This is a genomic window from Paenibacillus xylanilyticus, from assembly GCF_009664365.1.
In the GTDB taxonomy this organism is placed as follows: Bacteria; Bacillota; Bacilli; order Paenibacillales; family Paenibacillaceae; genus Paenibacillus; species Paenibacillus xylanilyticus_A.
In genome coordinates this window covers 3,061,858-3,177,200 of the sequence record NZ_CP044310.1, presented here as the reverse complement: position 1 = coordinate 3,177,200, position 115,343 = coordinate 3,061,858, and the positions used below count along the sequence as shown (strand labels likewise).

General features: G+C 45.4%; 105 protein-coding genes, 2 pseudogenes and 2 riboswitches. Of the genes and pseudogenes, 34 read left to right on the top strand and 73 right to left on the bottom strand.

Annotation, left to right across the window (positions count from 1 at the left end):
- Positions 1-62 precede the first annotated feature (62 nt).
- Positions 63-680: a CPBP family intramembrane glutamic endopeptidase gene (locus F4V51_RS14260; RefSeq protein WP_153978485.1), complete on the bottom strand. Its 618-nt coding sequence runs from the start codon at positions 678-680 to the stop codon at positions 63-65.
- Between the two features lie 247 nt (positions 681-927).
- Between F4V51_RS14260 and F4V51_RS14255 the strand changes: the two are divergent.
- Positions 928-2,243, top strand: a pseudogene (locus F4V51_RS14255) (erythromycin esterase family protein).
- Positions 2,244-2,364: 121 nt separating this feature from the next.
- On the opposite strand, the gene F4V51_RS14250 reads toward F4V51_RS14255, so the two are convergent.
- The 4 genes from F4V51_RS14250 to F4V51_RS14235 all read right to left on the bottom strand — a co-directional run bounded on the left by F4V51_RS14250 (position 2,365) and on the right by F4V51_RS14235 (position 5,057).
- Entirely contained in the window at positions 2,365-3,408 is a 1,044-nt protein-coding gene (locus F4V51_RS14250; RefSeq protein WP_236146765.1) for an NAD(P)-dependent alcohol dehydrogenase, read from the bottom strand.
- A gap of 271 nt (positions 3,409-3,679) precedes the next feature.
- Positions 3,680-3,868 carry a hypothetical protein gene (locus F4V51_RS14245; protein ID WP_110822176.1) on the bottom strand — a complete coding sequence of 63 codons (189 nt, stop codon included), beginning with the start codon at positions 3,866-3,868 and terminating at the stop codon, positions 3,680-3,682.
- A 37-nt stretch (positions 3,869-3,905) separates the two neighbouring features.
- Complete coding sequence (gene tlp, locus F4V51_RS14240) at positions 3,906-4,133, bottom strand: small acid-soluble spore protein Tlp (RefSeq protein ID WP_095358074.1); 228 nt, start codon at positions 4,131-4,133, stop codon at positions 3,906-3,908.
- Between the two features lie 87 nt (positions 4,134-4,220).
- On the bottom strand, positions 4,221-5,057 hold the full coding sequence (locus F4V51_RS14235; protein ID WP_153978484.1) for an AraC family transcriptional regulator: 837 nt from the start codon (positions 5,055-5,057) through the stop codon (positions 4,221-4,223).
- 139 nt (positions 5,058-5,196) lie between these two features.
- Between F4V51_RS14235 and F4V51_RS14230 the strand changes: the two genes are divergently transcribed.
- The gene (locus F4V51_RS14230; protein ID WP_153978483.1) at positions 5,197-6,294 is read left to right on the top strand and encodes a glycoside hydrolase family 88/105 protein; all 1,098 of its coding nucleotides are present in this window, start codon (positions 5,197-5,199) and stop codon (positions 6,292-6,294) included.
- Between the two features lie 292 nt (positions 6,295-6,586).
- Here the strand turns inward: F4V51_RS14230 and F4V51_RS14225 are convergent, their stop codons facing one another.
- From F4V51_RS14225 to F4V51_RS14200, 6 genes are all read right to left on the bottom strand, one after another.
- Positions 6,587-7,459: a YitT family protein gene (locus F4V51_RS14225; RefSeq protein WP_201281199.1), complete on the bottom strand. Its 873-nt coding sequence runs from the start codon at positions 7,457-7,459 to the stop codon at positions 6,587-6,589.
- 235 nt (positions 7,460-7,694) lie between these two features.
- Positions 7,695-8,291: a YdeI/OmpD-associated family protein gene (locus F4V51_RS14220; protein WP_153978481.1), complete on the bottom strand. Its 597-nt coding sequence runs from the start codon at positions 8,289-8,291 to the stop codon at positions 7,695-7,697.
- A gap of 17 nt (positions 8,292-8,308) precedes the next feature.
- The gene (locus tag F4V51_RS14215) at positions 8,309-8,725 is read right to left on the bottom strand and encodes an SRPBCC family protein (RefSeq protein ID WP_153978480.1); all 417 of its coding nucleotides are present in this window, start codon (positions 8,723-8,725) and stop codon (positions 8,309-8,311) included.
- A complete protein-coding gene (locus F4V51_RS14210) occupies positions 8,722-9,051 on the bottom strand; it encodes an ArsR/SmtB family transcription factor (RefSeq protein ID WP_153978479.1) in 330 nt (109 codons plus the stop codon). The genes F4V51_RS14215 and F4V51_RS14210 overlap by 4 nt, the downstream gene beginning before the upstream one ends.
- Before the next feature lie 308 nt (positions 9,052-9,359).
- On the bottom strand, positions 9,360-9,704 hold the full coding sequence (locus tag F4V51_RS14205) for a darcynin family protein (protein ID WP_153978478.1): 345 nt from the start codon (positions 9,702-9,704) through the stop codon (positions 9,360-9,362).
- A 78-nt stretch (positions 9,705-9,782) separates the two neighbouring features.
- The gene (locus tag F4V51_RS14200) at positions 9,783-10,361 is read right to left on the bottom strand and encodes a Crp/Fnr family transcriptional regulator (RefSeq protein ID WP_153978477.1); all 579 of its coding nucleotides are present in this window, start codon (positions 10,359-10,361) and stop codon (positions 9,783-9,785) included.
- Positions 10,362-10,532: 171 nt separating this feature from the next.
- Here F4V51_RS14200 and F4V51_RS14195 point away from each other — a divergent pair, with 171 nt between their 5' ends.
- Positions 10,533-10,943 (top strand): collagen-like protein, encoded by a 411-nt coding sequence (locus tag F4V51_RS14195; protein ID WP_153978476.1) that lies wholly within the window; start codon positions 10,533-10,535, stop codon positions 10,941-10,943.
- Positions 10,944-11,074: 131 nt separating this feature from the next.
- Here F4V51_RS14195 and F4V51_RS14190 read toward each other — a convergent pair whose 3' ends face one another.
- The 8 genes from F4V51_RS14190 to F4V51_RS14155 form a co-directional block, all read right to left on the bottom strand.
- Entirely contained in the window at positions 11,075-12,169 is a 1,095-nt protein-coding gene (locus F4V51_RS14190; protein WP_153978475.1) for a GerAB/ArcD/ProY family transporter, read from the bottom strand.
- A 13-nt stretch (positions 12,170-12,182) separates the two neighbouring features.
- A complete protein-coding gene (locus F4V51_RS14185; RefSeq protein WP_153978474.1) occupies positions 12,183-12,410 on the bottom strand; it encodes a hypothetical protein in 228 nt (75 codons plus the stop codon).
- 12 nt (positions 12,411-12,422) lie between these two features.
- A complete protein-coding gene (locus F4V51_RS14180) occupies positions 12,423-13,625 on the bottom strand; it encodes a Ger(x)C family spore germination protein (protein ID WP_153978473.1) in 1,203 nt (400 codons plus the stop codon).
- 4 nt (positions 13,626-13,629) lie between these two features.
- A complete protein-coding gene (locus tag F4V51_RS14175; protein ID WP_153978472.1) occupies positions 13,630-15,066 on the bottom strand; it encodes a spore germination protein in 1,437 nt (478 codons plus the stop codon).
- Between the two features lie 350 nt (positions 15,067-15,416).
- Positions 15,417-17,165, bottom strand: coding sequence for an allophanate hydrolase (locus F4V51_RS14170; RefSeq protein WP_153978471.1), 1,749 nt, complete (start codon positions 17,163-17,165; stop codon positions 15,417-15,419).
- On the bottom strand, positions 17,162-20,785 hold the full coding sequence (gene uca, locus F4V51_RS14165) for an urea carboxylase (protein WP_153978470.1): 3,624 nt from the start codon (positions 20,783-20,785) through the stop codon (positions 17,162-17,164). The genes F4V51_RS14170 and uca overlap by 4 nt, the downstream gene beginning before the upstream one ends.
- Complete coding sequence (locus F4V51_RS14160; protein ID WP_153978469.1) at positions 20,778-21,446, bottom strand: urea amidolyase associated protein UAAP2; 669 nt, start codon at positions 21,444-21,446, stop codon at positions 20,778-20,780. Before F4V51_RS14160 ends, uca begins: the two co-directional genes overlap by 8 nt.
- A gap of 1 nt (position 21,447) precedes the next feature.
- A complete protein-coding gene (locus F4V51_RS14155; RefSeq protein WP_153978468.1) occupies positions 21,448-22,170 on the bottom strand; it encodes an urea amidolyase associated protein UAAP1 in 723 nt (240 codons plus the stop codon).
- A gap of 70 nt (positions 22,171-22,240) precedes the next feature.
- A riboswitch (guanidine-I (ykkC/yxkD leader) is annotated at positions 22,241-22,348 on the bottom strand.
- 261 nt (positions 22,349-22,609) lie between these two features.
- Between F4V51_RS14155 and F4V51_RS14150 the strand changes: the two genes are divergently transcribed.
- Positions 22,610-23,941 (top strand): APC family permease, encoded by a 1,332-nt coding sequence (locus F4V51_RS14150; RefSeq protein WP_153978467.1) that lies wholly within the window; start codon positions 22,610-22,612, stop codon positions 23,939-23,941.
- A 142-nt stretch (positions 23,942-24,083) separates the two neighbouring features.
- Here the strand turns inward: F4V51_RS14150 and F4V51_RS14145 are convergent, their stop codons facing one another.
- On the bottom strand, positions 24,084-24,602 hold the full coding sequence (locus F4V51_RS14145) for a spermidine/spermine N(1)-acetyltransferase (RefSeq protein ID WP_153978466.1): 519 nt from the start codon (positions 24,600-24,602) through the stop codon (positions 24,084-24,086).
- A gap of 148 nt (positions 24,603-24,750) precedes the next feature.
- Here F4V51_RS14145 and F4V51_RS14140 point away from each other — a divergent pair, with 148 nt between their 5' ends.
- From F4V51_RS14140 to F4V51_RS14130, 3 genes are all read left to right on the top strand, one after another.
- Positions 24,751-25,371 carry a YczE/YyaS/YitT family protein gene (locus F4V51_RS14140; protein WP_153978465.1) on the top strand — a complete coding sequence of 207 codons (621 nt, stop codon included), beginning with the start codon at positions 24,751-24,753 and terminating at the stop codon, positions 25,369-25,371.
- A 110-nt stretch (positions 25,372-25,481) separates the two neighbouring features.
- The gene (locus F4V51_RS14135) at positions 25,482-26,363 is read left to right on the top strand and encodes a helix-turn-helix domain-containing protein (protein ID WP_153978464.1); all 882 of its coding nucleotides are present in this window, start codon (positions 25,482-25,484) and stop codon (positions 26,361-26,363) included.
- 108 nt (positions 26,364-26,471) lie between these two features.
- Entirely contained in the window at positions 26,472-27,752 is a 1,281-nt protein-coding gene (locus F4V51_RS14130) for a glycoside hydrolase family 27 protein (RefSeq protein ID WP_153978463.1), read from the top strand.
- A 276-nt stretch (positions 27,753-28,028) separates the two neighbouring features.
- On the opposite strand, the gene F4V51_RS14125 is transcribed toward F4V51_RS14130, so the two are convergent.
- From F4V51_RS14125 to F4V51_RS14115, 3 genes are all read right to left on the bottom strand, one after another.
- On the bottom strand, positions 28,029-28,499 hold the full coding sequence (locus F4V51_RS14125) for a GNAT family N-acetyltransferase (protein WP_153978462.1): 471 nt from the start codon (positions 28,497-28,499) through the stop codon (positions 28,029-28,031).
- Positions 28,500-28,638: 139 nt separating this feature from the next.
- On the bottom strand, positions 28,639-28,971 hold the full coding sequence (gene csaA / locus F4V51_RS14120; RefSeq protein ID WP_127535755.1) for a chaperone CsaA: 333 nt from the start codon (positions 28,969-28,971) through the stop codon (positions 28,639-28,641).
- Between the two features lie 43 nt (positions 28,972-29,014).
- A complete protein-coding gene (locus F4V51_RS14115; RefSeq protein WP_236146764.1) occupies positions 29,015-29,302 on the bottom strand; it encodes an EamA family transporter in 288 nt (95 codons plus the stop codon).
- 284 nt (positions 29,303-29,586) lie between these two features.
- Between F4V51_RS14115 and F4V51_RS14110 the strand changes: the two are divergent.
- A pseudogene (locus F4V51_RS14110) lies at positions 29,587-30,471 on the top strand (AraC family transcriptional regulator).
- Entirely contained in the window at positions 30,468-31,346 is an 879-nt protein-coding gene (locus tag F4V51_RS14105; protein ID WP_153978460.1) for an aminoglycoside phosphotransferase family protein, read from the top strand. The pseudogene F4V51_RS14110 and the gene F4V51_RS14105 overlap by 4 nt, the downstream one beginning before the upstream one ends.
- A 93-nt stretch (positions 31,347-31,439) precedes the next feature.
- Here F4V51_RS14105 and nspC read toward each other — a convergent pair whose 3' ends face one another.
- The 6 genes from nspC to F4V51_RS14075 form a co-directional block, all read right to left on the bottom strand.
- Complete coding sequence (nspC, locus tag F4V51_RS14100; protein WP_095287195.1) at positions 31,440-32,567, bottom strand: carboxynorspermidine decarboxylase; 1,128 nt, start codon at positions 32,565-32,567, stop codon at positions 31,440-31,442.
- Position 32,568: 1 nt separating this feature from the next.
- Positions 32,569-33,807, bottom strand: coding sequence for a saccharopine dehydrogenase family protein (locus tag F4V51_RS14095; RefSeq protein WP_127535759.1), 1,239 nt, complete (start codon positions 33,805-33,807; stop codon positions 32,569-32,571).
- 944 nt (positions 33,808-34,751) lie between these two features.
- Positions 34,752-35,102 carry a DUF3221 domain-containing protein gene (locus F4V51_RS14090; protein WP_153978459.1) on the bottom strand — a complete coding sequence of 117 codons (351 nt, stop codon included), beginning with the start codon at positions 35,100-35,102 and terminating at the stop codon, positions 34,752-34,754.
- Positions 35,103-35,220: 118 nt separating this feature from the next.
- Positions 35,221-35,934, bottom strand: a complete 714-nt coding sequence (locus F4V51_RS14085) for an SDR family NAD(P)-dependent oxidoreductase (protein WP_153978458.1) — start codon at positions 35,932-35,934, stop codon at positions 35,221-35,223.
- Between the two features lie 28 nt (positions 35,935-35,962).
- A complete protein-coding gene (locus F4V51_RS14080) occupies positions 35,963-36,523 on the bottom strand; it encodes an NAD(P)H-dependent oxidoreductase (RefSeq protein WP_153978457.1) in 561 nt (186 codons plus the stop codon).
- Positions 36,524-36,693: 170 nt separating this feature from the next.
- Positions 36,694-37,272 (bottom strand): TetR/AcrR family transcriptional regulator, encoded by a 579-nt coding sequence (locus tag F4V51_RS14075; protein WP_153978456.1) that lies wholly within the window; start codon positions 37,270-37,272, stop codon positions 36,694-36,696.
- A 320-nt stretch (positions 37,273-37,592) separates the two neighbouring features.
- On the opposite strand from F4V51_RS14075, the gene F4V51_RS29385 reads away from it, so the two are divergent.
- The 3 genes from F4V51_RS29385 to F4V51_RS14065 all read left to right on the top strand — a co-directional run bounded on the left by F4V51_RS29385 (position 37,593) and on the right by F4V51_RS14065 (position 39,253).
- A complete protein-coding gene (locus tag F4V51_RS29385) occupies positions 37,593-38,018 on the top strand; it encodes an alpha/beta fold hydrolase (RefSeq protein ID WP_323131813.1) in 426 nt (141 codons plus the stop codon).
- Entirely contained in the window at positions 38,000-38,452 is a 453-nt protein-coding gene (locus F4V51_RS29380; RefSeq protein ID WP_323131812.1) for an alpha/beta fold hydrolase, read from the top strand. Before F4V51_RS29385 ends, F4V51_RS29380 begins: the two co-directional genes overlap by 19 nt.
- Positions 38,453-38,863: 411 nt before the next feature.
- On the top strand, positions 38,864-39,253 hold the full coding sequence (locus tag F4V51_RS14065; RefSeq protein WP_153978455.1) for a hypothetical protein: 390 nt from the start codon (positions 38,864-38,866) through the stop codon (positions 39,251-39,253).
- A gap of 177 nt (positions 39,254-39,430) precedes the next feature.
- Here F4V51_RS14065 and F4V51_RS14060 read toward each other — a convergent pair whose 3' ends face one another.
- Entirely contained in the window at positions 39,431-40,180 is a 750-nt protein-coding gene (locus tag F4V51_RS14060; RefSeq protein ID WP_153978454.1) for a gamma-glutamyl-gamma-aminobutyrate hydrolase family protein, read from the bottom strand.
- A 247-nt stretch (positions 40,181-40,427) separates the two neighbouring features.
- Here F4V51_RS14060 and F4V51_RS14055 point away from each other — a divergent pair, with 247 nt between their 5' ends.
- Positions 40,428-41,117 carry a DUF421 domain-containing protein gene (locus F4V51_RS14055; RefSeq protein ID WP_236146763.1) on the top strand — a complete coding sequence of 230 codons (690 nt, stop codon included), beginning with the start codon at positions 40,428-40,430 and terminating at the stop codon, positions 41,115-41,117.
- Between the two features lie 86 nt (positions 41,118-41,203).
- On the opposite strand, the gene F4V51_RS14050 is transcribed toward F4V51_RS14055, so the two are convergent.
- Positions 41,204-42,403 carry an MFS transporter gene (locus tag F4V51_RS14050; RefSeq protein ID WP_162009935.1) on the bottom strand — a complete coding sequence of 400 codons (1,200 nt, stop codon included), beginning with the start codon at positions 42,401-42,403 and terminating at the stop codon, positions 41,204-41,206.
- Between the two features lie 234 nt (positions 42,404-42,637).
- Here F4V51_RS14050 and F4V51_RS14045 point away from each other — a divergent pair, with 234 nt between their 5' ends.
- A complete protein-coding gene (locus F4V51_RS14045; RefSeq protein WP_153978452.1) occupies positions 42,638-43,510 on the top strand; it encodes an AraC family transcriptional regulator in 873 nt (290 codons plus the stop codon).
- A gap of 121 nt (positions 43,511-43,631) precedes the next feature.
- Here F4V51_RS14045 and F4V51_RS14040 read toward each other — a convergent pair whose 3' ends face one another.
- Positions 43,632-45,617 carry a methyl-accepting chemotaxis protein gene (locus F4V51_RS14040; protein WP_153980700.1) on the bottom strand — a complete coding sequence of 662 codons (1,986 nt, stop codon included), beginning with the start codon at positions 45,615-45,617 and terminating at the stop codon, positions 43,632-43,634.
- A 371-nt stretch (positions 45,618-45,988) separates the two neighbouring features.
- On the bottom strand, positions 45,989-46,912 hold the full coding sequence (locus tag F4V51_RS14035; RefSeq protein ID WP_153978451.1) for an ArsR/SmtB family transcription factor: 924 nt from the start codon (positions 46,910-46,912) through the stop codon (positions 45,989-45,991).
- Between the two features lie 176 nt (positions 46,913-47,088).
- Between F4V51_RS14035 and F4V51_RS14030 the strand changes: the two genes are divergently transcribed.
- Positions 47,089-48,579, top strand: a complete 1,491-nt coding sequence (locus F4V51_RS14030; RefSeq protein WP_153978450.1) for a glycoside hydrolase family 43 protein — start codon at positions 47,089-47,091, stop codon at positions 48,577-48,579.
- Between the two features lie 145 nt (positions 48,580-48,724).
- Here F4V51_RS14030 and F4V51_RS14025 read toward each other — a convergent pair whose 3' ends face one another.
- A complete protein-coding gene (locus tag F4V51_RS14025; RefSeq protein ID WP_153978449.1) occupies positions 48,725-49,765 on the bottom strand; it encodes an NAD(P)-dependent alcohol dehydrogenase in 1,041 nt (346 codons plus the stop codon).
- A 297-nt stretch (positions 49,766-50,062) separates the two neighbouring features.
- Between F4V51_RS14025 and F4V51_RS14020 the strand changes: the two genes are divergently transcribed.
- Positions 50,063-50,476: a MerR family transcriptional regulator gene (locus F4V51_RS14020; protein ID WP_153978448.1), complete on the top strand. Its 414-nt coding sequence runs from the start codon at positions 50,063-50,065 to the stop codon at positions 50,474-50,476.
- Between the two features lie 52 nt (positions 50,477-50,528).
- On the opposite strand, the gene F4V51_RS14015 is transcribed toward F4V51_RS14020, so the two are convergent.
- The 3 genes from F4V51_RS14015 to F4V51_RS14005 form a co-directional block, all read right to left on the bottom strand.
- Positions 50,529-50,834 (bottom strand): hypothetical protein, encoded by a 306-nt coding sequence (locus tag F4V51_RS14015; protein ID WP_153978447.1) that lies wholly within the window; start codon positions 50,832-50,834, stop codon positions 50,529-50,531.
- A gap of 96 nt (positions 50,835-50,930) precedes the next feature.
- Positions 50,931-52,442, bottom strand: a complete 1,512-nt coding sequence (locus tag F4V51_RS14010; RefSeq protein ID WP_153978446.1) for a response regulator — start codon at positions 52,440-52,442, stop codon at positions 50,931-50,933.
- 18 nt (positions 52,443-52,460) lie between these two features.
- Positions 52,461-54,224 carry a cache domain-containing sensor histidine kinase gene (locus F4V51_RS14005; RefSeq protein WP_153978445.1) on the bottom strand — a complete coding sequence of 588 codons (1,764 nt, stop codon included), beginning with the start codon at positions 54,222-54,224 and terminating at the stop codon, positions 52,461-52,463.
- Positions 54,225-54,432: 208 nt separating this feature from the next.
- Between F4V51_RS14005 and F4V51_RS14000 the strand changes: the two genes are divergently transcribed.
- The 3 genes from F4V51_RS14000 to F4V51_RS13990 all read left to right on the top strand — a co-directional run bounded on the left by F4V51_RS14000 (position 54,433) and on the right by F4V51_RS13990 (position 57,521).
- Positions 54,433-55,746, top strand: coding sequence for an ABC transporter substrate-binding protein (locus tag F4V51_RS14000; protein ID WP_153978444.1), 1,314 nt, complete (start codon positions 54,433-54,435; stop codon positions 55,744-55,746).
- A 70-nt stretch (positions 55,747-55,816) separates the two neighbouring features.
- Entirely contained in the window at positions 55,817-56,689 is an 873-nt protein-coding gene (locus F4V51_RS13995) for a carbohydrate ABC transporter permease (protein ID WP_153978443.1), read from the top strand.
- Between the two features lies 1 nt (position 56,690).
- Positions 56,691-57,521 (top strand): carbohydrate ABC transporter permease, encoded by an 831-nt coding sequence (locus tag F4V51_RS13990; protein WP_095287216.1) that lies wholly within the window; start codon positions 56,691-56,693, stop codon positions 57,519-57,521.
- Between the two features lie 118 nt (positions 57,522-57,639).
- Here F4V51_RS13990 and F4V51_RS13985 read toward each other — a convergent pair whose 3' ends face one another.
- The 4 genes from F4V51_RS13985 to F4V51_RS13970 form a co-directional block, all read right to left on the bottom strand.
- Positions 57,640-57,993, bottom strand: coding sequence for an MmcQ/YjbR family DNA-binding protein (locus tag F4V51_RS13985; protein WP_153978442.1), 354 nt, complete (start codon positions 57,991-57,993; stop codon positions 57,640-57,642).
- Positions 57,994-58,205: 212 nt separating this feature from the next.
- Complete coding sequence (locus F4V51_RS13980) at positions 58,206-59,459, bottom strand: MFS transporter (RefSeq protein WP_153978441.1); 1,254 nt, start codon at positions 59,457-59,459, stop codon at positions 58,206-58,208.
- 158 nt (positions 59,460-59,617) lie between these two features.
- Complete coding sequence (locus F4V51_RS13975) at positions 59,618-60,703, bottom strand: threonine aldolase family protein (protein ID WP_153980699.1); 1,086 nt, start codon at positions 60,701-60,703, stop codon at positions 59,618-59,620.
- Between the two features lie 177 nt (positions 60,704-60,880).
- Complete coding sequence (locus tag F4V51_RS13970; RefSeq protein WP_416226538.1) at positions 60,881-61,222, bottom strand: iron chaperone; 342 nt, start codon at positions 61,220-61,222, stop codon at positions 60,881-60,883.
- Between the two features lie 249 nt (positions 61,223-61,471).
- On the opposite strand from F4V51_RS13970, the gene F4V51_RS13965 reads away from it, so the two are divergent.
- Positions 61,472-61,918 (top strand): hypothetical protein, encoded by a 447-nt coding sequence (locus F4V51_RS13965; RefSeq protein WP_153978439.1) that lies wholly within the window; start codon positions 61,472-61,474, stop codon positions 61,916-61,918.
- Positions 61,919-61,965: 47 nt separating this feature from the next.
- Positions 61,966-62,418: a hypothetical protein gene (locus F4V51_RS13960; RefSeq protein WP_153978438.1), complete on the top strand. Its 453-nt coding sequence runs from the start codon at positions 61,966-61,968 to the stop codon at positions 62,416-62,418.
- A 107-nt stretch (positions 62,419-62,525) separates the two neighbouring features.
- On the opposite strand, the gene F4V51_RS13955 is transcribed toward F4V51_RS13960, so the two are convergent.
- The 4 genes from F4V51_RS13955 to F4V51_RS13940 all read right to left on the bottom strand — a co-directional run bounded on the left by F4V51_RS13955 (position 62,526) and on the right by F4V51_RS13940 (position 65,099).
- Positions 62,526-63,539: an ABC transporter substrate-binding protein gene (locus F4V51_RS13955; RefSeq protein ID WP_153978437.1), complete on the bottom strand. Its 1,014-nt coding sequence runs from the start codon at positions 63,537-63,539 to the stop codon at positions 62,526-62,528.
- Positions 63,540-63,765: 226 nt separating this feature from the next.
- Positions 63,766-64,131 carry a hypothetical protein gene (locus F4V51_RS13950; protein WP_153978436.1) on the bottom strand — a complete coding sequence of 122 codons (366 nt, stop codon included), beginning with the start codon at positions 64,129-64,131 and terminating at the stop codon, positions 63,766-63,768.
- 238 nt (positions 64,132-64,369) lie between these two features.
- Positions 64,370-64,645 carry a barstar family protein gene (locus F4V51_RS13945; protein WP_153978435.1) on the bottom strand — a complete coding sequence of 92 codons (276 nt, stop codon included), beginning with the start codon at positions 64,643-64,645 and terminating at the stop codon, positions 64,370-64,372.
- Between the two features lie 16 nt (positions 64,646-64,661).
- Positions 64,662-65,099 (bottom strand): ribonuclease, encoded by a 438-nt coding sequence (locus F4V51_RS13940; RefSeq protein WP_153978434.1) that lies wholly within the window; start codon positions 65,097-65,099, stop codon positions 64,662-64,664.
- Between the two features lie 125 nt (positions 65,100-65,224).
- A riboswitch (ZMP/ZTP riboswitch) is annotated at positions 65,225-65,306 on the top strand.
- Positions 65,307-65,417: 111 nt separating this feature from the next.
- Between F4V51_RS13940 and F4V51_RS13935 the strand changes: the two genes are divergently transcribed.
- A complete protein-coding gene (locus tag F4V51_RS13935; RefSeq protein WP_227779432.1) occupies positions 65,418-66,212 on the top strand; it encodes a bifunctional 5,10-methylenetetrahydrofolate dehydrogenase/5,10-methenyltetrahydrofolate cyclohydrolase in 795 nt (264 codons plus the stop codon).
- A gap of 145 nt (positions 66,213-66,357) precedes the next feature.
- Here F4V51_RS13935 and F4V51_RS13930 read toward each other — a convergent pair whose 3' ends face one another.
- Both F4V51_RS13930 and F4V51_RS13925 read right to left on the bottom strand, forming a co-directional pair.
- The gene (locus F4V51_RS13930; RefSeq protein WP_153978433.1) at positions 66,358-66,981 is read right to left on the bottom strand and encodes a hypothetical protein; all 624 of its coding nucleotides are present in this window, start codon (positions 66,979-66,981) and stop codon (positions 66,358-66,360) included.
- 99 nt (positions 66,982-67,080) lie between these two features.
- Positions 67,081-67,938 carry a helix-turn-helix domain-containing protein gene (locus F4V51_RS13925; RefSeq protein ID WP_153978432.1) on the bottom strand — a complete coding sequence of 286 codons (858 nt, stop codon included), beginning with the start codon at positions 67,936-67,938 and terminating at the stop codon, positions 67,081-67,083.
- A gap of 120 nt (positions 67,939-68,058) precedes the next feature.
- Between F4V51_RS13925 and F4V51_RS13920 the strand changes: the two genes are divergently transcribed.
- The 3 genes from F4V51_RS13920 (at position 68,059) to F4V51_RS13910 (ending at position 72,997) form a co-directional block, all read left to right on the top strand.
- Positions 68,059-70,422, top strand: coding sequence for a beta-galactosidase (locus F4V51_RS13920; protein WP_153978431.1), 2,364 nt, complete (start codon positions 68,059-68,061; stop codon positions 70,420-70,422).
- A gap of 250 nt (positions 70,423-70,672) precedes the next feature.
- Positions 70,673-71,722 (top strand): Gfo/Idh/MocA family protein, encoded by a 1,050-nt coding sequence (locus F4V51_RS13915; protein WP_162009934.1) that lies wholly within the window; start codon positions 70,673-70,675, stop codon positions 71,720-71,722.
- Positions 71,723-72,196: 474 nt separating this feature from the next.
- Positions 72,197-72,997: a hypothetical protein gene (locus F4V51_RS13910; protein ID WP_153978429.1), complete on the top strand. Its 801-nt coding sequence runs from the start codon at positions 72,197-72,199 to the stop codon at positions 72,995-72,997.
- Positions 72,998-73,169: 172 nt separating this feature from the next.
- Here the strand turns inward: F4V51_RS13910 and F4V51_RS13905 are convergent, their stop codons facing one another.
- Both F4V51_RS13905 and F4V51_RS13900 read right to left on the bottom strand, forming a co-directional pair.
- Positions 73,170-73,403, bottom strand: coding sequence for a helix-turn-helix domain-containing protein (locus tag F4V51_RS13905; RefSeq protein WP_095358150.1), 234 nt, complete (start codon positions 73,401-73,403; stop codon positions 73,170-73,172).
- 9 nt (positions 73,404-73,412) lie between these two features.
- Positions 73,413-73,889, bottom strand: a complete 477-nt coding sequence (locus F4V51_RS13900) for a DUF2975 domain-containing protein (protein WP_153978428.1) — start codon at positions 73,887-73,889, stop codon at positions 73,413-73,415.
- 167 nt (positions 73,890-74,056) lie between these two features.
- On the opposite strand from F4V51_RS13900, the gene F4V51_RS13895 reads away from it, so the two are divergent.
- The 5 genes from F4V51_RS13895 to F4V51_RS13875 all read left to right on the top strand — a co-directional run bounded on the left by F4V51_RS13895 (position 74,057) and on the right by F4V51_RS13875 (position 77,776).
- A complete protein-coding gene (locus tag F4V51_RS13895) occupies positions 74,057-74,974 on the top strand; it encodes a helix-turn-helix transcriptional regulator (RefSeq protein WP_153978427.1) in 918 nt (305 codons plus the stop codon).
- Between the two features lie 83 nt (positions 74,975-75,057).
- On the top strand, positions 75,058-75,573 hold the full coding sequence (locus tag F4V51_RS13890; RefSeq protein WP_153978426.1) for a DinB family protein: 516 nt from the start codon (positions 75,058-75,060) through the stop codon (positions 75,571-75,573).
- 43 nt (positions 75,574-75,616) lie between these two features.
- Complete coding sequence (locus F4V51_RS13885) at positions 75,617-76,186, top strand: YdeI/OmpD-associated family protein (RefSeq protein WP_153978425.1); 570 nt, start codon at positions 75,617-75,619, stop codon at positions 76,184-76,186.
- A gap of 92 nt (positions 76,187-76,278) precedes the next feature.
- On the top strand, positions 76,279-77,028 hold the full coding sequence (locus tag F4V51_RS13880) for a YqcI/YcgG family protein (RefSeq protein WP_153978424.1): 750 nt from the start codon (positions 76,279-76,281) through the stop codon (positions 77,026-77,028).
- A gap of 112 nt (positions 77,029-77,140) precedes the next feature.
- Positions 77,141-77,776: a LysE family translocator gene (locus tag F4V51_RS13875; RefSeq protein WP_153980698.1), complete on the top strand. Its 636-nt coding sequence runs from the start codon at positions 77,141-77,143 to the stop codon at positions 77,774-77,776.
- Positions 77,777-77,949: 173 nt separating this feature from the next.
- Here F4V51_RS13875 and F4V51_RS13870 read toward each other — a convergent pair whose 3' ends face one another.
- The 7 genes from F4V51_RS13870 to F4V51_RS13840 form a co-directional block, all read right to left on the bottom strand.
- The gene (locus F4V51_RS13870; protein WP_153978423.1) at positions 77,950-79,947 is read right to left on the bottom strand and encodes a glutaminase family protein; all 1,998 of its coding nucleotides are present in this window, start codon (positions 79,945-79,947) and stop codon (positions 77,950-77,952) included.
- Positions 79,948-80,129: 182 nt separating this feature from the next.
- Positions 80,130-81,782, bottom strand: coding sequence for an extracellular solute-binding protein (locus tag F4V51_RS13865; protein ID WP_153978422.1), 1,653 nt, complete (start codon positions 81,780-81,782; stop codon positions 80,130-80,132).
- 75 nt (positions 81,783-81,857) lie between these two features.
- Positions 81,858-82,754 carry a carbohydrate ABC transporter permease gene (locus F4V51_RS13860; protein ID WP_153978421.1) on the bottom strand — a complete coding sequence of 299 codons (897 nt, stop codon included), beginning with the start codon at positions 82,752-82,754 and terminating at the stop codon, positions 81,858-81,860.
- Positions 82,755-82,766: 12 nt separating this feature from the next.
- Positions 82,767-83,693: an ABC transporter permease gene (locus F4V51_RS13855; protein ID WP_153978420.1), complete on the bottom strand. Its 927-nt coding sequence runs from the start codon at positions 83,691-83,693 to the stop codon at positions 82,767-82,769.
- Between the two features lie 37 nt (positions 83,694-83,730).
- Complete coding sequence (locus F4V51_RS13850) at positions 83,731-86,826, bottom strand: alpha-mannosidase (protein ID WP_153978419.1); 3,096 nt, start codon at positions 86,824-86,826, stop codon at positions 83,731-83,733.
- A gap of 40 nt (positions 86,827-86,866) precedes the next feature.
- Positions 86,867-89,071 (bottom strand): hypothetical protein, encoded by a 2,205-nt coding sequence (locus F4V51_RS13845; protein ID WP_153978418.1) that lies wholly within the window; start codon positions 89,069-89,071, stop codon positions 86,867-86,869.
- Between the two features lie 155 nt (positions 89,072-89,226).
- Positions 89,227-90,375 (bottom strand): GntR family transcriptional regulator, encoded by a 1,149-nt coding sequence (locus F4V51_RS13840; protein ID WP_153978417.1) that lies wholly within the window; start codon positions 90,373-90,375, stop codon positions 89,227-89,229.
- A gap of 312 nt (positions 90,376-90,687) precedes the next feature.
- Here F4V51_RS13840 and F4V51_RS13835 point away from each other — a divergent pair, with 312 nt between their 5' ends.
- Positions 90,688-92,745 (top strand): GxGYxYP domain-containing protein, encoded by a 2,058-nt coding sequence (locus tag F4V51_RS13835; protein WP_153978416.1) that lies wholly within the window; start codon positions 90,688-90,690, stop codon positions 92,743-92,745.
- Between the two features lie 143 nt (positions 92,746-92,888).
- On the opposite strand, the gene F4V51_RS13830 is transcribed toward F4V51_RS13835, so the two are convergent.
- From F4V51_RS13830 to F4V51_RS13795, 8 genes are all read right to left on the bottom strand, one after another.
- On the bottom strand, positions 92,889-94,025 hold the full coding sequence (locus F4V51_RS13830) for a glycoside hydrolase family 76 protein (RefSeq protein WP_153978415.1): 1,137 nt from the start codon (positions 94,023-94,025) through the stop codon (positions 92,889-92,891).
- Between the two features lie 33 nt (positions 94,026-94,058).
- Positions 94,059-94,946, bottom strand: a complete 888-nt coding sequence (locus F4V51_RS13825) for a carbohydrate ABC transporter permease (protein WP_153978414.1) — start codon at positions 94,944-94,946, stop codon at positions 94,059-94,061.
- A gap of 10 nt (positions 94,947-94,956) precedes the next feature.
- On the bottom strand, positions 94,957-95,904 hold the full coding sequence (locus F4V51_RS13820) for an ABC transporter permease (protein WP_153978413.1): 948 nt from the start codon (positions 95,902-95,904) through the stop codon (positions 94,957-94,959).
- A 115-nt stretch (positions 95,905-96,019) separates the two neighbouring features.
- Positions 96,020-97,657, bottom strand: coding sequence for an extracellular solute-binding protein (locus tag F4V51_RS13815; RefSeq protein WP_153978412.1), 1,638 nt, complete (start codon positions 97,655-97,657; stop codon positions 96,020-96,022).
- 212 nt (positions 97,658-97,869) lie between these two features.
- Positions 97,870-99,525 carry a sensor histidine kinase gene (locus F4V51_RS13810; protein WP_153978411.1) on the bottom strand — a complete coding sequence of 552 codons (1,656 nt, stop codon included), beginning with the start codon at positions 99,523-99,525 and terminating at the stop codon, positions 97,870-97,872.
- A complete protein-coding gene (locus F4V51_RS13805; protein ID WP_153978410.1) occupies positions 99,494-100,246 on the bottom strand; it encodes a response regulator transcription factor in 753 nt (250 codons plus the stop codon). Before F4V51_RS13805 ends, F4V51_RS13810 begins: the two co-directional genes overlap by 32 nt.
- Before the next feature lie 248 nt (positions 100,247-100,494).
- Positions 100,495-101,001: a GNAT family N-acetyltransferase gene (locus F4V51_RS13800; protein ID WP_153978409.1), complete on the bottom strand. Its 507-nt coding sequence runs from the start codon at positions 100,999-101,001 to the stop codon at positions 100,495-100,497.
- A gap of 108 nt (positions 101,002-101,109) precedes the next feature.
- Positions 101,110-102,024 (bottom strand): arginase family protein, encoded by a 915-nt coding sequence (locus F4V51_RS13795; protein WP_153978408.1) that lies wholly within the window; start codon positions 102,022-102,024, stop codon positions 101,110-101,112.
- Between the two features lie 105 nt (positions 102,025-102,129).
- Between F4V51_RS13795 and F4V51_RS13790 the strand changes: the two genes are divergently transcribed.
- A complete protein-coding gene (locus tag F4V51_RS13790; RefSeq protein ID WP_153978407.1) occupies positions 102,130-102,468 on the top strand; it encodes a winged helix-turn-helix transcriptional regulator in 339 nt (112 codons plus the stop codon).
- 38 nt (positions 102,469-102,506) lie between these two features.
- On the opposite strand, the gene F4V51_RS13785 is transcribed toward F4V51_RS13790, so the two are convergent.
- The 8 genes from F4V51_RS13785 to F4V51_RS13750 form a co-directional block, all read right to left on the bottom strand.
- Positions 102,507-103,538, bottom strand: a complete 1,032-nt coding sequence (locus F4V51_RS13785; RefSeq protein WP_153978406.1) for a phosphotransferase enzyme family protein — start codon at positions 103,536-103,538, stop codon at positions 102,507-102,509.
- A gap of 197 nt (positions 103,539-103,735) precedes the next feature.
- The gene (locus F4V51_RS13780) at positions 103,736-104,212 is read right to left on the bottom strand and encodes a GNAT family N-acetyltransferase (RefSeq protein ID WP_153978405.1); all 477 of its coding nucleotides are present in this window, start codon (positions 104,210-104,212) and stop codon (positions 103,736-103,738) included.
- Between the two features lie 803 nt (positions 104,213-105,015).
- Complete coding sequence (locus F4V51_RS13775) at positions 105,016-105,717, bottom strand: ankyrin repeat domain-containing protein (protein ID WP_153978404.1); 702 nt, start codon at positions 105,715-105,717, stop codon at positions 105,016-105,018.
- 9 nt (positions 105,718-105,726) lie between these two features.
- Positions 105,727-107,235: an S-layer homology domain-containing protein gene (locus tag F4V51_RS13770; protein ID WP_153978403.1), complete on the bottom strand. Its 1,509-nt coding sequence runs from the start codon at positions 107,233-107,235 to the stop codon at positions 105,727-105,729.
- Between the two features lie 119 nt (positions 107,236-107,354).
- Entirely contained in the window at positions 107,355-108,047 is a 693-nt protein-coding gene (locus F4V51_RS13765) for a response regulator transcription factor (RefSeq protein WP_153978402.1), read from the bottom strand.
- 5 nt (positions 108,048-108,052) lie between these two features.
- Positions 108,053-109,522, bottom strand: coding sequence for a sensor histidine kinase (locus F4V51_RS13760; RefSeq protein ID WP_153978401.1), 1,470 nt, complete (start codon positions 109,520-109,522; stop codon positions 108,053-108,055).
- Positions 109,523-109,744: 222 nt separating this feature from the next.
- A complete protein-coding gene (locus F4V51_RS13755; RefSeq protein WP_153978400.1) occupies positions 109,745-110,317 on the bottom strand; it encodes a sugar O-acetyltransferase in 573 nt (190 codons plus the stop codon).
- A 37-nt stretch (positions 110,318-110,354) separates the two neighbouring features.
- A complete protein-coding gene (locus F4V51_RS13750; RefSeq protein ID WP_236146761.1) occupies positions 110,355-111,353 on the bottom strand; it encodes an ROK family protein in 999 nt (332 codons plus the stop codon).
- A gap of 262 nt (positions 111,354-111,615) precedes the next feature.
- Between F4V51_RS13750 and F4V51_RS13745 the strand changes: the two genes are divergently transcribed.
- Complete coding sequence (locus F4V51_RS13745; RefSeq protein ID WP_236146760.1) at positions 111,616-112,230, top strand: TetR/AcrR family transcriptional regulator; 615 nt, start codon at positions 111,616-111,618, stop codon at positions 112,228-112,230.
- A gap of 42 nt (positions 112,231-112,272) precedes the next feature.
- A complete protein-coding gene (locus F4V51_RS13740; RefSeq protein ID WP_153978399.1) occupies positions 112,273-114,597 on the top strand; it encodes an MMPL family transporter in 2,325 nt (774 codons plus the stop codon).
- A 259-nt stretch (positions 114,598-114,856) separates the two neighbouring features.
- Here F4V51_RS13740 and F4V51_RS13735 read toward each other — a convergent pair whose 3' ends face one another.
- Positions 114,857-115,330: a GNAT family N-acetyltransferase gene (locus F4V51_RS13735; RefSeq protein ID WP_162009933.1), complete on the bottom strand. Its 474-nt coding sequence runs from the start codon at positions 115,328-115,330 to the stop codon at positions 114,857-114,859.
- Between the last annotated feature and the right edge of the window lie 13 nt (positions 115,331-115,343).

The window sequence follows — 115,343 nt, the reverse complement described above, 5'->3', positions numbered from 1 at the left end:
GGTATTTCGTTCAATTTATCCAGGTTTAATGGGTTATAACGATTAGATCCCTTGCCCTTGTCTTACTTATCTTTTTTTAGAACGATGACTTTATACTTGAACAACAGTGTCACGCCCAAATTCATCGCTACGTGAACAATTACAGGAACCATTATATTATTGGTTGCCCCATACAATGAGCCAAATAAAAGGCTTGGTATCACTATATTGAGCAGCATGATGGGCGTTTTAAAATAGGAAAAGTGAAAAGCTAGAAACAAGGCTGATGAAGCAATAATTGCGACCCACTTCTCATCAAATACGACATATAACAAATTCTGGATAATTCCCCTAAACAGCAGCTCTTCAAAGAGACCTGCCAAACTCATAAAAATAAAAATGTAACTAAGGGACTGATTGGCATACTCCTTATTGGACTCATGAATATACTCCTCAGGTACCAGATACGTCATCAAAACACCAAATAAAATCAGGCCAAGCGAGCATCCTAGAACAAGAAAGACCATAAGCAAAGGTGTCTCAAAAGCTAACAGACGCTGCATGAAGACCATATCCATCTGAACAAATACGAATAGTGCAGCAGAGCATATGAACAACAAGGACACATAACCTATAGCTACATCTTTCAGTCGAGGTACTGCTGGTTTATTATGTACTTGTAATTGTTCCGTCTTCTTCATTTCCTTCCTCATGTGCCCCTCTCAGACCTTTTTCAGTAATAGCTAGTGACATCTTACGCTGCCCCGTTGCTCAACCGTGTTGAAAGTTCTCAAGTCATTTCATTCCGATCACCTATCATTTTAAATGATGACAAGGACGATTTTCAATCATTTCACTTCATTCCGCTTCCCATCTGAGCGGCTTGATTCAGTTATTCAGTGAACAATTCGGAAATAATTCTCTCATACCGCCTATAGGAAGGAAGAAATGATGAATTCCAACTCTCAATCCGGGAATGACGCTTATTTAAAAGAACTGGGTGCCTTATTTATCCCTTTGGACGAAATGGAGAACCTGGACCGAATGGTTGATGCGATCGGAGATGCAGATATTGTGCTCCTGGGGGAATCAAGTCATGGAACAGCTGACTTCTATCGATACAGGGCTGAACTTTCGAAAAAGCTGATTTCAAGCAAGGGATTTAACATCATCGGTGTTGAAGGGGATTGGCCCGCTGCTTATCGATTGAATCAGTATATAAAAGGAGCACCGGGTGCCAATTCTTCGGCAGCAGACGAACTGGGTGATTTTACTCGCTGGCCGACTTGGATGTGGGCGAATACAGAAATTCGTGATTTTGCCGAGTGGTTAAAAGAATATACTGCAGCTGAAATCAGTGGCAGCAGTGACCGTTCTAAGGTCGGATTTTATGGGATCGATATGTACTCCTTATGGGAATCGATGGAGGCCATTATTGGGTATTTGGAGAAAACCAAGTCTCCTCAATTGGAACAGGCCCGCCGCACCTATGCCTGCTTCGATCCATACAACAAGGATCATCAGAGTTATGGTATTACAGCAGGACTACTCTCCGAGAGCTGTGAGGATGAAGTTGTCGAGCTACTGAAGCAGATGCAGAAACAGCGTATGACTCACCCAGGTAGTGAAGAAGAATTGAACGCAGAGGTTAACATGCTGGTAACTTCCAGCTCCGAAGCCTATTATCGAACGATGGTCCGCGGTGGGGCGGATTCCTGGAATGTCCGTGACAGGCACATGGTGGAATCACTGAAGCGTATCATGTCCTATTACGGGTCCTCTGCCAAAGCCATTGTCTGGGAGCATAATACACACATTGGAGATGCGCGAGCAACAGACATGCTGGAAGATGGCATGGTGAATGTTGGTCAGCTGGTGCGTGAAGATGCACAACATCAGTGTTTGCCGTTGGCTTCGGAACCTATAAAGGAGAAGTCCTTGCGGGAAGAGCCTGGGGAGATCCTGTTGAGAAAATAGTCGTGCCACCTGGGCAGCCGGGAAGCTGGGAGGATTACATGCATCAGGCAGGAGGAGGCCGTAATGGCATGGTCATGCTCTCCGAAGCGTCCTCGTTACTGCATAAAGTCATTGGTCACCGCGCCATCGGTGTGGTATATGATCCGAAGCTTGAACGCTTCGGCAATTATGTACCTTCCAGCATGGCAGACCGTTATGATGCATTTGTCCATATTGATCAGACAACGGCTCTTCAGCCCCTCCCCATCCATAAACCAGTTGCAACGGAAGCATTGTTCTCGTCGTGATCGTATTTACGTAAATACACCACATGTACATTGCTATTGAAAACCAAATTAAAGCAGCAGCCTTTTTTAAGTTCATCGGGCTGCTGCTTTTGTTATTTTGATCGCTATTTACTTTACCTGATTAATCATCATTATTAGTTTTCTTCAAGCTGACAACAGCTTTTCCGTTTACCCGACCTTCTCCCAAGTCACGAATGGCCTGAGATGTTTCACTCAAGGCATACTCCCGTTCAATACGTGGAATAACCTTGCCTGATTCAACGAGTTCCTTCCAGATGGCCTGGTCCGCATGGTTCGGCTTATGGATAAGAAGAGTTAACTTTTTCTTTTCCAGCCAAGAAACGAACGGGCTCCATACCAAGTTAAGCAAGATATGCGGCATAGTGCCCCCAATCATGACATAGGTGCCTCCCTTCACTAACGCTCGCTTCAACGCGAAGGCAGATCGGTTGCCGACAACATCAAGAATCAAATCATATCTTGCTCCATTCGCTGTGAAGTACTCTTTGGTATAATCCACGACGTGATCAGCACCTAATTCAAGCAGCATATCCAGCTTATCACCACGATCTACCGCGGTTACTTCTGCGCCATGCAATTTGGCATATTGAATGGCAAACGTCCCAACTCCGCCCCCCGCACCATTGATTAGGACATGCTCTCCCTCTTGTAGATTCCCCTGATTCCTAAGTCCTTGCAGAGCCAGAACGGCCGCTTGCGGAATGGATGCTGCCTGTACATAAGTGATTCCCGCCGGCTTGGGAGTTAACGCCTCCTCATTCGCACACACATATTCCGCGAATCCTCCCCAGCCACAGCCGGATAGGTCTCCGAACACCTCATCACCCGGTTTGAATCGTTGGACAGCGGGTCCCGCCTGGATCACCTTCCCTGCAATGTCTGCACCAAGTATCGGATACCGCGGGTGACGAAACGCCCCTATACGGTTAATAAATGGTTTTCCGCGAAGGAGATCCCAATCCCAGGAATTAACCGAAGTCGCATGAACCTCGATTAATACTTCATTGTCTTTTGGAATCGGAATATCAACCTCTTCTACTCGCAGGACCTCCGGCATTCCATAGGTATCGTAGACTACCGCGTTCATTACTGCTGCTTTCATTTTTGGGGATATTCCCGTGTCAGTCACCCTTATTTCGCTCATCGGCATTCTCCATTCAATAGACAATGTGTTTCGCCTTCAAACAACTGATACGCTTGGAAAAAAGTGTCGTTTCATTTTGTGGAAGCAGATGCCGATTTTATGTATAGAATGGAATTGAACCGTTTAGAACAGCGATTCCAGCCAGCTTGCCTCTGGTATTGTACCAGGCTAGCACAGAAGAAATTGCTGGAGTCACAACGGGATACAATTAAGGTGCAGAAACAAATAAGCCGATCCAGTAATGGATCAGCTTATTTGCGGGTTTTATCCGTTAAGCACGCTTGTTCTCAACAGATTTCATGCGGTTTTGATCGTCATCCTGCCGATCATGACTGAATTCTTGTCCGGCTTCTACTTCACCCTGCCCTGATACGCTTCGGGCAAAATTGGTGAACTGCCTTTTATGCTCGTCCAGCTCGTGTTTTTGTTTAAGAAGTTCTTGCGGATCCTGATTTGTCATCTGCTAACCCTCCTACAACACCGGAATAGTACCCACATTATGAGTTTTGCTGATGCTTGGATTCATCTTGAATTTCTTCACGGAATCCGGAAATGCTATGTTTACGGCGCTCATTTTTTTCCTCAATCTGACCTTTTTCCCGAGCTGGAATTTCATCTCCGAATTCTTCGAGATAATCCTCTGCTTCCCGGTAATTTTCGATGGTGTTTTGAACCGCATTTTGCAAATGCTGCACGTTGTCTTCACGGTTATCCGGTTTGCTCATACATCTCACCTCCCCAAAAATGGAATCAGTGCTGGTTATTCGCACTACAGAAGTGTTCCATAAGAGAGCGAAGCTTATGCATGAAATTCAGTCTCCTTTCCTTCGATAATACAATGGCGAATGGCCTGTGACGGCTTTAAATACCCGACCGAAATGGGTTACACTACCGAATCCAACCTTCCTCGCAATCAAATCGACCTTGAGGCTTGAGCTCTCAAGCAGCTTTTTTGCCTCCTTGATTCGCACACTATTGACGTATTCTACAAAAGCGAATCCTGTCGCTTCTTTGAACGATCGACTCAAATAATAAGGACTGATATAGAACTGATCTGCCAGAAAATGAAGCGACAGTTCCTCCATGTAATGGTCATTAATATAACGGACAATTTCTGAAATACGCTCATGCATGGGACTTGGCGCTGCAAGTGGTTCCGCATCATGCGGCTTGAAATGTCTACAGCACATGATAAGCAGCTGCACGGCAAGGGTCTGAGCATACAATTCGAAGCCACTTCCTCGCTCCTTCATCTCCTGCATAATGGCTCTTGTGTGCATATCGATCATCGCTCTACTGCGCAGGGAACCTTTCAAAATCAAATAATCCCGCTGAAGTAGAGGTTGAAGCACTTCTTCATGGGAACCGTCTACCGAAAAATACTGGGCATGCATATTAATAATAAGCCGCTCATGCTTGGGCCGTTCCGCATTGGTCGTGCGATGCAGAACGTTCGGAGAAATAATAACCACGTCGCCTTCCGCGATGGTAATCGTTCGGTCCTGAATGAAAAATTCCCGCTGCCCTGCCATCAACACATAGATTTCATATGTGCTGTGAAAATGGCTTACCGGCATATGATGGCTTAATGCTCTTCGGTGGGATACCAGAAATGTACTCTCCGCATTTTCAAAATAAAGATTCCCCATCAAAGTCATCCTCCCTTCCGTACCGTCCTTGATGTTTATATTATATCGCAAGAAATAAGAAGAAATAGGCATTTTCCGCAAATCATGTACATTATCTGTTGGTAAAATGGGATTACAACCAACCAAGGAGGAAGGATACATGCAAACCACTTCATCTACCTTGACGCCAATTCAATGGGCGTTAAAAGCCTGTGAGGCAATTATGGATACATTCGAGCCGGAGCATCTTCCGCCAGACCGATTCCATTATCATCAGGGTGTCTTTTTATCCGGGATGGAGAAATGTTGGCGACAAACCGGAGAACAAAAGCTCTATGAATACATGAAAGGCTGGGTCGATAGTCAGATTCTGGAGGATGGCAGCATCAAAAAGTATAAGTCTGACGAACTCGACGACATCCAGCCCGGTGTTCTTCTCTTCACCCTCTACGAGCAGACGGGAGATGAACGGTACAAAAAGGCGCTTCACACCTTAGTTCCCCTGCTAAAATCCTGGCCCACAAATACATCAGGCGGATTCTGGCATAAGGGGCATTATCCGAACCAAATGTGGTTGGACGGTTTATATATGGCTGGGCCGATTGCAGTGCAATTCGCCAAAACCTTCGGTGAGAGCGATTACATCGATATGATGACCTATCAGGCCCTGCTTATGGAAAAGCATACAAAAGACCCTGTCACAGGCCTGCTCTACCACGGATGGGACGAGACAAAAGAAGCCAAATGGGCTGACCCCGTTACGGGTCTTGCTCCGGAATTCTGGGGCCGGGCCATTGGCTGGTACCCGGTAGCACTACTTGAAATGTTCGAATACATGCCAGAGGATCATCCGGACAAAGATAAACTCGTAACGATCGTACAGGATCTGCTGATTGCTCTGACCAATTACCAGGATCCTGCCACCGGATTATGGTATCAAGTCATCGACAAAGGGGATCATCCGGATAACTGGCATGAGAATTCCTGTACCGCCCTCTTTACACATGCCATTGCCAAAGCAGTTCGTTTCGGCTATCTGGACCCAACATATTTGCAGTATGCATGGAAAGGTTACCAAGGCGTAATTGACACACTGCAGTTTGACGAGAACGGTAAGGTTATCATCGGTAATATCTGTATTGGCACAGGCATTGGCGACTATGATCACTATATTGCCCGGCCAACCAGTGAAAACGATCTGCACGGGGCAGGTGCCTTCATACTCATGTGTGTCGAGATGAATTTGGCAGCAAAATAGGTTAAAACGCTAAGAAGACAGGGACAACAGTCTCTGTCTTCATTTTCCTTTTTGTCTTAAGAAGGTAAACCATGACGATGTTAAGCGGTCCTTCCTGTACGTTTCCACTGGACGATGCTCTCCAAATGCCTTTATTGAGGCTGCACAAACCTTGTTTCCATTTGAAGCGAATCGGAAACCTTTATTGATGTTTGAAAATACAGAATAGAATATAAAGAGCATTAAAAAAGGCCGCTATATTTAGCGACCTTTTGTTGTATCTATGTTTATGATTTTCCATCATGCTTAAGTATTAGTGAATATCTTTCTTTTTGAAGCTGCCGCCCTTCACTTCTGCTACATCATACACAACTACAAAAGCATTCGGGTCAATTTCATGAATGATCTCTTTAATTTTGCTCTCTTCCATACGGTTGATTACACAAGTGATTTCTTTAAATTGTTCATTAGAATACCCGCCATAAGCATCCGTATAGGTTGCTCCACGACCTAATCGGTCACGAATGGTTTCGACCATGATCTCGGGTTGATTGGTGATGATTTTAAACGTTTTGGAACCGCTCAAGCCCTCTTCAACGATATGAATAACTTTGGAAGCAATGAAATAAGCCAGCCCCGACAAGATGGCCCCTTGCAGACCAAATACAGATGAAACGACGATAAATACAAACATGTTCAGGAACAAGATTAGATCACTGGTACCAAAAGGAACTTTGCGTGAAAGCAGTACTGCCAGCATATCTATTCCGTCCAATGCCCCGCCATTCCGAAGTGCGAGACCCATACCGAAACCGATGATAATCCCCCCGACAACGGTAACTAGCAAGGTGTCCCCTTCAATAATTGTAGGTACATGGTGCATCAGACTGGTACTTACTGCGAGTGAAGCAATACCGATAATGGAATAGAGAGCGAAGCTTTTACCTATTTGCTTATATCCCAGCCACACAAAAGGAATATTGATGATACCGATCAGCATCCCCAGCGGCAATCCAAACAATTGTGAACCAACGATACTCAGACCCGTCACACCACCGTCCGAGACATTGTTGGGGATCAAAATGGCTTCAAGGCCGTATGCCGTTATAAAAGCCCCGATGATGATCAATACAACTTTTGAAAAAATTCTTGCCTTGTTCGATTTTGGTTTCTTTCTTTGATGCATTGAATTTCCTCCTTGGATAAGAACTCATAAAATATAGTTTATATGAATAATCACCAACTTGACAAATTTTTCGCATTCATTATGACTGTTAGTATTGCTTTTTTTCGTTCACGTTACCCGTTGTATCCCCTGACAAGCCTTAAAAGTACAGTCATGAAATGATTAAGAAAAGCACAAAAAAGCCGCTATATCAGCGACTTATGGTGTGACGCATTTTATACCCACAGACACTTCATTACTTGTCATTAAGTCCTTTCCCATCAAGGATATGCGGGATGTACTTTTCGATTCTCGACTCTCGGGTCTTGGATTGTTTGGGTGAAGAAAAATGCATGATATATGCTCTCTGGCGTCCTGGTGTCAGTCCTTCGAAAGCTGTTTTCAGATCAGGTATTTCAACAAATTTGTTGGCTAATTCCTCAGGCAGGGTATACTCGTCATGCTTTTTAAGTTCAACTTGCAGACCCGCTTTCTCAATCTGAACGGCTTCCTCGATATAATCCTGGATAATCAGCTGCATTTCCTGAATCGTCTGTGCATTGGTAAAGCGAAGCTGACGTGCTGCCTGCACATTCTCCGTTTGCTGGATCAGAATTCCATGAGGGTCTTTTAGCAGCGCCCCTTTGTGGAACAACAGGGCGCAATACTCCTTAAATCCATGGATCAGAACGATATTTTTACCGTCTAATGTGTAGCAGGGATGCATCCACTTAAAATCTTCAGTCAGCCCGCAATCCAGAACGATCTCCCGCAGCAGCTCGAATTCTTCTTTCCAATTCTTCAGCTTGTTGAAATAGGGATCAATTTTTGTATTTCTTTCACCTTTTAACATCGATGTCCCTCCTATGATTATGCCAAAAGCTTCTCAAGCTCATCGCACCATTTACTCCAGCCATACTTGGCACCAGCCAGTGCTTGAGGATTGGAAATTCCGGTTTGTTCCAGGTGAAGGTTTACTTGACCGTTACCCAAATCCTGTAATGTCCACGTAACCGTATGTTTCTCTCCGCTTTCCCAGGTATAGGACAGGCGATGCGGTTCTTCTACGATCAGGACTTCTCCCTTAATAATTCCGTCCCAGTACTCCGTTGCCTGCGTTCGAAAATGAAAATGGTGACCAACGACTGGTTTAAAATCATTCTCCATCCCTTGACCGGTATGAATGTTGGCTACCCACTTGGCAAGCTTGCTTGAATCCGTTAAGGCTGCCCAGAGCTTCTCGACCGAAGTCGTGTACTGATAGTCCAATTCCAATGTTAAACTCATTCTTCTTCCTCCTTTAATAGTTGGTCCAAGCGCATCATATTCATACTCCAGAACTTGCTGTAGAAAGCTACCCAATCTTGAACCTCTTGTAATGGCGAAGCATTGAGCCTATACCTCGTTTCCCTGCCGACTTTTCGGTCAACGACCAGATTCGCCTCTTTAAGAATGGTCAGATGCTTGGATACTGCTGTCCGCCCCATTTCAAACTGTGAGGTTAATTCATGAAGCGGTACCTCTTCTGCTTCGGTTAACATCTGCATGAGCCGACGTCTGGTTGGATCTGCAATGGCATCAAATACATCACGTGATTTTTGGTTCTCACTCACACCACTTCCCTCCAATCTGCTGTATCGGAACATGGATGATACGGAGGATTTGTTTATCATGTTACTTTATATTTATGTGATTGTTTTGATCAGACACCATTTGGTGTCTAATTGATTATATGACACCAAACGGTGTCATGTCAACACATTTGAAAAATTAGCTGTGGAAAGACTTCCTTCTCTATTAACAGCAAATCATAAATAAAAAAACACCTCGTAGGAGGTGTTTTTTACGTTTTCTCAGTTAGTCAGTAGTTTTTTATGAACCGGAAGATCCCAACCCGATATGAACAGCTCCTAAAATAGTCTTATTCAGCGGGCATGCGTAATGCCTCTGTCTCATAGGCTTGAAAGGCATTTTCCAAACCCATAATGACATCCTTGATTTTCATATATCCCTTGGTATACGGCTCTGAGTCACGGATTTCCTCCCACATAAAGTGATACTGCTTGATATCATCGGTCTCGCATACTACAAAATCAGTATAATCTTTACCAGGTAGAGCCTCCGCATCAAAAAAGCGAACACTAACTTCTGAACTATAGTTATTGAATATTTCCTGTAATGAAGACGCATAGTTTCTTCGTTCTTCACGTGGTAGTGCTAACCAAGAAGGGTAAAATTCCAATAGTACAATCATCATTTGCCGCATAATCCTGTCACCTCGTATGTGTAATGGTTGTTGTGATTCCATTTTAACGCGCCTGAACCAGGTTGGCATTAACATAGGTTAATCACACGAATGCAATATTCGACTTAGTGACACAGGTGAAATACCTAGGTAGGACGCAATGTGATATTGGGGAATTCTTTTCTCCAGCCCTGGATATTTGACTAAAAACGCATGATAGCGCTCCAGCGCAGTCAGATATAATAATTCTCTCTCACGTTCTTCTTTACGGATATACAATCGTTCTACAGCTGTTCTAACAAACCGTTCCCAGTTATGGCTTCGATCCATAAGCACCTGGAGTGCTGTGTAGGGAATCTCGATCACTGTGGAATCTTCCATTGCTTGAATGGTATACATGGATGTTGATCCGCTTATCATGGCTCCGTACGAAGTTGCAAAGTCATTTTCCAGCGTAAAGGCAACATTATATTCTCTTCCATCAGGCAATGTGTAATACAGACGAAACAACCCATTCGTACAGAAATAGGCATGATATACTTCATGATCGGATTGGACAATCGTGACTCCACTTGAGATATGCTTAACTGTAGTTGTTTTCACAAACCAGTCCCACTCCGTTGCTGATATGGAAGCTTGGGAAGCCAATAACCGAAGTGTTTGATAATATTGGTGCATGATGAATTCCTCTCTCTTACGGTGTTCTCTCCCATGTATTATACTCTTACATTCTTTTGTATCCATAGACCGAACAGCCTACAAAATTTCTGCATCCATGGGCTTCAACCCATTCCCCTGTTTAAATGCCTACATACAATACCCTAGACTAATGAACAGGAGTGATGATGTATGACATTTTTACCTCCCTTTGGACCTGGTGGCGGGTTTGGTGGACCAGGCGGACCAGGCGGTCCTGGTGGAATTTTCGGACCAGGTGGTCCTGGAGGTCCTGGAGGACCATCAGGTCCACCTTCGTTCCCCGGAGGTGGAGGCGGCGCACCGCAAGGCGTGCAGCCCCCTCCCGGACCGCCGCCTTCATTCGTTCCACAGCAGTCGCCTTCATTGTATGCTGTAGATCCAAGAGCAATCTCCGGTTGTCTGTTCCGCTACACATATATTTGGCCGAATCAAGGTCCCGGCTTCTGGATGTATCCCGTGTTCGTCGGCAGAAATTCGGTAGCCGGCTTCCGCTGGACTGGATTCTTCTGGGTGTACAGCGGCATTGACCTGCAGCGGATTAGCTCCTTCAGCTGTTTCTAATACTTAAACACCCTGATTGTGGTTATCTGCACAATCAGGGTGTTTTACATTGAATCCAGACCATTGCGTTTGAAAATGTCACTTCAATAAAAACCATCCTACTCATTACATTTTCTTGATGCCAGAGCTTTCTACTTGAGATCGGAATCTAATGAACCCTTCAATTTACTCATCGACCAGAGCACAATCGGAAACCCAATGCCGAAGATCATGGCGTAGTAAGGCCAGACCTGATTTATCTCAATGATATATGAAATGTTGGGCCAGATAAAATCAGCCATAGCCAACATAGTCAGTATCAAAGGAACGAATAGCGAATTCATGCTTCGAAGACGAAAAGCTTCTGCTAGTCCTTGGGCCGAAACATATAGAAGCAATGCAAGACGAAAGAAAATCGTGACGAACCAGACAATGGCAAGGATGATCTCAAACCGCTGAAGAAACTCACCAATACTGATGGTCCGATCAATAAAAAAGGTAGGAAACGTCAAGTCCGCCACGACACCAGCGCTGATTACAGTAATAATTTGCATAACCATGAAAAAGTACATGGCTCCGCTGATCAGAGCACTTGCGACCACCGTTTTTCTCCACTTTTTCGGATCCGGGAAGTGGTGTGCAAAGAACAGAAACAAAACTGCCTCCAGATACGGAAAAGCCAAGAGATTGATGGATGCAAGAATAACAGGGTTCAAGCCGTTCTCCAGCATTGGCAGCAGGTTTTTGATATCTGCTTCTGAAAAAAGAGTAATCCTGACCAACAAGTATAGGGCGAGAAGAAAAAAGATAAGAATCTCCGCACAACGCCCGATAACAACAGGACCTGAGCGAACAGCAAAATAGACTGCCAGGAGCATAATAAAATATATGGCATCATAGGGAGTTTCGGGCATAATTGAGGTCGTGACAAAGTCTCCCAGATTTCGAAGTGTCATGATGCACTCCAGAAAGGGAAAGGCAAATATAAAAAGGATGCTAATCGTCCCGCCCAAGGGACCAAACACACTTCGGAGATATGCAACAAAGGATCTGCCTTTCATCTGCCTGACGATAGAATAATATAACGGTATCAAAAGCAAATGAAAAGCAATGGAAATGGGAATGGAAAGCCAGGCATCCTGTTTGGCAACAGAACTTATGGCAGCTGGAAGCACCAAGTACGCACTTCCAATCTGATACAATACAAACCAAGTGATGGCTTGTCGAACAGTTAATTTACTCCCCACTTCCGTCCCCCCTTTAGGATAAAATACGTGCAATGTACTGGCTTACCGGTTGGAAAACCCACCGGATACCTGTTAATGGACTCGGAAGCTCAACGTGTGCTAGCTGCAGAATGATCAATGTCGTCCCTACGGTGAACAAGGTTAAACTAACCACCATTTCACGCACACGATGCTTCTCCTTCAATTGACGAAACTCATAGTACATGGTCAGAATCGAGATGATTAGTATCGCATACAGCATATACATTCACTCCTAATGTTGCGGTTCAGAGTCAATAGGATTGGTAATTTTCCCAACCCGGTTTAAATGGAAACGGATATCCAGGTTGACCTCAAGCTTTTGAAATTTCTGCTTCCAGTCCCCTCTCCATTCGTGCCACTCGCGAGGGAACCTTTGATGAAAGGCTTCTCCGAATCCGAATATGTCGGAACCGATCTGCTGCGCCTTTTCAATACCCTCTTTCAGGATCTGTTCTTGTTCTTCTCTGGCTGCTTCCTGAAATTCATTAAATGTCTTGTCATCCTTCAGGTCAGCATCACATCCAGCCTCGCCGATGTTTGCTTCAGTTTCCACGACAAGAGAGACAATCGGTTCATTATTTTTTATGTCCGGTTTCATTTTGACATTGTTACGTATGACTTCAAAAGCAAATTCCCCTTCTGAATTCGGACATGTGACGGAAGCTACAGAACTGGAAACACGGTTTGATATGTAGGTAAACGCCTTGCTTTTGGACTCTTCTATCCAGCCGATCAGATGATCTCCCTGAAAGACACCAATGCCGGTAAATAAATAGTTCGCGTGTTGTGGCGATTTCGTCACATTATCCACCTTCAAGCCTTTGTCTAGATTGTTCAGCCGAATGCCAGTCAAGACCGGCTCAATGCCATCCTTCTTTAAACGCTGCAGAAGGTCTTTGACATTGACCGCGGAAGTGGGTGCCCATGTCTTTTCAGACACATTCAAAGCTTTGTACATATCCATTGCAGGCAAAACCTCGGTTGGAGCCACAAACGTAACCGCATCCTTAGCTGAACTGCCTCTGACAACAGCCAAATGAAAATCAGGCCGAACTTCATGATCACGAAACAGGAAATCCAGCGGCTTCTTGATTCCTTTTTTTGCTGTATCTTCGTCAAAGATTACAAACTTCAAGTGAGACAGATACATCTTCCTTGATGATTCCGTGGTGAGTTTTCGGAGAGCTTCAAACAGCGTGTTTGCTCGGCTGGAAAAAACGATTGTAGGTGACCGTTCCATCGCTCGATTACGAGACATCTGAGACGGATCAACCACTTGCAGACTAATCTCATACTGGTCATCTACGGAATCAATACCCATAGCCATCACGACGGATATTTCGTTTAACTCCTTACTACTCCAACAACCCGTAACAATGACCATTAGCAAGATGTAGACCAACAATGTAGACATGGTGGATCGGTACGAGTTCATCGGCTTACTCCCTTGGTTTGTTGTGATGATTTGCTTTGTTCTTAAATGGAAACCGCAGTACAGCATCACTTTGTTTCGTCGATTGAAAATTGGCTACTGGACTCATATATGGCACACCGAATGAATGAAGACTATTCAAATGTACAAGGAGAATAAGCATGCCTACCGTCAATCCGTATACGCCAAACATGGCAGCCATTCCTATAAAAGCAAACCGTAATATCCGGATGGGAATAGCCATGGTGTAGGACGGGATGACAAAGCTTGAAATCGCTGTAATCGCAACAACAATGACCATAACTGGTGAAACGATGTTAGCTTCTACAGCGGCCTGGCCAATGACAATGGATCCAACAATCGAAACGGCCTGACCAACCGTTCGCGGCATTCGTAGACCAGCTTCTCTCAGGATCTCAAATATGATCTCCATAATCATTGCCTCAACGAATGCAGGAAAGGGTACACCCTCACGTTGCGCAGATAAACTTAGTAATAGAACCGTTGGGATCATGTCCTGATGAAATGTAGTTAGTGCCACATATATGGCTGGAGCCAGCATACATATTGCCAGGGAGATGTACCTTAAGACTCGAATGATGCTGCTGTAAATAAAAGATTGATAATAATCCTCCGCGGATTGAATGAAATCAACAAATACTGCTGGCGCAAGGATGACAAAGGGAGTTCCGTCGATAAATATCGCTATTTTCCCTTCCATCACACCTGCTGCAATAGAGTCTGGGCGATCCGAATTATAAAATATCGGGAAAATGGTCAATTGCTTGTTCTCCACTAAACATTCTTCGAGGTACTCCCCTTCAAGCACGCGATCCACTTTCATATTTTTCAGTCTAGATATCACGTTTCGTACCAATTCATCATCAGCAACTCCATGCATATACATGACCGATATGTCGGTCTTTGTTTTTTCGCCAACCTTGACGTTTGTTAGCCGAACTCTTGTGTCCTTCACTCGGCGACGGACCATTGTTGTATTGGTACGAAGATTCTCCGTAAACGATTCTTGTGGACCTCGGATCACAGGCTGCGTCTTCGATTCCGTTATACTGCGTTCTTCCCAACCAGGTATGGAAACGACTAACCCTTCCCCCATCCCGTCGATTAGCAGGAGAAGTCCACCTGATAGAATCTGTTCCAACGCATCTTCAATGTTGTCAGAGAAACTTACTTCACCGACGTCAAGAACGCTATCTTTTAAGAAAGATAAACTTAACTCTTCTGCAGAAGTCTCCTGCAGCGGACGAATGACGTTATCCTGTATCTTCTGCATGTCTGTCATACCGTCCAAATAAAAAAGGGCCGCGTGGCAACTGCCAACGGTGATCTCGCGAACATTAAAATCCGAACTTTTTCCCATGAAGTCACATATGAGATCTATATTTTGGTAAATATGCTTGGAAAACTCGTGTTGTAACTTCATTTTCACCATCCCCTTGGATATGTAGTATTGGTACTAATTCGAATAATAAACTTCTCCCCGTCAGAATCACGGTATTGCATTAAGCCAAAAGACCTTCTCTGTTGATCGACGTTTCAAACGCAAGTCATCGATCTGAGCATTCAAGTTAACATAATATATAATATGTATAACTTAGATTTGAAGATATGTTTCCAATGATTAACACTCATCTTTCTATATTCATGTTAAGTTCAAACAAAAATGAAAATCACACAAAAAAAGCCGCTAAAAATAGCGACTTTAATGTAAATTATGATAGATGGAGCGGTAATCTGCAATGTAGCTTCCATGTCTACGTTAAACACGGACAACTACTTCGTGCCTACTGTTTCACCCGAAACGATATTTCTCCAGCCTCCCAGATGAGACAGATCTACAGCATCCTGGGCAGCCGAAGCTTCACTGATGAATCCGCATACCAGCCTGCCGTCCTGAAGCTTAATTTTCCCTATACCTAATGGAGCAGGAATGGCTGCTGTGAATGAACCAAAGGAGGATAGCGGCATGCTCCACAATTCCAGATCAATGGATGTCCCCTCTTCAAGGGTGTGCACCAAGCCCGGTTTTGCAGGACTTGTGATCAGTTTGTACAGACGATATTCTGGAGCGGTTCGGGTTTCCTCCACAAAAAAGGCTCCTAACCCAGTCATCTGGGGTTCCAGTGACATGCCTCTCATATGCAGTCCGCAGACAGCTACCAAAAAACGGTTGTGATGCGGCTCGAATATTCTTGCGGCTTCAACCATGGAAGCTTCCTGCTCAGGCAATGTGAACAGGGTTATTCCAAAAGGCATATCCTCTGCAGCCTTACCTGCCGGAACAGCAATGGCGCTCAAGTCGAGCAAATTGCAATGATTCGTGTACAATCCCATGTGGCTGTTGGTTTGAATCGGATCCTGCTGCACTTGTTCTCTCGTCCATGTTCCTCCGCAGGTTGGCAATACAAGAACGGCGTTATGCAGCCATTCAGCCGTGCTTCGCCGAATTTCGGCTAATCGGTGCTGTGCCCTGAAAAGTGCAGCAGCTGTAAATGTATCCTTGCCGCCTGTTCGGAGCACTTTCTCCGTTACAGGAAACAACGCTCCTGGATGCTGCTGGGCGAACATCTCCAGATCTGCCCATCGTTCAGCTACAAGCGGTCCTTCATACAGAAGTGCTGCGGCCTCTTGCAGCATGGAGATATCCACCTCCTCGACATCTACTCCTGATTGCAGCAAGGTTTGTTTGGCGCCTTGCCAAGCCGTCTCATACGCTTCAGCAAAGGGACCAAAGAAAGTTAATTCTCCCTTAGGTAACAACCATTTGGCTGGTGCACGGGTTGGTCCTAAAGGACGGGTTTTAGAGAAAGCATCTTCGGCATGCGGGCCTCGTACGATCCGGTCAACGGAAACAGCGTCTTCGAGCTCATGGGTAAACACGGTAATGCAATCAATACTGCGGCATGCAGGCACCAAACCAGTGGAAGGCCATGCGCCTACTGCAGGTTTGTAACCAACCAGACCATGCAGTGCAGCCGGAATTCGGCCTGACCCGGCGGTATCTGTCCCAAGTGAGAACGCTGCTTGCCCCAGTGCCACGGCTACGGCCGAGCCTGAACTGGATCCTCCGCTGATCAGTTCGGGCCGCAGTGCGTTACACGTCTCCCCATATGGACTTCTCGTACCAACCAATCCTGTGGCGAATTGGTCCAGATTGGTTTTCCCGACAGGTATGGCACCTGCAGCAATAAGTCGTTCCACAACAATAGCATGTTGTTCCGAAACCGATGAGAACTCTGGACAGCCAGCCGTTACAGGCCACCCTTGAACCTCAATGTTATCTTTGATCGCAAATGGAATGCCCCACAGTGGATATTCGGTAATGGACAAGTGCTGAAGTTTCTCCAGGTATGGCGTAATGCGTTCCCTAGACGGCCGTGTGATCCAGACATGGTAATCCTCCGTATCCTTTGCCCGCTCGATGATGCTCTCCACCACTTCCGCCGGTGTGAAGCTTCCTCGTAGATATCCTGTACGCAGAGCACTGATCGACATCAATTCAGGGATGGCATTTACCGTCATCGTGCAACCTCCTCCTTAATCGTTGGAATAATGGCAGCAATCCAGTCTCCCGACTTGATCTGATCACCCGGCGAGACGTAAATGGAAGCTATGATTCCATCTGTTGGAGCGAGCTGCGGAAACTCCATTTTCATACTTTCTTCTATTATAATAGTGTCTCCCTTTCGCACTTCCTGGCCGGGCTCAACCAGTACCTTCCATACACTGCCCGACATAGAACTGCTCATGCCCTGACTCCCTTCCGGCATCTCCACCTCTTCCAGCGCTGCCGCGGCTTCAGGTTCGGATACATACTCCGCAATACCAAGTTCCTTCCAGTAATTTCGTTCAGCCTGGAATGCACTCTGCTGCTGCTGACGAAAAGTTCCGGACTCGTTCTCAATCGTTTGCAACCAGTTCAGATAGGACCCCAGATGAAATGTGGTTTCCTCAACTTGAAGTTCGAATCCTCCTCGCGGGAATTCTTCACGCATTTTCAGCAGTTCGGCTTCCGAAACAGGATAGAATTGAAGCTGATCAAAGAACTGCAGCAGCCAAGGTTTTCCTGCTTCGAAATTGCTTGTTTCCCTGAACGAGTTCCACATTTGCACGGTACGACCAACAAATTGATATCCACCGGGGCCTTCCATGCCATACACGCAGAGGTACGCGCCGCCTATGCCTACAGCATTTTCCGGAGTCCATGTCCGTGCAGGATTATATTTGGTGGTTACGAGCCGGTGGCGCGGATCCAGTGGTACGGCAACAGGTGCTCCCAGGTACACGTCACCAAGTCCCATGACGAGATATGAGGCGTTGAATACAATTTCCGCTACTTCTTCCAGCGAGCCGAGTCCATTCATGCGACGGATGAACTCCAGGTTGCTGGGACACCATGGTGCATCAGGTCTAACGTTTTGCTGATATCGCTCAATGGCGAGCTTCGTCGCCGGGTCATCCCACGACAATGGTAATTTGACAATTCGCGAAGGTACTTCAATCGTTTCCAGCTCGGGAAGCTGCAAATCCAGATCCATAATTCGTGCTGCCGCTTCTTTTACCGTCATACGGGTAGCATCCAGGTGGATCTGCAGAGAGCGAATGCCTGGTGTCAGTTCGATATATGGAATGTTTCCATTCTCCTTGATTGCTTCCATAAGTACGTATGCCTGGAATCGATATAACAGGTTCAACTCGCGTTCTCCGTATTCGACCAGAATATTTTCATCACCAGAGCAGCGTACAGTAATGGAGAAACGTCTGCCTTCCACTGCTTGGGCCAAAATCGGCATATACTCACCAGTTGATGTTTCGACTAAAACCGGCAACTCATGCGGAACGTCCAGTTCCCGCAGGTACAACTCCTGTTCTGCTCTTAATTGCTCGGCTTCCTCAACGGTAATGAGTCTGAAACGGACTTTATCACCAGGGCTGAGTTGACCCAGCTTCCATAATTCAGCGGTCGCCGTTGTCACCGGACAGACAAAACCACCAAGACTGGGACCATCCGGACCGAGCAGGATCGGCATATCGCCTGTCAGATCCAGTGCACCGACGGCATAGGCGTTGTCATGAATGTTGGAAGGGTGAAGTCCTGCATCTCCACCGTCGGTTCTTGCCCACAGCGGGGCCGGACCAATCAATCGGACACCTGTTCTGGAACTGTTGAAATGCACTTCCCATGTCGTCTCCGTAAGCTGATTCAGATAAGCCGGAAGGACATATTCATCCGTACAATGAGGTCCCGGTATCACACCAATCGTCCATTCATTGTTGTATTGTGGTCTGCGTTCTGTACGGAGCGGACCAAGCAGAACCGGAGCATTTCCTTCTCTTTCATGCACGCAGAGCACTGCACCCGTTCGTAGCGCACTCCCCCTGTGCCCACCGAATCCCCCCAATGTAAAGGTTGCTGAGCTGCCAAGTGTGATCGGCATGTCAAGCCCCCCGGATACGAGCAGGTACGTTCGCATTCCCTGTTTCGCTTCGCCCAGAGTCAGCACCGCATCAGGAGATGCAATTGTCGGTGTGTAGGGTTCCACGTGAACGCCATCCAGTTCGGCTTTCATATCTGCTCCTGTCAGGCAAAAGGTCATTTCATCCCGGAAACGATACGTTCCCCCACGCAGCGTCATTTCCAGTCCAGCCGCTTCTGCGTCATTGCCCAGCAGTCTGTTGCCAATACGGAAGGCAAGCTGATCCATTGGGCCGGACGGCGGTACGCCGATATCCCAGTAGCCGATTCTGCCGGGACTATCCTGTACAGTCGTCTGAACGCCACCGTCCAGAACTTCGATCGCGTGCTCCGTCGGTTTAAAGACCGAAAGCATTCGGGTATATACTTCTCCATTAGCGAAGGCATCGTTATCCAGAAATGCTTCAATATAAGCCTGATTGGTGGTGACCCCGTATACCCGTAGTTCACGAAGAGCATTCTTCATTTTGTTTATAGCTTCCAAGCGCGTACTCGCATGCACAATTAATTTGGCCAGCATCGGATCATACAAGGTAGTTACGTTCAATCCAGGCTGAATCCAGCTTTCAATTCGCACGTCATCAGGCCATTGAATAGCATCAATGCGTCCATCGCTTGGACGAAAATCATTCATGCAATCCTCAGCATACAGACGTACCTGCAGACTGTGTCCTGTTGGTGAGGGAAACGTAACGTTCAACGATTCGCTCCCCTGAGCTGCCTCCTTGACCATCCATTCCACCAGATCAATGCCAAGTACCTCTTCTGTCACCCCATGCTCCACTTGAAGTCTGGTGTTCACCTCAAGAAAATAAAACCGATGCTCATCAGGGTCGTACAGGAACTCAACCGTTCCCGCGTTACGGTAACCTGCCGAAATCGCCAGTCTGCGGGCACACTCATGCATCTCTTGCCGGATTACATCCGGCAGGCATGGCGCCGGGGTTTCTTCAATAATTTTCTGATTACGCCGCTGCACTGAACAATCACGCTCTCCCAATGCGACTGCTTCATCGTTACCTGTGCCAAAAATCTGAACCTCGACATGACGTGCACGTGCAATATACTTTTCAATGAACACGCCCCCATCATTAAAATTGGCGGATGCCAAACGGGTTACGGATTCAAATGCCTCCCTAAGCACATCCTCGTGTTCACAGACCCGCATGCCGATTCCACCACCACCGGCAGTGGATTTCAACATTACAGGATAACCAATGTTTCCAGCTTGTTGAACCGCATCATCCAGAGATTGTATCAGGCTTGTGCCCGGCAGTAAGGGCACTCCAGCTTCTGCAGCCATTGCTCGTGCCGTATGCTTCAAGCCGAAGAGCTCAATATGTTCAGGAGAGGGACCGATAAACGTAATACCTCGCTCAGCACACGCTCTGGCAAAAGCCGCGTTCTCACTCAGAAATCCATACCCGGGATGAATCGCATCTGCCCCTGTCTCTGCAGCTGTCTGGAGTACCAACTCAGCGTTGACGTAACTCTCTCTTGCGGGGCCTTCTCCGATCAGTACTGCTTCGTCGGCAAGCTCAACATGTAGGCTGTCTCGATCTGCTGTTGTGTAAATAGCTACACTGGAGATACCCATCCGACGCAAAGTTCGAATAATGCGTACCGCAATGGCACCCCGATTCGCAATCAGTACCTTTTTAAACATTGGCGCTCACTCCTTCTGCATCCCATATAAGGACTTTGGCTGGTGTTGGGTTGTAGGCATTACATGGATTGTTTAACTGCGGGCAGTTACTGATCAGCACGGTTACCGGTGCCAAAGCAAGGAGTTCGACATAGCGCCCCGGTGCAGATAGACCATCAGCGAAGGTCAACTCTCCTTCCGGTGTCACTGGCACGTTCATGAAAAAGTTGACGTTCGGGGCGAGATCCCGCTTGGTATATTCATCTCGCTGAGACAGCATTAACATAAAGGTGTCACGACAGTTGTGCATGGGCAATGTATCATGAGCATAGCGGACGGTATTACTCTGAGCTGAGCAGGCACCGCCAATGGTGTCATGCCTGCCGCAGGTATCGGCGGTAATCCGCAACAACTCTCGGCCTGATTCAGCGAGCAGCGTTGAACCTGTTGTCAAATACAGATTGCCCTGGCGGGTAATCGTTCTCACTGCACTATAATGATCCGATGGATCCTCCGTCGAATAAAACAGCGTATCAACAGCTTGATTGCCTTCCATATCAACAATGCGAAGAACCTGGCCTGGGAGCAAATCATGTATCCAGCCATCACCCGCAGTGATGACTTTCTCATACAAGGCTTTTTCGGTCAGTAATGGACTCTGGACAGGTTGAAATGTACTCATATTAGTTCGCTCCTTTCAACAAAGCATAAGCGTTCCACGTATTTTCAAAGGCTCTCCGATTCTCATCACAGTGCAGTACACACGGGTCCATGTCAGAAACAGGTTCAGCATCTGCAACGGAAACAACGATCGATGCGTCCGGGTATTGTCCCGAAGGATCAAGCGGGTGAGGTGTGTTCGATAACACCAGCAGCATATCCATTTCTGTCCGGAGGGTCACTGAGCGTTCTGCCGTTTCCTGCAGCGAGTAATTCATCGTTCCGTCCAGCTCACAAACGACTTTGGAGAAAAAGTTGACCGGCACCCCGATATCACGTGGTGACAGATTGTTCCGGAACAGTTCAACCTTGAAGTTCTCTTCACCGCTTCTCAGCCAGTCATTGCGCTGATCCTGATATGTGGTCTTTCCATACTTGTCATCCGTACCCTCTCGGGTTGTATATCCCGATAAAGGATCATGCCACCCTACGGAATCCTCCGTTATGGAAGCAAGTGCCTTTCCTTGATCCGTCATCAATATATTGCCTCGTGTCAAAAAAGCGGTATGTTGGGCTTTGAGCGTATCCGGCATGTTGTACCGTTCCGCTGGATCTTGTGCATGGAAGAACAATGCCGACACATTGGCACGATCCCCTGTTGCCTTTAATGTAATGGATTTTCCTCTTCCTACATGAGCAGACCATTTGCTTCCAGGCTGCATCGTCATTGTAAATAGGGCTGTCATTGTTCATTCCTCCTGTAGAAAAGTATAGAAAAAAGCCCGGGAGAAACATCAAAGATTGCTCTTTGATCGATTCTCCCGGGCTTTTATCCCGCCGTGTACATCAGGTTTAATCTCCCAATGCGTTTTCTCTCGGACCAGTCAGCCAGTCGGGTGGCTCGGAACCCTAGAAAACATTTTATTTAATTGATGTTATGAATACTAACATGTAAAATTACATTTCACAATACTTTTTTTAAAATAATACGATAAAAACACCAATTAAACTTGCACTTTTTTCTTAATCTTCGCCAAATAACGAATTACCTACTATTATAAATGCTCTAATGTTCGTATATCTCAAAAAAAATAACTTGATTTTTGGTAAAACCCCTGTAAAAATGTGAAGTGTCATGACATAGCATAACGATGTATCATTCTCGATTCTAAAGGAGGTTCTAAAATGTCACAAAATATAACACTAAAAAGAAATCTCTCCTTGAGCCATGTGGTGACCATGGGACTGGCCTGGATGTCTCCCATGATTTTTTTCACAAGTTTCGGCGTGCTGCATGAGGGTTCACAAGGTATGCTCCTAGCCGCCTATGTCCTCGCTTTTGTAGCCATTTTATTTACAGCTGGCAGCTACGGGCAGATGGCCAAGGCTTTTCCAGTGTCAGGTTCGGCGTATACGTATGTAAGCCAGGCTATGAATCCGTTTATCGGTTTCCTGGTGGGCTGGGTGATTTTGCTTGATTATCTGTTTTCCTGCATTGTAGCTGTACTCATGTTTGGCATTAATCTACATGCTCAGTTTCCCTCCATCCCTTCTCCTGTCTGGATTGTGCTTCTAACCCTAATTGTGATGACCATCAACATCATCGGCATCAAAACGTCAGCAAACGTCAATAAAATCTTTGTTATGATGCAGATCATTTTTATAGCTAGTTTCTGTGCCTTTCTTGTATACAAAGCAGTGACCCAAGGCGTGTCCGCAGGATTTAATCCTCTTCATTCCGTAGAAGGAGTTCCTTTCTCCGCCGTAATGGCAGGTGCATCTCTTGTCTGTTTCTCTTTCCTTGGTTTTGACTCCATCACAACGATGGCGGAAGAAACGCGAAAACCCGAAAAAACGATACCGCGGGCCATCCTGATTATCGTTAGCGTTGCCGGAATCATGTATTTTGCAACGGCATATTTAATTCAACAAATGTATCCTTCGTTCACTTTTACACATATGGACGCTGCCGGATTCGAATTAATGCAGGTTATAGGCGGAGGAACGCTTGCATCCATCTTCACCTTTGTCGTTATTTTCTCCGTGCTCGCACAGGGCATGTCCTCCATGACAACCGTTTCAAGGCTGCTGTTCGTCATGGGTAGATCCTCCTTGCTTCCTCGGAAATTCAGTTCTGTACACCCCAAATTTCGTACACCTGTGTTCAACATTGTGCTGGTCAGCGTCATTTCCCTGGCTGCCTTATTCATTAGTCTGGAGACCGCCATCATGTTTGTCAGTTTCGGTGCGCTAACGGCTTTCCTGTTCGTTAATCTTTCCGTTATCTGTCACTACATCATTCGCGAGAAAAAACGCAGTGTGCAGGACTGGATTGTGAGAATGATCTTTCCCTTGTTAGGCGCATTGTTCATTCTATATCTCATCACTCAACTTGAAGCTTCCTCTTTGCTCCTTGGTACGGGCTGGATCGGTCTTGGCCTCGTTCTGTATGTGAATCAACGTATGAGATCCTCTTCGGTATCCAAGACATTGCCAGAGGTTGAAGAGGCCATGTGAGTGAAATTAATCATTCATTTATCAGTAGGCTTTCTCCCCCTGCGTGTACCATAAAAAAAGAACCTGAATGCAGTATTCAGGTTCTTTTTTTATGGTATCCTCTTTTGATTTCACAATGCAGGAACGATGAAGTTTTGCTATGCTATACGAGAGTTTTACTCATAATAAAATCGGTTTGCTCTTCATCCCCCATATAAAAGGAATGGGCTCCTGTCTGGATAAATCCCATCTTGGTATAAAACGCAATTGCCTTCCTGTTTTTCTCCCATACCCCTAGCCATACTTTGCTTTTGTTCTTGTCCATCGCTATTTCGATTGCTTTATTCAATAAATGCTTACCCAGCCCATGGTTTTGGAACTGGCTTCTAATATAGATCCTCTCAATCTCAAGGAACTCTTCGCCCATTTTCTCGGATTGTGCATCATTGACATTGACCTTCAAATAGCCAGCAAGTTCATCGTTGAAATATACGAAATAAATGTCTGAAGATGGATGAGCTAACTCCCTTTCCAGCTGTTCCGAGTGAAATGCTTTTGCCAAATATGCCTCCATATTCTCAGGCGTATTCTGATCTTTGAATGTATCACGAAACGTGTCTATACTGATTTTTTGGAGTGTCCGCAGATCTTCACGACTGCACTTTGTTATTTTTATTGTCATGTTAAGATATCGCCCCTTTATGGACTGACTGATTTCCGCTTTGAATCCTCACTTTTTTGTTGCATATGCAATAAAAAGTGGTTATATTAAATTTACTTCAAACATGTTGTATTTGCAACAAAAAAACATAAAAAAGAGGTAGATGCAGTTGAAATATGTCTTTTTTTGCGTTGGAATCTTGATATTGACTCTTGGTATCTCATTAACAATCCATTCCGATCTCGGGACATCTCCTTTTGACGCTCTTTTGGTAGGTTTATCCGTTCAGGTGGGGCTCTCTGTAGGCAGCTGGGAGATGATCATAGCGTTGCTTCTGTTATGCTGTAATTCGCTCATACTGAGAAGGAGACCGGAAGTTTTAGGATTGTTGACCGCATTAATTACGGGAATTGGCATCGATATTTGGCTTTTTCTATTGCATAGCTGGTCTGTACCTGAGTTATGGCTAACTAAATGGGCATACATGGTCATCGGCCTGATCCTCATCGGGTTAGGAACTGCCACATACTTATTGACCCATTTTGCACCGATTCCGTTGGACCGATTAACATTAATTGTGCAGGAACTTATGCGAACGAATCTCTTTGCAGCCAGAACGTGCATTTATCTTATTTTTCTTGGATTAGCATTGACCCTAAAAGGACCCATCGGGATGGGAACAATCCTAACCGTTTGTTTAGGCGGATTCCTATTGAATATCTTCATGCCTTTGACCAAAAGAATTTTGGAACGTTTCATCCAACAGCCCAGCTCATGGTCAGATTCATGAAATCCTCCCGAGAGAACAGTAAACATAACAAACGTTCACAATTTCCATTATAATCATACTTATTCCATTAGTTAAATCGCATATATTCTTAGACCCATAAGGAGATATTCATGGACATACCCAAAGGTACGTATGGCTTTCGATTCGCTGAAGATCCGGAACTGCAGCTATGTAAATTATATGCGGCAGGCTCTGATAGCATCAGCAATCCTTCCTATCATTGGGACGGATTGACACGAAGCGATGGGCCTCTCCTTCTTTTCCAGTACACGCTTTCTGGTCAGGGAATATACGAATCAAGAGGACAGCTGCACCATGTCTCTGCCGGACAAGCTTTTCTTGCCGAGATCCCTGGACCTCATCGCTATTACTATCACCCTGAATCCAGAGAGCCGTGGGAATTTCTGTTTTTACTATTCCGGCCACATCTAATTCTGCCTCACTGGCGTAAATTTTTGCGTGAAGCAGGGGAGGTCCCTTATCTCCCAGCAGACTGTGCACCAGTTAAATTATTGCGAATGATTGTGAACGACGCAGCAGCCGGCCGAATCTCCGATCCCTTGATCGCCTCCTCTTCGGTATATCAATTCATGACAGAACTGGCCAGATTACAGGTTACGACTCTGCGGAACAAGCATGCTTGGCCGGATAACATCAAGCGTGCAGCAGAATTTATAGAGCAGCACTATTCACAAATGATTAGTATTGATCAGTTAGCCGAACATGTCTCTTTATCGAAATATCATCTGATTCGGCGCTTCTCGGCCAGCACAGGACTTACTCCTGTTGCTTATTTAACTCGCATTCGCATGGACAAAGCCATGGAACTGCTTCGGGGAACCGAATATAGTATCGATATGATTGCCGAGCTTATCGGGTATTCCAGCGGAAGTTATTTTATTAAAGCATTTCGTACCATGACCGGACTTACACCGGGGGAGTTCCGCAGCGGAGGCGAGAGCCTTGCTTATCGAAAACTGTTCTTTGATTAACAGCAATATAGTACTATTCAGCTTCCAAGATTACTATAGATATTGCTAATCTCCTTGATTAATATGAACTTAACCAGAGCAATAATTAATCAGTAAAGGAGATTTTCCATGAATCACAAGCATGCAGCACCCACACCACCGCTTGGTTGGAACAGCTGGGATTGTTACGGTGCGGCCGTAACGGAGGATGAAATTCGCGGGAACGCGGAATATATGGCCGAATATCTCAAACCCTTCGGCTGGAACTACATTACCGTCGACATCCAATGGTATGAACCTTATGCGAATTCCTCTCAGTACCGCGCTTTTGTTCCTTTGGTAATGGACGAATATTCCCGGCTTATGCCCGCTGAGAACCGCTTTCCGTCTGCTGAAGGCGGTCAAGGATTCAAGCCCTTAGCCGATTACGTACATAGTCTTGGATTAAAATTCGGCATTCACATTATGCGCGGGATTCCAAGGCAGGCTGCACATGCAGCTACCCCTATTCTGAATACCACCGTTACAGCACGTGATATTGCACATACCAATTCGATCTGTCCATGGAATACGGACATGTATGGCGTTGACGCATCGAAGGAAAGTGCACAGGCCTATTACGACTCTCTTTTTGAACTCTACGCCGAGTGGGGTGTGGACTTGGTCAAGGTAGACGACATCGCTGCATCCAGACTGTATGATACCCATCAGCCTGAGATCGAGCTAATCTCCCAAGCGATCGAACGCTGCGGCCGGCCTATGGTACTGAGTCTCTCTCCTGGTCCGGCTCCTGTGGAGTACTCCACGTTCTTCGCTGATCATGCCAATATGTGGCGGGTCACGGATGACTTCTGGGATCAATGGCCGCTGCTGCTGGATATGTTTGATCGCTGCCGAACCTGGCAGGGTATCCCTGAGGCGGGATGCTGGCCGGACTGCGACATGCTCCCGCTCGGACATATCGGCATCCGGTCCGTTGACGGAGGTGGCGCGGATCGCTGGACTCGCTTCACACGGGATGAGCAGCTGACTATGATGTCGCTCTGGAGCATCTTCCGCTCTCCGCTCATTTTCGGCGGTGAGCTTCGCGACTGTGATGAATGGACCCTATCCCTGTTAACCAACAAGGAAGTGCTGCGCTTGAATCAGGATAGCCATGGAGCCAAGGAAACGCTGCGTCAAGGCAATCTCATTGTCTGGACAGCAGAAGCGGCTGATCAATCCCGTTATGCTGCATTGTTCAATGTAGGTGATTCAGAGCTCCCGGTAAGTCTGTCTGTGGATGACATCGGTCTTCCGGGCTTCACCTCGGGCACCGAGCTGTGGAATGAAACGCCAGCCGAACTTGCAGGCGACGTTTTACAGACGAATATTCCTTCGCACGGCGTACGACTCTATCGATTCTATTGAACCTGGGTTACCTGGTTTAGAGCAACTCCAATAACGAAATGAGCCAGTCGCCTGAAATATTATGGCGACTGGCTCATTTCGTTTTTTCATTAGTTTTTATTGCCCTATAATAGTTAGTTAATAAATTCTTTTAAAAAATCCTGATTATACATAAAAAGGTAAATACATGCAGTTAGCTACTGTTGGCCTCTGCAGTTTTCATAAAAAAAGAAAAACCGATAAACCCCATTAATCAAGGTCTATCGGTAACGCACATTTTCGAGATAATCAGGTCACCTATAATGTTTTCAAATACCAAGTATCACATGCATAATGTTCAGATCCATTCAAAGGCTTATCTAATGCAATAAATCCATTTTTGGCATAGAACTTGTTGGCTGCCGTCATATTGCTCAGGGTTTCCAGGTAACATTGTTCATAATGTTCTTTCGCATAATCAAGGACAACCTGCAATAATTCGCTTGAGATACCTGTACCTCTGGTTTCCTTGAATGCATACATCTTCTGCAGCTCACAAATCTGAGGATAACCGTCAACTGGACCAATACCACAGCCTGCTACGACCACAGTATCTTGCTCAACTACCCAATATTTAGACCCCTCATTCTGATACAGATGATAGAAATCTCCCAAATGTGGATCTGTCCAGGCTGTCCCTGGTTTATTCGCGCCAAATTCGATCAAACACGTTCTGATCAGATGTTCCACCTGTTGATTATCTCTTTCTTCAATCTCTCTGATCAACATAAAAGTAAACCTCCTTAAGTATGTTTCTGTTCCAATGAGGTAAGCAGTCAATAGACCTGACATATGAAGACAAGTTGTCGGCTCGCCTATAACGTAGACACTGCCTTTTTTTGTGCAGTTTGCTTGCGTGAAAATCTGTTTACGCTATAGGTGTTCCTGGTGGTAGATCAATATCCGGTTTTAACAACACGACATCCCCTTTTTCGGGTACACCTCCTAGAACCAATACCTCCGACTTGAATCCGGCGATCCGGCGCGGAGGGAAATTAACAACAGCAATAACTTGTTTCCCTATGACCACTTCCGCTTCATATCTTTTCGTAATTTGTGCACTCGATTTCTTGATACCAATCTCTTCTCCAAAATCAATCTCCAGCTTGATCGCCGGCACTTTTGCCTCGGCAAAAAACTCAGCATGAAGTATTGTTCCAATGCGGATATCCAGCTTCATAAAATCATCAATGGTTGCCATGTATATAATCTCCTCATCTTTTGTTTTATTTCAATATCATACACTAAATCCATACTTGTTTAGCTACGATGTGACTGGAGGAACGGAGCCAAAAGTACATGCCCATACCGAACAAGGTAATTAATCCCCCTGTGAATTGAAATGCGGTTATCGTTTCTCCCAAAAATAGATAAGCCAGAAGAATGGCCAGAACAGGCTCTCCTATAATCCCTACAGAAACCGTCGTAGCACCGATCGTTTTTAATAACAGGTTAAAAATATTCTGACCAAAAATAGTTGGAATTACGGCGAGCAACAAGAAATAGGTCCATTCCGAAGAGCGGTATCCCACCAATTCCAGCCACAGCGGTTGCCGTATCTGATGATTTGATCATAATTGATGAGATCGAAACAGACAGAATGCTGATTAAAAGCAATATATACGGATGAAACGGTAACGACGATGGTTTGATTTTCACAAGTAAGGCCTCCAGGATGTTTTATCCAATCGTCTGTGCACAGGATTGTATTGATAACCTTAAGATCTGATATAATAATATCACCGCTATTCGGTTATTAGTGCAATAATATCTTTCATTTATATCGATATATCGTCAATTGAAAGGAATTAACCCCATGGAGAAACCCCTGCATGAGACCATCCGATATCCAGATACTTCCTTCCCTTATATCATATACACGCATACGGTCCACGACAGCATCCCTGAAGGAAGAGGGTTTAATGACCTGCATTGGCATTAAGATTTACAGATCACATTGGTAACCAAAGGAGCACTGGTGATCCAGGTTAACGGGATGGATCATGAATTACATACAGGTCAGGCCATTCTGATCAACAAAAGCATTCTTCATGTGACGACCCAGTTGACGCATAACGGACAGTATGTCAGTTTTAATTTTCCGGAGAAACTGCTGGCATTCTACTCGGATAGTGCCATGGAGAGAAACTATGTCCTCCCCTATACCAACTCGTCCTTCGTATCCCTTGTAATCAAAGGTGTAGTTAACTGGGAAATCCAAGTATTAGAAATGCTGTGGGATATGAAGAGGAAATTTGAGATGACCAAACAATGGGGCTGGGAGTACGAGGTTTCCATTCAGACGGTACAGCTGTGGCTGACCATAATCTCCAATTTCTCACTCTCGACAGAGGAAGCATCAACGGACGTGAAGCGGCAGCAGGAGAGACTTCAATTCATGCTCAGTTTCATCCACCGTCATTATGCAGATCCGATTACACTACAGGAGATCGCGGATGCAGCTCATCTGAGTGTTTCGGAATGCACCCGAAGTTTTAAGCGTACAATTCATATGACCCCTTACGCCTACTTGATCAAGTATCGAATTAAAAAAAGCTGCGAGTTATTAAGCTCGACCGACTATACCATAACGGAGATAGCGCATAGAGTAGGCTTTAATCATGTGAACCACTTTATTCAGTCTTTCAAAAAACAGCATCAACGAACACCTAACGACTTCCGCAGGGGGCGAGTGAAATGATTGAAATTACGACCGAACTGGTACGTCAGCTGATCCAGAGTCAATTTCCCGAGTGGAAACACCTCACCATAGCACCCGTAGACAAAAGTGGACACGATAATCGGACCTATCGATTAGGAAATGAGATGACTGTTCGTTTACCGAGTCATGAGCGATATGCCTCTGCTGTTCAGAAGGAATTGACGTGGCTGCCCGTTTTCAAGCCTTATCTCTCCTTGCCGATTCCTGCTCCGATTGCAAAAGGTGAGCCTACGGCAGAATATCCTCTTCCCTGGTCTGTTAACCAATGGATTGAAGGCAGCACAGTCACAGTTGAAAATGTAACGGACCTGAACACATTTGCTGAGGATCTCGCTGGTTTTTTAATTGAACTGGAAGCAATTGATTCAAGCCAAGGCATTCCTGCCGGCATCCAAAATTTCCATCGTGGCGGAAACCTGGCTGTTTATGACCAGGACACCAGATCCGTCATAGACGTTTTACCCAATCAATACGATCCTACGCTGTTATTGGAAATCTGGGAGCTTGCCCTTGCCAAAAAATATGAAGCTGCACCGCTCTGGCTGCACGGTGACGTCGCTGTAGGAAATCTGCTCGTACAAAGCGGCCGATTGTGCGGCGTCATTGATTTCGGAACGATGGGAGTAGGTGATCCTTCCAGCGACCTGGTGATGGCATGGAACTTTTTTGATGATAAGAGTCGTGATATTTTCCTCCGCCGAATGAATGCTGACCAAGATATGATTAACCGTGCACGTGGATGGGCATTATGGAAAGCACTTATCACTTATTCCTGGAATGATCTAGGTTCAGAGTCATCGAACTGGGGAAAACGGGTTATAGATGTAATCATCCGAGATTATAAATTACTGTAGTTCCTACGTTCATCGTAGTGCATCTACAAAAATAAAAACCGGATTCCTTATCGGGAATCCGGTTTTGTTATTGATAATATATATAATAGCTAATTAAGCAAGTCTCATTTTGAAATCCTGATATCCGAATTCACGGACAACTTCACAATCGCCGTCTTTGCGTTTTACAGCGATGGCTGGCAATGGCATTCCGTTGAATGTATTCGTTTTGACCATGGAATAGATCGCCATATCTTCAAAGACCAGACGATCGCCTTCTTTCAAAGGCTCATCAAACGAATAATCTCCAATAACATCACCTGACAGGCAAGTTTGACCGCCAAGACGGTACAGGTGAGGCTTCTCTCCTGCTTCTCCGGAGCCAACAAGCGGCGGACGATATGGCATTTCCAGTACGTCTGGCATGTGACAAGTGGCTGACGTATCCAGAATGGCAATGTCCATTCCGTTTTTGTGGAAATCCAGCACCGAAGTCACCAGATAACCCGCGTTAAGCGCAACAGCTTCCCCTGGCTCCAGATAAACTTCCAGGCCATATTTGTCCTGCATGCGTTTGATGCATGCTTCCAGTCTTGGAATGTCATAATCTTCACGTGTAATGTGGTGTCCACCACCGAAGTTAATCCACTCCATTTGAGGAAGCCATTGTCCGAACTTCTCTTCGACTGCGTTCAGCGTTGTTTCCAGATCGTCGGAATTTTGCTGACATAGTGTATGGAAATGCAAACCGGAGACGCCTTCCAGCAGCTCTGCACGGAAATCCTCCTGTTTGGCACCAAAACGGGAACCCGGAGAGCACGGATCATAAATCTCGTGCCCTTCCTGGGTTGAACATTCAGGATTGATACGCAAGCCTATCTTGCGGCCAGCCTGAAGTGCTTTATCCTTAAATTTCGCAAGCTGCGAAAAAGAGTTGAAAATAATGTGATCGCAGATTGAAATAATCTCATCGATCTCGTCTTCGCGGTAGGCTGGAGCAAATACATGATTCTCTTTGCCCATTTCCTCGTGGCCCAGACGGGCTTCATACAACCCGCTTGCCGTTGCCCCGCTCAAATATTGTCCGATTAGTGGATACATCGCTGTCATGGAAAATGCCTTTTGAGCCAGTACGATTTTGGCACCTGTACGCTGCATGACACCGTTAAGGATTTTTACATTTTTCTCAATAAGCGCCTCATCAACAACAAAGCATGGTGTCGGTAATTGCTCAAACCGCATCTTAACGAACGAGCTCCGATTCTTTCACTTCTTCTGGCAGTTCGTCAACAAGAACCGGGTTGAAGTCTTCTACCCATGGAAGTCCCCATTTGTTCAGCTCTTCCATGAACGGATCCGGGTTGAACTCTTCCACGTTGTATACGCCTGGTTTGTTCCATTTGCCTGTCATGACCATAGCTGCGCCGATCATTGCTGGAACGCCTGTAGTATACGAGATAGCTTGGGAACCAACCTCTTTGTAGCACTCTTGGTGATCACAGATGTTGTAAACGTAGTAGGTTTTGTCCTTGCCGTCTTTTTTGCCTTTGAAAATGCAGCCAATGTTCGTTTTGCCCACAGTACGTGGTCCAAGGGATGCCGGGTCAGGCAGTACCGCCTTCAGGAACTGCAGCGGGATGATTTGTTTGCCTTCGAATTCGATAGGTTCGATGGAAGTCATGCCCACATTTTCAAGTGCTTTCAGGTGAGTCAGGTAGCTTTGGCCAAATGTCATGAAGAAACGAATCCGTTTCAAGCCAGGAATGTTTTTCGCCAAAGATTCCAGCTCTTCATGGTACAACAGGTACATGTCTTTTTCGCCAACTTCCTTGAAGTCGTAGACACGTTTGATTTCCATCGGTTTGGTTTCGATCCATTCACCATTCTCCCAGTATCTTCCGTTTGCCGAAACTTCGCGGATGTTGATTTCCGGGTTAAAGTTGGTTGCGAACGGATAGCCGTGATCGCCGCCGTTGCAGTCCAGGATGTCGATGTACTCGATTTCGTCAAAGTAGTGCTTCAGGGCATAGGCAGAGAATACGCCAGTTACGCCTGGGTCAAAACCGCTGCCTAGCAGTGCAGTGATTCCTGCTTTTTCAAAACGCTCTTTGTAATCCCATTGCCAGCTATATTCGAATTTTGCAGTATCTTCTGGCTCATAGTTTGCCGTATCCATGTAGTGAGTTTTAGTTGCAAGGCACGCATCCATGATCGTCAGATCTTGATAAGGCAAAGCCAGGTTCATAACGATATCCGGTTTAACTTCGTTGATCAAAGCAATCAATTCATCTACATTATCCGCGTCCACTTGTGCTGTAGTGATTTTTGTTTTGCCACCGTCCAGCTTCGCTTTGAGATCATCACATTTGGATTTGGTACGACTCGCAATACAGATTTCCTCAAAAACTTCGCTATTTTGAACGCATTTGTGTACTGCCACAGAAGCCACGCCGCCGGCGCCGATGATTAGTGCTTTTCCCATTTTTACATTCTCCTATCCCATATGTAGATTTTTTTGGTTTTTGATTCAATTGTCCGTTTCAAGGTCTTCTCATCATTGTTCAACTTCCGTCAATTCCTGACAACAAAAAAAGCAAGGTGAATAAATGCCGCAATCCGCGCATCATCCCACTTGCTTGTCGATATACATCGTGAAAAAACGTAAAGTCTCCATAACCAAAAAAGTTCAAAGAACTCCTCTGGTGGAAAGCTCCCTCATGTATATCAATATCAGATCAGAGTCTATATAGCAAATAATTCGCCTTTACCACTCTTATTGACCGTTTCACAAGTTGATGTGCTATTGCACTGGTTGTAAAGTAACCAACTTATAAAATTTGAGCTTTTAACTCAATCAATAAGGCAACATAAGTTGCCAATCGGCGTTTGACCCGGCTGTCCGTATGGCCTTGACTCCCTCAAGGAAGTGGTCAAAAATTATCTGCTGGAAAGTGCTCGTTCCAATTGATATAACTGCTTTCCAAAATCACAGGTTAAACAATAACAAACACTTTTAAAAAAATCAAGGGATAACTCAAAAAAACTTTTTTCCTCATTCTGGTCCAGACGTTCCTTTAATCAGATATGGGTTTTCGTTTTAGTTTTCCGAGCGGGTTAATGACATTTCATTATGGTGTTTTCTTCTGCTCTGATGCTTACATGTAGTTTGCACAATGTAACAGGAACATATGAGTGATCATCTTCTTCACTGTAGAAAGAACAATTTTATAAGGTCACGAACCATATTCGCAAGAAATGCAAGTCCTTAATGCATTCCCGGAAACAATAAGTTATTTATGGAATCAAGTTTATCAACAGACATTAGTATAGTTACTAAAGTTATTGAAACTTTACACCTTTACCCATTTATATTGTTCTCCCTTTTCTTTGTACTTATTTACTATAGAAACTATTGAAGTTTATGGATTATTCCTCTCGCTCAATCCTGCCTGCGATAATCTGAGGTGGATCAGATTGTTTAACATGATAGAACCCTTCCTCATTCACTTTGGGAGTAATTTTAACTTTGTCCCCTACTTCAAGCTGCTCAAGGAGCTCCGAATCTTCAACAATATAATGGATTATGGTTACCTTTTTTTCTCTAAGATCGCCAAAAGGTTGATCCGCATCTTCTCTAGATATATTCTCCGCTACAAGAATTCGATCTTCTTCCTTCTGAAGGATGTAATCCCCAACTTCACTTGTCGAGAATACTTGGCATCCACTAAGTGTACATAGAAGAACGAGCAGCGTCACACCTATGACCGATTTTCTCAATTATATTCCTCCTCACAACACAGCTACCTCCTATATTAGACGTTTGGATTCAAACGTTTGTTGCTTCTTCATCTATCATCCATCAACAAAAAAAGCCGCGATATGCGGCTTTGATGATTTACCAAGGAAGCTGACTATCCATATAGTAGAAGCTACCTGTTGGACCGTCTTCAGACAAGGTAGCCAGACGCACAGCCGTTTTGGCACCGTCTTCTGGGGATAGCTCTGCCTTTTCACCACCCATTTGTGTTTTAACCAAACCGGGATGTACGGAATTCACTTTAAGATTCGTTCCTTGCGCTTTCTGGGCCCAATATGCTGTCAGCATGTTCAATGCTGCCTTGGATGCAGAATATGCAGGTGTGGCAATTCGCTGTGCAAGCTCATTGGTCAGCAGAAATTGTATGGAACCGAGAGCACTGCTCTGATTAACGATTCGACCACCCTCACTTTTCAGAAGCAGAGGCAGTAATGATTCTGTGAGATAATAAGGACCAAATGTATTGACCTCAAACGTATCACGCAGTGCATCGCCTTCGTAATCCTCTTTTTCAGTCCATACCCCTGCATTATTGACCAGGATATCCAATCGACCATACGTGTCACTTATCCATCTGGTTACCTTCGCAATATGCTCCGGGTTTGTCACATTCAGCTCCACACCCACGGCTTCGATGCCTTTCTTGCTTAGTTGCTTTGCTGTTTCATCAGCTGTTGCTTGATTGCGTGCGGCTACCAAAACCGTAATGTTTAATTCCCCGAGCTGCCTTGCAACCTCATACCCAATTCCTTTATTTGCTCCAGTTATCAATGCAATTTTATTGTTTGTCATTTTTTGTTCCTCCTCAGAAATTTTATGATTATTTGTTAATAGTGACCAAACCCGATGTTTGCACATGTCTTACACTTCTTAGATGATCCACGTAAGCCTCTTGGCTAATAGCGATCTGCTCATCCGTGATATGATTGGCATTATGGATAGCAAATGGCGGCAAATAATGGGCTCCGACATAGTTGGCGAGAGCCTCCATTGGTTTTGCAATATCCCGAATTGTAAATAGATTGTATCCACCGGGCTGATATGAAGCCGCAGTACCTGCTGTAGAAATTGCGATGCCGATCTCTTTTCCTTGAAGATGCTCCCCACCCGGGCCGAATGCCCAGCCGTATGCGAGCACCTCGTCGAACCACTGCTTCAAGAGTGGAGGCGTACTGTACCAATATAAAGGGTATTGGAAAATAATCCGGTCATGACGTTCCAACAGCCCTTGCTCATGGGCCACATCGATTGATTTACCTTGATAAAACTCATCCAGCACATGTACTGTCGTATCCGGCTGCTCCCTCATCGTATCAGCCAATGCCCGGTTAATCCGTGAATTTTGCAAATCCGGGTGAGCTACAATAATCAATGTCTTCATGTGTAAACACTCCTTAGTTTTTATATGAGAATGATCGTTCTAAAAATGGCGCAAAAAATAATGCTCTAGATTTGGTTTAAGGCAGGAGCTGGGCCTGCACTTAACCATCCGTGTTTTGCTTTTATTGAGTATAATCATTCTAATATCCCGTCAGGACGAAATACTTCATCTTATTTTTCTAACAAAAGCATGCTCATTGTGGAAATACGCTCTAGCTTTTCCTTAGGCACGGATGTCCGGGCCATTACCCTTATCCCGATTAGAGCATTATGCAAGTACTCCGCTAATTCTTGTGCGCCATACTGGCTAGAGAACTCCCCATTTTCTTGCCCCCAGGTGACGAGCTCCACAAGAAGCTGCTCCACTTTATCAAAGGCCCCAACCGCTTTGGCATCTACATCTTCATCCCGGCAGGCCATTTCCACTGCAGAATTGACAAACATGCATCCAGGTGGCTCCCCCTCTTCGGTACTGCTCATATAATCAAAGATAAAATGAAGAGCTTCCTTGGCTGTTTTGGCTTGCTTGACGCCTGCGGCCAATTTGGCATCGGTACGATTACCGAACCGTTCCATTGCTTTGAAGAACAAGGTACGTTTATCGGTGAACGTATCATAAATGCTTCTGCGATGAATACCCATATGTTCAACGAGATCACTCATCGACGTTTTCTCATACCCCTGCTCCCAGAACAGCATCATGGCTTTATCTAAAACTTCGTTTTCCTCAAATTCCTTGCTTCTCGCCATCTCAGGTTCCCTCCCTTCACCAATAGTAATTTGTTTAAATCGTTTTAAAGATTCTACAGATGATCATTGGTTTGTTTTTCCTGTGAATTCTTCCTAACATAATGAGAACGATCAGTAAAGAGTTATTTTTACCGATCGTTCTCATATTTAGTTTTCGCTTATTCTCCCTGTCCTTTCAAGCCATTTATAGATTACATTGTTGTTTGCCCAAGCAGACATGCGTTTAATAGTGATCAACATGACACCGTACTATTCAGGTTGTTACAGTGCCAACTGTATTAGGAAAAAGACTTTCTATAAATGGTTAGGAGGAATTTTACATGGGACAATATGTACAAGTGGAGGACAAGGTTAAAATTTACATTGAAGATATCGGTCAAGGTGTTCCGGTTATCTTCCTGCACGGCTGGCCAGCCAACCATCTTATGTTTGAGTATCAGTATACTTTGCTGGCCTCTCATGGTTACCGTTGCATCGGAATGGATATTCGTGGCTTCGGTAAATCTGATGCGCCTTGGGAGAGTTATTCATATGATCGTATGGCAGATGACCTTCGTGCAGTTATTGATGAACTTCAGCTGGAGAACGCAGCATTAGTTGGATTCTCTATGGGTGGAGCCATAGCATCTCGCTATATGTCACGTCATACCGCCACGGTATTAAGAGACTTCTCTTGGCAGGAGCAGCTACTCCCGCTTTTACCCGTCGGCCTGGTATGGAGTATGGGATGGAGCCTGACGAAGTAACAGCACAGTTAATACATGCTACCTATGAGAACAGACCTGCCATGCTTAACAAATTCGGTTTGAAATTTACCAAATCAAAATCAAATCCGGGTATGCTGGTGTGGCTGGAATCGCTCTGTTATCAGGCATCACACCATGGTACGATCAAAGCTGCTGCTTCATTACGAGATGAGGATCTTCGTGAAGACCTCGCTGCAATACAAATCCCAACGGTTGTGTTCCATGGACAAAAAGACAAAATTGTTGAGCCTGAGTTGGGAGAACTAACCTCACAGAGCATTGCGGGTTCTCGCATCGTCAGATTTGAAGATAGTGGTCATGCCATGCTGTTCGATGAACCCGAGAAATTCAACGAAGAATTGTTAACCTTCCTCGATGGAATGAAAATGGAGTATGATTCGCTAAATTCAGTAGAAACGCAGCGCAGCTTGTAATCGATCGATGTCATCGAACGAGACTCATTAAGAACCCTTTAGTTGAGTACAACCAAGGGGTTCTTTCTTTTTTTATTTCAGAGGAATCAATCTGCGAATCATTCAACTTCTTCGAAAAAGTGCTTGTGTTTTTCTTAAGGATCGTGAACTTTTTTAAACAACGAGGGTGAGTAGATATGATTGATTCGGTAGGTAGAAGCAAAGTACGTAGAAAGTTCTTTCTATTGTGAATTTTTCATATGTTTAAACATTATAAATAGTTATAAATTTCCCCTTTTACTTTGTGGTTTCAAACCTTTTGCCATTCATTTTGTTCATTAATTGAAGCAGTTGATGGTACAAAATCATTAGAAATTGGAGGATATCTTTAATGAATAAACGGAATCGCAGAGACTAATTGATCCCGAAGGATTGGAGTTCAAGGAAATTGGTGCGGAGGATTTTAAAAAAGGTGTGTTCATTGATTTTGAACGGTACAAAAAAGACTTTTTTAATGATGACATCATTTCAAAGTTCAAAGGCAATCTTGATGGTATTGTTGAAAATGATAAGAAGAAATTCAAAATCCATCTCTATGAAGGTTCACAGAAAGAATCCCTCTTTTTCGATGAAGAAAACGCTCAGTTTATGTTTAATGATCTGGACCTTCTAGAAAAGATAACCATTGATGGCCGTGAACAAATTCGGATTGGCGTTCGATATGCCAAAAAACATGAGGATGCAAGTGTGGAGAATACAGCCATAACGTATTTCTTTACAAAGAACAAAGAAGGTCATTGGCTTATCGAAAACATTGATTAGATTAGTGTTTGGATTAAGTAGAGAAAAATCAGTTTCACTCCCTCTTATACTAACTGGAATATATCAGACTTGGTTTGAAGAAGGTAAGAATTCCCCTTTTTCCATAATACGCAAACCTAAGTGCGCCTTTAAAATAGTAAAAGCAGCCGATCGCACCGATCGACTGCTTTACCATTTTTATGCTGTTATCTCGTCCATATCGATATCATAACCAACGAATGTACAAGAACGAACAAAGGCTGAAAATAGCTTTTGGCTGTATGTATCTACGGTATAGCTGTACTCCGGATGCCACTGCACAGCCAGTACAAATTTTTGGTTGGGCATCACCACGGATTCAACAATTCCATCCTCAGCGACTGCAGCTGCTTGTAGCTTATGCGAAAGCATTTTGATTCCTTGATGATGGTAACTGTTCACTTTAATCGTATCTGTTTGAATGATGTCATGGAGCAAATTACCTTTTTCAATATGTACATCGTGTACCAGATTCGTATAGGGTGGGCTTTGCTTATGATTAATTGTATTGCTTACTTGAAGCTGTGTAGGAATATCCTGATACAAAGATCCACCCAGTATCACGTTAAACAGCTGTAATCCCCGGCATATGCCGAAGGCAGGCTTATCGAGTTCAATTACTTTCTGAAATAGCAAGGACTCCATCATATCGCGTTCCATGCATAACTCCCCGCAGGTATCCTCTGCATTTTCCTGATAAAGCTCCGGATTAATGTCATGTCCGCCCGTGAACAAGAACCCGTCAAATTCATTTGCCAAAGTTGCGATTATTTCGAGATTCGTTGTCAACGGCAGCATCACTGGAATTCCGCCAGCACTCTCGATGGCGTTCATATAATCTGGAAGCATCCAGTAACTTTTTTTGTTGGAATCATACAGCGGCAGGACTCCGATCATGGGCTTCTTCATTGGTTTACCTCCTAATGGGGTCATTTTCATGTTAATCGCTTTGTGAGAAAACGGAAATCTTTTCATTCATTTTATCATTTCTCCTGATATACAAACTCACCAAATCATTGCATTTTCCTACCCATTGCCTATCTTAATCCTGCATACCTTTTACAGATTTAGCTTCACTGGTAAATAATCCAATATGTTATTTATAGAATATCCCGGGTAATGATTAATCAAGATTCCGAACTTGGGAGGGATAGGAATGTTCCTGGAGTTAAGCATCAAACTAGTCATTAGCTTTTTCGGCCTATGGGCCATTGCCTTTATTACCGGCAGAAAAACGCTAAGCCAACTTACACCGCTCGATTTCCTATCCTCGTTGGTGCTCAGTGAGATTGTGGGAAATACGCTGTATGATGATGAAATCAAGGTATCTCATCTATTATTCGCATTAGCACTTTGGACTGCACTCTCTTATCTTTTCGAGAAAGCTACAACAAAATTTGTGAAGTTCGGATATGTTGCGGAAGGACGAGTCGTGCTCTTAATTGATAATGGAGAAGTTAATCAAAGCTTGTTAAAAAAATACGATATTGAATTTAAGCAGCTGCTTTCCATGCTTCGTAAACAGAATGTATTTTCTATTCAGGAAGTGAAATACGCGATTCTGGAGACGGATGGATCATTATCCGTGCTTCGCAAGCCCGAGTACGAGCCACCTACCGCAGAAGATATGGGGATGGAGACATCACCTGATCGTTTTGCGGTAACCGTAATTGATAAAGGAGAGCTGCTTAAGAAGTCCATGAAAGGTAAAAATATCGATATGGAGATGGTCAAGGCAGAAATTCAGAAGCAAGGCTATAACGATATAAAGGATATCGCTTATGCGGAATATGGTGACGACGGAGAACTATACATTATTCCGAAAAGTAAAAAAGGAAAAGGTTAATTCAAGCAATCATTAGTCCTTTATAAATATAAAGACCAGGATAATGGTAAGCCCATATCCCTGGTCTTTTTTTGGTACTCATATATCTACGCGGCGTTTGAAGTTGTCGCTTCATCCGCATTCAACTGAATGGTACGCTGGCATATTTTTGTAATTGCAAAAGCCAGCAAAGCTAATACGACGGCTACCGGTGGCACCCATGCCACCCCGCCAAGATTAACGGCAAGTCCACCGACCCCAGAACCGAGAGCAATGCCCACATTGGCCGCCACAGGCAGCAGTGTGGATGCAAAAGCTTTGGATTCCGGTGCAATTGATCCAGATACATCAAACAGATATAACTGGGATGCTGCGCTCATTGACGACGAAAGACAGCCGATCAGGAGCAGGAACGTTAGACCAAGCCACAGATTGGACACAGCGAAACTCAGTCCGAGGAAAATAACCGCTTGGATGACGAAAAGCCACTTAAGTTTGGGTAGAAAATCACCCTTGGCTATTTTGGCACCGATCCAATTGCTCAGAATACTGCATGCCCCATAGATCAGGAGTATAGCGCTAATCCAACGTACGGGCACCCCCATAGACTCACTGAGAAGCGGTGTAATATAAGTGAAAGTAACGAAGATGCAGCTGTTACCCAGTACGGGGATTAGGCAGGCTAACCATATGCGAGGCTTCATAAATAGAACCATCTGATCACCAAACGAACCGGTAACGGTAGTTGTGCGGCGTGGAAGGATTCGGAACATGAATACAAACGGAATAACACCGATGCATGCAGTAACTACGAATGTCATGGACCAGTTCAGATGCTGCCCAATAAATGTACCGAGCGGCACACCTAGTACATTCGCGATGGAAAACCCGCCCAAAATCCAGGCAATAGCTTCCCCTCTTCGCTCCTGATGAACGGCGTCGTTTGCAATAGAGATCGAAAGCGATATCGTAAGTCCGCAAGCAACGGCCGAAACGATGCGAATAGCCATCAAGGAAGGGAAAGTTGTTGAGAAGACGGTTAATAGATTCAACACCAGCACAATAGCGAATCCAATCAAGATGGAGCTTCTTCTGGATATTTTGGCCAAGGATGCCACGGCGAATGGTGTCCCCACTGCATAAGCAATAGCGAAGCCGGACACTAGTGCACCTGCAGCAGCGAGAGATACTTTCATATAACTCTCAATTTCTTTCAACACACCCACAATGACATACTCAGTTGTTCCGAGTACAAAGCTGACGAGCGTAAGCGTTAAGATAAGTAGATTTTCTCTAGTTCGGGTCATCAATTTAATTTCACTAATCCTTTCTAATGTTGCAAGCGCTTCAATTCTTAGGACAGCTCCTACTCTATGTATTTTCTGCTTTCCCATCCCTTCAATTTCGATATATAGTACATATTGGATAGTGAAATTGTACTGTCAGACTTATCAGACGACAATCAAGGTTGTTGTGGAATTGATTCAAAACATGATGTATGTTGTCATTTTTCATCATAGAACCTCGAAGGGAAGACAGAGATGGATACACGCCACGAACAAGGCCAACGATATGAAGATCAGGATTGTATCATTATTTATGTCGGGAAGCTGGCCGGCAATCCCCAGTGGAGTTTTCCGACTCATAAGCATGACGATTTGCACGAGATTATTTATGTTAATGAAGGCAAAGGATCATTCACCATTGATGGTGCGAAGCACTTGGCCCAAAAGGGAGACCTGCTCATATACAATAGAGGAACACTTCATGAAGAAAAGTCTGACCCCGAATATCCCTTATCCACCTTTTATTGTGGCTTTCGTTTCAAAGAGGATATCCATAGCGATGCCGATTGGGTCGTACCTCCAGGTAGTGAACCAATCATTCGTGCAAACCGGTATTCGGAAGAGCTGCATTCGTTAATGCAGACCTTATTCAGTGAATACTCCATTCGTGAGGATGGATACGAGCGCATCTCCCAGCATGTGTTGAAAGCCGTACTACTGATCATCGAACGCATGTCCCGCCATCAACAGTCTTCTGAACAGATTATACGGAGCAATACCCTTGCAGAGAGTATTAAGGACTACCTGGATACCAACTACCGGCAAAACATTAAACTGAAGGAACTCGCTGAACAGTTTCATATCGATTTCTATTACCTCATTCATATGTATAAGAATCGCTACGGCACCTCCCCTTATCATTACTTGATCCAACGACGAATGGGTGAAGCAACCCGGCTGTTAGTTTCAACCAAGAAGAAAATATGGGAAATTTCCAAGCTGGTTGGGTATGATAACCCCAATTACTTCACCATTCTTTTTACCAAAACGGTCGGTGAATCCCCGCGAAGCTTTCGCAAGCGAAATCAAAAAGACATGTTCGGGGATACTACCTCCCATTCATCTTAAAAGAGATATCTCCCTGATCTAGTCAATTCTTAACACACCATCACGGCTACCAAGATAACATGCAATAAGACGCTCCTGATAAGGAGCGCCTTTGTCATTCAAACCTGAACTTATAATTAACCTAGAGCGTGAATCGACGGACCAAGTTTTGCATATTTTCAGCCGTTTTGGATAATTGCACGGATGATGCAGCGATCTCCTCCATGGCCGCCATTTGCTCCTGGGCTGCTGCTGAAGTAGTCTGGGCACTGTCAGCAGACACTTTGGAGATACCAGCCATTTCTGCCACAGAAGCAGAGACTTGCTCCGTACTTGCTGCCAGCTGCTCTGATACTGCGGACACATCCTGGATCTGATCCACGATATGTGCCGTATATTGTTCAATGTTCGATATAGTTGCTGAAGCTTCGCGGCTGATGCGCATCCCTTCGCCGACTTGATTTCGAACGTTATCATTAATTAGTGATGTGGATTTCTCGATCAGGTCGAACATTTTGCCGATGGTTGCGCCAATTTCCTCCGCGCTTTGTTTGGATTGCAAGGACAGCATGCGTACTTCACCTGCTACAACGGCAAAACCTTTTCCATGCTCTCCTGCTCTCGCTGCTTCAATCGAAGCATTAAGAGATAGAAGATTCGTTTGGCGAGAGATATCCGCAATTGCCTCGTTCATTCTATTCGCTTCAGCTGATAGATTAGACAGCTCGTTAATCAAAGCTGTTGTTTCCTGAACAGCCTCTAGGATGTTCTCCATTTGGTCGCCAACCTGGTTGATGGTTTTCCCACCGTTCGCGACAGCACGCTCTGTCTCCTCAGCCGAATCTACAATAGCACTGGCAGACTCTGCTATGGTACTGATCCCTCTGGCCATCTCTTCCACTGCGTTCGCTGTTTGTTCAGAACTTTCTGCACCAGTGACTGCCCTTTCAGCGGTCTGCTGGATCGTTTCAGCAACATGTTGAACGGAAGCGTTCGTTTGTTCTGTGCTTTCCTGTATCATTTGTGAGGTATGGCTTAGAAGCGATGATGTCTGATTAAGTTCTGTAACGACAGATTGTAATGAAATGGTCATTTGGTCAAAATCATTCGCCAATATGCCGAACTCATCTTTATTCTTAAGATCAACCCGTTCCGTCAAATTCCCTTCCCGAACACGACGGGTTGCCGTTCTTAATTTTTGCATAGGAACCATGAAGGATCTCAAAATAAAGAATATGATAATGCCAGCCAGCAATGTAGAAATGATAATTACGGTAAGACTCGTGACCAATATTGGTTTCGCTGCTGCAATGAAATCTTCATGCCCCATCAAAGCGATGACATTCCAGCCGGTTAACGCATTAACGCCGTTGTAAACCTCCAAATCATATTCCAGGTCCGTTCGGACAAATTGAGAGAATGCCATGGGTTCATCAGCACTAGATGCTGTATTCGGATGGACAGGTATCCCGTCAATAAGTGCCCCGCCAAGTTCTCCTCCTCCACCTTCAACAATAGCACCAGCCCAAGCTGCAATGGTTCGATTGGAGTCGACTATAATCAAACTTCCATTACCCCCAACATCCACGTAGGAGATCTCTTCTGCTAATGGTGCCAGATCAAGCTTTATGCTTGCTACACCTTGTCCACTTGAGAGAGCCTGGGATATCTCCACATAAATCTCCCCGGAATCGGAGTCTTTCATAATGTTAGAGAAATAGACCGATCCATTATTATTTTGACCATTGGTATACCATTCCGTACTGCGTGGATCATATGTTGTATCTCCAATCGCTGGAGAAGCAATAAAGCTGCCCTGATCGTTACCTACAGTAATTTCTAGAATATCAGGATATGTATCTGCTAACTGGTTTAATTCTGCTTGCACTGCTTCAATGTTCACCTGACTGGCATCAGCACTCAACATGCGATCTATATAACTTAACAGTTCTGCTTTTGTCCCTACCAGATTATTAATATGCTGCCCTGCCATGGTTAATATCGTATTCATCGGATCGGTCATGCTTTTTTGAACCTGTTCTTGTGCACTGTGATAAGAGAAATATCCGATAAGTGCTGTTGGAATGATAAGAACCGTTAGGAAAGCAGCAATAAGTCGGGTACTCATCAAACGTAATACAGATGCTAGTCTCGTGGATAATGACGCTTTTTTCTTTTTCTTTTTCTTCTTTTCGTTCAAATGGATCTCCCTCTCTTGTTAAATTAAGAACAAAACTATATATCGGTATTTATAGTAAATAATTTAATTAATGGTATATATTTATTTTTATTAATATCTAATAATTGCTCATTAAAAGATGTCACTACAGAAATATAATTCCCGTAATTGTTTATGTATTACCATATGTAAACGCAAAAAAACCCATATACATGCACACTCAAAGAAACGTCGAGCATACATATACACAGGTATTGCCTGATCAAAATCAGTAACAAGCCTTATTTGTTTTGTATTATAGCATAGATCGAACGGCCATGTTAACCATAATTTGGTTTGTCATCGACATATACTCGGATTACAATGTCCTGATCATGGTTACCGAACCCAGCTCCGTACAACGTCAATCCCCCGACATGATCCGCTTGTTCTTCAACCGCAAACCGGAGTGTCCAGAACGGCTCACCCAGCTTCACATCATTCAGCGTCACATCTGACATCCACTCCCCATCTATCGTTGTTCCCGAAGCATCCACTCGAATCGTCTTTAATAATCCATATTGATTCACGTTGCGATGCCACCATTCCGGTGTATATTTGCCTCGTGCCGCCCTGCCGAAATCCGCTGGACTTGTCCAGGTTCCAAGCTTAATACCATTGAAGGTGAAGGTAATATCTGATGGCCAATCATCTCTTAAACCGGGTGCTTCAGAAGCGATTTCCATGGAGATTTCTATAGCATCCGCATTGGGATTGGGATATAGATAGTTAGGCGTTTTATACTCCACATAACCTCTCCCAAACCAAAGGATGGAAGCTTGAACCCGTTCAGGATCCAGGAAATAGCGAGGATCGTCCCATACCCCAATTTCCTTTTCCCTTGTACCCAGACCACAAGTGGGATAAATATCAAACGCCGTATAATGACCAACCGAAATGGTCTGTTCCCTCATATTCGTCACTCTGCTGGCTGCGGGCAGCTCGATTTCGATCTTTTTTTGTTTGAGAAAACACATTTTGTGTGTTCCTCCATTACGCCGGACTCTTCGGCTTCCAATTAATTCGGCTTGTTCCAGTTTTCGAATATGCATCGTGACAATAGACGGGCTAAGTTTGATCTGTGCGGCAATATCCTTGACACTCATCTCCTGGTCGGCGATCAACTCCATAATCCGCCAGCGAACTTCACTGGCCAGCGCATCGTATAAAGGCATAAACCGGGACTCCCCGTTCGATTGAATCATTTTTTCACACTCTCCTGCTCACTTCTATGAAATCACATTTATATAAATTTAAAGAATATAAATTGAAATTACAAGTCCCTTCTATTGAATTAGACCGTGGGTTGGTGTTTAATTTCAGTAGCTTCCTATTATCAGAATTCTTATTTTTATGAATTTATCATCGAGGTGAAAGAACGATGCAGTTTAACAATCCCGTCATCAAAGGTTTCTATCCAGATCCAAGCGTATGCAGGGTAGACGATACGTATTATCTGATATGCAGTTCATTTCAATACTTCCCCGGAGTACCCATATTCGAAAGCAAAGATCTGATTAACTGGGAACAGATTGGTCATTGTCTAACCAAAACGAGTCAGGTTCAGCTTGCACATGTGAACAGTTCAGGAGGCGTATTCGCTCCCACCCTTCGGCACCATAACGGGCGATTCTACATGACAACCACGAATGATACGACCCGCCAGAACTTCTATGTGTGGACAGACGATATTTATGGCGAGTGGTCTGAGCCCATATTCGTGGATCAGGGCGGAATCGATCCGGACTTGTATTTCGAAGACCACAAAACGTACTTTATGAGTAACGGTTCTGACGATTTCGGTGTCTCGGGGATCGTTCAATGTGAGATTGAGATTGAAACGGGCAAAAAGCTTACGCCGAGCCGAACAATATGGCAAGGTACGGGTGGACGTTACCTGGAAAGTCCTCATATGTATAAGATCAACGGCCTTTATTATCTTTTGGCTGCTGAAGGAGGCACCGAATACGGTCACATGGAAACGTACGCACGCGGATCCTCTGTCTCCGGACCGTTCGAAGCCTATCCTCACAATCCGGTGTTAACCAACCGTAACCTTGGCGGTTATGAACTGCAGGGTGTTGGGCATGGCGATCTGGTTCAGGATGTTGAGGGTAATTGGTGGCTCTTCCATCTGGGATTCCGGCAAATTGGACAATGGCAGACGTTTCACCATCTTGGACGCGAAGTTTTTGTAGCACCTGTAACCTTCGATGAAGACGGCTGGTTTACAGCAGGTCACCATGGAACGACTTTATTAACATTTGAAACAGATCGGATATCCCAATCTGTCGTTCAGGTGGAGAAGAAGTCATTTACTTTTGATAACACGGAATGGGACAAGGACTGGTGTTATCTCAGACATCCTCATTCAGAGAATTATATGCTGCAATCCAACAAACTAACGCTGAGAGGAACAGACGTCTCTCTGGATCAACCGGGCACGCCTACCTTCATTGGTATACGGCAAAAGGACTTCAATGCCATCATTTCTTGTGATGTTCATCTTACAGACGGAGAAGCAGGCATCACCCTGTATATGGATGAGCACCATCATTATGATCTGGCTATACGAAAAGACGCTGAAGGTTATAAGGTGATCGAGCGCCTGAATATCGGAGATATCAAATCGGTTGAAAAAGAAGTTGATCTCGGAAGTCTTAACCAAGCCACATTGAAGATCCGGGCAACCAATGATCGTTATACCTTTAGCTTGGATACCCATGGCCAGGAGATTGAATTAGACAGCGCACATACGAAATACCTATCCTCTGAGGTAGCCGGCGGGTTTACAGGTGTCGTTATCGGTTTGTATGCCTATGGCGAAGGAGCTCAGGCAGAATTCTCTCAATTCAAGTGCGACTATATATAAAAGCAGATTTACTAGTTATAAATAGAAATTTACATTTATAACTTATAACTAACTGCCAGTATACAAAGCGAGGATGTCCTCAAAGTAAACACTTTGGAGACATCCTCGCAGTCATTTTACATGAAGCTTGGTTTTAATTCAGCACTTACATCGTGCTGGTATCAATAACGAATCTGTACTTCACATCCGAAGCAAGTACGCGTTGGTAAGCTTCGTCGATTTGATCAGCCGAGATCACCTCGATCTGAGGTGTGATGTCATGTTTCGCACAGAAGTCCATCATTTCCTGAGTCTCACGAATACCACCGATCATGGAACCTGCAAATGAACGACGATGACCGATGAGAGACATGACGTTAACTGCGAGCGGCTCACCAGGTGCACCTACGTTTACGAGTGTACCATCCAGCGTAAGCAATCCGAAGTAAGCGTTAATGTCGATATTGGCACTTACCGTGTTAATGATCAAATCGAAGGAACCCGCAAGTTTCTCAAACGTTTCAGCTTCACTTGTGGCGTAATAATGGTTTGCACCAAACTGCAAACCATCTTCCTTTTTGTTCAGAGACTGAGACAGCACTGTTACCTCGGCACCCATGGCATGTGCGATTTTGACAGCCATATGACCGAGCCCGCCCATACCTACAATCGCTACTTTTTTGCCTGGAGCTGCTCCCCAATGACGGAGAGGCGAGTACGTCGTGATCCCTGCGCAGAGTAACGGTGCAGCTGCATCCAGCGCAATGTTATCCGGAATCCGGACAACGAAATTTTCCGTTACAACGATGTGAGTCGAATATCCACCTTGTGTAGGTTCACCGTATTTATCAACCCCAGCATACGTTTGAATATTGCCTTTAAGGCAGTACTGTTCTTCTCCGCGGCGGCAATTTTCGCATTCCCCACAGGAGTCCACCATACATCCGACGCCTACTCGGTCACCCACTTTATATTTAGAAACTTCAGGTCCTACTTCTGTGACAATTCCTGCAATTTCATGACCAGGAACCAGCGGATAGTTCACAGGGCCCCACTCACCGTGAGCCGTATGAATGTCAGAGTGACAAATGCCGGCATATTTGATTTCAATCAGGACATCATGTGTGTCCAGATCGCGTCGTTTAATTTCAGCTGACCGGAATGATTGATCCGGTCCGTCCACAGCACGTGCTTTAGCAGTTATCATGTTTGAAACCTCCTAAGATGTTCATCTTCCAAGAGAATACACCCATTCAGGGGCAAGGATCACGATTGATACATTGACCAATTTTTTCTTCTTATTCTCTCGGCAAGAATCATCTTAATCCCTCTAGTTAACTCTAGGTCAAATATCTTTTCTACTTTTTTTATTGAAATGGATTAAGATATTTCTAAGTCCCCTTAGTATCATTGCTGACTTTGACATCCTGTATATACCGTGATAAGATTCCCCACAGAAACTAGAGTTAACTCGAAGTCTATACCGTTAGAAAGGAAGATCCGTATGACATACTCGATCAGCGAAGTTGCCAGAGAATTGAATCTCACCGTATATACATTGCGTTATTATGATAAAGAAGGGCTTATGCCTTTCGTCGAACGTACCCCGAGCGGAGTGCGCAAGTTTAAAGAATCGGACATTGATTTTCTGAAAATTATTCAGTGCTTGAAACTCACTGGTATGCCGATTAAGGATATCAAGGATTTCATTGAATGGTGTTCCGAAGGTGACTCCACGCTGCAGGAAAGATACGACATGTTCATTGAACGTAAGGCCAGTGTGCAAGCACAAATGGAAGAACTGAGAAAGACTATGGAAGTCATTGAACACAAATGTGACTATTATAAAACCGCCATCGCTGCAGGAACGGAAGCTATCCATAAAAAGAATAAGATGGGTCAATCGGTGACCAATTAAAGAAAAACTAAAAAACCTAGTACCCGTTTGGGAGCTAGGTTTCTGTTGTTTCTTACTGAAAGGTTACGGATTCAATTTGATTGTTCCAGCTAATCACGAATTGAATGGGATCACTGTTCTTCTCTGAATCCGTCACCGTTCCAGACATATTAAAGGGTGTGGTATGCTCACTCAAGGCACTACCTCGCTGCGAGATGTTTGTTCCTGAAACATCATATTTGAAATCGCTAATTTTTGTCTCATCCCCTATATAGACAATTCCGTATGAACCTGTGGATCGCTGAAGCGAAACATTCCAATGATCCGTCTTGCTGTGTTTAATATCATCAGCTCCGCAAGCAAGCAACAAAAATAACATAACAACAACACAACCCATTAACGAACCTTTGAATGCTCTAATGCAAATCCCTCCTTCTATCTAATTATTACCCAAGAAGGAGTATTACAAATTATTCTAAATATCAGGCATCAATTCTTTGTATTCCGTAGGGCTGTATCCTGTATACTCCTTGAACACCTTAGAGAAATAATGCTGATCACTGAAGGATAGGAGGTCCGATAATTCCTTAAACTTCATATCAGGCTGCTGTTCCATCAGCCTGCAGGCTTCCTGTATTCTCAGCCGGGTATAATACTGAACAAACGTGGCTTGTGTTACTTTTTTGATCACCCTGCTCACATAAGATGGACTGACGTGAAACTTCAAAGCAACGTCGTTGATGGATAAATGGGAATATTTATGAAGCTTGATATACTCGTCCATCTGCTCGAATAGGAGCTCCTTGCTTTTTCGGACTTGCGACTGCAGCATATCAAAACACTGCCCTGTCCATTCCTGTAGTTCCTGGCAGAATTCTGCATATGTCGGTGCTTCCAAGAGCTGTTTGGCCCGATGCTCAAGACCGAGCCTGATCCCCGATCCTTGTTCTTCGTACAAATGAGCGAATGTGTCCACCAATAACCCAATGAAACGTTCCACCTCTCTCACATGCACATGCTCCCCCGCCCAACGATCCAGCAGCTCGGAGAGCTTCAGAGCGAACCGATCTTTCTGATAAGCCTGTATCATTTGCACAAATGTGGATTCCAAGGCGGAATCCAGACATCCTGATTCCAGCCTGGCCGTCGAAACCGGATTTCCGGTATCGAGTGCCAATCCTTGGTTCAACCGCTGCTGTGCAGACAATATAGACGTTATTTGATGATAGACTTCAGGCAGATGTCCCGAATCAGAGGACAGCAGCTGCCCTCCAATCATCGCATCCATATGATACGTAACCAAATGCCGACGAAGTGATTCCAGACATTCATGCAAGGAGGAATATGCAGCAAGCGCTCCCTTGTTTACGAGAACGATATATTGATTCGGCGTTTGACTCTGTAACACACGACAAGGCTGCGGAGCAAAAAGTACCTCCACGGCGCCAAGAATCGTCTGCTGTGTCCATTGTTCCTTCCCGGGTGTAAATGGCTGCTTGCGCAAAATGATCATCATCTGAGAATACAGCGAAAAGTCCTCTCCCTTTTGCACTTCAGCATAACACTGAGGCTCGACAACCTCTTGCAGGACATTCAAATTTCTGGATTTCTGCTGATCAAGCTGGTCAATCACCCGTCTCATGACCTCTTCTAACGCTTCTTGCTCTACCGGTTTCAGCAAATAGTCGAACACCTGCAGGTTGAGCGCTTTTCGTGTATATTCAAAGTCGCTATAGCCACTAATCAGAATCACTTTCAAGTCCGGATTCGCTTTCTTCGCCTGCTCAATCAACGATAACCCGTCCATCTTCGGCATCCGAATATCGGTTAGCAGCAGATCAATGGGCTCAACCTGAATTGCAGCCAGGGCATCCTCTCCATTCGCTGCTGTAGCCACCACATGAACGGGCAGGGTAAGCGCATCCAAAAGCATTTTTATGTTACGCAATATTGGTTTGCTATCCTCTACTATCATGATGTTATACATCACATGTCTCCCCTTTGCCTAGTAAAAATCCTTTGTTAGCGAGCCGATGATCTGAATGGTGGCTCCGTTTTCGCCATGTGCGTGATTGTTGAAAATATTGAAAAAAAGCCGATTGCTATACATCAGTTTGAGCCGGTTGATGCTATTGAGCATCCCCATATTACCAAGGGACGTTGGGTGATTGAGAAGATGGTTCTCTCCAGCAGCGGATTCCTGAACCTTTGCGAGGATCTCCTGCATTTTCTCAAGTGGGAAGCCCTCTCCGTTATCCTTAATCTCCAGAGCCCATAGTCCGTTATATTGTTTCACCGTAATTTGAATGCGCCAAGGCGGTGCCGTATTGGAAAAGGCATGTTCAATGCAATTCTCTACAAAAGGTTGAATGACCAGCCTCGGAAGTCGTATTTCGCTTGCCAAAGCGTCGGCATGAATTTCCCACTCCAGATCTTCTTCATACTTCTGCTGTACAAGTGACAAGTAGTGTCTCGTATGCTCCAGCTCATCTGCCAAGGTCACGTGTGCATAAGGAGAAGACACAATATAGCGCAGACTGTCCGAGAGATGTTTGCACATATCCGATACAACCTTGGTCTTTCCCTCCTGTGCTGCGATGCTGATGAGATACAGGACGTTGTGTATAAAATGAGGAGCAATCTGAGCCTGCAAAGCCGAATTGCGCGCCATGACTTCTTCATGTAATGCTGCCTTTTCCCGGTCTATCGATTGCTGCAACCGTTCCATCAAATCCTGAAAGGCTTCATTCAGCAGCAGCAAGTCATTGTTCTTCGGTCTCTCGTCGACCTTCAGATTCATGTTGCTGTAATTGATACGCCAGATCTGACTGCGAAGCTTGCGGATCGGAAGCAGCAAATTGCGTGTGGTCAAGAGGATATACACAAAAGACACCAGCATCAAGGCTGTAATCAGTAGAATCGACATACTCTGTACCGAATGGATCGAGCCCAGTACTGACTGTTTCGGTGTAACGATATAGGTAATCCATCCCGTGCTGGGGGAGGTCGAATGCGTGACGTAGTTGTTCTGTTTGTCCACTTCCAATCCTTCGTCGGATATCGGTTTGGTCCATTTCGACAACATGGTTCCCGATTCTGATCCGGTCATTTGCTTACCTTGCTGGTTCAGAATATACACCTCCCCTGCAGCAATTCCGTCAGTAAGTTTTTGGATATAAGCCTGATCCATTAGAATACTCAAGTAACCGTACACCTTCCCGTTCTGATCATTGATTGTGCGGACGAAGGAGATCGTATCTTCTTGGCGCACCAGAATGAATCCGTTCCCTTCCCACTCTCGTCCATCGCCGCTGTTAGCCACCATACTGCTGAGCATGGCGGGAAGATCTCCACTTCCCAGGTACGAGGTAAGCAGTACCCCTTCCTTGTCATAGATCGTCATGTCCTTCATATTCATGCTGGGTCCGATGGCCTGAAACATGATGTCTTTCAGCTTCCGGATCTGATTCAGCCTCTCGAAATTACTGTGAGCCGCGGAACTCTTCTCCATCGTTGCAAAGATATCCTTGCTGGCCAAAATTCGCTGGGACAACTGGTTCTGCTGCTCGACATAGAGATCAACCTGCTCTCTGACTTTAGTCGCTGTCACCAGCATATCCTGCTCCGTTTTTTGTTTGAGCGGGCGGATAACGATAACGTTTACATAAACGATAAAACAGCCCAGCACGAACATTAGCAGGGCCAGAAATGTCAAGAATACCTTCGTTTGCAAACTGAATTGTGTTGCCCGATGTATCAGCTTTATCATCCTTCTACATGTCCTCCTGTTCCCCATCATGATGCGTCTCCCAATTAATTATGTCCTACTGTATCATGTGAACGTTTGAAATGATAGCGATTTCAAGTTCAGAATATTACACATGAACGTTCAAGCACAGACATGTACCGGGAGCAGATAAAAATTTATAATCAAGTTTGTAAATGGATTCATCAAACGTTTTAGAGGGGGATTGGCATTGAAGAATCATAAAAGAAAAAAAGCAGCATCCATCGTTTTGGCCAGTTTATTATCCATATCATTAACCGCATGCGGATCTGGAGGAAGTGATTCCGGAACAGCTGCTGGAGGAGACAGCAAAGGTTCCAAGGTCACATTGGAACTCGCCATTTCCAAAAGCTCGCAGGACTCTGCCTTTATTCAGCAGGACATTCTGGATGAGTTTGAAAAACAGACAAACGTACGTGTGAATCTGCAGCTTATTCCAGCAGAACAGACCACAACTGTACTGCAAACCAAGCTGGCGGTTGATGAAACGCCCGATATCATTCAATACAACCTGGCGAGTGCTGTGACGGACCTGAACCTGGAACGTAATTTTGAAATTCTGGATAACGAGCCTTGGGCGAGCAGAATTGTGAACAAGGACGTCCTTTCTGCCGGCGGTCATCTCTACAGTTTCCATGTCAGCCAGGATACAGGCATGCAAGGGGTCGTATACAACAAACAGATCTTTGAAGACCTTGGTTTGTCCATTCCGACAAACTATGAAGAGTTTTTGGCTATATGCGAAAAGATTAAGGCGAGCGGCATCACTCCCGTATTTATGCCTTACAAAGATGCCTGGGCAGCCAACATCTGGCCAGCAGCAGCTTTTGCCGACTTCGCAGCCAAGAATGACCCTACGTTCTTTGATGACCTGAACAGCAATAAGAAAAAATGGTCCGATATTCCGGAGTTCAAAACCTTCCTGGAGCAGCAGTACGAAGTGTACACCAAAGGTTACACCAACACAGACGTGCTTAGCGACAGCTACGATATGGCCGTGGGTAAATTCCTGAACAAGGAAGTCGCCATGATGTTTATGGGTGACTGGCTGATTGAAGGTGTGGCCGAGCAGGACCCGAGCATGGAACTCGGCGTATTCCCTATTCCATCTACACAGGATGCGAGTCTGGGTGCGAGTCCACTCGGCGGTCAGCTGTTCATTCCGAAGAAATCCAAACATCTGGAAGAAGCCAAACAGTTCCTCGACTTTATTGCTTCGAAGGAAGTTGCTCAGAAGATCGTTGATTCAAAAGGTTATGTATCCAATTTCAGTGACGTAACAACACCTGAGCTGCCTGCCTATAAACAGGATATCGTAGACAATTACATTACGCCTAAGAAAACGGTACTAACGACTGATGCTTATATGCTCGTTGACCGCAGTGAACTGTACAGATTGCTGCAGGATCAATTTGCAGGCGGATTATCACCGGAAGAAGTACTGAAGGCTTGGGACGAGAAGTTCAGCCAGCTGATGCAGGACAAAGGTGTGGCCGGTTTCTAAGAAGATAAAAAAACCGGGCAGCATAGATTCTTGTTATCTATGCTGCCCGAGCTATAACGGAGTGTGAGACATGAAAAGGGCTAAAAATCTGTATTCGTACTACATGATCTATCCGGCATTGCTGATCTACTCCATCTTTTTCGTCATCCCAGCCATCGCAGGATTCTACTACTCATTTACGGATTGGCGGCTGGATCGACTGGAACTTCAGTTCATCGGCTGGGACAACTTCAAGAAGATTTTCTCTGACAAAACGCTGATCCTGGCACTGCAAAATACGGCGATCTTCGCAATCGTCACTGTCGTTGGCAAAAATGTCATCGGTCTATTGCTGGCCGTAGGACTTAACATGAGACTACGAACCAAAAATCTGCTGCGTGCCATTTTCTACTCCCCTTCCATTCTGAGCATTCTCGTCATCAGTATTTTGTTTACACCGATGCTGCGAACCGAAGGCACGATTAACAAATTGCTCGAAGCTGTAGGCTTGCACTCATTAAGCCAGGCTTGGCTGACCAATCCATCCATCGTCATCTGGACCATCGCCATCGTCTCCATATGGCAAAGCGCCGGATTTCAAATGGCCATCTATCTGGCCGGGCTGCAATCCATTTCTCAGGAATATTACGAAGCGGCAACCATTGACGGGGCTAGCTCATGGAAAAGCTTCTTTAAAATCACGCTGCCACTGCTGCTGCCAGCCATTAATATCAACCTGATGCTGACCCTAATCGGTGGACTCAAAGTATTTTCCGAAGTCTACGTCATGACCGGCGGGGGTCCGGGTAATGCTTCTCAGGTTGTGGGTACCATTATTCTGCGTTCCTTCGGTGAAGGCAACTGGGGACTCGGTACCGCAGTCAATACACTGCTGTTCGTCGTTGTCACCATTATCGCCATTCCGCTGCTGATTTTTATGCGTCGTAAGGAGGTTACCGAATAACATGGGCTATACTCGCAAACTTGCCATCCGCAATTACATTGTGGAAGGATTTCTAATTCTGGCCTCCCTGATTGTTCTTCTGCCGCTCGTGATTCTGATCTTCGGTTCATTCAAAACAAGCGCCGAGGTACTCAGCTTTTCGCTTAGTTTACCTGATACATGGCAGTTCTCGAACTACGTGCGGGTCTTCGAAGAAGGCGGTCTATCCAGGGCTTTTCTCAACAGTATCTGGATTACTGGCGTATCCTCGGTCATCAATATCGTGGCATCTTCGGCAGCATCATTCATTCTAGCTCGCAGAGAAACGAAAGTCTCCGGAGCGATCTATATGTATTTCTTCATGGGACTCATTGCTCCAATGTCAATCATTACAACGATTCGGGTTGTACAGGGCTTGGGCTTCTACGGAAGCATAACAAGCGTTATCCTGATCTATGCCGCTTTGAATACGGCGTTCAGTGTATTCTTGTACAGTGGTTTTATCAAAACCATTCCAAGAGCGCTCGACGAAGTTGCGTTTCTGGAAGGTGCAAGCGTGTTCGGCGTATTCTTTCGGATCGTCACGCCGCTCATTCTGCCGGTTAACGCGACAGTGGCCATCATGGTGTTCATGTCGGTATGGAATGATATTACGATTCCGGTTTACTTCCTGACAGACAGCTCCACGTGGACGATGCCGCTTTCAATTTACAATTTTTACGGCAAGTACAGCCGGGACTGGAATTTGATTTTTGCCAATCTTGTACTGACTTCGCTGCCTGTATTCATCCTGTACTTATTCGGTCAGAAATACATCGTAAGCGGCCTCACGGCTGGAGCCGTCAAAGGCTAAGCAGCTCTACAACCGAAGCTCATGATGTTTAATTAAACCCTAAGAAACCCACCTAACAAGGTGGGTTTTTGTCTTTTTAACTTTTGTCTTCAACTTAATGGGGAGTTACTATCCTGCACTAAGCTTCGCTTTTCTTTTTTACCCGCTTGGGCCGTGTCAATTCGTAACTGTGCTTAATCATTCCGTGCACATCCTCGACAGGCAGATTACCTTCCACGTTAACGGTGTTCCAGTGTTCCTTGTTCATATGGTAACCGGGAATAACCTCCGGGAATGCGTTTCGCAGGAAATCCGAACGTTCCGGATCACACTTCAGATTCACACTGACATGTCCGTTATAGTTGTGCAATATGAGTGCAAATAATTTTTGGTTTCCTTGGTGGCGTATCGCCGTCCAGCCTTCTCCAAATGGATGATCTTCATATGAACTGGGATACGACAAGCAGTATTCCGTTAATTCTTCCAATGTCATGATCTATTTCCTCCGTTTTCGTTCTCTGAGTTTAATCCATCCTCGCTGTAATGAACCAGGCCGTGTCGAACGACGCTCGTAGAGAGATCCTTCCCATCCCATTTTGGATGAACCGCTGGTTATATGCAAGGTTACTTCATCGTGAATGACAAAAAAGAACCGGCACTTCATGCCGATTCCCGTGCATTACTTAATATGAAGCTACTGCTGTACTATACCTCTTGTGCAACTTGCGGTAATTTATCCGGAGCTTTGTGGTTCATGATTGGAATCATGGCCAATGCGCCAATAAGAAACAAAAACCCTGCTCCGCTATAGATCGTGCTCAGTGAAAAGGCATCTTTTAACGGACCTGCGAAGGACATGGAAATGACCATCATGCCTACGAACATCGGATTCAAAACGCCATTTACACGGCCAACTATCGAAGCCTCCGACCATTTCAGAATCATGGTGCTGATTCCTATATGAATGCAAGGGAACACCAATCCATTCAGAAATTGAACGGTCAGCGTGACGGGAACACTTGTTGAATAACCTACGATGGCTGTACATACCGCACCGGCTACCATTCCAATCGCCAGCAGAATTTGTGGTGGAACCTTCTTCGCAAATGTGGCTACTATTCCCCCACCAATTAGCATGGCTGCACCATTCACCATCAGAAGATATTGCAGGAATTCCTTTCTCCTGCCAAGCTGCTCGGTAACAATGAACAGGTTGAGCGCTTGAGCTACGCCAACGGAGAGACCCGCAAGTATAAACGCCAGCCCGAGCATTCGGAGCACCTGACTTTGCCAAACGTAACGAAACCCTTCGACGAATTCTTTTCGGAACTGCCCTTTAGCCCCAGCCGTTTGTGTCTGCATCTGATCCTCGGGCAGGCGAACGAGAACGAGTGCGGATAGCAGGAAAACGATGCCCATAACAGCGATGGATATTTCCAGGCCAAACGTGCTGTATACGAAGGTGCCAAGCATCGGGCCAAGCACCATAAAGATGGCCATCAGGGATTGGAACAGAGCCATGCCCTGCTGCAGCTGTTCTTCTGCAACATGATACTTAAACAACCGCATGCTTGAAGGCTGGGAGAACTGCGACAGAATTGCCGAAATAAATGCAACAAGGTAGACCGAATGCCATGAGCCGTAATGTATGGTCAGGAGAACTGCAAATACGGATACGGCAGATAATACATCACACCAAATCATCGTTCGTTTGGGCCGCCAGCGATCAGCAAAGGTACCTCCGATGAACGAAAACACAAAAATCGGGGCAAACTCGGCCACACTAATGAGTGAAATGGCGTATGGATCATTATTCGTTGTCTCTGCCACATACAGTAGAATTGCAAAATTCCGAACCCAGATGCCGATCTGTAGGAGAACGCTGGATAACAAGATTGTCTGAAGAAACCGATTGCGAAACAGGCTTGGTGCATTCGTGCCTTGGACTTGCCTATTCAATCCCCTCAACCTCCATTTGTCTTAAAGATGTCCATACTTTAATGATCTGACGTCTCCTCTCAAATCATAATTATACGGACATCATCTTCCCACGCCACCGACTAAAGACTGATTTTTCCAATTGGACGATTTCCTTGAATTTAACAATGAAGTCCAACTCAGTCCTTCGGACCATGCGAACGCAGCTGTTCATCCAGCCACATCAGAGCAGATTGCAGCCTATCTTCCGGTATGGTTTCATACCGGTCTCCCAGAGAAAGTTCAAATGAACAATGCCCGGTCTCGCTGTTTTCGTTTAGATATGAAGTAAACCCTATTCCAAACTGCTGCGTCATTCTGCTGAGAATGGGTTCAGCCTCAGCCGTGGTTCGTTCGATGTACACATGAAACATATTCGACACGGGTATTTCGGGCAGTGTGCGTACTCCGTAACACTGATTCAGCAAAGAAGCGAGCTGCTTCGCTTGTTCGTAATAGATTCCCATCTTATTGATGCGTTGATCATAATAAAATTGGGCACTTAGAATATATGGATATAGACCGATCAAATCCCCGCCAAACCGGCGTTTCCAAACTCGGGACTGCTTTATCATATCCGTATCTCCAGCCAGTATTGCTCCTGCAATTCCGCCAATGCCTTTGTAAAAAGATACATACACACTATCAAACAAGCTGCAGATCTCTGCGGCCGACTTCTGATAGTAAGGTGTGATCTCAAACAGTCTGGCTCCATCCAAATGCATTTTGATTCCCCGTTCACGGCAGTAAGCCGAGATGGCTTCGAGTTCTTCATATGCAGGCAGCTGGCCGCCAATCTCCCGCTGAGGCAATTCAAGCAGTAGACAGGCTATGTCGCCTTCGATCGCTTGTACATCTTCCAATCGTATCAACCGGTCCTTGTCACCAAGCAGAACCGCTTCAATCTGATGAAGCTCCTTCAACGTGTTTTCTTCATGAATTTCAATGTGACACAGGGGATGATAAGCTACACGCTTCAGTTCCTTTTGATCACAGTAAATCCGCAGCGCGATCTGCTGTGACATGGTACCACTTGGGAAAAAGATGGCTGCCTCCTTGCCCAGCACTTCAGCCATCCGCCGCTGGAAATGTTCAATGGTTTCTCCGCTCCCGTAATGATCGCTGTACATCTCACCATCAATGTGCTGAAATGCTTCCTGGAGAACCTTGATTTTGCGACTGCCATGACCGCCAATGATATACTCAGCCTCCATGAACGCACTCATTAATGATGTATCCGGTGTATCGCTCAAGCCATACCCTGCAGTCTCTTCAGCAGATGTCTCTTCGATCTGATCTTTAGCTTGGTTACCCGTATGTTGCCCCATCTGGCTCACACCTTTCTATTTAACCTTTACATAATCATTGTCATTCGTGAAAAGCCGTTATATCATGCTTTGCTTTTACTTTCGCCAAAAAGTCGAGCAGTCTGCCTTGTCTGCAATATTGAAAGCAATAATCCTCTCCAGCAGAGAGAAATCCACGGGTTGACTCCATTTGATTCGAATCAATTCCTTCGTGTGATCATAGCCAGCCTCCACAATCTCATCTGAAAACTGAAGAATGCCTGCCTTCTCGGGAGCAATCGCCATATGCTGTTTGGCAACGCTGAATCCGATAATGAAGGTCTCATGATCCGTAAACATTGGCTGATTCCATGCAATCTTGGCCTTTAGGTTAGGAAATGTTGTAGCCACCCAATTCAGTACTTCTTCGGCTCGAGCACGCTGGTCAGGGTTATCCATCCGCGTCAGAAAATCTTCAAATTCTTTCAAGTAAACTCCTCCTATATGGAAATTAGTTAAGTTCGTTTGTTTATTGGTTAACTTACTCTTTTCCTCAAGTATACACGTTCATCTCAAGTCTCCAAATAAAAAATCGTTTGATTCGTGCTGTATCTCTCTGGAGCAGCTTAAAGTTCTTGCCGCTAAGCGGACAACTCCTTCCACTGAATAACATATCATATGGCAAATTGATAGATTGGAGGAATTGCTATGGTTCGTACACTTGACGCCCGTACGTCACTGGGATCAGCAGGAATTACCCCGCTCAACGTCATGCTTGGCGCAAATACTCCTACCCTGCTGGGGATTGTTGGACTCAATATTTTTAATCCGGGGCCGATCATTCGAACACAATTTAATGGGACCTATCGTATCTCGGTGTCCAATGTGTCTTCCTTGCCTTCGTCTATTCGTTTTGAAATATTCAGAGGGGCAACCTATACGGGGCAACCGATCTATGTAGTTTCCCAGCCTGTATTTCCTAACGACAGTACGATTCTGGCGAGCTTTGAAGGTTCGGATTATAATGTGCCTGCACCAGCCAACGGGCAGCTCATCTATTCCTGCTTTGCAACGTTCGTCCCTGTATCCGCATCAGAACAAGCCACCCGTCTTGGACCGGAATGCTTCAATGCTGTAGCTTACAGCGACGATTAACTCTACGTTTCGATTACTCCTCAGCTTCGAAGAAAGGAGGACTTCAATTGGTTAAGCTATTGGATGCAAGAACTTCTCAAGGATCTAAAGGTCAGGGCGTTCTCACTCCCAATTTCACAAACGGTGTTCCGTTATTGTTCGCTCAGGTTGGGCTGCAAGTAAGTAATCCGGGACCAATCATCCGCACACTTTTCTCAGGTATCGTAACGGTAACCGCCAATCAGTTATTTAACAACGGTTCTCTTGCCGTTGAGGTATATCGTGGTCTGGGAGCCTCGCAGCAGCTGGTGTACCGTGCAGAAAGGACTGTCCTCGGCAACCCTTTCTTCAGTCCGTGTGTGCTCAGTTTTACGGGCTCTGATTATAATGTCGCTCCCCCGGCAAATGGCCAGCTCGTCTACTCCGCCTATGCGACATTCTCTTATGGTCCGGATACCGGCGTAAGTAATGTCAGGCTCGGACCCGAAAGTTTTAATGCAACTGTGTATTCCGATGACTAAGAGCCCTGAAACAGATGAATTCAAACAAAAAAAGAGCATCCTTGTCAAGTTAGTGACATAAGGGTGCTCTTCGCTTGTTTACTTCACAGATGCTTAATTTACAATGTTCACTTCACTGAAAGCAAGCTGTCCGTAATAAATTTCAGTTGTCCTTCCAAAGTGATCGGATCATTATAAGTGTCCGACGTGTTATCCAGCTGGAAGACATGTCCTTCTTTAACAGCAGGCAGATTCTCCCACAGTGTATTGCTGTATACGACCTCGGCATCACTTGTATCGCCCGACCACGGGCTGGTAAAGATGATGTCACCTGCATATTCCGGCAGCACTTCCATGGAGATCGAAGCAAAGCCTGTTCCGCTGTCAATTGCTTCTGCCTGAGCCTTGGTCGGGGCTTTCAAGCCAAATTCACCATAGAGGATTTCACCGCCACGACCATAGTTATGGCCGAATACGTACAATCCCTTCGCGTATGGATTCAGAATGGAGACAGTGCGGTCACCGACTGCGGCTTCTACTTTGGGTTTCCATTCGCTAATCTGCGCTTCCCAGTTTGTAACCCAGGCTTTCGCTGCATCTTCCCTATTCGTTAGCTTGCCTAATTCAAGCATAAGATCTTTATAGTTGAGTTTGCCATATTGAATTTGAACCACAGGGGCAATTTGAGACAATTGATCAAGGCCCTCTGTGCCCGTATAAGCAATGATCAGATCTGGTTTGAGGCTTACCAGCTGTTCCGCTGTAGGCTGCTCACCCAGATCAGTCGTTCCTTCACTTATCAATTGATCCTTGATATACTTATTGCCCATTGCTCCAGACAGAGCTCCTACCACGGGAACATCCAGTGCTACAAAGTATCCTGTCGTAAACGCCGTCAAATCAATGACACGCTGCGGTGTTTTGGGTACCTCAACTTCTCCCGCATCCGATTGGTATGTAACGGTCTCCCCTTCGTCAGTTGTCGCTGGTTCAGTTGCTGATGCTGAGTCAGTTGTCTGCTCTGCCGTGTTTGCACTTGCATCCGTCGCTGTACTCGTCGTCTTGGTCTGACCGCATGCACTTAGTACCAGCAGCACGGTTAGTGCCAGTATAAGCAAGATCGAATTAGATCGCCTCAACAATGTAAACCCACCTTTTTAAATGATATTGATAATCGTTATCACTTTATCATGATGCAGTCTATTTGACAAGCTAATTCTAGTTCTCTTTGTAAAATGTAGTTATATTGAATGTTTCACCCCGCAGACAGCTTTCATTACAGGAACAAAAAAAAGCCGCCATGGGCGACTTTTAAGACAGATTGTTTAGTATTCGTGGAACCTTGTAATCTCCCATCCTTATCCTGTATTAGCTCTCTTTCAAGGTATTATGATCAACTACCATCCAATGGTTATCCCTATATTGCAACGTTATTCTTACAGAGATGGAACCTTCATTCGATCGATATTTACTGACCTCAAGTGTGGCCTCATTCTTCTCGTCCGCCAGCTCAACCTTTTCGATCCGCAGTAAAATTCCTCGGAGATTGCTTTCATTACCTTCATATAAACCTTGCTTAAGCAATTGTTCATAAGTAAGGTTATAAACGTCCACCTTATATTCCGTTTGTAAGAACTCCATTATATGTTGTCCATCAGAATCACTTAATGCAGGTGTCCGATCATAATCTATTGATATATACTCCATTGATCTATTAAGAGCTGAATCTATCATGATGACCTCTTCCAATGCTGCAACATATAGTTCGCTTAGACCGTTATCAGCATCTGCATTCGTGGACGTGCTTGCACAAGATGTTGTCAGACTAACCAGTGACAGAACATAAATGAAGTACAATAACTTCCTGGGAATGACCCTCACCTCCTGTGGATTCCTTAACTCCTTAACGGAAGTCTCATGGAACATGTTGCACATTAAAAAAAGCAGTCCTCAGCGGACTGCCCGTTCGTTTTTACATTTTCAGATCCAATTGAAATTGATCCAGCTCTTCTTCTGCTTCACGCATTAACTCCAATAGCTGATCAGCGTATTCTCCAAGCACAGCCCTGCTGGCCTCAAAATTCACCCATTGAATGGTTAGTGGTATTGAAATGAAGCCTGTAATGACATCCCATAACGCATCGAGATTCCGCCCGTAAGAGTCATCTAACCCCAGCTTCGCCTGAAGAATATCATGCAGCTCTTCTTTTCCATGAATATCATTTCCATCAATGATTACTGTCTTCATACCATCCTACCTTTGGTCATTTGATTTGTTCAAACGTGCGATAATGATCGGTTGTCTTGTATATTAAGCCATCACTGGAATAGAGGATTCGGTCACTCCCCCGGGTTCCACCCGAATAATTGATATCTGCCTCGTACCACGTTCTTCCCTTTTTCTTGGGTAACAGGCCTTCCCGATTCTGAAAAATATCACCGCCGATACTTTTGCCTGGGGCCACATCTTGCAGATTTCCTTCACTTGGTTCCCAGCCTAAAGCTCTGGCCTCCTTCTTGGTAATATAATTATCCGGAAGCTCCTGATGCTCGGCAAGATAATTGGCCACTTCGTCAAATTGGTTCAAGACAGCCTGAGTCTGGGTCGAATCATCTACAGTTAGCGATTCAAGTGAACAACCTGCGACCAGCATCGTCGCAAGAATAATGAGTACAGCACCTAGCCATTTTTTAATATACACTGCTTATAATCTCCTTTTAATCTTCTTAACTCAAAAAAGTATATACCAATCTGAACACAGTTCCAAGTATAGCTAAAGTTAAAAGGATTGATGTACATTTCAAAATGAAGTACTATCAAGGTAATATGGTCATATGTAACTGGCGAACACGGTGAACCGTGAGGGAGCATATGATGTCTAATCAAGCCGTACGCCTGGGCCGAGGTAAGGAAGTTTTATTTCCTTGCCTCTTTTTATTTGGAAAGGGCGATGATGAGCATGAGTACAGAGAAGCTAATGTTGAATTGACAAACGGTAGCGGACTTTATGAAGTAAGAGATGACTGCGAAGGTTGCCGGGTTGAAGGAGAAAGGAATTACACCTTGTCTAGCGACTATTTTGGTTGGTGATGATCCCTCATCAGAAACGTATGTACGAATGAAAGGCAATGCATGTGCCCGAATAGGGGTACATTCGATTAAAGTGGTTTTGCCTGCAGAGACTACAACGGAGCAATTAATTCAGGAAATAACCAAATTAAATGAAGACGTATCCGTTCATGGCATTCTGCTGCAGCACCCGGTACCGCATCATATCGATGAAAGAGCCGCTTTTGATGCTATAAGCATAGAGAAAGACGTGGATGGCGTTACCACCCTAGGATTTGCGTTAAATGCCTTTGGAATCGCCGCTTTCCCTTCCTGCACACCACAAGCGATTATCCGCATTCTGGATTTCTATAACGTACCCATCGAAGGCAAGCACGCTGTGGTCATAGGAAGAAGTCCAATTCTCGGTAAGCCCGTTTCAGCCATGCTGCTTAACCGAAATGCAACGGTAACTACCTGTCACTCCAAAACCGTCAATCTGGAAGAAATCGTGAAGTCAGGAGATATCGTGATTGCTGCCGTTGGCAAAGCCTGTTTTGTAAAAGGAAGCTGGATTAAACCTGGTGCAGTTGTCATTGATGCAGGTTACAATAAAGGCAATATCGGTGATGTGGACTTTTCATCCTGCTTGACTCCGTCATCTGCCATTACACCCGTCCCGGGTGGGGTTGGTCCCGTAACCATTGCTACGCTGATCGAACACACGATCAAATCAGCCTGCATGCAATCTGAAAAAACATCATAATATGTACGAAAGCACGCAAAGCTCACTCGTTTCATGAGGGCTTTGCGTGCTTCTTAGTGTATAGACATAAACCGTAATGAGCATTGAAAGTTCGTATATCTGCTAGTTCCATTTTCGTTACTCTACATATCTGTTCATGTTCTTTTTATTTCTTCGCATATTGTAAAATGGCCGTCGCCGCACGAATACGAAGTTCCTCGTCTTCACTCTGTAATGCCTTCCTTAGTACGTCGAGAGCTTCCTGCACTGTTCCGTCATCTACGCCAACCGAATGTTGAACTGCCGTTTCCGTTTCGGAAGTTCTTGAAATCCACGGCTCCAATTGAGCCTGTGAAAGTGGATACTCGAATGTTGAAATGATCGAAGCATTCGAAATCAGAGCACGTACCTTATCGTTTATCTCTGTCAGTGGAATTCGTCCCAACCACGTTACGCCTCGCCGATGACATATCGAATCTTCTTCAATGCTAACGGAGTCATCATAAAAGTAGTCACCGACATCTCCAACATATACCCACTCATCGTCATGAATTAAGACATGATCTCCATCCTGTATGATGTTTACAAATGCCTGTAGGGTACCTATTATCCCGCTCAGCTCCGATTCAGGTATGGCATAATGCTGCCCGATTTGCTCTTTCCATTCTTCAGTCGGCAGTTGTTCCAAATCCCCTGTAGCTGGCCAATCGATCCCGATAAAGTTATCTTCCAGGAAGGCTGCAGTTCGATCAGTTCCGTGTATGATGGATTGGATGTGAAAAAGGTTCATGCTGCACTTGTCCTCCTCTGATGCTACAACTTTATTTTACGTTCTACACATTATAGATGCTTTCATTTGGTTTGTCTTTCGCTTCAGCAGTTTATTAGATCAATCCAACAATCTCGCTTGAAGGTTATTTTTTCGTTTCCGAAATGCCGATGGTGTCTCGCCAAAGGCTTCACGGAATTTTCTTGTAAAATGTATACCGCAGTCGAATCCGACATCCGCAGCAATCTCTGCGATTTGCCGATTCGTTCCAGCGAGAAGCTGCGCTGCCTTCTCCAATCTGAACTTGTGAACTGTATTTAGAATCGTATCCCCTACCTGCTCCTTAAATAAATGAGAGAGGCGTGAGGTGGATAAACAGCATCGGTTCGCCAGTTCCGGTATGCTTATTTTCTGCGCAGGATACATCTGCAGATACCGCATGATCTCCGCAATTCGGGGATCCATCGTCGCCGGAACATCCGGTGGATAGGTGTGTTGAATGTGAATCAACGTCTCCTCGAGGGCCAGCTCAGATAATCGGCGATATTGTTCCGAACGGCCATCCGAAAATCCATGACGCACCAATCTTTGAAGAGCATTTTGCAAATCATGCTGTACCTCTTCCGAAACTATCCGCTGGTAGATGAAACGAGCTGACGTTTCAGGTAGCTTCAACCAAGTACTCCAATGGGGATCGGGTATGAAGTGTACCCATATAAATTCCCAATGATCCTGCTTCGTTCGATAATGATGCGGAAGCCCTGGCATAAGAATCGCCACATCCCCCGCTATGCAGGTTATCGAATTTTTGCCATGCTGTATTTCCCCTTCACCCGAAAGCGTATACATTAATAACCAGTCGATGCTCCCCGTTGGTCGATGAATTTCATATCCGTTCAACTCCTTATAATGACCTGCGATCAATATTCCAAAGGGCCTGTGTCCAACTATAGCATAATCCGCATGTTTTTTAGCCATTATCACACTACCTCGCTATGATCTATTCCATATAAAATGTAGCTGTAACGATATTTCTTTTATTATTGAACACAGTAGAATTCATCGTAAAGAACATATCACAAGGAGGTTGTCCCAGCAATGAGCCACATCTCAAAATTATCTTTAATAGATGCAGACCGTAAGAACATCCATCCCGGAAAATTGGGTATGCTTGGTGGTGCCAATCCCAGAGGAGATGCCTTTGGATTCACCAATTATTATATGACTCGTAATGGCGAGCCCTTCATCCCTATTGTAGGTGAATTTCACTTCTCCAGGTTTTCATACTTGTACTGGGAAGAAGAACTGCTGAAAATGAAGGCCGGTGGAATTCACATCGTAGCCACCTATGTCTTTTGGAATTTTCATGAGGAAGAAGAAGGGGTCTTTGAATGGGGTGGGAATCGAAACCTGCGTCATTTCATCGATCTGTGTGCCAAGCTGGATCTGCCCCTTATCCTTCGTATCGGTCCATTCTGCCACGGCGAGGTTCGCAATGGAGGAATTCCGGATTGGGTAGTTTCCAAACCTATTGAGATTCGCTCGAATGATCCTGCATATCTGAAGCTTACACGCAGACTGTATCGGGAAATCGCTAGTCAAATGAAAGGCAGCCTGTATCAGGACGGAGGACCCGTGATAGCCGTACAGTTGGAAAATGAATTCATGCACGCCGGAGCACCGAATGATGCCTGGGGTTACAAAACCGGTAAGTTTCTGTCCTCGGGAACCGGAGGTACAACTCATCTGGCCGAGCTGCGCCGCATTGCCGAGGATGCAGGCATTCGTCCGCTGTTCTTCACGGCTACCGCTTGGGGCGGAGCTGCCGTTCCTGAGGAAGGCTTTTTGCCTATGCTTGCAGGTTATGCTTATACTTCTTGGCTGCCTGACCAGCCTCCAAGCAAGGAATTTGTGTATCGTGATCTTCATATTACTCCGGCGGAGCCCGTTCATTTTGACGCACCTGAATATCCCGTTGCGTATTGTGAAATGGCTGGCGGTATGCAGGTTAGTTATAATGTGAGGCCATATGTCCCGGCAAACAGCATTGAAGCCATGACCCTTGTCAAACTGGCCAGCGGCAGCAATCTGCTGGGTTATTACATGTATCACGGCGGCTCCAACCCGGTCGGCAAGAAAAGTTATCTCAATGAGCAATTCCTGCCGAAAATTACGTATGACTACCAGTCTCCCTTGGGTGAATTCGGCAGAGTTGGTGCATCCTATGACCGCATCCGCGCCATCTCTTTGTTCCTTGAGTCTTTCGGATCGATCCTTGCTCCGATGAGAACGGTTCTGCCTGAAGGTCAGTCTACCATCGAACCGACAGATACAGAGACATTACGCTGGTGTGTCAGACATCAAGACGGCTCAGGCTTTGTTTTCCTGAATAATTTTCAGGACCAGGTCGACCTGCCCCGCCGTAAATTACGCATCGAATTGGAAACATCCAAAGGCAGCGTTGCCTTCCCTGCTGAAGGTGAACTTGAGCTTCCTGAAGGAATCGGATTGATGCTGCCGTTTAATCTGGAACTTCATGGCGTGACCCTACTTAGCTCAACAGCTCCATTGCTCACCATGATCAATACAAATCAAGAAAAAACGATTTTCTTCTATGCACATGAAGGCATGACACCGGAATACGTCGTTTCCAAAACGAAACTAAAGGATCTACAGTCCAGCGGAAGTGTAATATTGGATCACGGATCTTGTTATGTGATTCAACCAAGCGTGGACAAAAATAAATCAGTTAACTTCCTAACCACGGATGGTGGTTCCGTACGTTTTGTTTTGCTTTCAAGAGAAGAAGCGCAAAAAGCATACACTTTTGAACTATGGGGACAACCAACACTGGTTCTCAGCGATTGTCCTGTAACGGTCAGTAATCATCAGCTTATCTGCACATCGACAGGATCTTCCCATATTGCTGTTTCGCTGTATCCCAATCCAGAGCAAGATTTGCATGCCCAAAATTCCAGCACTGTTCATTGTCAACACGGGGGTTCCACTCTTTTCACTACCTATACAATAGATATGCCTGAATATACACCAGAGGTGTTGATCGAGAAACCTGCGGAGAAATCGGCCTTGCTGCAATTTGCCGGAGAATGGCCGGCTCATGTTCATGATGTATGGCTTGAGGTGGATTATGAAGGTGATGTGGCTGAAGCGTTCCTGAATGGCCGACTATTTACGGATCATATTTCTTACGGCAAGACCTGGTCCATCGGTTTGAAGGAATTTTACACGCAGCTTGAGTTCTCTGAACTGCACTTATCCATAACGCCGCAGCGCAGAGGAACGGTCCATACCTTTGTCAATCAGGCACAAATTGAGCGCTTTGAGGGAGTCGAGATCGCCGAATTCCGCCGTATTGAAGCCATTCCGCAATATCAAGTCGCGTTGTATCCGGTTAAAACTGCTGCTGCGATTGGACAACTATCCGTCCCATTCTCCAACTAAGATCGCATAAAGCCCTGAATTCGTTCAAATCGAACAACTCAGGGCTTTTTCTCATATCGCTGTGTAGGTTAACTTCGTCATACGAAGGATTAAACATCCGTTCAGGTTCTTTTAAATATTCGGGTTGCACCTGCTTTTTTCCAATTCTTTCGTTTTAAATGCTCAGCTACGTGGTATCCTTGAGTAGAAAATACAGGAAATACACATACATATTTCTTTCAGTAGAAGCATGAGAAGTGAGGAGATTTTTTTGAGTAAACCAATCAGCTTTGGGATTATAGGATTTGGCTGGAGAGCCGAAGCTTATCTGCGGATCGCGAAGCAGCTCCCCCATGTATTCAAAATCAGCGGAATAGTTGTGCGTAATCCGTCCAAATATGTGGAGGCTGCCAAAAGTTGGGACGTCACCCTGTACGAGTCATCGTATGAGATGGCCCGTCATTGTGATTTTCTTTTGGTTGCTGTGTCCAAAACATCCGTTCCTGCCGTCCTTGAAGAACTTGTAGCACTACAGGTTCCTCTCTTGGTTGAAACACCGCCGGCCTTTGATGAAGAAAGCTTGAGGACCATGTCCTCTTTTGCCGAGAAAAACAGTCAGATCCAGATTGCAGAACAGTATCCCCTGCTGCCGCATCAGCTCGCTCGAATGTCCCTGATCCAGTCAGGGAAACTGGGTCAGGTTCATCATGTTCAAGCATCCGTAGCACACGGTTATCATGGGATCAGTCTGATACGTAACTGGTTGTCACTCACGGATATCAGCTGCGAAATTGTCGGCCGCCGCTTCGAACATCCGATTCTGGAAGTACCTTATCGCGGTCGACAAGTCCAGGATCGAATCGAGAATGAAGTTCAAGAGATCGCCATGTTGTCTTTCCATAACGGCAAGAGTGCTGTGCTTGACTTTACCCGTTCTCAATACTTCTCGCCCCTTCGTCAAAACCGGGTTCTGATTCGCGGGTCCCACGGGGAGATCCGGGACAACGAAGTCACGATCAGCTTGGGAACCGATGCGTATGATACATACTCCATCCACCGAATTCAGAGCGGCATGGAAGGAAGTCTGGGACCCCTCGCCCTTCGTGAGTTACGCGCAGGACAAGAGTGCCTGTACCGTAATCCCTTCTCTTCTGCCCCGTTTTCCGATGAAGAGCTGGCCATGGTTGAAATTTTGACGCGCATGTCTGCTTTCGTAAGAGAGAATATCTCTTTTTATCCCCTGACCGAAGCTCTTAAGGATGTGCGTTTGTCTCTCGCCATCGAAAAAGCAATCTCAACTCAGGAATCGGTAAGCATCTGATTTTAATAAGTATTCTGAACGAATCGTTTAACGAAATCGCTCCTTGAAAGGTGTTCTTACATGTTTGCAATCATCATTACAGGTTCTATATTCTTATTTCTTGGGCTGTGGTATGTCATGTATCTGATATCCCAACATTCCAAGGATCCGGACCGTTCATCCGCTCGAATCATGAGAGCTATCTTAGCCATATCCATCATTGTTCTATTGGTTCAAGATTACATCGTCAAAACGGTACCGTCTAATACCATTCTACTCGTCGTTTTTATTGCGGTTTTGATAGCCACGTATTCATTGTCAGATAAGAATAGAAAGAAAAACTAAGAGTAGAACTAATAACAATGTGCTATTCTCTGTGCAGAATTTTTTATTTCATTATAAACATTACAGACCCTTTTGGCGTTTATCTCTAGAGTCAGCCATTTCAGAGGATCGGCTTCACTACATTCCTCCAATCAATAAGGAGATGTAATCATGAAATATACGCATATTCTTTTATCAAGTGCTATCCTGCTCAGTTCATTATCCATGTTGAGTGTCCCACAACAATCAGTCTCGAAGACCGCTGTTAAAAGTTCAGTTGAACACAAGGTCGTTGATTCGTCCATTTACCCAAGCGCCAACCAATTTAATAAGAAGGTCAGTGCGAATAAAATAGTTTGGACGGGAATGAATGTTATCTTAGAAGCAGACGTGGTGAATAAACCTGATCAGGCTTCATTCGAACAAAACGTGATTGAATCCATTAAGGTCGCCGTAGGAGAGCAAGCATACATCATAAATACGGGGAAATTCGATGATCAACTGTTGGATATTATCAGTATGGATGTTTCCCGGTCGAAGACTTGGATAGCAATTCATACTGAGCGGAGTGCGGGCAAAACCCTTATTCTTGTGAATGTTAAAACCGGGAAGTTTATGGTGTTGAATGATCATCTGCAGGAGGAAAGAAATCAAACCATTGAAACCATTGCCTCCTATCATTGGTCACCCAAAAGAGATGAGATCGCCATTTCATTTGGAAACACTGAAAAAAGCTCGTTAGCCATATATAATCCAAGTAAAGACAGCTTCCACTTTCTCCCGAGAACGACCAATTATATAAGTACAAATCTTGTTCTATGGCAGAAAAACGGGAACATTCTGGATTACATTAGTGAGTATCCCTCTGATCAACTGATTCTGTTTAGATATAATACAAAGACTAATCAAGTTAAGCCCGTACAAAAAATCAACAAACAGGAATGGGCTCAATGGTATGAACTCATTCATTAGAAACCCAAAACGAACTTACTCCATGACAGGAATAAGTTCGTTTTTTTGCTGGTTCATCTGAATGAAGATTTATTCATTTTGTTCTATCCGCAAACATAAACACACCCTATGGTGACATATTTACTTCCTTCTTAAAGAATGGCTGAAAGTAACGGGTGATAGTAAGGGTATATCAAGACTGCTCAATGGCGTCTTCGTCTTCATCCGCTCTATATTCCAATAGATCTCCGGGCTGACAATCCAGCGCTTTGCAAATTGCCTCCAAAGTGGACAAACGTATCGCTTTCGCCTTCCCGTTCTTCAATATGGAAATATTGGCGATCGTAATCTCAACTCTCTCCGCAAGTTCGGTAACTGTCATTTTCCGCTTAGCCAGCATCACGTCAATATTGATTATAATAGCCATGTCTTCACCTCAAACCACTAGGTCATTTTCGGATTTAATATCAATGGCTTCCTGTAACAGTCTTTGGAGAACAGCGGAAAACACTGCAATGACCAGCGAAGCAAAGATGGGAACCATTCCGACAATAATAAGCCCTGGCGCATCATCCTTATCTGCGACCAGAAAAACGAACGGCAGCATCACGAGATATAGGCTACTAATTACAATAGCACAATATTTTATGATTTTTAAAGATCTGACTGAGAATGAAGAAAAGGCTTCGTTCTTATCGATATAGCTCAGAAGACGGAATGACTGGAACAGCGCAATGATAAACGGTATGACGGAGATATACATCATGATCACAATAGGATATAGCGAACCGGCATAATTCGGATTCACCGGATGATTCGCTAACCAAGGTATGCCGAAGATGCACAACGCCAGAATGGGAAGCCCAATAAGCAGAACAGCGATTTTCAGAAAGAATGTTGAACCTCGTTTCACAAAAAGCACCTCACTTGTTTTAAGTGATTTGAATTTATCATATTATTTATCGTTTTACAATAAATTATTATTGAATTTTATTATTTTATTATTGTTAAGCAATCACTTGTGATATAATAACGACCAACGATAATGAATAAAAACGTTGAATAAGGCGGTCCTTACTCATGAAATTGGAACGATTAATCTCTATGATCTACAAGCTGCTGAACAACGAAGTTGTCTCTGCTTCCATGCTGGCCGAAGAGTTTCAGGTATCCCCAAGAACCATATATCGGGACATCGACGTGATCTGTGCCGCTGGCTTTCCTGTAGTTTCCTATCAGGGAATGAACGGCGGGTATGGCATGATGGACGGATACAAAATGGACAAAAGTCTGCTCGGTTCGTACGATGTTCACTCTCTGATTACGGTTCTGCGCAGTCTCTCCACTATATTTGAGGATGAGCGAGCACAGGGCACGATTGAACGTCTGCAAACGGTTGGGTCTGAGCAGGAGACACCCACCTTGACGGTGGACTTGGAGACCCATCGTACGGACCACCATGCGCTTCGTGAGCTACGGTCGGGGATCACGAAGCATATCGTTGTCCGTTTTGATTACATTAACAATCAGAATGAACGCACAAGCCGTGAGTTGGAACCGGTAATGCTTTATTTTAAATATCGAAATTGGTACGTATATGGTTTCTGCCGTGTACGCCAGGATTACCGGGAATTCCGTCTATCTCGTATAATGAATCTCTCGCTGACGCAAGCTTCTTTCCAACCGCATAGTGAGCTGCCAAAAGAGAGTTCTTGGCGAAATGAGGAATGGAAAAATCAGATAAGTGACGTTGTCTTTCGGGTTGCACCTGAAGCATTAGCAGAAGCACTTGACCATTTTCATCAGGCAGAAAAGCAATTTAACGAGGACGGAAGCATGACCATGCAAATTTCCGTATACCAACCCCTACAGGCAAGATGGCTTCGCTCATTTCTGCTGGGTTTGGGCAGTGGAGTTGAAGTGATTAAGCCGCGAGAACTTCGAGGGATTTTGAAAGAACAGCTGCAGCAAGCCATTTTGCTATACGAAGAAGTATGACACTCTGTTGTCATACTTCTTTTTTTATAATCACAACAGATTCAAAAACAAAAATCATCGTAGTACAAAAGGAGATATTTTAAATGACAAATGTTTCAATGGAAATGCTGAGTTACCACACGTGGGCCAACCAAACCATCCTGGGCAGAATCAAGGAATTGCCCTCTTCTGTACTAAGTCAGGAATTGAACAGCTCTTTCCCCACCATCGCCCATGCCCTAAGCCATATCTACGCAGTAGATCAGATGTGGTATCTCGTTCTATCAGGTATGGCAATGGGTGAAGCACTGCAAGAGTGCATGCCATTGAACGGAAAAACATTCCTTACCGTCGAAGAGTACATGGACACCTACGCCGAATTGGCAGAACGATACCAGCAGTGGATACAGTCTCAAACCGATTTGGAGCAAACCATCATACTTGATAATCCATACGCTGGCATCTGCGAAACAACGTTGTCCAACATGCTGCTGCATGTGGTGAATCACGGTACCTATCACAGGGGAAATGTATCTACAATGCTGCGTCAATTGGGGCATGCATCCGTCATGAACGACTATTGTCTGTTTTGGTATCAGCAACCTGTGCAGTTCAATTAAATCAACAACGAATCAGGAACGTCAGGATTGGAGCAGTCGCACAATGGAAATTCAGAATTTACTCTCTGTAAACTCAAGAGAAGACTTAAGATCGTGGCTGCAGACCCACTGCAGAACTGAAACTTCGTGCTGGGTTATTGTAAGCATGACTCCAAAGCCAGGTACGCTATTTTATTTGGACGTCGTGGAAGAATCCCTTTGCTTTGGTTGGATTGATGGGCTGAAGAAGAAAATTTCGAATACAGAGCTTGCACAGAGACTGTCACCCCGAAGCCATAACAGCTCCTGGACTGAATTGAACAAAGAACGGGTAAGGCGTCTTGAAAAGCTGGGATTCATGAGAGATGAAGGAAGACGCGTGCTGCCAAACATGGAAATTGAGACTTTCCACATTCCTGAGGATATTGAGATCCGGCTCAAAGAGGATGCACAGACTTATGAGAATTTCATGGCTTTTCCCGCTTTATATACAAGAGTGCGCATCGACACAATCCAGAGCGTTAGGAATCAGCCCGCAACGTTTAATCACAGATTGGATAAATTCATTACACACACAAGAGACAACAAAATGGTTGGTCAATGGCATGACGGTGGGCGACTTCTAAATTACTGAATGGTATTCCCCCGCCTATCATAGCGAAGTGATGTGGGACAGTCACCATTTTGCCTCTGGACGATATCCTATAGGTAAAAGGAGGACTGTTCATGTCGCTTTTGTATCAACATTCCGAACTGGAGAACGTCGATGCTCCTCTGGAAGCATGGAAAAAGGAGGCCTACCGCTTGTTTGCCTCCAAAATGAGTGATCGGGAAGCACGTTTCCCTTGCATTCCGGCGACGCAGGCTTTCGCCATGGGGCATCTCCGGTATGGTTTTGTTTCTGGCTCTGATCACCAGCCCGCCGATCGCAAACTCGCGGAGATCATTTCGGAATACGGGCGGGCCTCGCGTTCATTTGGTGAATATTCTTCATTGATTCTCTTTCTTGAATTAAGGGATACAGCAAGAACGGTTTTGGAGTATGAAGCGTTTTTTTGGGAATTGTTAAGCCAGGTCAGTGATTTGGATGTAAAGCCATGGCCGGAAGATATACCGGAGAACCCGGAGAATCCCTTATGGGAGTTCTGTTATGACGATGAGCGTTATTTCGTCTACTGCGGGACACCTGCTCACACCAACAGGCAGAGCCGGAGTTTCCCATACTTTATGCTCGCTATGACACCTCGCTGGGTACTTGACCAGTGGAATGCTCACCCCAAGAAAGCTGCTGCCATCGGGCCCAAGATTCGTGAACGACTTGCCGAATACGATGCTGTACCCGCTCATCCTGAATTAAAACAGTATGGATCGCAGGAAAATCTCGAGTATAAGCAGTACTTTCTTAGAGATGATGATACCTCCCCTTCTCGGTGTCCTTTTCTTCGTGCTCTTCAAGCGGAGAAGATTCAGGAATAGAAGTTTACCCTTCCTTGTCCTAAAAGAGGCCTCCTCCGAATAAGCTGTACTCTGCAGATATTAGGAGGAGCGTCTCATTAACCGGATTCAGGAAAGGGAAATGATTATGGACATGGAACTGTATATTAAATATGTTCTGATTGGACTAGCTATCGCCATGCCAGTCGGAGCCATCACCGTAGAGATGACCAAACAGGGCTTGAAGAATGGCTTCATTCACGGCTGGGCGGTTGGTTTGGGTGGAATGACTCTGGATACAGCATTGATCCTTGCCATGTATTTTGGATTCGCCTCCATCCTCTCCCTGCCTTATGTGCAGATTCCTCTATGGCTTGTTGGAGCCGCTTTTCTTGCCTATCTTGGTTATGACTCGATCAGAAATGCAGACCAGGATATCACGCCAGCGGACGAGAAGGTAAGAAAATCATTTTGGAAAACGTACCGTAACGGCCTGCTTGTAGCCATCTCCCCAGGTAATCTGATCTTTTGGGTTTCCGTATTCGGAGCGGTTCTGTCTGATTCCTATCGTTCAGCCGGGAAGGAAAGCTTCGCTATAGCGGCTTGTGGGGTGCTGTGCGGTATTCTGATCCACGACCTGGGTCTGATCTCTCTGGTTTCCATCACACGCAAAGTGATGAGCCGACGAATGATCCATTGGGTTTCCATTGCAGCAGGCATTCTTCTGCTCGGGTTTTCGTTTTATTTTTTGTATGAATTCGTACTTTCTCTCTGGACATATATTCAGTAATTGTCTTCGTTAATTGGACAACCCTATAATCTCCACAAAAAAAAAGGGAACGGAATTTCATAATGCCTCCTCGGAGATTCCGATTCGTTACATTATTCCATCAGTTCCCAAATGAAGATACGTCAACCCTTGTTAACTTTACCTTGAGAGGGCATATCTCTGTGAAAAAGGAATTATTTTAATAGATGAATAAAAAATCCCCCAACAACGGATCGATTCTGAAAGTTCAGCTGTTTACCGGTTAGGGTATCGTACCAGTCGGTTACTGGCACACGACTTGTTGTTTCATTCATGAATTGCCATAGTGGCAAAATCATTTGTTCAAACTGCTCTTGTGTTTCGCTCATGGAGGCACACCATACTAGCCAATCGGATTTGGTATACGTATCCCGGCTATCCAGTGGCGTTCCGTATCGATTTTGTTGACGTGCGTAATAATTGAGTTCTTTCACAGCAATTTCTTTTGGGAACAGATTGAAGCCTAACAGACGATCCCACACCAGATTGTACTTCAAACTCCATGATTCGTTGGAGCTGTCAAACGTCAGCTTATAGTGATCATCGGCATCCGCCATGGACACCCACTCCTTGGCCATCTTTGCAGCGGATTCTCGGTATACAGCTCCTTCTGTCTTCATCTCAAGCTGATCACACATATATGCGTAGGCAGCAATGCCCAATATCGCTTTGATCGAAAGATTGGCGTTATGTGCTAGATGGCCTGCGAAATCATCGGTGCACAGCTGATTGTCCGGATCCAGACCATGCTGTAGCAGATAAGACGCCCATTTCGTCAGAAGTTCCCAATACTCACGCGCAAATTCAGCATGCTTCTCATATTTGCTAACCGCCGCCGCCATCAGCAGCATGTTGCCACATTCTTCGATCGGCATCTGGTACTCCAGCTTGTTCCCCCCGTATACTTGCCCGTTCGCTTTGGGGTATGTCCCGACGTCATGGGGCGCAAAATCAAACGACCACTCACTGCTCTTGGCATATTTATAGATGGGACGCATCATGCCTTTGACCAATTCAGGATTATATTTCAGAAACAGCGGAATCGACGGGTAGCTTACATCCACCGTGGCAATGCAGCCATTACTGAAGTTTTCCTTGGAGAAAAATAAAACTTCGCCCGCTTCATCAACAACCAGCTTATGCGCAGCAATGGCTTGACGATAAGTGAGCGCCAGAATGTCTCGATAAGAAGCGCCGCCCGCCTCCTGACTTTCCTGCAGAAGTTCACGATTAAAGCTGTCGCATCTCTTCCTGATCTCTTCATACTGCTGTGCTGCCATCATCAGCATGTCATAAAAGGTCATTCCATCTTTTTTCCAATAGGCGTTCAATGGTTGATGAAAATATTCAATCGAGTGAATGTCATCATACGCTAACATCAGATAACCGGAAACCGTTTCTTCATGGACAAGACCCATATCCATCTCGGTTGCCATGACTGGCATATTATCTGATACTGCCCTTGGTTTATTCTCATCCTCTTCTACTTTCAACGCCCCTGTTCGTGCATATTGCTCACGACTTGATACGGATTGAACAACCGATTGGCTGTGGGGGGACAGGGGAACCGCCAGATACATATATCCCCAGTCTATTCTTGTATCATCGCCAGCAAGCTTCAATAGGGGCTGTTCAACCGTTCCCATAGTCAATGCATGCAATTGTTGGTCGATTACAGAAGAAGACCAGGTCACTTGCTGCTCTGGTGTGTTCACACACCATTCACCTGTTACATCAAAATAAATCTTCAAATGGTGTTCTAGGCCATCGATTGCACGAGCAAGGAATGTAACATACGTCACGGGTCTGGATAACACCTCAAGATCATCCAGTAACAGCGGCGTGGTAAATTCAACCTGAAGCTCAATGCCTTCCCCTTCAAACGTGTAACGAGTCGTCACAGGTTCGACGGTCAGATTCGTCTGTACAAGTGTGGCATTTCCCCCCACATCCGCAGAATGATCAAGTGAATCCACTTTCCCCATAAATCTTCTGATTTTCCCATCAATCACTGCCATGCCTACCATGCCTTGAGTTTTGTTGGTCCAGTGCCGAGTGTGTTCTTCATAGAGATGATCGGCTGTGGACCATACGCTAAAATATGGGTCGACCGTAACCAGCGGCACCGCTGGGGGCCTGAAACTTGTTGTCATGATGTTACATCTCCTTCATATATAAATTTATTGGCTATTCAGCACTGAATATTAAAATGTATACGCACGTTAAACTTCTGCAGGTCGTCACTCTACTCATCCATTAGGGCTTTGTTTGCCTTTCTGGCAGGGCAATACAAAGCCCATGGATTCTCTCACGTTAGCTTTAAGTGTTAGCAAAATCAGTTCGGCATCTGGACGGTCACCACGTCTTTTCCTTTCAGATTTTCATTGGTAAACTGCATGGCTTGATCGTATCCGGTATTCCTCAATTGATCCCTCAATTCGTTAATAATGCTCATGGCAGCTTCATCCGATTTTGCAAAAACAGCTTCCTTCCAGGCATCTCCCATCCGGTCCATGGAAGGCTTCAACATTTCCCATTCAGGTGCGTTCGTGATGACATCCCCCGGATTATAAGCGGTAATAACCTGAATACCATTTGGACGAAGGATTTTACGAGCATGATCCATGGCATCCAGTCTGTCCTGGTCTGCCCAGATATCTCCGCCGGCATATGAGTTGATGCGATCAAGTCCGGTTAGGGATTCCAGACCAATGCCAATACCTACACTCTTGCGAACTTTACCGGATTGATCCGCTGCAAATTTTTCAAACCATTCCTGATTGGCTACAGGTTTGCCATCCTTCATATCCCAGTGAACGCCTTGCACCCCATATCTGGCCAGCATAAAGCCTTCGTCAGAAGCCATGTAGTCCAGAAACTTAAGTGCGGCATCCACACATGCACCTTGGCAGCTTTTGGTGATAACTGTTACATTGTTGCCTTGAATGCCAAGGTCCACAGGGCGATTCGGATCCACATCAGCACGCTCTAACGGACCAACCGGAATGTAATCGCTTCCGGGATGAGAGGTGACATATTCCTTCGAAGCATCCAGGATGGCCGGATAATGTGCGGCGAGGATCGCAATACGGCCTTGATTAATCTTTTCTTTGGCGATGGGGTCTGTTTGGGTAAATACATCCGGATCGAGCAGGCCTTCTGCCAACAGTTTACGATAGAACAGCATGTATTCTTCATAACCTGGCGTGAAGAAGCTGTGCTCTAACGAACCATCGCCTTTGTCTACGTAACTTGCTCCAGAATAGAACATCGTATTGCCGATACCTACTGCCCAACCGTTACTGAATCCGCCCAGTGGAAATACAGGCTGCCCGTTTTCCTGCAGGTTGGCGTCTTTTATTTTTTTGAGAAAGGCATAAAAATCCTCTTTCGTTACCACCGACTGCGGGTCCACACCTACCTTTTCGGCAATGTCCTTGCGTACATAGAACCCGTAGAGCCAATCGATACCGTCTTCGTTTGTAGCGGGCTGATTCTGCAAAAGCAAATACTTTTTGCCGTCATATGCATTGATCGCTTTTTCATATAATGCTGGCGGCACGTTTTCTTCCGCGATCGACTTGGCGAGATTGGGATAATTGTCCAACTTATCGGATAGATCGACTAACTGACCTTCTTTGGCAGCTTTGATGATCCCATCAAGCTCCCCTCCCCAAGCCGGTCCGGTATAGATATCAGGCAAATCCTGCGTGGCAAAGATCTGATTCACCTTCTCGGTCTCACTGCCTTTGGTATATTCCCATTCCAGCGTCACTCCGGTCTTTTCCTTAATGACTTCCTCTATAGGGGTAATTCCATTATCCGATCCGCCCGAACCATTCCAATTATGCAATATTTTCAGCGTGTTTCCGCCACCCTCTCCGTCGCCTTCTCCGTTCCCTGATGAATTCATACAACCGCTCAGCAAACTTCCAGCCATAATGGATACGAGTAATACGGACATGCCTTTCGACCAAATCCTATTCACACCAATCGCCTCCTGGATATGGATATCAATGAATCAAGGTTAAGCCTGATAGATAGAATCGTTAAATCGAAATGATTAACCTTTAACCGAACCGATCATGACCCCTTTGACAAAATAGCGTTGAAGAAACGGATAAATGCACAGGATTGGAAAAACCGTAATAACAAGCAGTGCCATGCGCATGGATTCCGGTGTTGCTCCAGCTCCTCCGACTCCACCTACCGTCTGGCCACCTTGCTGCGCTGCCCGCTGCATGGAATTGGATAATGCTTCTGCTTCCGTGAGCATTTCTTGCAGCAAGGTCTGCACGGGGATCAGATTTTTGTTGGATACGTAGTAGGCACCAGAGAACCAGTCATTCCAATGCGCTACGCCGATAAATAGCGAAATGGTTGCGAGCACAGGCCCTGAAAGAGGCAGGATGATCCTCAAGAAGATCTGGAAATCGCCATAGCCGTCAATACGGGCAGACTCCTCCAATTCCTCCGGGATGCCTTGCAGAAACGTCCGAATAATGATGATGTGCATGAAATTGAATAACAGAGGCAAAACGTACACCCAAAAGGTATTGATCAGATGCAGTTTTTGAAGTGTTATGAAGAACGGAATGAAACCCGCACTGAAAATCGTGGGCAAAAAGATGTAAAAGGTAAAAAAGGAACGGCCAGGCAATGTTTTTTTGGAAAGCGCATAAGCCATAAGGGTACACAATATCACATGCAGGAACGTACCCAGCACGGTGCGCATGAGGGTAATTTGGTATGCCTTCCAGATGCGTGCATTATCAAATACCTCGGCATAGTTCTCCAACGTGAATTTTCGGGGTGAAAAATAAATTGCCCCCTGCATCGAGTCCTTACCTTCATTTAATGAGTAGGCCAAAATATAAATAAACGGGTAGATCATGGAGAAACCGACCAACGCAAGAAAAGTATAGTTGAACACTGAGAATACAGACCATTTTCGTTCCATATCGTCACCTCCTTAGAACAGGGATACATCACTGACTTTGCGGGCAATGCGATTGACGGTCAGTACCAGAATAAGTCCTATAACGCTTTGGAATAACCCAACAGCTGCGGCATAACTGAGGCGCCCTTCACGAATCCCGGAGTTAATGGCATGAACATCCAGTACGCTCCCAATGCTCGCGGTAGCAGGTCCATTCAGAAGAAGCAGCTGTTCGTATCCTGCACTCATCAAGCTGCCTACGGCAAGAATGAACAAGAGGATCGCCACACTGCGAATGCCTGGAAGTGTCACATGCCACATCTGTCTGAAACGTCCTGCACCATCAATCTTGGCAGCCTCATAGAGCTGCTGATCGATCCCTGCGATGGCAGCCATGAAGATAATGGAGTTCCAGCCGATGTTCTTCCAGATGTCCGATCCAACAATCAGTTGATAGAACCAGGTTGGATTGTTCAAAAACTGGATTGATTCTGCCCCCATCGTTCCCATGAAGTCATTGACTGGTCCGCCATAGGGTGTCAACAGCCTCTGCATCAGCGTGACCACGACGATCCAGGATACGAAATAAGGCAAGTAGGATAACGTCTGAACCGTCTTCTTAAATCGGATCATGCGTACTTCATTTAACAGGAGTGCAAGAATAATGGGCATCGGAAAACCGATCAGCAGCTTCATAAGACTGATGATGATCGTATTGCGGATGATGTCACCGGATTGATAGTAATTGAAGAACTGTTCAAAATACTTGAAACCTGCCCATGGGCTTCCGGTAAATCCACCCATAAAGTTGTAGTCCCGGAAGGCAACCTGGATTCCGTACAACGGGACGTAAGAGAAAAGAAAAAACCAGACAATACCTGGCAGCATGAACAAATAAAAAAGTTTATGCTGCCAGATTCGCTTCATCAATCGATTGTTGGTTGCTCTTGGCTTGATCACATTCCCACCTCTCCTTTCTCAACATGAAGGGCATACGCTACCTTTGCTGTACCTGTAACAACTTCAAACGCAGAGTAATGATCTCAAATGGAGTAAACGATAGCGAAATTTGGGATGGATCTGTCATCGGAATTGGCGATATGATGTTCTCCATCAGATCAGCTTCCCAGGCCTCAGCGATATCGAATCCAAGGTGAATAACCGTATGAGCATGTGTTCCAGACGTTTCATACAGCCGAACGATGACCTCGTCACCATCTTCAGCCTTTTTGATGGACTCCACCATGACGTGTGTATGGTCCGGTTGCAGAAATGATTTTGAGAAAGGCAGATTTCCATCCTGTTTATCCCCTACCGAGGGTAACGCCACAACACGCAAAGGGATGTTCAGTTCATTGCCTCTTCGATAGATCTCGGCTTGAACGTGATTCCCTTGATGCGGATATAACGAGTAAGTGAATTCGTGTTCAGCACGATCTGCTTCCGGATCCGGATACGAGCTGCTGCGCAGCAGGTTCAGGTCAAGCACGTTATCAAAGGCTCTGTGACCGTACTTGCAATCATTGAGTAAAGCCACACCGTAATCGGGCTCAGATATATCGATCCACTGATGTGCGCAGATCTCATCCTTCGCAAAATCCCACATGGTATTCCGGTGGGTCGGTCTGGACAGACTGCCAAACTGGATCTCACAATGCACCAGATCTGTGCGAACATTCACCGGGAAGGACGTACGCAGCATCTTGGCGTTTTCTCGCCAATCCACCTTGGTTGCAAAATCGATTCTCCGGCTGCCCTGAGTAAGAATAACGCTCTGAGTCAACTTGGATTCGCCATAGTTGTATTGGAAGATCAGTCCTATCCTGGGCCCTTCACGAAGTTCACGAATTTCATGCAATGTTAGCGGCACACCGGCCAACTCTGCATAATCATGGCTGAAATCCCATGCATCTCCTTCATCATGATACACACTGAGTTTATTTCCCTGTTGTCCTTGTGGAATGACTTCTCGTGCTTCTGCTTTATCCAGGATCGAGAGAATGGTACCATTCAGATCAAATTTCACGAAGAAGGAGTCGCTTTCGATGAAGCGTTCTTCCACATTTACATGTAACTCTGAATCCAGTATCCCTGATTCCTGTTCCATACAGGCTCCGGACTCATCTATACTGCTCTGGTTCGAATAATCAGGTACAACCGTGTACCCCATGGATGGAACCTGAACCTTCATCCACCGGCCTTCAATATCAAGCCATTCCTGTCGCTCCCAAGGTAATGAATTAAACACCACTGCAGCTGCGGATGGCAACTTCTCCCCTAGAGCCATCTGATCTGCCAAACGGCTGTAAGTATCTGCAATCATGTTCTCTGTTTGGTTGAACAGGTCTTCATACCTGATTAGTGATTCATCGTATACCCGCTTGATGGACGACCCTGGAAGGATATCGTGAAATTGGTACAACAAGACTTCCTTCCAGATGGTTTCAAACAGATCAGAGGGATACGAGTAACCTAACTGGGCTGCCGCCAGAACGGATGCAAATTCCAATTCACGCAGCGCTTTCTCCATTTTCCGGTTATACCGCTTGCTTCGCGCCTGACTCGTCAAGGTACCCTGATGCTTTTCCAGATACAGCTCCCCGCGCCACGTCTGGAATTTCTCTCGTTCTTCATTGAGCTTTTCAAAAAATGTCCATGAAGGCTCCTGTATAACGGGAGACAAGCCGAGCAGGTTCTTGGTCCGTTCGAGCCGTTCCAGATGCTCTTCACCCGGTCCTCCTCCCCCATCCCCTATTCCGAAGAGCATCAGCGCGTGTCCGGAAACATTTTTGTCCAGATATTCCTGCTCAGCTTTGACAATAGAACGGGGTGCTGCGGGGCTGTTGTACGTATCCTCCGGAGGCATATGTGTTAATACCGCTGATCCATCAATTCCTTCCCACATAAATGAATGATGGGGATGCCGATTGTACTCACTCCAGGAGAGTTTCTGGGTCATCATATAATCGACTCCGGATTTCTTCAATAATTGAGGCAAGCTTGCCGAATAACCAAATACGTCAGGCATCCAAAGGGATTTCATCTCCAACCCGAACTCTTGTTGAAAATAACGTTTACCATACAGAATCTGCCGTACAAGGGATTCTCCGCCCGGCACATTCGTATCCGATTCCACCCACATGGCTCCCTGCGGCTCCCATCTTCCTTCCCGCACTCGTTCCTTGATCTGCTCATATAACTTGGGATAATGCTGCTTCATCCATTCGTACAGCTGGGGCTGACTCGCTCCAAACACATAGTCCGGATAACGTTCCATCATGCGAAGCGCGGTCGAGAACGTTCTAGCCCCTTTACGGATTGTTTCACGAATCGGCCATAACCAGGCCAAATCAATATGTGCATGACCTACAGCACTTAGGGTTAAGACCGGATCTCCCCCTTGAAGACTGAGCTGTTCATGCGTTTGTCTCTTCGCCAGTCGGATACGCTCTTCCGAGAATTCGGTCAGCTGCAAGGACACTTCATAGAGTGTCTGGTAGATCCTTTCCTTGCGGGCTGTTCCTTGTGGGAGATGTTCTGCCGTCTCCAATAGAACCTCGGTGTCGTAGTACAAACTGCGAATGTCTTCCCGGCAGACTGCGATAACAGCCTCTCTCAGAGAACCGCCCTGATACTTGCCAAACAAATCGTTATTGCCTGCTTCTGCCCATACTTCGATTTCATCTCCGCTGATACTTGCCTCACAGAGCTGAACGACTCGCTTGCCAGGCAAGCCCAAGGAGAAGTCAAATTCGGAGTTAATAGTCGTCAACCCCTGTACTGGCGTTCCTTCATGGTCGACAAGACATAGTTCGCCACTGACGTCCAACAAAAGAACGATGCTCTCATGACTGCTGAGTTTATGGGATGGGGTTTTGCCTGTGAAACGGAACCAGGCACAGTCCCATAGCTCTCCCCAGCGTTCTCCTGGATGGAGCGTAACTTCCGTTCCCGACATCCGTGATTCATAGGATACGGGCTCTGGCGTAACCCACGCCTTTACTTCCAACTCGGTAATCGGCTTATAAATTTCTTCTCGAAGTTTGTTTAACATCTGCCTTAATCGTTCCGGTCTGATCGGTTCGTATGGCATGTTCGTTGCTCCTCTCTGTTACGGTGATAGGGCTAAGAAATCAGGAAGACCATCTCACATGTACCTCTGCATGGTTTTCAATCCCATGCTCGTATTGAACAAGCACGGTCTGAGAATCCGGATCCCATTCCCAAGCTGCGGATACCGCTTGACCTTGAACAATGTAATGGACAGATACAGGCTTCACCTTGCAATACAGCCGTGCGGTTGCTTGCAGACGGGCAGGTCCTTTCGCCGAAAATTGAAAACCTGCACCCGATTCGGACAAAGATTCGATTCGGGAGGAAGCCGCGATAAGGGAAACCTCTCCATTCGTTGGACGTCCTGCCTCAACATCATAGAGCAGCGCATGTTCTCCAGGTTTCAGAACCACCTGGCTTAGTACAGAGAGCTTCGAATCGAACAAATCCACCACCGGGCCGGGTATGACCAGGAATTCTTCGCTTACCGACTCATTCAAAGCAGATGCGATAATGTAAGGGCCGCGCCTGATTTGGAAATACGGTCTCGGGTGCCACTGGATCGCTGGTGGGTTAAGCTCGGCAATGATATCTTGAACCGATTGACGAAGGCGATCAGCTCCTGCCCTGGATCGTGTAAATTCGGCAGGGTGTTCGTTCAGCCAGACCATCCCTCCCTTGCCTATCCGGTGGACGCCGCCCACTTTCTCCTTCAGACCAATCTGCTCGAACAAATGCTCACGCGGGGAATGATACTTGGTTCCAGACCTTCCCTCTTCCTGATCCAGATTCCACCACGCGCGAATATCATGATAGGGGTCACTGTCATCGCCAACGTAAATCAGCGCCCCGCCATCCTGCACCCACTGTGCCAGCACATAATGAACATCCGGATACTGCGGCTTGATAAACTCATAGCTCAGGACAAGCACATCGTAGGGCGCAAGATAACCCGGATACCGCCGCACATTATCTAGTAAAAGGGGACGAACCGGCACGCCGTGTTTTAGCAGTGGAAGCGCAAGACCATAAAAAGGAGAGAAATCAAGCAGTTCGGTATCTCCCTCTTCTTGAAACCCTTCAGGATCTGTTCCATCATACTTTCCTGGATTAGGCGCCTCTGGGTCCGGCTTCATTCGCTGAAACATCGCTGAATCGGCAATAAGAACACCAACCTGCAGCGGATTCTTATCCGTTTCGGTCACATTCTGGTCCAGGTTACCCAGCGTATGCATGACCTGAAGCAGCGTTGTTGCATAGTCTGCGGGGATTCTCTCCTTGCCGGAACCTTCTTCCGTAGGGGAAGTCCCTTGAAAGATCCTTCGCGGCCATGGCGCGACTTCGTAATGGGCAACCCCGGGATGCAGAAGCGAGGCGACAACCGTCTTTAGATAGTTCTGTTTATAATCCGCCCAGGTGTAATTCGGATTATCCTCGATCGGATCATGCAGAAACCACATGCGTCTGTCGGTTCCGCGTACCAGTTCCTGCATCACGCCATATTCAAGGTAAGCGGTTTCAAATGTACGTTCCTTGCGAACCCCTTCATACACATTGGCTGTACGCGATGTCCCTGTCCAGATCTGTGCTATGTATCCATCAATGGAAGCCAGCTCAACAAGTTGGGATTGCGGACTGACGATTCGCCACTGCGTGTAATTGATGAGACTGTGTGTTGGAACGTAGAAGCGGAGGACACGGCCATATCGCTGCAGTGCATAATCCTTCATCTCGGCACATAACCGATCAAGGGCCCGGGTATATAAATAGGCTTTTAATTTGGACGCTCGATATTGGGCATCCGGCGATGCATGCGGCGGAATCCAGGATTCCTTGTAATACAATTGCCATTCCCTCTTAAAAGCTTCGGAATACCCACCATTCACCCAGAATTCAGGCTCTTCCAGATGGATAGCCTCAACACCAGCATCTACAGCAATTCGAATGCGCTCGGCGAGATAACGCCCGAACGAAATGGTCGGTACCATGTACGGAATAACCGGTTTATTCCCATGAAGAATCATCTGCTGGTGACGATCCGTCTGAGCCTCATCCCAGTGGGGTATACCATCTACCTCGCCATCAAGGTAATCGTTGTATTCTCCCCAGGCAACCCCGGTCATGAGATGCACAATATATCCTTTGTCTTTCCACTGCTTGATACGTTCCGGCATGGATTCGTCGATGCCATAAACCATTACAAAGTCAGTCTGCAAATCATAGTCGGGATGATACGGAGCTGATTCCTGAAATCCGGTGCGCTCTTCCTTTCGGTCTCGGGACACATTCTAACCCCCTTGTGAGATTGGTTTGGACTGTGTTGTATGATTATCCATCATTTTCTAGACTATAATATATGGATTGAATATATTCAATATGTTTTTTATAAAATAAAAAACCTTCCCGTCATTGACGGAGAAGGTTCTCATGTGCATCCATATCAGGTTTGAGGAGCTTTGCCAGTGGTCTGGCGTATCATAAGTTCAGGTTCAATCAGTATTTTACTATAACCTTTCGTTTCTTCATGCCCATGCAGCACTTCAAGTAATTTAACCGCAGCCTGGTATCCCATATCTCGTTCAAACTGATTCACATGGGTGAAAATGCTGAATTCCTCCACAATGGATGTGGGATCGTCGAAGCTTACGATGGATACATCTTCAGGTACCCGAAGCCCTGCTTGCTTCGCCATTTGATAAATCTGCACTCCAAGCCTTCCGTTGAGCGAAATGTATGCCGTGACCATGCGGTTCACAATATACCTGTACAAGGGGTGGGATTCCGCATCTTTTAGCACACTTAAAGGTTGGAAATCTGTAATCATATGGGCCGGATTAATTAACGAACCTTTGCCTTTCAATGCCTCAATATAACCTTCGATCCGCTCCTGAACCGTGACAGTTTGCAGTGGCGAATCCGAACAGATGGCGATATCGCGGTGCCCAAGCTCCCATAGATGCTCTACGGCCAGTTTTGTACCGCGTCGTCCATCCGCCGCAATATAGTTTGTCTCGACACCAGGCAAATAGCGGTCGATCAGTACAAAAGGAAAACCGGAAAGCTTCATGCCAAGGATCTCCTCGTTATAGTTTTCCTCATCGACAGGAAAAATTAACAGCCCTTCAGCGCCAAGTGCCTTCAGTTCCTTGATGGCATCCTTTTCTTTATCCAGCCTGCCTTGTGTAAACATGACCATGCTGCGATAACCTTTTTCGCCAAGGGCCTGTTCAATTCCCTCAACAAGTCTGATGGCAAAGTAATCATGGATTGAAGGCATAACTACACCGACCATCCCGGTGGCTAGTGAACCTTCTCTTCCCTTCGATGCAATCGTCGTTGCTCGCGGCGCAACTGCGATATCGTTTTCTTCCGCCACAAAACTCCCCTTGCCAGGCACCCTGTCGATCAACTTTTCATTCGCTAATCCGGTCAAGGCATTGGCCACGGTGATTTTGCTGACCTGGAACTGATCCATCAGTTCCTTTTCTGTCGGTATGCGATCGCCGGGTTTCATCTTTTCTGTAGTAATAATATGTCTGACATAGTCCTGGATTTGCTGATACAACGGAATTCGTTCGTTTGTACTCATTCGGATCACATCACCAATTCATTCGTAATATTTGAGATATATAATATATCCTTTCATAAGCAAGCGCAATAAACAAGCTGAACTTAACCGCAGTATACTACAACTCTTCCAGGTAAAAATCAGGATTGGAATGTCGCTTCCCCTTAAAAAAAATAGGAAGTTTTGTCGAAACCCTTGCAATAACATATATGAATATATTTAATATATCTTGAAATGAAGTGTGTGTCTGGCTTTCGGCCGCAAAAGGAGGATGAGATAACTGAGGGATGCACATGCTCTTATTTCTGACTACAAACAAGGAGTGAGATCGCCATGGCTCGTAGATTCAAGATGGTCTGTTTAGCCTTTCTATGTGCTTTTTCCTTAACTGCTGGAGCGGCGTCTGCTTCGGAAACCGCGGTTCAAACCACAAAGCCTGTGGATTCCAAAGCAAACCGGGAACTACCCCGTTTCAAGAAGCCGAAACATCTGGATGCTGCTGATATCTATGATGCGCCAGGTGATATCAAATTGCTCTTTGCAACGCTGCAGGGGATCGTTAACAGGAAACAACCACGGATTTATCTGATCGAATCCCAGGAAGAAGGTAAAATGACCTGGCTCAATGATCTCAATGTGCCCTATACGCTTCATCAGGACTACTGGGAAGTATTCTCGGCATACCGCAACGATATCAAAGGCATGATTGTGTATGACCCGAAGTTGCCTGATTCAATTAATGTGGCCACCACGCTGGCTGGTCTGAAAGATGCAGTTGTTGCCAGTCCAGAGCTTGCTGCCCAATTATCCAAAGCCCCATATAAACTGAAAATCCTTGATGATCTGCAGGGGAAGTTCAGCAGCCGGCTTGATGCTTATACCTGGCAATATGAGAATCTGTGGAAGAAAACGACCCACCAGATGTTAGTCGGACTCGCTCCGGATACAGCGATTCGAATCCCATCCGGCCTCCCGGAGTCCTTTGTGACCATTGCTGAGGAAGAGCAGCCCGTACGTGATGCCAGCAACCGAGACACATACTCCCTTGACCTCTCTTCCCTACTTGGCAATTCCGAGGTATACCTTCGGTTTGATGACGCCATTACTCAGGATGGCTGGGGACCCGCCGTGCATGAAGTTACAGTGAAGGCAGATGGCAAAGTTATTGCAAACTTTGTTGCAGGCACCCCCGAAGAAGAAGCATTTCTGTATGACAGACAGAATTCCAAGGTTGCTGAGGGTCAAGGCGGTCATCGATTCGCTGATAATGGCAATTATTTTGTGTATGAATTCAGTCCTCCTGCCGGAACGAATGAACTGACGGCTGAAGTGGACATGTGGAACCAGTATAAGGTATCCGCTGGGAATATCCGTCCTCTCTCTGCAGAGCAGCGTGAACCCTATGGTTATTTACGAGACTATGCGGTTGCCAACAAAGCGATGGTGTTTTGGCTTGACTCCAATGTACCTGAGCAAAAAGCTCTATTTGAAAAAATCATGTCTGATGTAAAATCGGGAACTCCCTACCTGGGCTGGTTCAGCAATGATGTGGAAGGTGAATTCAGCTCCGTTGAGATTGCCTCCCGTTACGGCGTTTACGTACTCGCTGCCGACTGGTTCAGTAATCTGACTGTGTTCTCGGGAACCGAGCCGAAGTTCAAGCCAGTCAAAAAAGCTCCACGTCCCCAGTTGGAGAACAAAATTTATGTAACGTATACCTTCACCGAAGGCGATAATTTTCAGTACAACCAGCATCGCATGCGAGTGATGTGGGACGATCCGGCGCGAGGCAAAGTTCCACTCAACTGGACGTCAAGCCCGCTTCTCTATGAGGGCGCACCAGCGATATTGAATCATTATGTAAATACGGCGACTGCCAATGATCTGCTGATTGCCGGACCATCCGGTGCGGGATATTTCTATCCAGGTGCATGGCCTGATTCGAGCTTCCGGCAATTTTTGCAACAAACCGAAAAATACCTCAAAAAGACTGGCATGACGATCTCGTATGTTTTAAACCGGGAAGACAGCGAAAATATACCACTCACCCCATTTAAAGCAAGCGCTTACGAGAAGGACTATCATTCGCCAGGTCTATTCATTAGTTATGAAGATAAGTATGGGGTTGAAATCGTTGGCAAGAGTCTGCCCGTCTCTACGATTCGCGGGATAAGTACGGCACAGGATGGGTTACAGGTGCTCAATGAAGCAAAATCGAACTGGGATGGGAAATCGCCGTTGTTCGTTTCTCTTGGATTGCTTGCCTGGAGCATGACTCCATCCGATGCACTTGCAATCACCGAAGAGCTGGGAGGAGAATTTGAAGTGGTTCGAGCGGATGACTATTTCTCCCTCATTCGAGAAAGTAAGCAATTGCCTGCGATCAAATAGTCTTCAACCTTCATGCGGCATAGTACTCCAACGCTTAAAAGCATCGTAACCCTAATTGGGCTACGATGCTTCTTTTCCGTTTTACGACCACCCGGACTGCTCATGGTCAAAAGGTCTCAACCAAACGCTTATTTTAACTGCTGCTATTTTTGATGTTTTCCTGGCTTGGAATGTGCACCTGCCTCCAGTTTAGCAGCTGCCTCCAGCAGAAAAACGCCGCTTAGCTGAGCCGTAAGATGGAGCGGATTCTGGGCGGGTTGACCCCACGCCTGACCGAATAATCCATTGTTCCGGCTGCCCTTCCATAACGCATCTGCGTTCCGGAAGATCGCTTTCTTCAGAGCTTTGTTATGCCTGGCATCATACAGCTCCACCATGTAACGGATCAATATGCCTTTGAACAAGGCACCATCTCCATCCCCATCCTCTAGGAAAATCCCCGTTTTCTCATTCGTCAAGGACTTCAGGGAGCCTGCTGCTGTCTTCTCTGCATCCTGCAAATACACCTGATCTCCCGTAGTCCGGTAGAGCTCCACTCCAGCACCTATAAATGTGCCCTGGTTATAGGTGAAGATCCAAGCTTCATTCACATCAAGAGTACCGTCTTCACGCAGGACCAAGCCGTCTGCGACGAGTCCTGTTTGCGGATTAACGAGATAGCGTTTTTCCCATTCGTATATTTTTTGAGCCCATTCCAGATCCTGAGGATCACCAAAACGCTCATACAGCCTGGCTGCCAGAATCGAAGCCGGACCACTTGAACACGCATTACGGTTGTATCGCTGGTCCTTCTTCCAAGCCATGCCTCCCAAATCATCCTCCCACCAGGCTGTCTTGATATCTGCCCAGAGCTCCAGCACGTAATCTTTCATTTCTTCACTGCCTGTGGCATCGTATAGACGGAGAGCAGCAAGAGCGAGCCATTCCATATCATCATAAAATTCATTATGAAGCGAACCATTGCGTTCAATAATACTCCGCACCAGTTCTTCCGCCCGTTCCGTATACGCCTCGTCTCCTGTTCGTTCGTATCCGTCTACCAGTGCATCAACCGCATGAGCTTTCCACCAATAATTCAGAGGCTTTTCACCTTCCGGTGTCGAAGGATAAGCGTTATTCATCATTTGTGCTTCATCGTTCCAGTAATATTCATCCAGTTTCTCTTGCGCCCACTGCGCTTGACTGGCATAGTGCTTTTTGCCTCCACCACTTGCACCCATCGTAGTGACTAAAATAATACTGAGGACCACAGTAAGACTTACGATTTTCTTCTTTCGCATTCGAATACCCTTCCTTTCTTAAAAGTCATCAGATTATTCCTTCACTGCCCCGAGGACGATACCGTGAATCAAATAACGCTGTAGAAAAGGATAGATTAAAAGTATGGGAATCATGGAGACCAGAATTTTGGCAGAATTCAAAGTCGTGTTCGAAATTTTATTGTACTGCTGCAGCTGTTCAACAGAGAGATTCTGCATTTGGTCTCGCGTGAGACTAAGCCGCTGCAGGTAAGTCTGAAGCGGTATTTTGGAGCTGTCGTTTATGAGAATGATTCCGTCAAAGAAGTTATTCCAATGTCCAACGATGACAAATAACATAATGGTCGCGAGACTCGGCATGGAAATCGGGATGAAGATGTTAAGCAGAATTTTGATCGGACCCGCTCCGTCAATAAAGGCAGCTTCCTCAAGTTCCTTGGGTATGCCTTTGAAGAAGTTCATGAGAAGAATCACATTGAATACGGGTACCGCACCTGGTAAAACCAGCGCCCAGATGCTGTTAATCAGCCCTAGCTTGCTAATTACCATGTACCAAGGAACAATCCCTCCGCTGAATAACATTGTAAACACGATAATCCACATGTAAGTGTTCCGGGATCTGAACTGTGAAATACTGCGTGACAAGGGATAGGCCATCAGAATGGTCAAAATCATATTGATCGCACCGCCAAGCACCACTCGTTCAACCGAAATCAGAAACGCATTCCAGAACTTCGTATCTTTCAAAATCTGTGCGTAGGATGAGAAGTTCAGCTCCACCGGAAGAAAGTAAACCCGGCCTGCATTAACTGCCGTACTGCTGCTGATGGAAACCATAATCGTATTTACAATCGGGGCCAGGGACATGAAAGTAATCAGGATCAACGTGAACATAATCAATAGTCGGGATAGCCTGGAACCGAGTGTTTTGGATTGAATCATGCTAGCCCTCCTAGAAAATTCTGTACCCCGCATACTTGGAAGCCAGTTTATACGAAATGACAATCAGAACAAAGCTGATGACCGATTTCATCAAACCAATGGCTGTTGCGAACGAATACTGCATATTGATCAGACCCATACGGTACACAAAGGTATCAATAATATCACCCGTTTCATATACGAGCGGATTATACAGGTTAAACACCTGATCGAATCCGGCATTGAGTACGTTTCCAAGACTCAATGTACCCAGCAGGATAATGGTTGGGAACATGCCTGGCAGCGTAATGTGGAGCGTCTGCTTCCAACGATTCGCACCATCCATGGCAGCGGATTCATACAAGGCAGGGTTAATTGCCGTTAGTGCCGCCAGATAGACTATGGTTCCATAACCGAACTCCTTCCAGGTATCCGTTACAATCAGCAGCGGTCTGAACCAATCGTTGCTTGCCAGAAACATAATGCGTTCCAAACCGAGAAGCTCAAGGAAATTGTTAATCATGCCGTCAAAAGAAAATATCATGGTCAGCATCGTGCCCAAGACAACCCATGACATAAAATGCGGTAAGTACACAATCGTTTGAATCGAACTCTTGAACACTTTCAGACGAACCTCATTAAGCAGAAGGGCGAATACAATAGGGACAATTAATCCCAGCACAATTTTCCCGACCGCAATGACCAGCGTGTTGATAAAAATCTGCTTCGCGTCCGGCAGTTGAAACATATAGGTGAAGTTGCTAAGCCCGGCCCATTTGGAACCGAATATGCCTTTGGCAGGAATGAACTTCTGAAACGCCATGATTACGCCGAACATAGGCACAATCGAGAAAATAAACAGCATCACCATGCCAGGCAGCAGCATAAAATGATAGGTCATCTCGTCAAATCGCTTACGTTTCTTCTTGACTGAGCGTAGTTCCCTTTTGGGTGGTATCGTCGTTTCTGCTTGCGCCATTGCCTTCTCACCTCCATCTTGCTCTATCTATAGGCAGCTCATATGGCTAAAGGAAGGTGCGGAAGTCTGGTATCAGGCTTCCGCTATGCTGCGTTCCTGCTTCACACAGTCTGCATTACCTTTGAGCCATCTCGTTGACTTCCTCCGTAATCTCATCTCCGCCTGTACGCTTCCATGTATCGACAAACGTATCAAATTCATCAATAGGCGCTTGCCCCATAATGATCTTGAGAATTGTTTCCTCTTCCAGCTTTTGCAGGTTCGCCCATTTCAGCTTCATCGTCTCTGTCGTCCCGTAAAAGCCTGCAGGAGTCACTTCCAGATTGGGATTATTCGCTTCTCGCTGTCCTTCAATTCGAGATAGATATTCGCCATAGGTGTTGACGTCAACGTCATTGCCTTTCTCTTTGAATTCCTGATAAGCCTTGAACGAGACAACCCGATCTTCCTGAACGGCAGAAGCATCTCCAGACTCATCGGCTTTTATGAGATCTTCGTAATAGCGCTTCAGCACATCGTCATAATCGACCTGCATTGGAATCTGAGTAGGATCGTTATTCCAGCGGCTCGCATCCGTCAACATCTCATCGGGATGTTCCTTCTTGTAGTTGATTGCATCTTCCGTTAAGGAATACAGAAAGTCCGTCGTCAGATTGACCGATTTCATTATGGCTTCAGGATGGGCAAAATTCTTGTTCACGACAACGATTCCTCCCCCTACAGGATCCTGACGAATCGTTCTGAACTTGCCCTCCTGATCCAGCGGTGCAGATACCGCGACCCATACGGCTTCGGGATTTTGCTTGATGGAATCCTTGTAATTGGTATAGCCGATCCACCATGGATTAAAGACCATTCCTGCCTGCCCGTTGATCACCAGTGCTTCCTTCTCTTCACTCGACCGGACGGCAAATTGCTTATCAATCAAGCCTTCTTTGTACATGGAGCTAACCTCAGCGAGTGCCTGCTTCATCTCAGGCTGAACGGATCCGTATACCACCTGACCATCTTTCTCGATCCAATTCGTTGGAAATGCGCCATGCGTAGCGAACATCGGGCTAAAATTCATCGCATTCGAATCCATCACCATACCCACCGTCTTGCCTGTGCCAGATACGTCCTTTTCCACAAATGTTCTGGCGAGATTCCACACATCTTCGGCGGTTTCCGGCAGCTTGGCACCCACCTTATCTACCCAATCCTTCCGAATCCACAGCAATTGGTGCTGATTACCGATGTTTGTCATCGGAAGCCCCATAATTTTGCCATCGACTTTCACCTGATCGAGCAGCAAATCGCCGTAGGAAGCATAGATGTTCTTCACGCCTTCAGATGCTGTCTTCTCATAGACCTCTGTCATATCGGCGATCAGATCATTATCTACTAATTGATTAAATATCTCCCGGCTAACTAACATAACGTCAGGCAATTCACCCGTAGTCATGGACAACGACAGCTTCTGATCCATATCATCTGTTTCCCAAGCCACCTTCGCTTTGACATTCACCCGATCTTCTACATACCGAGTGGCCAAATTGTTCTCAATGGTGTCACCCGGAGGCAGGTTATTCACATGATTGGTATTACGGCCGATCGTGAACTCGACTGGCGTCTCATATTTGCCGTAAGGTTCGTAGTCCTGCTCGGATATCTGCGGCTGTGCGTTATCGCTGTTCCCCCCGCTGCAGCCACTGAATACAACCAGCACCATACAGGCCATCAGCAGTGAAGCGATCTTGCTGCGTTTGTGCATCCTGTCATCCCCTTTATGTGATTTACTTGAATAACCAAATTGTATGCGTTTCCATTTTTCGCGTATATGCCATTTTTTTCGGATATGTATCACTTTTTTCATGACCTCAACTATCTTGTTAGCCTTGTCATTTTTATCACGGAAACCAAATAAGCGGCTGCCGAAGCAACCGCCTTTATTTCTTAGCATTTTATTTGAAATATTCCTGCTGCTTACGGTGGAGATGCCGGAATCACCATGGATACTTCTGTTCCGCAACCGGGTTCACTACGAATAACGAGCCCATAGTCCTTCCCGTAATAGAGCTTCAATCGGTCATTAACATTGCGCACACCGCAGCCTCCATTTTCACTGGTTAACAGCTGTGTGATCTGCTGTGAGGTCATGCCTACGCCATTATCCGTAACAGCCAATCTGATGCCTTCACTCACTCGGTGAACTGTAATTCGAATGCTGTAATCCTTCGCCGCTGCCTCTACAAAACCATGCTTAATGGCATTTTCCACAATAGGCTGCAGTACAAAATGAATGATTTGTTCCAGCTGTACCGCTTCGTCAACATCGTAATCCACGTCAAACAGACCATCATTCATAATGAGCTGCAAGTCCAGATAAGCCTTAATATGCTGAATCTCAGCCTCAATCGTGGTCATATGCCTTCCTTGATTCAACGTCGTTCTGTAGAAACGTGCTAACGCAGATACCATATAGCTTGTTTCAATATCAGCCTTCTTCTCGGCCCTCCATCTGATAAATGAGAGTGTATTATACAGAAAATGAGGATTAATCTGACTAATCAGCCTGTTATATTCACTTTCCTTCTTGGCGATCTCGGCGCGATAGACCTGGGAGATCAGACTGTTGATCCTTCTGAGCATTTTCCCGATCCCATTCGTCAGCTCACCAAATTCATCACGGGAGGAGCTCTGAATAATTACATCCAGATTGTTTCGTTCCACCTTGTCGACTTTGGTCTTGAGGCGAAGAATTCGGCGTGTAAAGTTAGTAGAGATGATATATATCAGCAGAAAGGTAATGATCAGACTGAGGATGATGACGAATAGCGTGATTTGAAAAATGCTCATTGCATTCGCGTAGGCATTGGTATTCAGCAAATTGTAATAGATCGTCCAGCCATTGCTGGCAAGGGATCGACTTAAACTCAGGTCTGTTATTTCCCTTTTCTCCAAATCAACTGCACCAATCTGCTTTCTGTTGTCCTGAAAAATGATATGTTGTTCCGGATCTTCCATATGAACGGATACATGCTCAGACAGATTATCCAGATCTCCAAAAATGCTGTCATGCTGTATGGATATGACCATAAAGTTGCTGTCTTTGGGATTGCTGATCAGTTCCTGGACCAGGTAGAGCTTCTCTCCGTCCACAATCCAGCGTCTGCCCCGAAAACCATCGTACCACGCCTTGCTCCTGAGCTCCCCTATGGGCAAAATGTTATTGCGAATTCCAAGCAGTTCTCCCGAGGTGTAGAAGGTGATCCCTTCAATATCATCGTCCATCAATTTGATGTTCGAGATCAACGGCTCCATAATATCGCGAAAATCCAGGTACATCTGATAATAATTTTCATCATAGTTTTTGGTGAATATCTGAGAGAAATCCCGATTGAGTACGATAAACTCACTTAATGTATTGTAACGATTGATTTTGTAATCCATAATGCTGGCTACCTGCTCCAGGCTTGCTTCAGCTTCGCTTCGCAGCTCTTTCATCTGAATACGGTAGGATTGAATGAAGGAGAGCAGTCCCAGCAAAAGAATCGGAATGAGGGCAATGACCAGATGAGACAGCAATAATTTGTTGCGGAACCTGATATCATTGAACCTGCTCTTGATCCACCCGATCATGAAGCACCCCGCACTCTCTGAACTGTAACGGACTAACGCCGAACCTGGTTTTGAACAGCTTGGCAAAATATGAATGATTGTCGATGCCGACAGCCACTGCCACATCATTAATTTTCATATTGGAGTGAACAAGCAGATGGCTCGCACGGCTCAACCGGTAATCCGTGAGATATTTGGAGAAGTTCTCTCCGGTTTCTTTCTTAAACAGAATGCTTAAATATCCTGGGGACAGGTAGACGTCGTGGGCTGCTTCTGTTAGGGAGATATCTTTCTGATAATGATCCTTCACATAGTCCTTCACCTGCCGGATCACCTTCATTTCCATCGTTTCAGGCTCAGGCTTCCCAGCGTAAGGACTTATTTTCGTAATATCCACCATCACCTGCAAAAACTCTTCCTTCATAAGTGGTTTGAGCAAATAATTGACGACACCGAGCCTTAGGGCACTGCGTGCGTATTCAAACTCATCGTATCCGCTGCAAATAACGATATCGATATGTTGCTGTGTTTTGCGTGCGATCCTGCTAAGTTCAAGTCCGTCCATAAGCGGCATTTTGACATCGGTAATCAAAATATCAATTGCATTTTGTATCAATAGCTGCTCTGCTTTCTTTCCGTTCTCCGCTTCCATGATGTGAAAAGGAAATCCATACAGGCTGATCAAATCCTTGATCCCTTCTCTTTGAACACACTCATCATCCACAACAAGAACATTAAACATCCAGACATCTCCTTTGCGCGTGAAAGTGAGAGGATAATCAGCAACAATATCTGTTCGTTATTCATGGGTTGTCAGTTACAACGTAGTATATCATAGAATGAAGAAAGGGCTTTCATTTATATGCGTAATTTCATATCCGTGTCTTATCCAATAAAAAAAGCCGCTATTTAAGCGACTTCTCCTCTTATGATGATCCATAATTCATTCATTGTCTAACTCATTCTGTTGAACTGACCTGAAAGCTTCGTTTAGGATCCATGGATTGCCTTTTCCATAACAAAATCATCCATCACAAATCCATTGCCGATATCCGCAACCTGTTCCCGGACAGTCCGGAACCCTTTTTTCTCATAGACCGCAATACTTGAATCGTTATGGCGATTGACCGTCAACCAGATCAGGTTAATGCCTCGTTCTATACATTGCTGCTCCAGAAAAGCGAACGCCAGGCTGGCGTAGCCTTGCCCTCTGTGTTCCTTGCCGATATAAAACTTGCTCAGGAACATTTTGCCTTCTTCTACTCTTACAGACATGTATCCGACAGGCGAATTATCACGCTGCATGAAATAATATTCATAGCCCTGCTTTTGAATTTGTTCTGTAACAGCTGATACCGATTGGTATTGTTGAATCATGTAATCAATCTGTTCAAGCGTAATGATGGATACGTAGTATTCCTGCCAAATCTCGGCGGCCAATCGGGACAACTCTGCGATCTCTTCGGGTGTACTAACTTTCGGAAAGATAAGATTCATGGTCAGCCTGCCTTTCTTAGCTCTCTATCAAATTCATTCAGACTCCCTACATCGTATCAAATATTCCGATAGAATGTTAGCCACTCCTATGTTAGAATCTTTGCACCTTTACGTATTTAATATCGGTATCTCGCGGAGCAGATCTCTCATATGAATCGCATCCCAAGGCATATGCTCGGTGATCCCCAGACCTACGACCTCAGTTTCTTCAGACAGCTCCTTAAGCAAATGCAGAAGTTGAGGTAACTGCATGGTTCCAGCAGGTGAGAAAACATACGGTTCGTTAGGGTTAGCAAATAGTAGAGAGCGAAATTTTTGGGGGTCCAGCACATCCAGATCCACGTGAATGGCAAGATGTTTGATTCCACTTTCTCTAATCCATTTCTTAATCACTTCTGTGCTGCTCGAGAGCTCTTCTGTTCCGGCTGTTTTGATTCCCAGTCTTTGAATGACTTCTGTATCGGATTCCTCAGAATATACACCCATTCTTTCAAATGCTTCCGAAATCACTTCCATCTCTTGTTCTGTAGGAACTGCCAATCCCGCCATAAAGATATTTTCGGGCTTCAAAGGAACCTTCACATGTCTCGAGAACTCCTCGTCTCCCTCACCCAGAAGATTCCCGAGTGGCAGCGTATGTCCGTTATCATAGCCAACATATCGAACCAGATCACTGTGAGCATCGATCCAAATTAACCCAAGGTCCCCTCCATATCGTTCGTTAAGATAGGCAAAGGGTGCTTGTTCGACCAAACAGTCGCCGCCAAACATAACAATGCGATCCGGCTTGTGAGCCTGGATAATATGCTCGGCAGCCTCCAGCTGTTCCAGCAGTTGTGTTCTTCCATTCATGCCGTTTTCCTTCACAAGTGGTGTTCCATCATAAGCATGAACGGGTACCTTAATAAGCGGTTGATCATTATCTGGTGCCAGCCAGGCTAGAAGTTCGGCTCCAAAAGAATAGTCAGGATTGTTGCCCCCCTGCCATTGCGGCATAAGCAAGCGTATTGTTTTTGTAGACATGTGATACTCTCCTTTACTTGAAAGTAAGGCTAGTATAAACTGAACGAAAATATAATCGTAGTACGCACTTTAATGATAGGTACTACCCGGAAGGATAGTGTACATATGAGCATGGCTGACTATAAAGGTAAAGTGAAGAACATTCAGGATACCCCTTTTGGTTATACGGTGTCTGTCATCGGAGGTAAATGGAAGATGGTGATCCTCTACCTTTTGGCTGAAGGTCAAACCGTTCGATTCAATGACTTGAAGAGGCAAATTGGAGCGATAACCTATAAAATGCTAAGTTCACAACTCAAAGAGTTGGAAGCCGATGGTCTGGTGAACCGGAAGGAGTACCCGCAAGTTCCACCCAAGGTCGAGTACAGTCTCACCGCCAAAGCAGAGAGCTTGCTGCCAATTATGGAAGAGTTATGTGAATGGGGAGTTAGGAATCAACCATAACTCGTATGTAGCGATTCAATGATTCCCTTGTTTGCCATTCACTGTTGAACCTTCCCCACGTCCACTGGTTCAATCGGAACAAACAAAAACGGGTTTCCTTTTAAAAATTCTCTGATTAATGCTTGGGCGTACGGTTGTTCATTCATAAGATTTGACGTTTCTTCTGGATTAGAGGCGTGATGACAGTAATTTTCAATCATGAACATAATGAAAAAACATTCCAAGTCTCGAAGATAATCTGTTCCCAGTTTTCTCACATTCTCGTATCCTTGGATAAAAGTCATTCGTTCTCTGGGATAAAGTCCAATTAAGCTGCCTGCCAGATCATAGAGAAAATAGCCAAAGCCGCATCTTCCAAAATCGATTGCATACGGTAAACCATCCTTGAAAACGATGTTATCGGCGTGCAAATCAGCATGAATCATTCCGTAGTTTTGTTCATTTTTGTCCATATCAGCAAGTCTACTTAATATTTTCTCGACAGCATGTTGATATTCCGTCCAGGCTTGATCGGACAAAAATCGGTTATAATAGCGCTCTAGCTTCACCAGCTCATTTCGAAAAGCGTCTGCTCCCCAGACCGGACGTACGAAGTTGGAAGGTAAGGTAAAGCCCGAAACAGCTTCATGAAGCTTTGCCATCATTTCTCCCATTCTAGTAACAATATCTCCCGTCATTTCACCCTTTACATGCTCCCCTTTCACCCATTTCATCACCGTAACATACGGTCGTCTATATCCCTCAATCGTATCTATCTCTATTACATAAGAGCCTGTAAGGGAATAGACCCCCACTGGGACATCAATGCCTTCCACTGCATCCAAGGAATGAAGAAATAGAAGTTCGGATTGTATTTCTTCCTTGCTCCAACGATCGGAATGAATCCGAAGCAAATAAGAATCGGGTGTACTTGTTTCAACTTTGTACGTGATCGTATCGGATAAGTGTATAAATTGAATGCGTTCCCACGCCAGATCATACTGCTGTAATGCAGTCAGTGCCACATTTCTGGCTCTAGCCAGCAGAGATTTCCTTTCTTCCATGGTGTCATAGCCAAAAAAATCCTTCATGTACTTCTTCACTCCTCTTCACTCGTTAAATTGGTCATGTTCCTCTTATGATAATTATAGGTATCCTTTTGTTTGGGATATAGGTAACGTTTCATTAGAAACTGATTTTTACCTGTCAGGAGGATTCATTTATTCCTCAAACCATGAGAAAAACCATGACATTAGGACTGTCATGGTTTTAATTTTATATAAATAGTTCAGAGTTCTAGTACCGTTACAAGCTCGCCATGACACACTTCACCGTTCTCATTAAAGCCTAAGCTCTCATATAACTTCTTCGCAGCCAGGTTATCTGGGCTATAGGGAATCCAACATAGTTTGGCCGGACCGGCCGGAAAAGTGCGAATGAATTCAATTACCTCCAGCATTGCCGCACGGCCATATCCTTTATTCTGGTGTTGCTTGTCGATCATGAGTCGTAATATACAGTAGTTATTATCAGCGATGTTGGGGAGATCATAACCAGTAATTCCATACGTAATCATAACAAACCCAACAGGTTGCTCATCTGCGTAGATTGCAAATGGAAAAGGCGAACCTCCATTGGTCGCTAAAACATAACAGGAAGCTACACTTGAAAGATTGGATGCCACATATTTTTGCTGCTCTTCTGCAACCTCCAAGTTAAAGATGGTACGTCGGTTTTCCAATGTAACCTTTCTAAGCGTAATCACGATTGATTAATCCCTCCCTTACGGAATGTCAGATCTTATTGAACTGTATACTACGTCCATGTCTGAAAGAATCTCCTTTTCACTTCTAACTTATTGTGCTGTGCCCATTGGTGAAGCTGCAGCAACCCTTCTCGCTCTTCATTCTTATCAAAAAAGAAACATAAATCCATCGGCACTAACCACCGGCCATGCAGCTTGAAACCAATTCTGTGGTTATTCATGTAGATACACTTGATTTGAGAAGCTTCGAATTTCTTTCCCTTCGAGGAAACAACGTAATCTGTTCCGAACGTAAACGTTAGTTTCGTAAATAACATTTTTAACAGCACAATGATATAAGTCCAAACGTATATGGTAAAAAACGCGAGAAAAATCGTAGACCATCGCTCATCGCTCCTGTTAAGACTAACAAAAAAATAAATTCCCAACATGGACATGGTTATCAAATTCCGTTTCACTCTTGAATAAACCGTATTAAATGTTCTCTCCACACTCCCGTTCCTTTCCACCTAAAATTCCCACCGCAAGATTCAATCCTCTCAAATGATAACCCATAATACACCAATAAAGATATAATTTTATAAATGGAACGGAATAAGTAACCTTCTCAGTACTGACAATTACGATTCCGAATTCATGAAACGAAGTAATTCGGCCTGTATTCATTTCAACCTTCAAATTTCTATGTCTAAAACAAAGAAAGCCGCCATATCGGCGACTTCTTCTACAATCATATGCACAATAGATAATCCACATTCTACGTTGTTATGTCGTTTCTTTTCTATTATCGATCTTTCCTTACTCTATTTCGCACCAGCCTGAACCAGAATCTCCTCGATTTCCTTGAAGCCCTTTTTCTTGGCATGACTCAGAGGCGATACACCATCACCATCCGCAAGATTCACATCTGCTCCATGGTCAATGAGCAGCTGGATCGTTTCCTGCTGCCGTGTATTCCCATCATTCAACAGAATCGCTTCAAGCAATGCCGTCCAGCCTAATCGATTCACATGATTCACATCAACTGAGGTTTGAGTCAGAAGCTCCCGTATCACATCCACATATCCGTGCTCTGCAGCGGGAATCAGCGCTGTTCCTCCATATCGATTCGTCATTGCTGGGTCGGCTCCCGCCTCTATCGTGAGCTTCAAAATATCCAAGTAACCTTCAGCGCCAGCGTACAGAAACGGGTTATTCTTCATATCGTCCTGAATGTTAACATCTGCTCCAGCCTTAATCAGCAATTGAGCTGATGCCAGATCCTTGTTGTAGGTCGCAATCATCGCAGCTGTTCTTCCGCGATCATCTTGAGCATTGATATCGACCCCCTCTTGGATTAGTCTTTCGATCCTCTCAGGGTCTGAATCCTCCGCTGCCTCTAGAAGCTGTTCATTCAGGGACGTTGCCTGCTCCTCCACTCTGGAGTTGTCATTTACTGCCGGAGCACAGCCTTGGACGACGAACACCGTGCTGATTAGAATAGCGATCAATATTGACTTGCTCATACTGCCTCCTTACTGTAGCGTTACGGTAATCTCTGAAGCGACACTCCAATCCCCCACTGGGCTGACTTCATAGGTCGTGTCTGGATTTAACTTGCCATCGTTAACGAGGTCGAAAACTCCAGTTGCGCCTTTCCGGCTTGAATATTTGTAGGTTGCCGTCAGGGTGTCACCGCTCGGGGAGGTTAACGTTACGCTTCGGCCCGAAAACAGCTCATCCCCAGGATCTTGTGCAAGTGTAACTTCAATGGAGGTTTCACTCACCGCTTGTGCACTTGCAACTTGCAGCGCATCAAATGATTGTGCCGTGAATGTTGCCTTATCGATATTCGCCCAATCCGAAGATACGGTATATTGGACACCGGATTGCAACGTTTGTCCTTCAGGCAATCTGAACTTCGGTTCTTGTTTGCCGTCAGTTGATTGTGTAAACGGAACGTATCTGGCAACGATCGGTTCTCCGCCTTCCGGCGTAATGATCACTTGTCTTGCCTGCATAGATGAGATAATCTGATACGTTTGTCCTCCAGCTTGTTCCTGGTCGTCCAGCACGAAAGCATTTGCCCCTCGGCCACCGCTGTAAGCCGAAATAATATAGCCATAATCAACGACACCGTTTTCCCGCAATGCTTCAATCTCGAACGTATCGTTCGTGACTTGACTAACCTTCGTCATATTTAATTTTGTTCCACTGCCTTCGAAGGAACCCACATCTTGTCCTTTATAAGTAAGGTCATATACCTCACCAGCTTTTTGAACAGATGTTGGAACGATATAAGTTGCAATGGATCCTGTTTTCAGGCGAGGCATATTGGTTAATGTCAATCCGCCACTTAGCGCAAAATCGGTTTGTGCTTTGGCAAATACTTCATCTGCTGCTGTGAGTGGTTTATCAAAAGTCACAATCAACGTAATGGCATTCAGTGATCGTACACTCTCAATCTTAGCCTGCTCTGAAGGAATGGCCTGGCGGGCCGTATTCAGCAGCACTGCTGTTTCGCCGCGAGTAGACGACCCATTCTCGGCATAGAACGTGCTCATCCATTGGTGAACGGATTTCACGTCACGCTGCATCGCTTTGGATACAACCTGCACAAGTTCTGCATCGGATACATGGCTTTGCGGATTGAATTGACCCTCATTTGCCTCCATGATGCCCAGTTCAACGAGCTTCGTTGCATAAGTTGCATACCATGCAGCCGGATTAACGTCCGATAATTCTACGCTATCTCCCGTCTTGTTTTCCAAACTAAAGGTTTTATACACTAGTGAAGCTAGTTCTGCGCGGGTAATGGCTCTTTGTTCACCCATGGATTGATCGGCATATCCGTTCATGATTCCCAAGCTGTTCAGTTCCTTGATGGCAGTGTCGATCTGCTGACTGCTAAGCTGTGCCGTTGTTGCGGCAACGTTTGTAACGTATGTAGCTGCATGTACTTGGTTCGCAGCAAGCGGGAATACTGCTGTACCTAATGCAGTTATAGTCAGAAATGCAGCGATTTTTCGGGTTGTCGGATTCATGGTTGAATTCCTCCTCTATAGGTTGTTCTTGCCTGTATCTATAGAATAGAGGACAAAAAGAAACTCCCAAGGTCAAAATGATTAACAAAATATAAACAGAAACTAATTTTTCCCGAAACTTAAACGGTAAACCGGTAGCCCGCCCCCCATACGGTCTCAATGTAATCCGGATTTTTGGGATTGGTCTCCAGCTTACCGCGCAGCTTGCGAATATGAACCGTAACGGTTGCGATATCTCCGCTGGAATCCATACCCCAGATCCGTTCAAACAGATCGGATTTGCTGAACACACGGTTCGGATGACTCGCCAAGAACACAAGCAGATCGAATTCCTTGGTTGTAATCCCGATCTCTTCCCCGTTCAAGAAAACGCGGCGCGATCCTTTGTCGATATGCAGACCGCGAATGTGAATCTCATCCTGCTCAACGGGTTTGCTCATGCCCAGCAGTCTCTCGTAGCGGGTTAGATGAGCCTTTGCTCTAGCAACCAACTCGCTTGGGCTGAACGGTTTTGTAATAAAATCATCGACCCCCAAATTAAAGGTTCTGATCTTGTCTATCTCTTCTTTTTTGGCTGAGACGACAAGAATCGGTACTTCCTTCACCTCACGAATACGTCTGCAGCATTCGAAGCCGTCTAGCCCTGGAAGCATCAGGTCAACAATGATCAAACTGTAATCTCCATTCAGAGCCAGCTTCAGGCCTTCCTCTCCGTTATGACAGAGCTCCACCGTAAATCCGTTAAGCTCAAAATAATCCCGTTCCAGTTCGGCAATTGTTGTTTCGTCCTCAATGATTAATATACTTGTCACTGCCGCTACTCCCCCTTGTCCATAAGCCTTTTCAATTGAATATAAATCGTTGTACCTTCACCAGCCACACTATCTGCCCAAATGAATCCTCCGTGTCCATCGATAATCTGACGGGCAATCGCAAGTCCTAGTCCACTTCCTCCTGTCGAGGAATTGCGAGATTGCTCTGCACGATAGAAACGCTCGAAGATGTGTGGCAGCGCCTCTTCCGGTATTCCCTTGCCGTTATCCTTAAACGCCATCGTAATCCATTCGTTATCTGCTTGAAGTGTAATGCCGAATCGTTTGTGTTCATTCTCCATGTACTTCAGTGCGTTATCGACTATGTTGACGACAGTACGTTTTAATTTGTCGAGATCTACGGAAGCCATAACTGGACCTGACGACTGGTTATCCCAATCGAGTGCCACCCCGTTATCCTCCAGATCGTATCTAAGTTCATCAATGCTGTCTTCAAGGAAATCAACAAGGTCAACGACCTTGAACAGGAAAGGCTCCTGATTTAAATCCAGCTTGGAATAGAGGAACAACTCGTCCACCAACTTATCCATGCTGACTGCCTTCGAATGAATGATATTAACATAAGTCTCCATTTTCTCCGGTGTATTTGCCACTCCATCACGAATCCCTTCAATATAACCTTTAATGTTGGTGATCGGTGTCCGGAGATCGTGCGAAATGTTGGAGATAAGCTCTTTGCGATTCACTTCGTCCTGCTGCCTTAGTTCATTGGAACGCTGCAGTTGGTTCCGCATGCTCTCAAACGCTTCGCTGAGCTGGCCAACCTCGTCATTGGAATGAAGCTGGAGCTTGAAGGAGAGATTCCCTTCCTTAATCTGCTCTGCGGAGTTCTTCAGCTGATTCAATGGTTTAATGAAGCTGCGAGTAATCCAGCGGAACAGCAGCAGATTTGCAATAATGAGCACCCCGATGAGCAGGAGTGACATCACGGGCAGCAGCTTACGGGTCAGTTCGGCAAAAGGACTCCGTTCACGAATGACGAAGATGCTTCCCCGTTCCCCGTCCGTATACTTAAAGTCAAATTTGGCATAGGCATAGAAGCGTTCTCCAATATTAAATGTACTGCGTATCTGATAGTTGTTCAGATCATAAGCAGGCAGTGCCTGCTTCAGTTCAGGCTGGTTGAAGGTCAGCGATTCGAAGATCTGGCTGTTCTCACGTCTGACATAGAGGCCTGACTTCTCGGCTCGAAGTTTCATGTCGTATTCACGCAGCAAATCTTTGTTTTGCAGTTCGTCCGGTTCATTTTTGGCCATAAACTTCATCTCTTGAAAGATCGATTCTCCCTGTTCAGTCAGGGGGTTGATCTGATAATGAACCTTATAAATATCACGAAAGCTCTGCAGATCCCCTGTTGCCGCAATCGTGTACAGACTTGCCGTAAGCAGGATAAACAGCAGACTTATCACGAGCATGCCCGTGAAGGACAGCAGCATCTTTATTCGAATGGACATGGGTTCCCCTTTATAAGTATGGTATAGGATTAGTTAGTGCACATGTTAACACAAGATGGATTCAATTGCCCAGATGCAAAAAAGCCAATATGGAAAGCTCTCCATATCGGCTTTGCTATAATTTTATCATCCCATCATGCAGATTTAACTGTCTTCCACGAATCTCAAGTTAACAAGCAGTAACCAGATACGTGTTCTCAGCTTTCATTACAGCATAGGAGATTACTGCGAAACTTCAATGTTCTTGATCACCTTGGCTGGATTTCCTCCAACAACTACATTGTCCGGAACGTCCTTGGTTACCACAGCCCCGGATGCAATGACTACATTATTGCCAATGGTGACTCCAGGATTAATGATCGCTCGTCCGCCTACCCACACGTTGTCTCCGATTGTTACCGGCTTACCATATTCAGGGCCTTCATTTCTCTCCACAGGATCAATCGGGTGTGTCGCCGTATAAATATGAACTCCTGGACCAAACAAGCAGTGACTGCCGATTCTCACCTCACACACATCCAGGATGGTGCAATCAAAATTGGTGTAGAAGTGATCACCCACATGGATATTGTAGCCATAATCAAACCGGATGTTAGGCTCCATGCCTAAATGCTCACCCGTTGATCCCAGCAACTTTTTCAGGATATCTGTTCGAAGTTCCTCATCCGTTTCGGTACTCTGATTATACATACGAGTCATCCGTCTGGCGTACGCTCGATCCCGCGTCAGTTCAGTGTCCCAAGCTTGATAGAGCTCTCCAGCGAGCATCTTCTGTTTTTCCGTTTTCGTATCCATATATCCAGCATCCCTCTCCGTATTGTAATTGTGTTCGTTACCTCCGTTTTTCCACAACCTGCAGCGAATATGAGAGGCTTTCCAGAGTCATTGATATTAATCCAAACATATAATTCTCATCTGGGTCATTCAATAGCCTCATCTGAGGCATATGCATCTCTGGTATGTACTTCAAGCATTCTTTCCGGATAATCTCTACATCCTCCGGCTGTACCAACGTGCCAGTCAATGCAAGGGTCTCGGGGTTCATTACAGCAATCAGACTGGATACAGCACGTGCAGCAATCGAATGAAATGTATCCCGATTATGGAGTAATCTGAACTGCTCATCATGGGAGAGACCGAATGGCAAAAAGGCGATCTCCCCGGCAAACTGGGTATTCCCCCTGTGAATATGCCCATCAATCATGATTCCTGCACCTGGTAAGGAGCCTTCAATGAAGGTCGCGACAATGATAGACTCCTCATCTTCGTATTCCTGTTCCTGATATAGACCGTACACCGTCAGGTTCATGTCGTTCTCTATAATAACTTCGAGGCCATGTCTTTCTCGGATGGAATCGGCCAATGGAACATTGACCAGGTTCGGGATATCCGACACATTAATGATGCCTTGATGAACTGCACCGGGGACTCCGATACCCACAGCTCGGATCTGCGGATGGTTATCGACGAGGCGATCCAGGAGCTGCATGATGAAGCCTTCATTCATTTGATCCGTTTCCGTATGCAATACCCCTTTTTCCACAGTTTCCCCTGCCAAATTAGTCACGCCATACGTGATGGAGTGATGACTGATTCCTGCCTTCACGATGAGACACACGATGTAGGCATAATTTTCGTTGTACTTATAAATCTGAGCGGGTCTGCCCCCACTCGATTCCTCCATATCCAGTTCCACAAGTTCACCTGCGTTCATGAGGTCAATTAATATGCTGCGGCAGGTAGCGACACTCAACCCTGTTGCTTGTGCAACCATGGATTTGGTACCTTGTCTCATTGTCTTTAATGTTTGCCGCACCAATTCCTCATTCATCTTCTTCACTCGCATGGTGTTGTTCGTAATAGGTCCTTTTGTAATCCTTCTCACCTCTCAAACTTATAAAAATACTTTCGTTAAGTATTAACATAAGTGATTTTCACAACTCTGTCCACAAATTTTATCAACTATCGTCTTAACAAAACGAATCGCTTCCTTTTGTGCAAAATTACACTTTGGGTAAAATTGCACATTGGGCAATGAGTTGATATGATAGAACCATTCATAAATCCTTTATAGGAACTGGAGGTGAAATAATTTGAAACAAAGCTTGCGTGCCATTAAAAAGGAAGCGACTGCAAGTGCCCTCTCTGAAGCTGCATTCCAACTCGCATTAGAGCATGGAATGGACGGGTTTGTGGTTGAGGATGTTGTGCAGCGTGCCGGATACTCAAGAAGAACGTTCGCCAATCATTTCTCCTGTAAGGAAGAAGCCGTCGTCATGGCCGGTGAGCACTTTCACAGGATGGAGGAATACTTCGAAATGATCAGTCAGCTGCCTGAGGATACAACACCGCTGGAGGTGATGTACCAGTTCATTAAGATGCAGTTGACTGAAGAAGTTCTTCGCCGAATTTATCAGATTTTGGAACTGTCAAAGACCTATCCAAGCTTAATGCCTCATACACTCACCCTGCTGAACCGCTTGCAAAACGGTGCTAAATTGATGTTAAGTGAACTATTCGAAGATCGTTACCCGGCGGGCTATAATCACTTTCTTGCTGGCGCTGTTTGTGCGGCAATTATCCCTATGCTGGATGGAAGTGTACACGTACAGCTTCCCGGGCTTCCTTCAGGAGATAAGGAGGAAGAATCTATTTCATTCGATGAGTATATCGATTCGATGTTTACGTATTTGCGAGATGGATTTTAGAAAAAGGCGAACATTAGAGATAGAAGGAGAGAAATCAATTCGATGTCAAAATTACTCTACAGGCTGGGGAAAACGGCCTACGACAAACCTTGGTATTTCATTATGGGTTGGATTTTGGTGCTCGGTATTGTCGGAACTGCGCTTGGCATAAACGGTGTGCACGTGTCTTCAGACATCAAACTTGAAGGAACCGCATCCCAGAACGTCTTGGACAAATTGGAGAAGGAGCTTCCCCAAGCCTCTGGTGGTCAGGGCAGCGTAATCTTTAATATCCCTGAAGGCGAGCGTTTGGATACGCCTGAGAATTTGGCAGCCATCAGTAAGGCCGTAAGTGAAGTTTACAAACTGGATTATGTTATTAACCCTGCTGAGCTCGCTGCTGCTAGTGGCGCGGATGCTCCAGCTATGCAGCAACAGGCCAGTCAAAGTGCTGCTGGAGCAGGCGAGCAAAGTGCGGATCCAAGCAACCTGCCTCCTTATGGACCACTCATGATTGAAGGAATGCCAGTACCTGGCGTGTTGATCTCAAATGCTGGAGATGTTGCGCTGTTCCAGTTCCAATTCACAGTGCAGCAAAACTCCCTGCCTAAAGGTGTCACGGATTCGGTTGTGAATGCAGTAAGCGAAGCCGAACAAGGTACAAACATCTCGGTTTTGCCAAGTGATTCCCTGAAAGAAGTGGGCATACCGATTGGAACCAACGAAATCTACGGATTGGTCATTGCGGCAATTGTGCTATTCATGACACTGGGATCCGTTGTTGCCGCAGGTTTGCCGATTGTCATTGCCCTGTTTGGGGTTGCGGCTGGTGTTGGTGGAGCATTTGCAGTCTCCAACTTTGTCAGCATGACATCCTTTACGCCTGTACTCGCTCTCATGATCGGGCTTGCTGTTGGTATTGACTATGCATTATTCATTGTCAATCGTCAGCGTAGACTTATTTTCGACCAGAACCTGAATGCCCGAGAAGCGGCCAGCAGAGCTGTTGGAACAGCAGGCAGTGCGGTATTCTTTGCTGGATTAACGGTGATCATTGCACTTTGTGGAATGTTGGTTATCGGTATCACCTTCCTGAGCATGATGGCTATCGTTGCCTCGGTTACCGTACTGTTCAGCGTACTGATTGCCCTTACGCTTCTCCCGGCATTGCTGGGTCTCCTGGGTGAGCGCATCTGTTCTCGTAAAGCAAGAGAGAAAAATCAGGCCAATGCACACAAAAAATCCAACGGGTTTGCAAATCGCTGGATCTCTGGTGTCGTTAAATTCCGCTGGCTTGTCATTGTAGCTGTTATTGTCGTTCTGGGTACGGCTGCAATCCCGGTTGCCAAAATGGAACTGGGGATGCCTTCTGGCGCTACCGCTAACCTGGATACGACTGCACGGCAAAGCTACGATGCCATTACAAAAGGTTTTGGTGAAGGATTCAACGGTCCCCTGCTCATTGTTGCGGAACCTACGGACGCTTCCCAAACCGTATCATTACAAACATTGGGCGCTATCGCCCAGGATCTGCAACAATTCGAACATGTCTCTGTCGTCACACCAGCAGGTGTGAGTGAAGATGGCAAAATGGCCATTCTAAGTCTCATTCCAGATTCGGGTCCAACCGATGCAGCAACCAAACAGCTGGTTGAAGAATTGCGTTCTCCTGACTCTACCATTGCAACCAATCACGATATGAAGCTTGGCGTTACCGGACTTACAGCAGTCAATATTGACATGTCAGCGAAATTGGCTGAAGTCTTCCCGGTATATATCGGAATCATCGTTATTTTGTCTCTGGTCATCCTGCTTCTGGTCTTCCGCTCCATCCTGGTTCCGATCAAGGCAACGATTGGATTCCTGCTTAGTATTCTGGCTACATTCGGTCTGACCACTGCCGTATTCCAGTGGGGTTGGGCGAAGGCGTTGTTTGATTTTGACACGGGCGGTCCTCTGCTCAGTTTCATTCCAATCATGGTAACAGGAATTCTCTACGGTCTGGCCATGGATTATCAGGTCTTCCTTGTTTCTTCGATGAGAGAATCCTATGTGCACGGAAATCGTGGTAACCAAAGCGTTATGAATGGCTATCAGATGGCCAGCCGCGTTGTGGTTGCAGCTGCCATTATCATGGTTTCCGTATTTGCAGGCTTTATTTTCACACATGATATTATGATTAAGCAGATCGGATTCGCCTTGGCCTTGGGCATTCTGATTGATGCATTCGTTGTTCGGATGGCGCTGGTTCCTGCAATCATGTCTCTCTTTGGTGATAAAGCCTGGTGGCTGCCAAAATGGCTGGATCGCTCGCTTCCCAACCTCGATGTTGAAGGTGACAAGCTCATTGCTGAACTGAATGCAAAGGAAAAACAGCAAGTCAAATAGGATAGGATTTCACCTGTCTATTGCGTCATTACTTGACTAATTAAGTACGTTATATACACAACGTTTGTTGTATTTATTATTCGTTCTCAAACCCGAATAAAGCACTTTCTTGGCCATCACTTGTCATGCGACAAGCTTAAAAAGGCCTTGAAGGTGCTTTATTTATGTGCATTTTTTGTACTCGGATAAGCAATATTTTATTCAATTCAATTATTTATAACGTGTTCACAGAGTATGTTTGTTCATTACTTCAACCATTTCAATTCACTCGCTGATGCACCAGGTCTTTCTGAAAAGCCAGAACTCTGTCCCAGTCTCCACTAAATATCGGAATGCTGTAATACCCTACCCTTTCATAAAGCGCTGCAGCTTCTGGCTGAAGTGGCCCTGTCTGAAGCTTCAGATTGGTATAACCAAATTCCGCAGCAAGGCGCTCGGCTTCCGCAAGTATGGCCTGAGCAACGCCTTTTCGACGATAACCGGGCCTGGTGAACATACGCTTCACCTCAACGGATTGATCATCCAGCGGCCTAATGGCTCCGCACCCTACCGGATACCCATCCAGTCTGGCTACAATAAAAGCAGCACGAGGCGCTTCGACATCCGATGGTTGAAAGCCTGCAGTCCCATCCCCGCCGTATAACAAGCCCAGCTCACTGCTTAATTCCCGGATTAACTGTACTGAATCCTCACTGCGTACGTCCTCAGCAGCCGCTTGTACAACCAACGACATATGCCAAATCCCC

What these genes read in the sequence shown, in the direction of transcription:
- F4V51_RS14155 (WP_153978468.1), bottom strand. Translation starts at nt 22,170, where the DNA reads ATGACAGCCCTATTTACAATGACGATGCAGCCTGGAAGCAAATGGTCT.
- F4V51_RS13875 (WP_153980698.1), top strand. Translation starts at nt 77,141, where the DNA reads ATGGAACTGTATATTAAATATGTTCTGATTGGACTAGCTATCGCCATG.
- F4V51_RS13970 (WP_416226538.1), bottom strand. Translation starts at nt 61,222, where the DNA reads ATGGATAACCCTGACCAGCGTGCTCGAGCCGAAGAAGTACTGAATTGG.
- F4V51_RS14215 (WP_153978480.1), bottom strand. Translation starts at nt 8,725, where the DNA reads ATGAGTTTAACATTGGAATTGGACTATCAGTACACGACTTCGGTCGAG.
- F4V51_RS14195 (WP_153978476.1), top strand. Translation starts at nt 10,533, where the DNA reads ATGACATTTTTACCTCCCTTTGGACCTGGTGGCGGGTTTGGTGGACCA.
- F4V51_RS13820 (WP_153978413.1), bottom strand. Translation starts at nt 95,904, where the DNA reads ATGGCGCAAGCAGAAACGACGATACCACCCAAAAGGGAACTACGCTCA.
- F4V51_RS13935 (WP_227779432.1), top strand. Translation starts at nt 65,418, where the DNA reads ATGACTGCGAAGGTTGCCGGGTTGAAGGAGAAAGGAATTACACCTTGT.
- F4V51_RS14175 (WP_153978472.1), bottom strand. Translation starts at nt 15,066, where the DNA reads ATGAAGTTACAACACGAGTTTTCCAAGCATATTTACCAAAATATAGAT.
- F4V51_RS14050 (WP_162009935.1), bottom strand. Translation starts at nt 42,403, where the DNA reads ATGACCCGAACTAGAGAAAATCTACTTATCTTAACGCTTACGCTCGTC.
- F4V51_RS13790 (WP_153978407.1), top strand. Translation starts at nt 102,130, where the DNA reads ATGAGCATGGCTGACTATAAAGGTAAAGTGAAGAACATTCAGGATACC.
- F4V51_RS14020 (WP_153978448.1), top strand. Translation starts at nt 50,063, where the DNA reads ATGACATACTCGATCAGCGAAGTTGCCAGAGAATTGAATCTCACCGTA.
- F4V51_RS13910 (WP_153978429.1), top strand. Translation starts at nt 72,197, where the DNA reads ATGAAATATACGCATATTCTTTTATCAAGTGCTATCCTGCTCAGTTCA.
- F4V51_RS14250 (WP_236146765.1), bottom strand. Translation starts at nt 3,408, where the DNA reads ATGAGCGAAATAAGGGTGACTGACACGGGAATATCCCCAAAAATGAAA.
- F4V51_RS14160 (WP_153978469.1), bottom strand. Translation starts at nt 21,446, where the DNA reads ATGAGTACATTTCAACCTGTCCAGAGTCCATTACTGACCGAAAAAGCC.
- F4V51_RS14245 (WP_110822176.1), bottom strand. Translation starts at nt 3,868, where the DNA reads ATGACAAATCAGGATCCGCAAGAACTTCTTAAACAAAAACACGAGCTG.
- F4V51_RS14200 (WP_153978477.1), bottom strand. Translation starts at nt 10,361, where the DNA reads ATGCACCAATATTATCAAACACTTCGGTTATTGGCTTCCCAAGCTTCC.
- F4V51_RS13860 (WP_153978421.1), bottom strand. Translation starts at nt 82,754, where the DNA reads ATGGAACGAAAATGGTCTGTATTCTCAGTGTTCAACTATACTTTTCTT.
- F4V51_RS13825 (WP_153978414.1), bottom strand. Translation starts at nt 94,946, where the DNA reads ATGATTCAATCCAAAACACTCGGTTCCAGGCTATCCCGACTATTGATT.
- F4V51_RS14230 (WP_153978483.1), top strand. Translation starts at nt 5,197, where the DNA reads ATGCAAACCACTTCATCTACCTTGACGCCAATTCAATGGGCGTTAAAA.
- F4V51_RS13930 (WP_153978433.1), bottom strand. Translation starts at nt 66,981, where the DNA reads ATGAACCTTTTTCACATCCAATCCATCATACACGGAACTGATCGAACT.
- F4V51_RS14040 (WP_153980700.1), bottom strand. Translation starts at nt 45,617, where the DNA reads ATGAGTACCCGACTTATTGCTGCTTTCCTAACGGTTCTTATCATTCCA.
- F4V51_RS13965 (WP_153978439.1), top strand. Translation starts at nt 61,472, where the DNA reads ATGGTTCGTACACTTGACGCCCGTACGTCACTGGGATCAGCAGGAATT.
- F4V51_RS13770 (WP_153978403.1), bottom strand. Translation starts at nt 107,235, where the DNA reads ATGAATCCGACAACCCGAAAAATCGCTGCATTTCTGACTATAACTGCA.
- F4V51_RS13925 (WP_153978432.1), bottom strand. Translation starts at nt 67,938, where the DNA reads ATGGCTAAAAAACATGCGGATTATGCTATAGTTGGACACAGGCCCTTT.
- tlp (WP_095358074.1), bottom strand. Translation starts at nt 4,133, where the DNA reads ATGAGCAAACCGGATAACCGTGAAGACAACGTGCAGCATTTGCAAAAT.
- F4V51_RS14150 (WP_153978467.1), top strand. Translation starts at nt 22,610, where the DNA reads ATGTCACAAAATATAACACTAAAAAGAAATCTCTCCTTGAGCCATGTG.
- F4V51_RS14095 (WP_127535759.1), bottom strand. Translation starts at nt 33,807, where the DNA reads ATGGGAAAAGCACTAATCATCGGCGCCGGCGGCGTGGCTTCTGTGGCA.
- F4V51_RS14130 (WP_153978463.1), top strand. Translation starts at nt 26,472, where the DNA reads ATGAATCACAAGCATGCAGCACCCACACCACCGCTTGGTTGGAACAGC.
- F4V51_RS14035 (WP_153978451.1), bottom strand. Translation starts at nt 46,912, where the DNA reads ATGATTCAATCGAACGGGGAGTCCCGGTTTATGCCTTTATACGATGCG.
- F4V51_RS13760 (WP_153978401.1), bottom strand. Translation starts at nt 109,522, where the DNA reads ATGTCCATTCGAATAAAGATGCTGCTGTCCTTCACGGGCATGCTCGTG.
- F4V51_RS13885 (WP_153978425.1), top strand. Translation starts at nt 75,617, where the DNA reads ATGGAAATTCAGAATTTACTCTCTGTAAACTCAAGAGAAGACTTAAGA.
- F4V51_RS13895 (WP_153978427.1), top strand. Translation starts at nt 74,057, where the DNA reads ATGAAATTGGAACGATTAATCTCTATGATCTACAAGCTGCTGAACAAC.
- F4V51_RS13800 (WP_153978409.1), bottom strand. Translation starts at nt 101,001, where the DNA reads ATGAATCTTATCTTTCCGAAAGTTAGTACACCCGAAGAGATCGCAGAG.
- F4V51_RS14075 (WP_153978456.1), bottom strand. Translation starts at nt 37,272, where the DNA reads ATGGCGAGAAGCAAGGAATTTGAGGAAAACGAAGTTTTAGATAAAGCC.
- F4V51_RS13890 (WP_153978426.1), top strand. Translation starts at nt 75,058, where the DNA reads ATGACAAATGTTTCAATGGAAATGCTGAGTTACCACACGTGGGCCAAC.
- F4V51_RS14105 (WP_153978460.1), top strand. Translation starts at nt 30,468, where the DNA reads ATGATTGAAATTACGACCGAACTGGTACGTCAGCTGATCCAGAGTCAA.
- F4V51_RS13945 (WP_153978435.1), bottom strand. Translation starts at nt 64,645, where the DNA reads ATGAAGACAGTAATCATTGATGGAAATGATATTCATGGAAAAGAAGAG.
- F4V51_RS14010 (WP_153978446.1), bottom strand. Translation starts at nt 52,442, where the DNA reads ATGTATAACATCATGATAGTAGAGGATAGCAAACCAATATTGCGTAAC.
- F4V51_RS13795 (WP_153978408.1), bottom strand. Translation starts at nt 102,024, where the DNA reads ATGTCTACAAAAACAATACGCTTGCTTATGCCGCAATGGCAGGGGGGC.
- F4V51_RS14135 (WP_153978464.1), top strand. Translation starts at nt 25,482, where the DNA reads ATGGACATACCCAAAGGTACGTATGGCTTTCGATTCGCTGAAGATCCG.
- F4V51_RS13850 (WP_153978419.1), bottom strand. Translation starts at nt 86,826, where the DNA reads ATGCCATACGAACCGATCAGACCGGAACGATTAAGGCAGATGTTAAAC.
- F4V51_RS13835 (WP_153978416.1), top strand. Translation starts at nt 90,688, where the DNA reads ATGGCTCGTAGATTCAAGATGGTCTGTTTAGCCTTTCTATGTGCTTTT.
- F4V51_RS14005 (WP_153978445.1), bottom strand. Translation starts at nt 54,224, where the DNA reads ATGATAAAGCTGATACATCGGGCAACACAATTCAGTTTGCAAACGAAG.
- F4V51_RS14235 (WP_153978484.1), bottom strand. Translation starts at nt 5,057, where the DNA reads ATGGGGAATCTTTATTTTGAAAATGCGGAGAGTACATTTCTGGTATCC.
- F4V51_RS13740 (WP_153978399.1), top strand. Translation starts at nt 112,273, where the DNA reads ATGTCAAAATTACTCTACAGGCTGGGGAAAACGGCCTACGACAAACCT.
- F4V51_RS13785 (WP_153978406.1), bottom strand. Translation starts at nt 103,538, where the DNA reads ATGAAGGATTTTTTTGGCTATGACACCATGGAAGAAAGGAAATCTCTG.
- F4V51_RS14055 (WP_236146763.1), top strand. Translation starts at nt 40,428, where the DNA reads ATGTTCCTGGAGTTAAGCATCAAACTAGTCATTAGCTTTTTCGGCCTA.
- F4V51_RS14060 (WP_153978454.1), bottom strand. Translation starts at nt 40,180, where the DNA reads ATGAAGAAGCCCATGATCGGAGTCCTGCCGCTGTATGATTCCAACAAA.
- F4V51_RS13775 (WP_153978404.1), bottom strand. Translation starts at nt 105,717, where the DNA reads ATGAGCAAGTCAATATTGATCGCTATTCTAATCAGCACGGTGTTCGTC.
- F4V51_RS13920 (WP_153978431.1), top strand. Translation starts at nt 68,059, where the DNA reads ATGAGCCACATCTCAAAATTATCTTTAATAGATGCAGACCGTAAGAAC.
- F4V51_RS29380 (WP_323131812.1), top strand. Translation starts at nt 38,000, where the DNA reads ATGGAGCCTGACGAAGTAACAGCACAGTTAATACATGCTACCTATGAG.
- F4V51_RS14045 (WP_153978452.1), top strand. Translation starts at nt 42,638, where the DNA reads ATGGATACACGCCACGAACAAGGCCAACGATATGAAGATCAGGATTGT.
- F4V51_RS14185 (WP_153978474.1), bottom strand. Translation starts at nt 12,410, where the DNA reads ATGCTGTATGCGATACTAATCATCTCGATTCTGACCATGTACTATGAG.
- F4V51_RS14170 (WP_153978471.1), bottom strand. Translation starts at nt 17,165, where the DNA reads ATGACGGTAAATGCCATCCCTGAATTGATGTCGATCAGTGCTCTGCGT.
- F4V51_RS13880 (WP_153978424.1), top strand. Translation starts at nt 76,279, where the DNA reads ATGTCGCTTTTGTATCAACATTCCGAACTGGAGAACGTCGATGCTCCT.
- F4V51_RS14085 (WP_153978458.1), bottom strand. Translation starts at nt 35,934, where the DNA reads ATGACAAACAATAAAATTGCATTGATAACTGGAGCAAATAAAGGAATT.
- F4V51_RS14030 (WP_153978450.1), top strand. Translation starts at nt 47,089, where the DNA reads ATGCAGTTTAACAATCCCGTCATCAAAGGTTTCTATCCAGATCCAAGC.
- F4V51_RS13840 (WP_153978417.1), bottom strand. Translation starts at nt 90,375, where the DNA reads ATGAGTACAAACGAACGAATTCCGTTGTATCAGCAAATCCAGGACTAT.
- F4V51_RS13985 (WP_153978442.1), bottom strand. Translation starts at nt 57,993, where the DNA reads ATGACATTGGAAGAATTAACGGAATACTGCTTGTCGTATCCCAGTTCA.
- F4V51_RS14205 (WP_153978478.1), bottom strand. Translation starts at nt 9,704, where the DNA reads ATGCGGCAAATGATGATTGTACTATTGGAATTTTACCCTTCTTGGTTA.
- F4V51_RS14180 (WP_153978473.1), bottom strand. Translation starts at nt 13,625, where the DNA reads ATGAACTCGTACCGATCCACCATGTCTACATTGTTGGTCTACATCTTG.
- F4V51_RS13990 (WP_095287216.1), top strand. Translation starts at nt 56,691, where the DNA reads ATGGGCTATACTCGCAAACTTGCCATCCGCAATTACATTGTGGAAGGA.
- F4V51_RS13830 (WP_153978415.1), bottom strand. Translation starts at nt 94,025, where the DNA reads ATGCGAAAGAAGAAAATCGTAAGTCTTACTGTGGTCCTCAGTATTATT.
- F4V51_RS13755 (WP_153978400.1), bottom strand. Translation starts at nt 110,317, where the DNA reads ATGGATACGAAAACGGAAAAACAGAAGATGCTCGCTGGAGAGCTCTAT.
- csaA (WP_127535755.1), bottom strand. Translation starts at nt 28,971, where the DNA reads ATGGCAACCATTGATGATTTTATGAAGCTGGATATCCGCATTGGAACA.
- F4V51_RS29385 (WP_323131813.1), top strand. Translation starts at nt 37,593, where the DNA reads ATGGGACAATATGTACAAGTGGAGGACAAGGTTAAAATTTACATTGAA.
- F4V51_RS13805 (WP_153978410.1), bottom strand. Translation starts at nt 100,246, where the DNA reads ATGTTTAATGTTCTTGTTGTGGATGATGAGTGTGTTCAAAGAGAAGGG.
- uca (WP_153978470.1), bottom strand. Translation starts at nt 20,785, where the DNA reads ATGTTTAAAAAGGTACTGATTGCGAATCGGGGTGCCATTGCGGTACGC.
- F4V51_RS13975 (WP_153980699.1), bottom strand. Translation starts at nt 60,703, where the DNA reads ATGAGTGCGTTCATGGAGGCTGAGTATATCATTGGCGGTCATGGCAGT.
- F4V51_RS13750 (WP_236146761.1), bottom strand. Translation starts at nt 111,353, where the DNA reads ATGAATGAGGAATTGGTGCGGCAAACATTAAAGACAATGAGACAAGGT.
- F4V51_RS14025 (WP_153978449.1), bottom strand. Translation starts at nt 49,765, where the DNA reads ATGATAACTGCTAAAGCACGTGCTGTGGACGGACCGGATCAATCATTC.
- F4V51_RS13810 (WP_153978411.1), bottom strand. Translation starts at nt 99,525, where the DNA reads ATGATCGGGTGGATCAAGAGCAGGTTCAATGATATCAGGTTCCGCAAC.
- F4V51_RS13995 (WP_153978443.1), top strand. Translation starts at nt 55,817, where the DNA reads ATGAAAAGGGCTAAAAATCTGTATTCGTACTACATGATCTATCCGGCA.
- F4V51_RS14225 (WP_201281199.1), bottom strand. Translation starts at nt 7,459, where the DNA reads ATGCATCAAAGAAAGAAACCAAAATCGAACAAGGCAAGAATTTTTTCA.
- F4V51_RS13815 (WP_153978412.1), bottom strand. Translation starts at nt 97,657, where the DNA reads ATGCACAAACGCAGCAAGATCGCTTCACTGCTGATGGCCTGTATGGTG.
- F4V51_RS14220 (WP_153978481.1), bottom strand. Translation starts at nt 8,291, where the DNA reads ATGTTAAAAGGTGAAAGAAATACAAAAATTGATCCCTATTTCAACAAG.
- F4V51_RS14145 (WP_153978466.1), bottom strand. Translation starts at nt 24,602, where the DNA reads ATGACAATAAAAATAACAAAGTGCAGTCGTGAAGATCTGCGGACACTC.
- F4V51_RS13870 (WP_153978423.1), bottom strand. Translation starts at nt 79,947, where the DNA reads ATGACAACAAGTTTCAGGCCCCCAGCGGTGCCGCTGGTTACGGTCGAC.
- F4V51_RS14080 (WP_153978457.1), bottom strand. Translation starts at nt 36,523, where the DNA reads ATGAAGACATTGATTATTGTAGCTCACCCGGATTTGCAAAATTCACGG.
- F4V51_RS13950 (WP_153978436.1), bottom strand. Translation starts at nt 64,131, where the DNA reads ATGATAGATTCAGCTCTTAATAGATCAATGGAGTATATATCAATAGAT.
- F4V51_RS14015 (WP_153978447.1), bottom strand. Translation starts at nt 50,834, where the DNA reads ATGTTATTTTTGTTGCTTGCTTGCGGAGCTGATGATATTAAACACAGC.
- nspC (WP_095287195.1), bottom strand. Translation starts at nt 32,567, where the DNA reads ATGCGGTTTGAGCAATTACCGACACCATGCTTTGTTGTTGATGAGGCG.
- F4V51_RS14260 (WP_153978485.1), bottom strand. Translation starts at nt 680, where the DNA reads ATGAAGAAGACGGAACAATTACAAGTACATAATAAACCAGCAGTACCT.
- F4V51_RS13905 (WP_095358150.1), bottom strand. Translation starts at nt 73,403, where the DNA reads ATGGCTATTATAATCAATATTGACGTGATGCTGGCTAAGCGGAAAATG.
- F4V51_RS14125 (WP_153978462.1), bottom strand. Translation starts at nt 28,499, where the DNA reads ATGTTGATCAGAGAGATTGAAGAAAGAGATAATCAACAGGTGGAACAT.
- F4V51_RS13735 (WP_162009933.1), bottom strand. Translation starts at nt 115,330, where the DNA reads ATGTCGTTGGTTGTACAAGCGGCTGCTGAGGACGTACGCAGTGAGGAT.